General features: G+C 70.9%; 104 protein-coding genes, 1 tRNA gene and 1 pseudogene (2 of these 106 running past the window's edge). 66 read left to right on the top strand and 40 right to left on the bottom strand.

The window, feature by feature from the left end; genetic code table 11:
* From FDO69_RS13070 to FDO69_RS13060, 3 genes are all read right to left on the bottom strand, one after another.
* Window positions 1-125, bottom strand: partial view of a hypothetical protein gene (locus FDO69_RS13070; RefSeq protein ID WP_104779949.1) — the 5' portion only. It extends 163 nt beyond the left edge of the window; 125 of the gene's 288 nt are visible here — the first part of the coding sequence; it begins with the start codon at window positions 123-125; the stop codon falls past the left edge of the window.
* Between the two features lie 62 nt (window positions 126-187).
* Window positions 188-2,272: a 4-alpha-glucanotransferase gene (malQ, locus tag FDO69_RS13065; protein ID WP_104779948.1), complete on the bottom strand. Its 2,085-nt coding sequence runs from the start codon at window positions 2,270-2,272 to the stop codon at window positions 188-190.
* Window positions 2,273-2,530 (bottom strand): hypothetical protein, encoded by a 258-nt coding sequence (locus tag FDO69_RS13060; RefSeq protein ID WP_104779947.1) that lies wholly within the window; start codon window positions 2,528-2,530, stop codon window positions 2,273-2,275. It lies immediately after the preceding gene.
* Between the two features lie 222 nt (window positions 2,531-2,752).
* Here FDO69_RS13060 and FDO69_RS13055 point away from each other — a divergent pair, with 222 nt between their 5' ends.
* From FDO69_RS13055 to FDO69_RS13040, 4 genes are all read left to right on the top strand, one after another.
* The gene (locus FDO69_RS13055; protein ID WP_104779946.1) at window positions 2,753-5,605 is read left to right on the top strand and encodes a glycoside hydrolase family 84 protein; all 2,853 of its coding nucleotides are present in this window, start codon (window positions 2,753-2,755) and stop codon (window positions 5,603-5,605) included.
* A 76-nt stretch (window positions 5,606-5,681) separates the two neighbouring features.
* A complete protein-coding gene (locus FDO69_RS13050) occupies window positions 5,682-6,215 on the top strand; it encodes a PadR family transcriptional regulator (RefSeq protein WP_104780020.1) in 534 nt (177 codons plus the stop codon).
* Window positions 6,212-6,898 (top strand): ABC transporter ATP-binding protein, encoded by a 687-nt coding sequence (locus FDO69_RS13045; RefSeq protein ID WP_104779945.1) that lies wholly within the window; start codon window positions 6,212-6,214, stop codon window positions 6,896-6,898. The genes FDO69_RS13050 and FDO69_RS13045 overlap by 4 nt, the downstream gene beginning before the upstream one ends.
* The gene (locus tag FDO69_RS13040) at window positions 6,895-8,247 is read left to right on the top strand and encodes an FtsX-like permease family protein (RefSeq protein ID WP_104779944.1); all 1,353 of its coding nucleotides are present in this window, start codon (window positions 6,895-6,897) and stop codon (window positions 8,245-8,247) included. Before FDO69_RS13045 ends, FDO69_RS13040 begins: the two co-directional genes overlap by 4 nt.
* 105 nt (window positions 8,248-8,352) lie before the next feature.
* Here FDO69_RS13040 and FDO69_RS13035 read toward each other — a convergent pair whose 3' ends face one another.
* Window positions 8,353-8,889 (bottom strand): HNH endonuclease, encoded by a 537-nt coding sequence (locus FDO69_RS13035; protein WP_033314199.1) that lies wholly within the window; start codon window positions 8,887-8,889, stop codon window positions 8,353-8,355.
* Between the two features lie 312 nt (window positions 8,890-9,201).
* On the opposite strand from FDO69_RS13035, the gene FDO69_RS13030 reads away from it, so the two are divergent.
* From FDO69_RS13030 to FDO69_RS12965, 14 genes are all read left to right on the top strand, one after another.
* Window positions 9,202-10,302 carry a mechanosensitive ion channel family protein gene (locus tag FDO69_RS13030; protein WP_104779943.1) on the top strand — a complete coding sequence of 367 codons (1,101 nt, stop codon included), beginning with the start codon at window positions 9,202-9,204 and terminating at the stop codon, window positions 10,300-10,302.
* Window positions 10,303-10,530: 228 nt separating this feature from the next.
* Window positions 10,531-11,742 carry an ROK family transcriptional regulator gene (locus FDO69_RS13025; protein ID WP_104779942.1) on the top strand — a complete coding sequence of 404 codons (1,212 nt, stop codon included), beginning with the start codon at window positions 10,531-10,533 and terminating at the stop codon, window positions 11,740-11,742.
* 99 nt (window positions 11,743-11,841) lie between these two features.
* Entirely contained in the window at window positions 11,842-13,179 is a 1,338-nt protein-coding gene (locus FDO69_RS13020) for an ABC transporter substrate-binding protein (RefSeq protein WP_104779941.1), read from the top strand.
* A 3-nt stretch (window positions 13,180-13,182) separates the two neighbouring features.
* The gene (locus tag FDO69_RS13015) at window positions 13,183-14,127 is read left to right on the top strand and encodes a carbohydrate ABC transporter permease (protein ID WP_104779940.1); all 945 of its coding nucleotides are present in this window, start codon (window positions 13,183-13,185) and stop codon (window positions 14,125-14,127) included.
* Window positions 14,124-15,017, top strand: coding sequence for a carbohydrate ABC transporter permease (locus tag FDO69_RS13010; RefSeq protein ID WP_104779939.1), 894 nt, complete (start codon window positions 14,124-14,126; stop codon window positions 15,015-15,017). The genes FDO69_RS13015 and FDO69_RS13010 overlap by 4 nt, the downstream gene beginning before the upstream one ends.
* 89 nt (window positions 15,018-15,106) lie before the next feature.
* The gene (locus FDO69_RS13005) at window positions 15,107-16,372 is read left to right on the top strand and encodes a 6-phospho-beta-glucosidase (RefSeq protein WP_104779938.1); all 1,266 of its coding nucleotides are present in this window, start codon (window positions 15,107-15,109) and stop codon (window positions 16,370-16,372) included.
* A complete protein-coding gene (locus FDO69_RS13000) occupies window positions 16,363-17,334 on the top strand; it encodes an N-acetylglucosamine kinase (protein WP_104779937.1) in 972 nt (323 codons plus the stop codon). Before FDO69_RS13005 ends, FDO69_RS13000 begins: the two co-directional genes overlap by 10 nt.
* 242 nt (window positions 17,335-17,576) lie before the next feature.
* Window positions 17,577-19,028, top strand: coding sequence for a hypothetical protein (locus FDO69_RS12995; RefSeq protein ID WP_167526576.1), 1,452 nt, complete (start codon window positions 17,577-17,579; stop codon window positions 19,026-19,028).
* A gap of 59 nt (window positions 19,029-19,087) precedes the next feature.
* Complete coding sequence (locus tag FDO69_RS12990; RefSeq protein WP_420878504.1) at window positions 19,088-20,077, top strand: glutamate ABC transporter substrate-binding protein; 990 nt, start codon at window positions 19,088-19,090, stop codon at window positions 20,075-20,077.
* Window positions 20,078-20,145: 68 nt separating this feature from the next.
* Window positions 20,146-21,480 (top strand): coiled-coil domain-containing protein, encoded by a 1,335-nt coding sequence (locus FDO69_RS12985; protein WP_104779934.1) that lies wholly within the window; start codon window positions 20,146-20,148, stop codon window positions 21,478-21,480.
* A 17-nt stretch (window positions 21,481-21,497) separates the two neighbouring features.
* Window positions 21,498-24,059: a serine/threonine-protein kinase gene (locus tag FDO69_RS12980; RefSeq protein WP_104780019.1), complete on the top strand. Its 2,562-nt coding sequence runs from the start codon at window positions 21,498-21,500 to the stop codon at window positions 24,057-24,059.
* Window positions 24,060-24,062: 3 nt separating this feature from the next.
* Window positions 24,063-25,520, top strand: a complete 1,458-nt coding sequence (locus tag FDO69_RS12975; protein ID WP_104779933.1) for a PP2C family protein-serine/threonine phosphatase — start codon at window positions 24,063-24,065, stop codon at window positions 25,518-25,520.
* A 99-nt stretch (window positions 25,521-25,619) separates the two neighbouring features.
* On the top strand, window positions 25,620-26,966 hold the full coding sequence (locus FDO69_RS12970; RefSeq protein WP_104779932.1) for a vWA domain-containing protein: 1,347 nt from the start codon (window positions 25,620-25,622) through the stop codon (window positions 26,964-26,966).
* Between the two features lie 32 nt (window positions 26,967-26,998).
* Window positions 26,999-28,432, top strand: coding sequence for an FHA domain-containing protein (locus tag FDO69_RS12965; RefSeq protein WP_104779931.1), 1,434 nt, complete (start codon window positions 26,999-27,001; stop codon window positions 28,430-28,432).
* Between the two features lie 89 nt (window positions 28,433-28,521).
* Here FDO69_RS12965 and FDO69_RS12960 read toward each other — a convergent pair whose 3' ends face one another.
* A complete protein-coding gene (locus FDO69_RS12960; protein ID WP_104779930.1) occupies window positions 28,522-29,505 on the bottom strand; it encodes a methyltransferase domain-containing protein in 984 nt (327 codons plus the stop codon).
* Window positions 29,506-29,604: 99 nt separating this feature from the next.
* Here FDO69_RS12960 and FDO69_RS12955 point away from each other — a divergent pair, with 99 nt between their 5' ends.
* On the top strand, window positions 29,605-30,018 hold the full coding sequence (locus tag FDO69_RS12955) for a globin (RefSeq protein WP_104779929.1): 414 nt from the start codon (window positions 29,605-29,607) through the stop codon (window positions 30,016-30,018).
* Window positions 30,019-30,035: 17 nt separating this feature from the next.
* Here FDO69_RS12955 and FDO69_RS12950 read toward each other — a convergent pair whose 3' ends face one another.
* From FDO69_RS12950 to FDO69_RS12935, 4 genes are all read right to left on the bottom strand, one after another.
* A complete protein-coding gene (locus tag FDO69_RS12950; RefSeq protein WP_104779928.1) occupies window positions 30,036-30,704 on the bottom strand; it encodes a DUF8010 domain-containing protein in 669 nt (222 codons plus the stop codon).
* Window positions 30,701-31,114: an acyl-CoA thioesterase gene (locus FDO69_RS12945; protein ID WP_104779927.1), complete on the bottom strand. Its 414-nt coding sequence runs from the start codon at window positions 31,112-31,114 to the stop codon at window positions 30,701-30,703. The genes FDO69_RS12950 and FDO69_RS12945 overlap by 4 nt, the downstream gene beginning before the upstream one ends.
* Before the next feature lie 6 nt (window positions 31,115-31,120).
* Complete coding sequence (ettA, locus tag FDO69_RS12940) at window positions 31,121-32,785, bottom strand: energy-dependent translational throttle protein EttA (protein ID WP_104779926.1); 1,665 nt, start codon at window positions 32,783-32,785, stop codon at window positions 31,121-31,123.
* 333 nt (window positions 32,786-33,118) lie between these two features.
* On the bottom strand, window positions 33,119-33,874 hold the full coding sequence (locus FDO69_RS12935; protein WP_104779925.1) for a GntR family transcriptional regulator: 756 nt from the start codon (window positions 33,872-33,874) through the stop codon (window positions 33,119-33,121).
* Window positions 33,875-33,953: 79 nt separating this feature from the next.
* Between FDO69_RS12935 and FDO69_RS41925 the strand changes: the two genes are divergently transcribed.
* A complete protein-coding gene (locus FDO69_RS41925) occupies window positions 33,954-34,232 on the top strand; it encodes a hypothetical protein (protein ID WP_104779924.1) in 279 nt (92 codons plus the stop codon).
* Between the two features lie 589 nt (window positions 34,233-34,821).
* Window positions 34,822-35,118, top strand: a complete 297-nt coding sequence (locus FDO69_RS12915) for a hypothetical protein (RefSeq protein ID WP_104779921.1) — start codon at window positions 34,822-34,824, stop codon at window positions 35,116-35,118.
* A gap of 432 nt (window positions 35,119-35,550) precedes the next feature.
* Here the strand turns inward: FDO69_RS12915 and FDO69_RS43030 are convergent, their stop codons facing one another.
* Window positions 35,551-35,850, bottom strand: coding sequence for an endonuclease VII domain-containing protein (locus FDO69_RS43030; RefSeq protein ID WP_420878503.1), 300 nt, complete (start codon window positions 35,848-35,850; stop codon window positions 35,551-35,553).
* A gap of 658 nt (window positions 35,851-36,508) precedes the next feature.
* On the bottom strand, window positions 36,509-37,738 hold the full coding sequence (locus FDO69_RS12905) for a pentapeptide repeat-containing protein (RefSeq protein WP_159030609.1): 1,230 nt from the start codon (window positions 37,736-37,738) through the stop codon (window positions 36,509-36,511).
* 409 nt (window positions 37,739-38,147) lie between these two features.
* Here FDO69_RS12905 and FDO69_RS12900 point away from each other — a divergent pair, with 409 nt between their 5' ends.
* Window positions 38,148-38,528, top strand: a complete 381-nt coding sequence (locus tag FDO69_RS12900; RefSeq protein ID WP_234387915.1) for a hypothetical protein — start codon at window positions 38,148-38,150, stop codon at window positions 38,526-38,528.
* Window positions 38,529-39,801: 1,273 nt separating this feature from the next.
* Complete coding sequence (locus FDO69_RS12895) at window positions 39,802-40,320, top strand: hypothetical protein (RefSeq protein ID WP_104779919.1); 519 nt, start codon at window positions 39,802-39,804, stop codon at window positions 40,318-40,320.
* 298 nt (window positions 40,321-40,618) lie between these two features.
* On the opposite strand, the gene FDO69_RS12890 is transcribed toward FDO69_RS12895, so the two are convergent.
* A complete protein-coding gene (locus FDO69_RS12890) occupies window positions 40,619-41,509 on the bottom strand; it encodes a hypothetical protein (protein ID WP_104779918.1) in 891 nt (296 codons plus the stop codon).
* A gap of 649 nt (window positions 41,510-42,158) precedes the next feature.
* Between FDO69_RS12890 and FDO69_RS12880 the strand changes: the two genes are divergently transcribed.
* Window positions 42,159-42,953 (top strand): GntR family transcriptional regulator, encoded by a 795-nt coding sequence (locus FDO69_RS12880; protein WP_104779916.1) that lies wholly within the window; start codon window positions 42,159-42,161, stop codon window positions 42,951-42,953.
* Here the strand turns inward: FDO69_RS12880 and FDO69_RS12875 are convergent.
* Window positions 42,937-43,977 (bottom strand): NsdA family TPR-like regulatory protein, encoded by a 1,041-nt coding sequence (locus FDO69_RS12875; protein ID WP_170320873.1) that lies wholly within the window; start codon window positions 43,975-43,977, stop codon window positions 42,937-42,939. The genes FDO69_RS12880 and FDO69_RS12875 overlap by 17 nt on opposite strands.
* A 429-nt stretch (window positions 43,978-44,406) precedes the next feature.
* Between FDO69_RS12875 and FDO69_RS12870 the strand changes: the two genes are divergently transcribed.
* From FDO69_RS12870 to FDO69_RS12815, 12 genes are all read left to right on the top strand, one after another.
* The gene (locus FDO69_RS12870; protein WP_104779914.1) at window positions 44,407-44,760 is read left to right on the top strand and encodes an SCO3933 family regulatory protein; all 354 of its coding nucleotides are present in this window, start codon (window positions 44,407-44,409) and stop codon (window positions 44,758-44,760) included.
* Between the two features lie 2 nt (window positions 44,761-44,762).
* Window positions 44,763-46,118, top strand: a complete 1,356-nt coding sequence (locus FDO69_RS12865; protein ID WP_104779913.1) for an FtsK/SpoIIIE domain-containing protein — start codon at window positions 44,763-44,765, stop codon at window positions 46,116-46,118.
* Window positions 46,119-46,200: 82 nt separating this feature from the next.
* Window positions 46,201-46,866: a DUF2637 domain-containing protein gene (locus FDO69_RS12860; RefSeq protein ID WP_104779912.1), complete on the top strand. Its 666-nt coding sequence runs from the start codon at window positions 46,201-46,203 to the stop codon at window positions 46,864-46,866.
* An 18-nt stretch (window positions 46,867-46,884) separates the two neighbouring features.
* Entirely contained in the window at window positions 46,885-47,079 is a 195-nt protein-coding gene (locus tag FDO69_RS12855; RefSeq protein ID WP_104779911.1) for a hypothetical protein, read from the top strand.
* 1 nt (window position 47,080) lies between these two features.
* On the top strand, window positions 47,081-47,272 hold the full coding sequence (locus FDO69_RS12850) for a mobile element transfer protein (protein ID WP_030894994.1): 192 nt from the start codon (window positions 47,081-47,083) through the stop codon (window positions 47,270-47,272).
* A gap of 13 nt (window positions 47,273-47,285) precedes the next feature.
* On the top strand, window positions 47,286-47,441 hold the full coding sequence (locus FDO69_RS12845) for a hypothetical protein (protein ID WP_104779910.1): 156 nt from the start codon (window positions 47,286-47,288) through the stop codon (window positions 47,439-47,441).
* A gap of 27 nt (window positions 47,442-47,468) precedes the next feature.
* Window positions 47,469-47,792, top strand: a complete 324-nt coding sequence (locus FDO69_RS12840; protein WP_104779909.1) for a SpdD-like protein — start codon at window positions 47,469-47,471, stop codon at window positions 47,790-47,792.
* Window positions 47,793-47,881: 89 nt separating this feature from the next.
* Window positions 47,882-48,067, top strand: a complete 186-nt coding sequence (locus tag FDO69_RS12835; RefSeq protein WP_104779908.1) for a hypothetical protein — start codon at window positions 47,882-47,884, stop codon at window positions 48,065-48,067.
* Window positions 48,060-49,433: a replication initiator protein RepSA gene (gene repSA / locus FDO69_RS12830; protein WP_104779907.1), complete on the top strand. Its 1,374-nt coding sequence runs from the start codon at window positions 48,060-48,062 to the stop codon at window positions 49,431-49,433. Before FDO69_RS12835 ends, repSA begins: the two co-directional genes overlap by 8 nt.
* A gap of 2 nt (window positions 49,434-49,435) precedes the next feature.
* On the top strand, window positions 49,436-49,633 hold the full coding sequence (locus FDO69_RS12825) for a helix-turn-helix transcriptional regulator (protein ID WP_031108990.1): 198 nt from the start codon (window positions 49,436-49,438) through the stop codon (window positions 49,631-49,633).
* Complete coding sequence (locus FDO69_RS12820) at window positions 49,633-50,913, top strand: tyrosine-type recombinase/integrase (RefSeq protein WP_104779906.1); 1,281 nt, start codon at window positions 49,633-49,635, stop codon at window positions 50,911-50,913. Before FDO69_RS12825 ends, FDO69_RS12820 begins: the two co-directional genes overlap by 1 nt.
* Window positions 50,914-51,543: 630 nt before the next feature.
* Entirely contained in the window at window positions 51,544-51,945 is a 402-nt protein-coding gene (locus tag FDO69_RS12815) for a DUF4234 domain-containing protein (RefSeq protein WP_104779905.1), read from the top strand.
* Between the two features lie 56 nt (window positions 51,946-52,001).
* Here FDO69_RS12815 and FDO69_RS12810 read toward each other — a convergent pair whose 3' ends face one another.
* From FDO69_RS12810 to FDO69_RS12795, 4 genes are all read right to left on the bottom strand, one after another.
* Window positions 52,002-53,411 carry a Cys-Gln thioester bond-forming surface protein gene (locus FDO69_RS12810; RefSeq protein ID WP_104779904.1) on the bottom strand — a complete coding sequence of 470 codons (1,410 nt, stop codon included), beginning with the start codon at window positions 53,409-53,411 and terminating at the stop codon, window positions 52,002-52,004.
* A 274-nt stretch (window positions 53,412-53,685) separates the two neighbouring features.
* Window positions 53,686-54,165: a single-stranded DNA-binding protein gene (locus FDO69_RS12805; protein ID WP_104779903.1), complete on the bottom strand. Its 480-nt coding sequence runs from the start codon at window positions 54,163-54,165 to the stop codon at window positions 53,686-53,688.
* A 442-nt stretch (window positions 54,166-54,607) separates the two neighbouring features.
* Window positions 54,608-56,428 (bottom strand): YfjP family GTPase, encoded by a 1,821-nt coding sequence (locus tag FDO69_RS12800; RefSeq protein ID WP_104779902.1) that lies wholly within the window; start codon window positions 56,426-56,428, stop codon window positions 54,608-54,610.
* Window positions 56,429-56,431: 3 nt separating this feature from the next.
* Window positions 56,432-58,039: a dynamin family protein gene (locus FDO69_RS12795; RefSeq protein ID WP_104779901.1), complete on the bottom strand. Its 1,608-nt coding sequence runs from the start codon at window positions 58,037-58,039 to the stop codon at window positions 56,432-56,434.
* A gap of 321 nt (window positions 58,040-58,360) precedes the next feature.
* On the opposite strand from FDO69_RS12795, the gene FDO69_RS12790 reads away from it, so the two are divergent.
* From FDO69_RS12790 to FDO69_RS12770, 5 genes are all read left to right on the top strand, one after another.
* Window positions 58,361-58,433 (top strand) — tRNA-Arg (locus FDO69_RS12790).
* A 199-nt stretch (window positions 58,434-58,632) separates the two neighbouring features.
* The gene (locus FDO69_RS12785) at window positions 58,633-58,902 is read left to right on the top strand and encodes a prevent-host-death protein (RefSeq protein WP_167526574.1); all 270 of its coding nucleotides are present in this window, start codon (window positions 58,633-58,635) and stop codon (window positions 58,900-58,902) included.
* The gene (locus FDO69_RS12780; protein ID WP_104779899.1) at window positions 58,892-59,350 is read left to right on the top strand and encodes a type II toxin-antitoxin system VapC family toxin; all 459 of its coding nucleotides are present in this window, start codon (window positions 58,892-58,894) and stop codon (window positions 59,348-59,350) included. The genes FDO69_RS12785 and FDO69_RS12780 overlap by 11 nt, the downstream gene beginning before the upstream one ends.
* A gap of 96 nt (window positions 59,351-59,446) precedes the next feature.
* A complete protein-coding gene (locus FDO69_RS41600; protein ID WP_199838284.1) occupies window positions 59,447-59,863 on the top strand; it encodes a hypothetical protein in 417 nt (138 codons plus the stop codon).
* 165 nt (window positions 59,864-60,028) lie between these two features.
* Window positions 60,029-60,988, top strand: a complete 960-nt coding sequence (locus FDO69_RS12770; RefSeq protein WP_104779898.1) for a D-2-hydroxyacid dehydrogenase family protein — start codon at window positions 60,029-60,031, stop codon at window positions 60,986-60,988.
* 561 nt (window positions 60,989-61,549) lie between these two features.
* On the opposite strand, the gene FDO69_RS12760 is transcribed toward FDO69_RS12770, so the two are convergent.
* Entirely contained in the window at window positions 61,550-61,816 is a 267-nt protein-coding gene (locus FDO69_RS12760; protein ID WP_104779896.1) for a hypothetical protein, read from the bottom strand.
* A 237-nt stretch (window positions 61,817-62,053) separates the two neighbouring features.
* On the bottom strand, window positions 62,054-62,320 hold the full coding sequence (locus FDO69_RS12755) for a hypothetical protein (RefSeq protein WP_104779895.1): 267 nt from the start codon (window positions 62,318-62,320) through the stop codon (window positions 62,054-62,056).
* A gap of 228 nt (window positions 62,321-62,548) precedes the next feature.
* On the opposite strand from FDO69_RS12755, the gene FDO69_RS12750 reads away from it, so the two are divergent.
* Window positions 62,549-62,857 (top strand): chaplin, encoded by a 309-nt coding sequence (locus FDO69_RS12750; RefSeq protein ID WP_104779894.1) that lies wholly within the window; start codon window positions 62,549-62,551, stop codon window positions 62,855-62,857.
* Between the two features lie 65 nt (window positions 62,858-62,922).
* On the opposite strand, the gene FDO69_RS12745 is transcribed toward FDO69_RS12750, so the two are convergent.
* From FDO69_RS12745 to FDO69_RS12730, 4 genes are all read right to left on the bottom strand, one after another.
* Window positions 62,923-63,789 (bottom strand): tyrosinase family protein, encoded by an 867-nt coding sequence (locus FDO69_RS12745; RefSeq protein WP_104779893.1) that lies wholly within the window; start codon window positions 63,787-63,789, stop codon window positions 62,923-62,925.
* Window positions 63,773-64,276, bottom strand: coding sequence for a tyrosinase family oxidase copper chaperone (locus tag FDO69_RS12740; RefSeq protein ID WP_104779892.1), 504 nt, complete (start codon window positions 64,274-64,276; stop codon window positions 63,773-63,775). The genes FDO69_RS12745 and FDO69_RS12740 overlap by 17 nt, the downstream gene beginning before the upstream one ends.
* A 235-nt stretch (window positions 64,277-64,511) precedes the next feature.
* Window positions 64,512-65,090 (bottom strand): hypothetical protein, encoded by a 579-nt coding sequence (locus FDO69_RS12735; protein WP_104779891.1) that lies wholly within the window; start codon window positions 65,088-65,090, stop codon window positions 64,512-64,514.
* Window positions 65,091-65,325: 235 nt separating this feature from the next.
* Window positions 65,326-66,048, bottom strand: coding sequence for a hypothetical protein (locus FDO69_RS12730; protein ID WP_104779890.1), 723 nt, complete (start codon window positions 66,046-66,048; stop codon window positions 65,326-65,328).
* A gap of 400 nt (window positions 66,049-66,448) precedes the next feature.
* On the opposite strand from FDO69_RS12730, the gene FDO69_RS12725 reads away from it, so the two are divergent.
* From FDO69_RS12725 to FDO69_RS12690, 8 genes are read left to right on the top strand one after another with little or no spacing between them, the layout of a single operon-like run.
* Entirely contained in the window at window positions 66,449-67,528 is a 1,080-nt protein-coding gene (locus tag FDO69_RS12725) for a DUF3344 domain-containing protein (protein ID WP_104779889.1), read from the top strand.
* A gap of 50 nt (window positions 67,529-67,578) precedes the next feature.
* Window positions 67,579-68,829 carry a glycosyltransferase family 4 protein gene (locus tag FDO69_RS12720; RefSeq protein WP_104779888.1) on the top strand — a complete coding sequence of 417 codons (1,251 nt, stop codon included), beginning with the start codon at window positions 67,579-67,581 and terminating at the stop codon, window positions 68,827-68,829.
* Window positions 68,826-70,253 (top strand): exopolysaccharide biosynthesis polyprenyl glycosylphosphotransferase, encoded by a 1,428-nt coding sequence (locus FDO69_RS12715; protein WP_104779887.1) that lies wholly within the window; start codon window positions 68,826-68,828, stop codon window positions 70,251-70,253. Before FDO69_RS12720 ends, FDO69_RS12715 begins: the two co-directional genes overlap by 4 nt.
* Before the next feature lie 5 nt (window positions 70,254-70,258).
* Complete coding sequence (locus FDO69_RS12710; RefSeq protein WP_104779886.1) at window positions 70,259-71,599, top strand: O-antigen ligase family protein; 1,341 nt, start codon at window positions 70,259-70,261, stop codon at window positions 71,597-71,599.
* Window positions 71,596-73,296, top strand: a complete 1,701-nt coding sequence (locus FDO69_RS12705) for a lipid II flippase MurJ (protein ID WP_104779885.1) — start codon at window positions 71,596-71,598, stop codon at window positions 73,294-73,296. The genes FDO69_RS12710 and FDO69_RS12705 overlap by 4 nt, the downstream gene beginning before the upstream one ends.
* Window positions 73,280-74,044, top strand: coding sequence for a polysaccharide deacetylase family protein (locus FDO69_RS12700; RefSeq protein WP_104779884.1), 765 nt, complete (start codon window positions 73,280-73,282; stop codon window positions 74,042-74,044). The genes FDO69_RS12705 and FDO69_RS12700 overlap by 17 nt, the downstream gene beginning before the upstream one ends.
* 1 nt (window position 74,045) lies before the next feature.
* Window positions 74,046-75,197: a glycosyltransferase gene (locus FDO69_RS12695; RefSeq protein WP_104779883.1), complete on the top strand. Its 1,152-nt coding sequence runs from the start codon at window positions 74,046-74,048 to the stop codon at window positions 75,195-75,197.
* The gene (locus FDO69_RS12690) at window positions 75,194-75,850 is read left to right on the top strand and encodes a YveK family protein (RefSeq protein ID WP_104779882.1); all 657 of its coding nucleotides are present in this window, start codon (window positions 75,194-75,196) and stop codon (window positions 75,848-75,850) included. The genes FDO69_RS12695 and FDO69_RS12690 overlap by 4 nt, the downstream gene beginning before the upstream one ends.
* 58 nt (window positions 75,851-75,908) lie before the next feature.
* On the opposite strand, the gene FDO69_RS12685 is transcribed toward FDO69_RS12690, so the two are convergent.
* Window positions 75,909-77,219 (bottom strand): glycoside hydrolase family 26 protein, encoded by a 1,311-nt coding sequence (locus FDO69_RS12685; RefSeq protein WP_104779881.1) that lies wholly within the window; start codon window positions 77,217-77,219, stop codon window positions 75,909-75,911.
* Between the two features lie 167 nt (window positions 77,220-77,386).
* Here FDO69_RS12685 and FDO69_RS12680 point away from each other — a divergent pair, with 167 nt between their 5' ends.
* Together FDO69_RS12680 and FDO69_RS12675 are read left to right on the top strand one after the other, a co-directional pair.
* Window positions 77,387-78,637, top strand: a complete 1,251-nt coding sequence (locus FDO69_RS12680) for a carboxylate--amine ligase (protein WP_104779880.1) — start codon at window positions 77,387-77,389, stop codon at window positions 78,635-78,637.
* The gene (locus tag FDO69_RS12675) at window positions 78,637-79,905 is read left to right on the top strand and encodes an NAD(P)-binding domain-containing protein (protein ID WP_170320871.1); all 1,269 of its coding nucleotides are present in this window, start codon (window positions 78,637-78,639) and stop codon (window positions 79,903-79,905) included. The genes FDO69_RS12680 and FDO69_RS12675 overlap by 1 nt, the downstream gene beginning before the upstream one ends.
* A 311-nt stretch (window positions 79,906-80,216) precedes the next feature.
* On the opposite strand, the gene FDO69_RS12670 is transcribed toward FDO69_RS12675, so the two are convergent.
* The 4 genes from FDO69_RS12670 to FDO69_RS12655 all read right to left on the bottom strand — a co-directional run bounded on the left by FDO69_RS12670 (window position 80,217) and on the right by FDO69_RS12655 (window position 86,551).
* Window positions 80,217-80,933 carry a chaplin gene (locus tag FDO69_RS12670; protein WP_104779879.1) on the bottom strand — a complete coding sequence of 239 codons (717 nt, stop codon included), beginning with the start codon at window positions 80,931-80,933 and terminating at the stop codon, window positions 80,217-80,219.
* A 390-nt stretch (window positions 80,934-81,323) separates the two neighbouring features.
* Window positions 81,324-82,862 carry a vWA domain-containing protein gene (locus FDO69_RS12665; RefSeq protein WP_104779878.1) on the bottom strand — a complete coding sequence of 513 codons (1,539 nt, stop codon included), beginning with the start codon at window positions 82,860-82,862 and terminating at the stop codon, window positions 81,324-81,326.
* 168 nt (window positions 82,863-83,030) lie between these two features.
* Window positions 83,031-83,897 carry an ABC transporter permease gene (locus tag FDO69_RS12660; RefSeq protein WP_104779877.1) on the bottom strand — a complete coding sequence of 289 codons (867 nt, stop codon included), beginning with the start codon at window positions 83,895-83,897 and terminating at the stop codon, window positions 83,031-83,033.
* Window positions 83,894-86,551, bottom strand: a complete 2,658-nt coding sequence (locus tag FDO69_RS12655) for a CocE/NonD family hydrolase (protein ID WP_104779876.1) — start codon at window positions 86,549-86,551, stop codon at window positions 83,894-83,896. Before FDO69_RS12655 ends, FDO69_RS12660 begins: the two co-directional genes overlap by 4 nt.
* Before the next feature lie 1,185 nt (window positions 86,552-87,736).
* On the opposite strand from FDO69_RS12655, the gene lxmK reads away from it, so the two are divergent.
* From lxmK to FDO69_RS12615, 7 genes are all read left to right on the top strand, one after another.
* Window positions 87,737-88,795: a class V lanthionine synthetase subunit LxmK gene (lxmK, locus tag FDO69_RS12645; RefSeq protein ID WP_159030608.1), complete on the top strand. Its 1,059-nt coding sequence runs from the start codon at window positions 87,737-87,739 to the stop codon at window positions 88,793-88,795.
* On the top strand, window positions 88,792-89,856 hold the full coding sequence (locus FDO69_RS12640; RefSeq protein WP_104779873.1) for a T3SS effector HopA1 family protein: 1,065 nt from the start codon (window positions 88,792-88,794) through the stop codon (window positions 89,854-89,856). Before lxmK ends, FDO69_RS12640 begins: the two co-directional genes overlap by 4 nt.
* A gap of 63 nt (window positions 89,857-89,919) precedes the next feature.
* Entirely contained in the window at window positions 89,920-91,725 is a 1,806-nt protein-coding gene (locus FDO69_RS12635) for an ABC transporter ATP-binding protein (protein ID WP_104779872.1), read from the top strand.
* Window positions 91,722-92,363, top strand: a complete 642-nt coding sequence (locus FDO69_RS12630; RefSeq protein ID WP_104779871.1) for a flavoprotein — start codon at window positions 91,722-91,724, stop codon at window positions 92,361-92,363. The genes FDO69_RS12635 and FDO69_RS12630 overlap by 4 nt, the downstream gene beginning before the upstream one ends.
* A gap of 20 nt (window positions 92,364-92,383) precedes the next feature.
* On the top strand, window positions 92,384-93,187 hold the full coding sequence (locus FDO69_RS12625; RefSeq protein ID WP_159030607.1) for a class I SAM-dependent methyltransferase: 804 nt from the start codon (window positions 92,384-92,386) through the stop codon (window positions 93,185-93,187).
* A 78-nt stretch (window positions 93,188-93,265) separates the two neighbouring features.
* Window positions 93,266-94,261, top strand: coding sequence for an ABC transporter ATP-binding protein (locus tag FDO69_RS12620; RefSeq protein WP_104779869.1), 996 nt, complete (start codon window positions 93,266-93,268; stop codon window positions 94,259-94,261).
* Entirely contained in the window at window positions 94,258-95,547 is a 1,290-nt protein-coding gene (locus tag FDO69_RS12615) for an ABC transporter permease (protein WP_104779868.1), read from the top strand. The genes FDO69_RS12620 and FDO69_RS12615 overlap by 4 nt, the downstream gene beginning before the upstream one ends.
* A gap of 331 nt (window positions 95,548-95,878) precedes the next feature.
* Here the strand turns inward: FDO69_RS12615 and FDO69_RS12610 are convergent, their stop codons facing one another.
* The gene (locus FDO69_RS12610) at window positions 95,879-97,228 is read right to left on the bottom strand and encodes a M16 family metallopeptidase (protein WP_104779867.1); all 1,350 of its coding nucleotides are present in this window, start codon (window positions 97,226-97,228) and stop codon (window positions 95,879-95,881) included.
* The gene (locus tag FDO69_RS12605) at window positions 97,225-98,550 is read right to left on the bottom strand and encodes a M16 family metallopeptidase (RefSeq protein WP_104779866.1); all 1,326 of its coding nucleotides are present in this window, start codon (window positions 98,548-98,550) and stop codon (window positions 97,225-97,227) included. Before FDO69_RS12605 ends, FDO69_RS12610 begins: the two co-directional genes overlap by 4 nt.
* 182 nt (window positions 98,551-98,732) lie before the next feature.
* Between FDO69_RS12605 and FDO69_RS41140 the strand changes: the two genes are divergently transcribed.
* The gene (locus FDO69_RS41140) at window positions 98,733-98,912 is read left to right on the top strand and encodes a hypothetical protein (RefSeq protein ID WP_159030605.1); all 180 of its coding nucleotides are present in this window, start codon (window positions 98,733-98,735) and stop codon (window positions 98,910-98,912) included.
* Window positions 98,913-99,017: 105 nt separating this feature from the next.
* Here FDO69_RS41140 and FDO69_RS12600 read toward each other — a convergent pair whose 3' ends face one another.
* On the bottom strand, window positions 99,018-99,485 hold the full coding sequence (locus FDO69_RS12600) for a hypothetical protein (protein ID WP_138430093.1): 468 nt from the start codon (window positions 99,483-99,485) through the stop codon (window positions 99,018-99,020).
* Window positions 99,482-99,754, bottom strand: a complete 273-nt coding sequence (locus FDO69_RS12595) for a helix-turn-helix transcriptional regulator (RefSeq protein ID WP_097216740.1) — start codon at window positions 99,752-99,754, stop codon at window positions 99,482-99,484. The genes FDO69_RS12600 and FDO69_RS12595 overlap by 4 nt, the downstream gene beginning before the upstream one ends.
* 95 nt (window positions 99,755-99,849) lie before the next feature.
* Here FDO69_RS12595 and FDO69_RS12590 point away from each other — a divergent pair, with 95 nt between their 5' ends.
* The 3 genes from FDO69_RS12590 to FDO69_RS12580 all read left to right on the top strand — a co-directional run bounded on the left by FDO69_RS12590 (window position 99,850) and on the right by FDO69_RS12580 (window position 102,411).
* Window positions 99,850-100,839, top strand: coding sequence for an LLM class flavin-dependent oxidoreductase (locus FDO69_RS12590; protein WP_276616052.1), 990 nt, complete (start codon window positions 99,850-99,852; stop codon window positions 100,837-100,839).
* Window positions 100,840-100,951: 112 nt separating this feature from the next.
* Entirely contained in the window at window positions 100,952-102,037 is a 1,086-nt protein-coding gene (locus tag FDO69_RS12585) for a phosphotransferase family protein (protein WP_104779864.1), read from the top strand.
* Window positions 102,022-102,411 (top strand): hypothetical protein, encoded by a 390-nt coding sequence (locus tag FDO69_RS12580; RefSeq protein WP_138430091.1) that lies wholly within the window; start codon window positions 102,022-102,024, stop codon window positions 102,409-102,411. Before FDO69_RS12585 ends, FDO69_RS12580 begins: the two co-directional genes overlap by 16 nt.
* A gap of 102 nt (window positions 102,412-102,513) precedes the next feature.
* Here the strand turns inward: FDO69_RS12580 and FDO69_RS12575 are convergent, their stop codons facing one another.
* The 6 genes and pseudogenes from FDO69_RS12575 to iolC all read right to left on the bottom strand — a co-directional run bounded on the left by FDO69_RS12575 (window position 102,514) and on the right by iolC (window position 108,798).
* Window positions 102,514-103,206, bottom strand: coding sequence for a GOLPH3/VPS74 family protein (locus FDO69_RS12575; RefSeq protein ID WP_104779862.1), 693 nt, complete (start codon window positions 103,204-103,206; stop codon window positions 102,514-102,516).
* Between the two features lie 53 nt (window positions 103,207-103,259).
* Window positions 103,260-104,762 (bottom strand): CoA-acylating methylmalonate-semialdehyde dehydrogenase, encoded by a 1,503-nt coding sequence (gene mmsA, locus FDO69_RS12570; RefSeq protein ID WP_104779861.1) that lies wholly within the window; start codon window positions 104,760-104,762, stop codon window positions 103,260-103,262.
* A 14-nt stretch (window positions 104,763-104,776) separates the two neighbouring features.
* The gene (iolD, locus tag FDO69_RS12565) at window positions 104,777-106,660 is read right to left on the bottom strand and encodes a 3D-(3,5/4)-trihydroxycyclohexane-1,2-dione acylhydrolase (decyclizing) (RefSeq protein WP_104779860.1); all 1,884 of its coding nucleotides are present in this window, start codon (window positions 106,658-106,660) and stop codon (window positions 104,777-104,779) included.
* Window positions 106,661-106,746: 86 nt separating this feature from the next.
* Window positions 106,747-106,857: pseudogene (locus tag FDO69_RS41910) on the bottom strand (5-deoxy-glucuronate isomerase); the annotation flags it as partial.
* A gap of 103 nt (window positions 106,858-106,960) precedes the next feature.
* Entirely contained in the window at window positions 106,961-107,851 is an 891-nt protein-coding gene (locus FDO69_RS12555; RefSeq protein ID WP_104779859.1) for a Cgl0159 family (beta/alpha)8-fold protein, read from the bottom strand.
* On the bottom strand, window positions 107,848-108,798 hold the full coding sequence (gene iolC / locus FDO69_RS12550; protein ID WP_104779858.1) for a 5-dehydro-2-deoxygluconokinase: 951 nt from the start codon (window positions 108,796-108,798) through the stop codon (window positions 107,848-107,850). Before iolC ends, FDO69_RS12555 begins: the two co-directional genes overlap by 4 nt.
* A gap of 451 nt (window positions 108,799-109,249) precedes the next feature.
* Here iolC and FDO69_RS12545 point away from each other — a divergent pair, with 451 nt between their 5' ends.
* On the top strand, window positions 109,250-109,450 hold the full coding sequence (locus FDO69_RS12545) for a helix-turn-helix transcriptional regulator (protein WP_104779857.1): 201 nt from the start codon (window positions 109,250-109,252) through the stop codon (window positions 109,448-109,450).
* A gap of 69 nt (window positions 109,451-109,519) precedes the next feature.
* On the opposite strand, the gene FDO69_RS12540 is transcribed toward FDO69_RS12545, so the two are convergent.
* Together FDO69_RS12540 and FDO69_RS12535 are read right to left on the bottom strand one after the other, a co-directional pair.
* Window positions 109,520-110,563, bottom strand: a complete 1,044-nt coding sequence (locus tag FDO69_RS12540; RefSeq protein WP_104779856.1) for a zinc-dependent alcohol dehydrogenase family protein — start codon at window positions 110,561-110,563, stop codon at window positions 109,520-109,522.
* Window positions 110,564-110,714: 151 nt separating this feature from the next.
* Complete coding sequence (locus FDO69_RS12535; RefSeq protein WP_104779855.1) at window positions 110,715-112,958, bottom strand: MMPL family transporter; 2,244 nt, start codon at window positions 112,956-112,958, stop codon at window positions 110,715-110,717.
* 160 nt (window positions 112,959-113,118) lie between these two features.
* On the opposite strand from FDO69_RS12535, the gene FDO69_RS12530 reads away from it, so the two are divergent.
* Together FDO69_RS12530 and FDO69_RS12525 are read left to right on the top strand one after the other, a co-directional pair.
* Window positions 113,119-113,796, top strand: a complete 678-nt coding sequence (locus tag FDO69_RS12530; RefSeq protein WP_104779854.1) for a TetR/AcrR family transcriptional regulator — start codon at window positions 113,119-113,121, stop codon at window positions 113,794-113,796.
* 70 nt (window positions 113,797-113,866) lie between these two features.
* On the top strand, window positions 113,867-114,087 hold the 5' portion of the coding sequence (locus tag FDO69_RS12525) for a heavy-metal-associated domain-containing protein (RefSeq protein ID WP_104779853.1). 19 nt of this gene lie beyond the right edge of the window; the window shows 221 of its 240 coding nt (coding positions 1-221); it begins with the start codon at window positions 113,867-113,869; its stop codon lies off the right edge, out of view.

Below are 114,087 nucleotides of genomic sequence, written 5' to 3'. Positions count from 1 at the left end.
AGGCCCGGGCCGGGGTCGTCACCGTCGTCGCGGGTGAGCGCGCTCGCGGGGGACGACATGAGCAGCATCATCAGCGTCGTACCGGCTGCCAGGGCGCCGGCGCGCAGGGCGTTCTTCTTGTCCACGGTGTCAAAATATCCAACGCCGACCGGGCCCGCGCGCCCGGGGTGCCGTAAGAGGCCCGGCCTCACGGTCCGCCGCCCCTGAGGACCTCCATCAGGGCGTGCAGCCGGGGCGAGGCGGCGAGGTCCTCCAGCGTCACGGGCCGCCCCTGCGCGTCCGCGATCGGCAGCCGCCAGTTCGGGTACTGGTCCCAGGTCCCCGGGAGGTTCTGCGGACGGCGGTCGCCGACGCCGTCGGGGAGCCAGACGCCGACCATGCGGGCTGGGGTGCGCAGCAGGAAGCGGTGGACGGCCTGGATCTGGGCCTCCTCCGAGGAGGTGTCACCGCCGCCGCCCGTGCCCTGCAGCAGGCCGAGCCGGGACAGCAGGGACAGCCACTCCCCCGCGTCGGCGGCGGCCTCGGCGCGTTCCTCCTCCAGGGGCCGGGTCAGCAGGCCCAGGCTGTCGCGGAGCTCGACGTGCTCGCCGGTGAGGCGGGCGGCCGTGGAGGGCAGGTCGTGGGTGGTGGCGGTGGCCAGGCAGTCTGCGCGCCAGCTCTCGGGGGGCAGAGGGTGGCCGTCGCCCTCCCAGTCGCGCTCGAACCACAGCACGGACGTGCCGAGCACACCGCGCTCGCGCAGCGTCTCGCGGACGCCGGGCTCGACGGTGCCGAGGTCCTCGCCGATCACCAGCGCCCCGGCCCGGGAAGCCTCCAGGACGAGGACGGCGAGCATGGCCTCGGCGTCGTAGCGGACGTAGGTGCCCTCGGTCGGCGGGTGGCCCTGGGGGACCCACCAGAGGCGGAACAGGCCCATGACGTGGTCGATGCGCAGTGCTCCGGCGTAGCGGAACAGGGCGCGCAGCAGCTCGCGGAACGGGGCGTAGCCGGACGCGGCCAGGCGGTCGGGGCGCCAGGGCGGCAGACCCCAGTCCTGGCCGCGGGCGTTGAAGGCGTCGGGTGGGGCGCCCACCGACATGCCGGCGGCGAAGTACTCCTGCTGTGCCCAGGCGTCGGCGCCGCCGGGGTGCACGCCGACCGCGAGGTCGTGCACGATCCCGACCGGCATCCCGGCCTCGCGCCCGGCGCGCTGGGCCGCGGTCAGCTGGGTGTCGGTGAGCCAGGCGAGCCGGGACCAGAAGTCGACCCGGTCCATGAGGCCGTTGCGGGCCTGGGTGGTCTCGGCCGAACGCGGGTCGCGCAGGCCGGTCGGCCAGCGGTGCCAGTCGGAGCCGTGCACCTCGGCGAGCGCGCACCAGGTGGCGTGGTCCTCCAGGGCCCGGCCCTGCCCGGCGAGGAAGTCGCAGTAGGCGGCGCGCCGACCGGGTCCGAGAGGGACCTCGGCGAGCAGCTCCAGCGCCTCACGCTTGAGCTCCCACACAGCGTCCCGGTCGATCAACGCGCCCTGCCGCAACACCGCTTCGCGCAGCCGGCCGGATCTCTCCAGCAGGGCGCGCAGGCGCTCGGGTTCCTGGACGTAGGCGGCCTCCGGGACGTCCTCGACGCGCAGGTGCACGGGGTCGGGGAAGCGGCGCGAGGAGGGGCGGTAGGGGGAGGGGTCGGTGGGGGGTCCGGGTACGGCCGCGTGCAGCGGGTTGACCTGGATGAATCCGGCGCCGAGCGACCGGCCGGCCCAGCCGGCCAGTTCGGCGAGGTCGCCGAGGTCGCCCATGCCCCAGGAGCGGCGGGACAGCAGGGAGTAGAGCTGGACGAGGAGTCCGTGGGAGCGTCCGGGCGGGGCGGGCAGGCGGGGCGGGGCGACGATCAGGTGGGCGGTGGCGGTGCGGCCGTCGGGGGTGGTGGCGGTCAGCTCGTGGACGCCGGGTGGGAGGCCGTCCGCCGCGGTGCGGCTCTCGCCCTGCTCGGTGTCGATGCGCAGCCGGGTTCCCTCGGGGAGCGCCGCCAGGGCGGCCGGGGGGCTGCCGCCCCAGCCGACCACGGTCGGCGGCAGCAGCCGATCGCCCAGTTCCCCCTCGCGGGCCGCGAGCGCGGCGCGGATGGCGCCGGGCGTGCTCGCGTCCACGCCGAGGGCGGCCAGGGTCAGGGTGACCGCGGTGGCCGAGGCCGCGACCGAGCGGTCCGGGGACGGACTGTAGGAAGTGGCGACGCCGTGCAGGACGGCGAGGCGGGACAGGTCCTCGGAGGGCGGGTCGGCCGGCCGGGGTGCGGTCATCTACATCCTTGTGAATTCCGGGACGAAGGCCGGGGGCTCGCTGGTCAGGGGGGCGGCCTCGGCGAGCGGCGGCTCACTGGTGAGGGGCTCGGCGTCGGGCAGCGGGGGCTCGCTGGTCAGCGGCAGTTCGGTGTGGGTGCTCTCGGAGCTGAAAACGCAGTAGCGCGGGTCGTCGTGGTGGGTGTCGTCGAGGTCGGCGGACGGGTCCGCCACGGGTTTGGACGGGGCCGGGAGCGGAAGGAAAGTCATCGCAGCCACGGGGGCCTCCTTGTCGGTTTCTGCTTAACGGGTCATCGCAGCCCTACCCAGTCGACGCGAAGGCAGACGCCCCGGACCGAACATCGTGCTTCTGCTCACATTCCGCTCCCCTCCACACAGTCAAGATTCCGGCATTTCAGGCACAACGGCCACTCCCGTTGACACCCTCACCGGACGGGTGGTGGGCTCGTTCCGCCGGTCGAACGCATCTGGAGGGGGCCTGTGGGACTGCGGCGTGGGAAGCGGACCGTGGCCCTCGCGGTCGCCGTCGTCGCCGGGAGCCTCGTCGCCCCGCCCGCCGCCATGGCGGCCCCTTCTCCCCCGGGCACGACCGCGACGCCGGCCCCCGACACCGCCGGAGAGGATCTCTCCGTCTGGCCGCGCCCGCAGTCGCTGCGCGCGAACGGCGCCCCGGTCGCGGTGCCGGACGAGGTCGCGCTGATCACCGACGCGCAGGCGGACCCCCACGCGGTCGCAACCCTGCGCGAGCTGCTGCGGCAGGCCGGGGCGCACCGGATCACGGACACGGCCCGGCCGGGCGCCCTGGTCGTGCACGCACGCACGGAGCCCGTCCGCCGGAGCGACCGCCACGCCCTGCCCTCCGGGTGGTACGAGCTGTCCGTGGGCCAGGGCGGCATCTCCCTCACCGGCACCGGCGAGGACGGTCTCTTCCACGCCGCCCAGACGCTGCGGCAGCTCCTGCGACCCAATCAAACGATCGCGTCGGCCGTCGTCCGCGACTGGCCGGGCACCGCCGTACGCGGCATCACCGAGGGCTTCTACGGCACCGCCTGGACGCACCGGCAGCGGCTGGCGCAGCTCGACTTCATGGGGCGCACCAAGCAGAACCGCTATCTGTACGCCCCCGGGGACGACCTCTACCGGCAGGCCCGCTGGCGTGAGCCCTACCCGGCGGCGCAGCGGGCCCGGTTCCGGGAGCTGGCCGAGCGGGCGCGCAGCAACCACGTCTCGCTGGGCTGGGCGGTGGCCCCGGGCCAGGCGATGTGTTTCGCGTCGGACGACGATGTGCGGGCGCTGACGCGCAAGCTGGACGCGATGTGGGCGCTGGGCTTGCGGGCGTTCCAGCTCCAGTTCCAGGACGTCAGCTACAGCGAGTGGCACTGCGGGGAAGACGCCGACCGGTTCGGCTCCGGCCCCGAGGCGGCGGCGCGGGCGCAGGCCCGGGTGGCGAACGCGGTGGCCCGGCACCTGGCGCAGCGGCACCCCGGTGCGGCGAGTCTGTCCCTGATGCCGACGGAGTACTACGAGGACGGCACGACCGACTACCGGCGGGCGCTGGCGAGTGAGCTGGCCGCGAACGTCGAGGTGGCGTGGACGGGCGTCGGGGTGGTGCCCCGCACCATCACGGGCGGCGAACTGGCCGACGCACGCAAGGCGTTCGGGCATCCGCTGGTCACCATGGACAATTACCCGGTCAACGACTACGCCCCCGACCGCCTCTTCCTCGGCCCGTACCGGGGCCGTGAGCCGGCCGTCGCGACCGGTTCGGCCGCCCTGCTCGCCAACGCGATGCAGCAGCCGGAGGCGTCCCGCATCCCGCTGTTCACCGCCGCCGACTACGCCTGGAACCCGCGCGCCTACCGGCCCGGCGAGTCCTGGCGTGCCGCGATCGCCGACCTCGCGGGCGGGGACCCGCGCCGCGAGCAGGCCCTGGCCGCGCTCGCCGGCAACGACGCCTCGTCGGTCCTGGACGACGGGGAGTCGGCGTATCTGCGCCCGCTGACCGAGGCGTACTGGGCGTCCCGCGCGGCGGGCGCAAACGCAACCGACCACGAGGCCACCCGGCGGCTGCGCGAGGCCTTCACGGTGCTGCGCGAGCTGCCCCGGCGGCTGTCGGGTACCGGCCTCGGCTCCGAGGTCGCCCCCTGGGCGCAGCGGCTGGCTTCGTACGGCGAGGCGGGCACGGCCGCGCTCGGCATGCTGGACGCGCAGCGCGCCGGGGACGCGGCGGCGGCCTGGAGCGCGTACCGCAGGCTCGGCGCGCTGCGGGCCCGGCTGGAGTCGGCGCCGGTCGAGGTCGGCACGGACGTGCTGGACCCCTTCCTGCGGCGGGCGCAGAAGTCGTACGCGGCCTGGTCGGGCATCCATCACGAGCCGCCCCGCAATCCCGGCGACGGCCGCGCCCTGCGCTTGCCGCGGGCGCGGGCGCTGACCGCCGTGACGGCCCTGACGGAGCCGGGCACCGAGGGAGTCGTCGAGGTGCACGTGCCGGGGCGGGGCTGGCGGGAGGCGGGCCGGCTGGACGGGTCCGGGGCGACCGAAGTGCGGCCGGCGGAACGCGCCGACGCCCTGCGGGTCACCGGCCCCGCCCCTTCCCGCGTCCACCACCTCATCCCGTGGTTCGGCGACTCCCCCGCCACCTCCCTCGGCCTGCCCCGCGACCGGGCGGACGTCGAGACCGGCCGGACCGAGCGGCTGACCGCCCGGCTCGGGTCGCTGCGCCCCGCCGACGCCCGCGGCAGGCTCACCGCCGAGGCGCCCGAGGGCGTCCGGGTCAGGGTGCCGAAGGGCGAACTGACCGTGCGGCGCGGCACGACGGTGGAGGTCCCGGTCGAGGTGACCGTGGAGCACGGCGCCCCGATGCGGTCGTACGAGGTCCGGCTGGGGTTCGGGGGAGCGCAGCGCACGCTCACCGTCCGTGCCGTCCCGCCCACCGGCGGCCCCGACCTGGCCCGCTCCGGCACCGCCCGTTCCTCGGGCGACGAGACGCCCGACTTCCCCGCGTCGGCGGCGAACGACGGCGACCCGGAGACCCGCTGGTCCTCGCCGGTGGACGACGGCGCCTGGTGGCAGGTGGAGCTGGCCCGCCCGGCGCGGCTCGGCCGGGTCGCGCTGCACTGGCAGGACGCCCACCCCGCCTCCTACCGCGTCCAGGTCTCCCCGGACGGCCGCCGCTGGCGCACCGCTGCCGCGGTACGGGACGGCCGGGGCGGCCGGGAGAGCGTCCCGATGGACGAACGGGACGTGCGTTTCGTGCGCGTGCAGGGCGACAAGCGGGCGACGCAGTACGGGTATTCGCTGTGGTCGGCGGAGGCGTACGCGGTCTCGGAGTGAGCCTTCCGGGGTTCGCCGGAGGACTTCTCCCGCCCACTATTCACTCAGTACATGTACTCAGTGCATAATGATCGGCATGAGCACCCGCCACATCCTGCTGGGCCTGCTCGCGACGGGTCCCAGCCATGGCTACGACCTCAAGCGACGCCACGACGAACGGTTCCCGCAGGCCCGCCCGCTGGCCTACGGGCAGGTCTACACGACCCTGCAGCGCCTCGTGCGGGACGGCCTCGCCGAGGTCGACGGCACCGGCTCGGACGGCGGCCCGGAGCGCACGGCGTACCGGACGACCGACGAGGGGACCCACGAACTGGCCCGGTGGGCCGGGGAGATCGCGCCGCCCGCGCCCTTCGTGGCGAACGAGATCTTCGCCAAGGTCGTGGTCGCGATCCTCTCCGGCGGTGACCCGGCCCGGTACCTGAGCGCCCAGCGCGCCGCGCACATGGAGCGGATGCGGGAGCTCACGGCGGTCAAGGCCGCCAGGGGAGCCGATCTCGCGACCGTGCTCTCGGCGGACTACGCCCTCAATCACCTCGACGCCGACCTCCGCTGGATGAACACCACGGCGGCCCGGCTCACCACCCTGACCGCGGAGGTCGACGCAGCATGAGCAGACCCGTGCCCCTTCTCACGGCCGGCGGTCTCACCAAGGCGCACGGCCGGACCCCCGCACTGCGCGGCGCGTCGGTCGTGCTGCACGCCGGCGAGATCCTGGCCGTGACCGGCGCGAGCGGCAGCGGCAAGTCGACGCTGCTGCACTGCCTGGCCGGCATCGTCCGCCCGGACGCCGGCTCGGTGACCTATGACGGCCGGCGGCTCGAGGACCTGCCCGAGAAGCGGCTGAGCGAGCTGCGGCGCACCGAGTTCGGCGTGGTGTTCCAGTTCGGGCAGCTCATCCCCGAGCTGACGGTCCTGGACAACGCCGCCCTGCCGCTGCTGCTGGCGGGCACCGGCCGGGCCGAGGCCCGGGCCCGGGCCGGGGAGTGGCTGGAGCGGTTCGGGGTGCGGGGCCAGGAGAACCTGCGGCCGGGCGAGCTGAGCGGCGGTCAGGCGCAGCGGGCGGCGCTGGCCCGGGCCCTGGTCACCGGGCCGAGGGTGGTCTTCGCCGACGAGCCGACGGGTGCGCTGGACTCCCTGGCCGGCGAGCAGGTCATGACGGCCCTCGTCCACACGGCCCGCGAGTCGGGCACGGCCGTCCTGCTGATCACGCACGACGCCCAGGTGGCCGCGTACGCGGACCGCGAGGTCCAGCTGCGGGACGGGGCCGTGGTCGCGCTGGGGGTGACGGCATGACGTCGCTGAGAGCCGATCTGCGGCTGGCCTGGGACCTCACCCGGGGTTCCGACCGCGGCGAGTGGTGGCGTGTGACCCTCACGGCGTCCGGTGCGGCGCTCGCGACCGGGTTCGCACTGGCCGCCGTCGCTCTGGCCGCGCTGCGCGGCCAGTACAACGTGCCCGTGGCCGCGGGCCTGCTGAACCAGCCCGGCACGCGGTCGGGGGTGATAGCCGGCCTGCTGCTCCTGCTCGTGCCGGTGCTCGGGTTCCTCGGCCAGTGCGCCCGCATCGGGGCGGTGCACCGCGACCGCCGGCTGGCCGGGCTGCGGCTGGCCGGGGCGGCACCCTGGCAGGTGCGGCGGATCGCCGCGCTGGAGACCGGGCTGGCCGGCCTGCTGGGCTCGGCGGTCGCCACCGTCTTCTGCGTACTGCTCCTGCTGCGCCTGTGGGACAAGCCCACGGCCCTGGCCTGGGCGGGGATCGCCTTGGTCGCCGTCGCCGTGCCGCTGCTGGGCGCGGCGGTGAGCGCGCTGGCCCTGCGCCGAGTGGTCGCCTCGCCCCTGGGCTGGGTCCGCAGGGTCGCGCCACGCACCGGACGGGGACCGGGGCTGTTGTTTCTGGCGGGGCTGCTGCTGGTCGGGGTGGTGGCGCTGCTCGCCCTGGCCACCGAGTCCCCGGCCGCGTCCAACCGGCCGGGCAACGGACTGCCGCTGACGGTGGTGGGCGTCGTCCTCGCCGGCGGCGCGGGCGCGGTGTGGCTCTCCGGGGCCATGGCCGAGGTCACCGGTCGGGTCCTGGCGGCCCGGGCCCGTTCGGCGGCGACGCTGATCGCGGCGCAGCGGCTGCGTGCTGACCCCTGGGCGGCCGCCCGCACCCACGCGGCGGTGCTGCTGGTGACGGTCGTCGGGACGGGCTTCCTGGGGATCCGGCAGGTCATGGGCGATGTGGTGCGCACCCAGAGGTTCTCCGAGCGCGCGGACTACTACCTCACCGGCCTCGACCTCACCGGCGCCGCCATCGCCCTCGCCTTCGCGATCGTCCTGTCCGGCCTCGCCGTCGGCACCGCCGAGTCCCTGGCCACCCGCCGCCGCGGTCTGGCCGCGCAGGTCGCCGCCGGGGTGCCGCGCGCGGTGCTCGGCCGGGCCCTGCTGCTGGAGACCGCGCTGCCACTGGCACCGGCGGTGCTGCTCGCGGGCCTGGGCGGGACGGCCATCGGCACCTGGTACGCGTGGCTCGGCCACCACCCGGTCCCCTGGGTGATGGCCCTGGCGCCCTGCGCGGTCTACGCCGCCTGCCTGCTCGCCGCGGCGACCTCGCTGCCACTGCTGGGCCGCACGGCGCGGCCGGGGGAGCTGCGCTACGCATGACGTAGGACGGCCCGGCACCGCACCCAAGAGCGGCCGGCCCCGGGGGAACGGGGGTTTCCCGGGGCCGGACCCATGCCGTGTGCGCCGACACGAAGGCCCGGATGGTCAGGCGGAAATGCCGTCGATCCGGGCCATGGCGTCCTCCGCGCCGTACGGCTGCAAGTACGGCAGCCAGCGCGGGTCCCTGTGGCCGGTCCCGATGATGCGCCAGGCCAGCCCGGACGGCGGAGCGGGTTTGTGGCGCAGCCGCCAGCCGATCTCGAAGAGGTGCCGGTCGGCCTTCACGTGGTTGCAGCGACGGCAGGACGCCACCACGTTGTCCCAGACGTGCTTGCCTCCGCGGCTGCGCGGGATGACGTGGTCGACGCTGGTTGCGACGCCACCGCAGTACATGCACCGGCCCCCGTCGCGGGCGAACAGCGCCCGCCGGGTCAGAGGAACGGGCCCCCGATAGGGAACCCGGACGAATCGCTTGAGCCGGACCACGCTGGGTGCGGGGACTGTGACGGTCGCGCTGTGCAGATAGGCGCCGGACTCCTCGAGGCAGACGGCCTTGTTCTCGAGGACGAGGACGAGCGCGCGGCGGAGCGGTACGACACCTAGCGGCTCGTACGACGCGTTGAGGACCAGGACATGCGGCACGGATGCCTCCTTGGACGCCGGCGGCGCGTGGCTCGCGCCGGGACGATTCGTAGCCAGTCTCCCCTCATGCCTGGTGGAAGCGCCACCATGTCCCCGTAACGGGCTGGGAGTGTTTTCGACCACATCCCATTCATCCCCCGGATCAAGGCCTGTTCAAGCCCAGGTGAGCACGGTCTCTCCTTCACACATCCCGAGGGAGCACACACAATGCCCCGTTAGTGTGGTGGTTCTGCCCCTTCGGTGACCCAGTCGTGACCTTGACCCCCCGAACCACCTCGCCGGGGCAGACCGCTGCACCTGGAGGTACCTGCCGTGTCCCTGTTCTCCGTCCTGTCGGCCGCCGACCCGTCACCGTCGCCGACCCCCTCGGAGACCCCGTCCCCGAGAGTGCCGTCGCTCCAGGACGCCCAGGAGAGCGCGACGAACGCCGCCGGCTGGGTCGAGCAGAACTGGTCGACGTGGCTCGCGATCGGACTGCAAGTCCTGCTGATCGTGGTGATAGCGGTGGTGCTGCGCGTCGCGGTACGCCGGGCGATCACCAAGCTCATAGACCGGATGAGCCGCACCGAGCAGACGGTGGACGGCACGTCCCTGGGCGGCCTGCTGGTCAACCTGGAACGCCGTCGTCAGCGCTCCCAGGCGATCGGCTCGGTGCTGCGCTCGGTCGCGAGCTTCCTGATCGTGGGCACCGCGGCCCTGATGATCCTTTCCGCGTTCAACATCAACCTCGCCCCGCTGCTGGCCTCGGCCGGTGTCGCCGGTGTGGCGATCGGCTTCGGCGCCCGCAACCTGGTCACGGACTTCCTGTCCGGCGTCTTCATGATCCTGGAGGACCAGTACGGCGTCGGCGACACGATCGACGCCGGCGTCGCCTCCGGCGAGGTGATCGAGGTGGGCCTGCGCGTGACCAAGCTGCGCGGCGACGGCGGCGAGATCTGGTACGTCCGCAACGGCGAGGTCAAGCGCATCGGCAACCTCTCCCAGGGCTGGGCCACCGCCAACGTCGACGTCACCGTCCACGCCGGCGAGGACCTGGACAAGGTGAAGACCACCCTGGACGAGGTCGCCGAGAAGATGAGCGCCGAGGAGCCCTGGAACGAACTGCTGTGGGGCCCGATCGAGGTCCTCGGCCTGGACAGCGTGCTGCTGGACTCGATGGTCGTGCGCCTCACGGCCAAGACCATGCCCGGCAAGTCCCTGACCGTGGAGCGCGAGCTGCGCTGGCGCGTGAAACGGGCCTTCGACGCGGCCGGCATCCGGATCGTCGGCGGCGCCACGGCCCCGGCGCAGGAGCAGCCCGCCGACCCGACGGCGGGCATGGCCCCGCCGTCGGCGTACGCGAACGCATCGTCCCCGCAGTCCGCGGCGGCGTCCCCGCTCGCGCCGCCGACGCCGACGAGCACCACGAAGTAGCAGCGCACACCCTTACGCGGAGGGCGGTGCCCGGTTCTGCCGGACACCGCCCTCTCGCATGTCCGGATGACGACGGGCCGTCCCCTATTGACGCCCGCGCGGCACCCGGCCTACCTTCCTCCCATCGATAGGAAACTTTCCTAACAGTGATCGACGGAGCGGCCCCCGATGGACTTCCCCGCCTGATCACTGAGAAGCTGAACAGCCGAAGGGCAGGTGTGGACACGCATGGCAGGAACCGCCGGCACGCCGGGCACCCCGCGCGTCCTGCGCGCCATGAACGACCGGGCCGCCCTGGACCTGCTGCTGGAGCACGGACCGCTGTCCCGCACCCGGATCGGCAAGCTCACCGGCCTGTCCAAACCGACCGCCTCCCAGCTCCTGGCCCGTCTGGAGGCGGCGGGCCTCGTCCTGGCCACCGGCACCACCGAAGGCCGGCCCGGCCCGAGCGCCCAGCTCTACGAGGTCAACCCCGCGGCCGGTCACGCCGCCGGACTCGACGTCACCCCCCAGCGGATCCTCGCCGCGGTCGCCGACATCACCGGCCGCACGATCGGCCGCCACGAGCTGCCCACCCCCGGCAGGCGCACCGGCACCCCGGTCGTCCAGCAGGTCACCGACGCCTTGGACGGCGCGGTGAAGGCGGCCGGTCTCGCCCGGGACGACATCCACCGCCTCGTCATCGGCACCCCCGGCGCCTTCGACCCCACCACGGGCCGGCTGCGCTACGCCTCCCACCTCCCCGGCTGGCACTCCCCCACCCTGCTGGACGAGCTCGCCGCCGCCCTGCCGATGCCGTTCGAGTACGAGAACGACGTCAACCTGGTCGCGCTCGCCGAGCAGCGCCTCGGCGCGGCCCGGGGCCACGCGGACTTCGTGCTGCTGTGGAATCAGGAGGGCCTGGGCGCCGCCCTGGTCCTGGGCGGCCGGCTGCACCGCGGCTGGACCGGTGGCGCCGGCGAGGTCGGCTTCCTGCCGGTGCCGGGCACGCCCCTGGTCCGCCAGGTCACCAAGGCCAACAGCGGCGGCTACCAGGAGCTGGCCGGTGCCCAGGCCGTCCCGCGCCTGGCCCGCGAACTCGGCATCGAGGACGTCCCGCCCGGGCCGTATGCCGAGGCCGCCGCCGAGCTGGTGGCCAGGGCCGCACAGGCCGGCGACGACGCCCACCGGCACCTCCTGCGGACGTACGCGACCCGGCTGGCCACCGGTCTGGCCTCGCTGGTCTCGGTCCTCGACCCCGAGCTCGTCGTGCTGAGCGGCGCCGTCCTCACCTCCGGCGGCGAGCCGCTGCGCGCCCTCGTCCAGGCCGAACTGGAAGAGCTGGCCGCGTCCCGCCCCCGCCTGGTCGTGGGCGACGTCCGTGAACATCCCGTGCTGCGCGGAGCGCTGGAGAGCGCGCTCGCGACCACCCGCGACGAGGTCTTCGACACCTCCCGCTGAAACCGGCTCAGGCCGACCGGCTCAGGCCGAACCACTCACGCCGACCCCACCCCCCTCCCCGGTAATTCCCTTCTTCCCCGTGCCTCAGGGAGCTCTGCCATGCCCGGAACATCCAGAAAAGCGACGTTCGCGCTCGTCGCCTCCGCCTCCATCGCCCTCCTCGCCACGGCCTGTACCGGCCAGTCCGACGCGGGCGCGAGCGACGACGCGTCCAAGGAGACGACCCTCACCTTCTGGCACGCCTGGAGCGCGCCCTCGGAGGTGAAGGCCGTCAAGGACCTGGTCGCCGGATTCGAGAAGACGCACCCCACCATCCACGTCGACGTCGTCGGCAACATGACGGACGACAAGATGAACCAGGCCCTGCGCACCGGAGGCGCCAAGGCCCCGGACGTGATCTCGTCGTTCACCACGAACAGCGTCGGGAAGTTCTGCTCCTCGGGCGCCCTGGTGGACCTCAACCCGTTCTTCGAGAAGTCCGGCGTCGACCCGGAGAAGACCTTCCCGAAGGCGATGAACGAGTACACCCGGTTCGACGGAAACCGTTGCGCGGTCCCGCTGCTGGGTGACGCGTACGGCCTCTACTACAACAAGACGGCGTTCAAGAAGGCCGGCATCACCGCCCCGCCGAAGACCTGGTCGGAGTTCGAGCGGGTCGCGAAGAAGCTGACGATCCCCCAGGGCGACACCTACAAGCAGCTCGGCTTCATGCCGGACTACCACGGCTGGGAGACCACCACCGAGCACTACCTCGGCCAGTTCTCCCCCACGTACTTCGACAAGAACGGCAAGTCGAACGTCGCGAAGGACCCCGCCTTCGCCCAGGCCTTCACGGTGCAGAAGGAACTGGTCGACGAACTCGGCGGCTACCGCAAGCTGGAGACCTACCGCTCCCGGCTCGGCGACGAGTGGGGCCCCAAGCACCCCTTCCACACCGGCCAGGTCGCCATGCAGCTCGACGGCGAGTGGCGCCTGGGCATGGCCCTGGCCACCAAGCCGAAGTTCGACATCGGCGTCGCCCCGCTGCCCGTCCCCGACGACCAGGCCGACCAGTACGGCAAGGGCTACATCACCGGCACCATCGCCGGGATCGCGGCGACCAGCAAGAAGCAGAACGCCGCCTGGGAGCTGGTGAAGTACATCAGCACGAACACGGACGCGGTGGTGAACTTCTCCAACGCCATCCACAACGTGCCCTCGACGCTGGCGGCCCTGAAGTCCCCGAAGCTGGAGTACGACCCGCGCTTCAAGACGTTCCTGGAGATCGCCGCGAATCCGGACTCCACCACGGCCCCCGCCTCCGTCAACGGCGGTGTCTACCTGACCACGATCCAGCAGTTCGGCTACGACTACGAGAGCGGCAAGGCGACCGACCTGAAGAAGGGGCTCCGGGAAACCGCTCGGCAGATCGACACGGACATCGCGCAGGCGAAGTAAGCCATGACCACCTACACGTTGCGGGCGAAACACCGCCGCTCGACCCTGCGCACCCTCGCCTTCCTGTCCCCTTGGCTGATCGGCTTCACGGTCTTCTTCGCCTATCCCCTGCTCTCCACCGTCTACTTCTCCTTCATGCACTACGACGGCTTCAGGCCGCCCGAGTGGAGCGGCACGAAGAACTGGGTGTACGTCTTCGAGCACTACCCCCTCTTCTGGCCCGCCCTGCGCAACACCCTGTGGCTGGTCGTCGTCATGGTCACGCTCCGGGTCGCCTTCGGCCTGGGCGTGGGCCTGCTGATCACCAAGGTCAAAACGGCCACGGGTGTCTTCCGCACCCTCTTCTACCTGCCGTACCTGGCCCCGCCCGTGGCGGCCACGATGGCCTTCGCGTTCCTCCTCAACCCCGGCACCGGCCCGGTCAACTCGATCCTGGAGAAGATCGGGCTCCCCACTCCCGGCTGGTTCAACGACCCCACCTGGTCCAAGCCGGCCCTGACCCTGCTGGCCCTGTGGGGCATCGGCGACCTGATGGTCATCTTCATGGCCGCCCTGCTCGACGTGCCGAAGGAGCAGTACGAGGCGGCGGAACTGGACGGCGCGAGCCCCTGGCAGCGCTTCCGCTACGTCACGCTCCCGAACATCTCGCCGATCGTCATGTTCGCGGTCGTCACGGGCGTGATCCAGACGATGCAGTACTACACCCAGCCGCTGATCGCCGGAAAGGTCGCCTCGGGTGTGATCCAGGGTGCGGGAACGCAGTTCGAGCCCGGCTATCCCGACAAGTCGACCCTCACCCTCCCCCAGCTCGTCTACAACCTGGGCTTCCAGCGCTTCGACTACGGCTCGGCCTGCGTGGTCGCCCTGGTCCTCTTCGCCCTCTCCATGGCCTTCACGGCCCTTCTGATGCGCCGCAGGGGCGGCCTGATCCAGGCAGGTGAACGATGACGCAGGTACTCGACAGGCCCCTGGAGCTGAAGACGCCCCCGTCGCCGGCGGAGCGCACGGCCCACCGCAGGGCGCTGCTGGAGTGGATCGCGGTCCACTCCCTCGGCGTCGCGGCGGCCCTCTTCTTCACGCTCCCCTTCGTGTTCGTCTTCCTCACCTCCCTCATGAGCGACAGCCAGGCGCTCAGCCGCGACCTGATCCCGCACACCTGGGAGTGGGGCAACTACGCCAAGGTCTTCGACACCCCCGGCTTCCTGACCTGGTGGAAGAACACCCTGATCTACGCGGGCCTGGGCACGGTCCTCACGGTCGTCTCCTCGATCCCCGTGGCCTACGCCCTGGCCAAGTTCCGCTTCCGGGGCCGCAATCTGGCCCTGATGCTGGTCATCTCGATGATGATGCTGCCGCCGCAGGTGATCGTCATCCCGATGTACCTGTTCTGGGCGAAGCAGCTGGACCTGTCCGGCTCGCTCTGGCCGCTGATCATCCCCATGGCGTTCGGCGACGCGTTCTCCATCTTCCTGCTGCGCCAGTTCCTCACCACGATCCCCGACGAGTACCTGGACGCGGCGAGGGTCGACGGCTGCGGAGACCTGCGCACCCTCCTCAGGGTCGTTCTCCCGATGGCCAGACCGGGCATAGCCGCAGTGGCGCTCTTCCAGTTCTTCTACGCGTGGAACGACTACTTCGGCCCCCAGATCTACGCCTCGGAGAACCCGGGCGCCTGGACGCTCTCCTACGGCCTGGAGTCGTTCAAGGGCGCCCACCACACCGACTGGAACCTCACCATGGCCGCCACCGTGCTGGTCATGGCCCCCGTGATCCTCGTGTTCTTCTTCGCGCAGAAGGCGTTCGTCGAGGGTGTCACGCTCACTGGAGTAAAGGGTTAGACACACATGCAGCATCTCCCCGGGGGACAACCCCCGGACCCCCGGCCGATGGTCGTCGTCCCGGTCACCTGGAAGCGAGGTACCCCTCAGTGAAACTCACCGTGGTCGGCGGAGGCTCGACCTACACGCCCGAACTCGTGGACGGCTTCGCCCGCCTGAGGGACACCCTGCCCATCGAGGAACTGGTCCTCATGGACCCCGCGCAGGACCGTCTCGACCTCGTCGGCGGCCTGGCCCGCCGCATCTTCACCCGCCAGGACCACGCGGGCCGCATCACCACGACGAACGACCTCGACGAGGCGGTGGACGGTGCGGACGCGGTCCTCCTCCAACTCCGCGTCGGCGGCCAGGCGGCCCGTCAGCAGGACGAGACCTGGCCCCTGGAGTGCGGCTGCGTGGGCCAGGAGACCACCGGCGCCGGCGGCCTGGCGAAGGCCCTGCGCACGGTCCCGGTCGTCCTGGACATCGCGGACCGCGTCCGCCGCACCAACCCCCAGGCCTGGATCATCGACTTCACGAACCCGGTGGGCATCGTGACCCGCGCCCTGCTCCGGGCGGGCCACAAGGCGGTGGGCCTGTGCAACGTGGCCATCGGCCTCCAGCGCAAGTTCGCGGCCCTGCTGTCCACGGAGCCTTCCGGGATCCACCTGGACCACGTGGGCCTGAACCACCTCACCTGGGAGACGGCCGTACGTCTCGGCGGCCCGGAGGGCGAGGACGTCCTGCCGAAACTGCTGGGCGAGCACGGCGACACGATCGCGGCCGACCTCCGCCTGCCCCGCCCCCTGCTCGACACGCTGGGCGTGATCCCCTCCTACTACCTGCGCTACTACTACGCGCACGACGAGGTGGTCGGGGAACTCCGGACGAAGCCGTCCCGGGCGGCCGAAGTCGCGGATATGGAACGCCGGTTGCTCGCGATGTACGCCGACCCGGCCCTGGACGAGAAGCCGGAGCTGCTCGCCGAGCGGGGCGGGGCCTTCTACTCGGAGGCGGCGGTGGACCTGGCGGCGGCCCTGCTGGGCGGCGGCGGTTCGCCGTACCAGGTGGTGAACACGTACAACCGGGGCACGCTCCCCTTCCTCCCCGACGACGCCGTGATCGAGGTGCAGGCGGCGGTGGGAGCCAAAGGCGCCTCCCCCCTCCCCGTCCAGCCCGTGAACCCGCTCCACGCGGGCCTGATGGCCCATGTCACCGCCTACGAGGACCTCGCCCTCCAGGCCGCCCTGCACGGCGGCAGGAACCGCGTCTTCCGCGCCCTCCTCTCCCACCCCCTCATCGGCCAGTACGCGTACGCCGAGACGCTCACCGACCGGCTGATCGCACACAACCGGGAGCACCTCGCGTGGGCCTGACCGCACGAGTCCTCGCCATCGACGCGGGCAACAGCAAGACGGACGTCGCGATCGTCACGGCGGACGGGGACGTCCTCGCCACGGCACGCGGAGGCGGCTTCCGTCCCCCGGCCGTCGGCGTCGACACGGCGATGGACGCCCTGGCCGAAACGGTGACGAGGGCGCTCACCACCGCCGGACTCACCTCCGTCACCCACGTCTCGGCATGCCTGGCGAACGCCGACTTCCCCGTGGAGGAGGACCGGTTGGCCACGGCCCTGCGGGCACGCGCCTGGGGCACGACGGTGACGGTCCGCAACGACACCTTCGCGATCCTGCGGGCCGGTGTCACCGAACCCCGGGGCGTGGCGGTCGTCTGCGGCGCCGGCATCAACTGCGTGGGCATGCGCCCCGACGGCCGCACCGCCCGCTTCCCGGCACTGGGCAGGGTCTCGGGCGACTGGGGCGGCGGCTGGGGCCTGTCCGAGGAGGCCCTCTGGCACGCCTCCCGGGCGGAGGACGGCCGCGGCGCCCCCACCGCCCTGTCCCACACCCTCCCCGCCCACTTCGGCCTGCCTTCGGTGTACACCCTCGTCGAAGCGCTCCACCTGGAGCGCATCCCGACGCTCCGGCGTCACGAACTGACCCCGGTCCTCTTCGCCACGGCCGCCGACGGAGATCCGATCGCCCGGACGATCATCGAGCGCCAGGCCGAGGAAGTGGTCTCCATGGCGGTCGTGGCCCTGACCCGCCTGGACCTCCTGCACGAGCCGACACCGGTCCTCCTGGGCGGCGGCGTCCTGGCGGCCCGGCACGCCCGACTGAACACCCACATCGAGCACTTGCTCACCGACCGCGCCCCCAAGGCGGTCCCGCAGGTGGTGACGGCGAGCCCGGTCCTCGGCGCGGCACTGCTGGGACTGGACGAGGTCGGGCCGAAGGAGGGAGCGCAGGACAGACTGCGGTCGTACTACGACGCCTAGCACCGCGGCAACCACCACGCACCCGCCGTCGTACGCAGGGGGACGGGCCGCCGCAGGCACTCCCACCACCTCACACCACCCCACGGGAACCGAACCGACCCCTCGTACGTGTTCCTGGACAAGGGGTGGTGCGAGGGGGCGCGCTCCACGCTGCGATCCGATCAAGATCGGGGCAAGGCCGGTGCGGATGTCGGTCCCGGCAGCGATACTTGCGGCGACGGATGACCATGGGGGAGGTCACAGTGACGCACACGCCGAAGAGCAGCCCGCCACCACCGGGCACGGCCCTGCCCGTGCTGCCGGCGGTCCCGGCACAGGCAGCGCCCCCCGCCCGGCCATCCGAAAAACCTCTCGCGCCCCCGGCACCCTCAACAGGCCCCCGCCGCACCGCGTTCGCCGAGGGCCTCGACCAGCTCCGCTCCGCCGCCACCACCGAGCCCGGCCGCCTGCGCATCATCGGCGCCCTGCTGGCCCTGCTCGTCATCGCCTTCGGCGCCGTCACCGCCTGGCAGATGACCGACCGCGCGGCCGCCGCCGACGACGTCCTCACCCGCAGCCAGCCCCTCAGCTCGGACGCCGCCGACATCTACCGCTCCCTCGCGGACGCCAACACCGCGGCCTCCAGCGGCTTCCTCGCCGGCGGCCAGGAATCGGCCGCCACCCGCGACCGCTACGAGCGGGACATCCGCACGGCCGCGGAGAAGCTCGTCAACGCCGCCGCGAATGCCGACCCGGACTCCCCCTCCACGGCGACGATCGCCGAACTCAACCGACTCCTCCCGCAGTACAAGGGCCTGGTGGAGCGCGCCCGTACGTACAACCGGCAGGGCTTCCCCGTCGGCGGCGCCTACCTCCGCTACGCCAACGAGAAGATGCAGGAGCAGATGCTCCCGGCGGCGGAGGACCTCTACAAGAAGGAGAACCAGCGCCTCAGGGCGGACTACGCGGCCGCCACGCCCTACCCCTGGGCGGCCATCGCCCTCGGCGTCGCCGCACTGGCGGCCCTCGCCTGGGCCCAGCACCGCAACTACCGGCGGACGAACAGGGTCCTGAACCACGGCCTGGTGGCCGCCACCGCCACCGCCACGGTCGTCCTCCTCTGGCTGGTCGTCGGCCACACCCTCGCCCGCGCGGGCCTGGACGACTCCTTCGACCACGGCGTCCGCTCCCTGAACGTGCTGCACGACGCGCGCATCGCCTCCCTCAAGGCCCGGGGCAATGAGAACCTCACCCTGGTGGCCCGCGGCGCGGAGACGAAGAAGGTGGGCGAAAGGACGTACGACGCCTACGACTACGACTTCGGCACGGACATCAAGGACCTGGCCGGGTATCTGGCGGCAGCCGAGAAGCTCGCCGACGACGACTCGGGCGAGCGCCCCGTCACCGCCGCCATGGGCAACATGCGGGAGTGGAAGAAGCGCCACGCCGCGGCCCGCGAGCAGGACGAGAACGGCAACTACCAGCAGGCGCTGGACCGGGTCATCGGCACCAAGGACCCGACCGGCGAGTGCTTCGACAGCGTCGACGAGAACCTGCGCACGGCACTCGCGCACGAGGAGACGGAGTTCAAGCGCGCGGCGGGCGACGGCCGCGACGCGCTGACGGGCATGCCGGCCGGTGTGGCCGTGCTGGCGGTGCTGGGCGCGGCGGGCGCGGTCGTGGGCATCGGCCGCAGGCTGTCGGAGTACCGGTGAACGGGCCAGGGGCGAAGGGAGGAACGACCGTGCGAGACACGCTCAGGGGCTGGGGCGGAGTGACCGCGATGGCAGTCGTCTGCGCCCTGGTGGCGCTGGTGGCCCTCTGCCTGCCGCTCACCACGACCACGAAGACCGCCCAGAACACCACCGCGACCACCCGTACCGCCGAGACCAAGGCGGAGGGCGACTGCGAGGCCCCCGAGAAGCAGACCCTCTCCCCTTCCTCCGCCGACGGCGACACCATCCGGAAGATCAAGGACCGCGAGGGCGGGAAGCGCAAGCTGATCGTCGGCGTCGACCAGAACAGCTACCGGTGGGGCTACCGCAACCCCAACAGCGGCAAGACCGCGGAGCTCGAGGGCTTCGACATCGACCTGGTCCACCGCATCGCCGAGGACATCCTCGGCGACCCGGACGCCGTCCAGTTCAAGGCGATCCCCACCAACCAGCGCATCCCGGCGATCCAGGACGGCAGCGTGGACATGGTCGTCCGCACCATGACGATCAACTGCGACCGCATCGCCGACGTGGCCTTCTCCGCGCCCTACTTCAAGACGGGCCAGCAGGTCCTGGCCCCGAAGTCCTCGCGCGTCAAGGGCTACGACGGCACTCTCGCGGGCCGCAAGGTCTGCACCGCGGCCGGCTCCACGGCGTACTCCAAGCTGGAGGCGGACCAGAAGGCCGGCGAACTGCCCGCCGACACCGACATATCGATCACGGTCCCGAACCAACTCGACTGTCTGGTGCGGCTCCAGCTCGGCGAGGTCGACGCCGTCGTCACCGACGGCGCGCTCGCGGCGAGCCAGGCGGCACAGGATCCGACGGTCGAGCTCAAGGGCGACGCCTTCACTGCCGAGTACTACGGCGTGGCGATGAAGAAGGACGCGGACGATCTGGTACGCCGGGTCAACCAGATCCTGGTCGACTACCGCAAGGACACCGCGAACGGCTGGCAGGCGTCGTACGACCGATGGCTGTCGGCGACTTTGGGCAAGGATGCGAAGAAGTCGGAACCACCGGCACCGCAGTACCTCCGCACGAGCTGACGACCGGCGCACAGCCGGACCACGACCGAGAACGCCCCGACGGGCACTACCGCAGCGAGAGGTGATCGATGGGCGCCACGGGACCCACCGGGCCGGTGATGGACCGGGACGAGGTGGACCGTGCGCTGGCGCGGCTCGGCGCGGAGCACGAGGCGATCGAGACCTCGCTCCTCGCCCTGCAGGACCACGCGGGCCGCAGACTCCTGGAGGGCGCCCAGCTCACCGGCGTCACCCAGGAGCGCTGGACGTCGACGGAGGCGTCGATCACGCTGCTGTGGACCTACTTCGACGCGTACACCGACGCGCTGCGCTCCGCCCGCGACATCCGGGCCCGCCGCCGCTGGTCCAGCCGCGAGGACCTGGTGGAGCTGACGGAGCTCCTGAACGGCGACTCGGTCACCGTGGCGGGCAGCGCCACGGCCACGGCCAACGCCCCGACGCTGCACTCCGGTCCGACCAAACTCAGCGAACGCCACTCGCTCGCCACCCTCGTCGACCGGATGAACGAGCTGTACGCGACGAGCCTGGACATGGTGGTCGCCGCGGACGCGGTCTGGTCGGCGCTGCCGGCCCGGATAGACCTGCTCGCGGCCGAACTCCAGCGCACCCGCCGGCTCGCCCACTCGGTCGGTGTGCGCCCCAGTGAGCACCCGGCCGGTGACGACCTGGAGCGCATCACGCGGGTACTGACCAAGCTGCGCGAGCAGGTGGTCTCGGACCCGCTGGCGTTCTGGCTGGCCGCGGAGGGCAGTTCGGCGCCGGGCGGCGGCAGACCGGACACGACGGTGTACGACCGCGAGGCCCGCGCCCTGGAGGACGTACGCCGCGAGATCGACGCCGTGCTGACGGTTCGCCAGGACGCGGAGAAGCGGATCGTGCGGCTGCGGGACATCCTCAGCCGCGCGGACCGCACGCTCGCCGAGGCGCGCACGGCACGCGGCGAGGTCCTCGCGAAGATCGCGGCGACGGAGGTGCCGGTGGTCAGCGGGCCGCCGACCGTGCTGCAGGAGCAGCTGGCTGCGGCGGCCGAGTACCGCAGGCAGGCGCAGTGGCACCGGTTGTCCCCGCTGCTGGAGTCGCTGGAGCAGAAGGCCGAGGACGAACTGCTGCGCGCCCGTGAGTCGTTGGGAGCGGTCACCGCGCCGCTGGCGGTCCGTGCCGAGCTGCGCGGCCGTCTCGACGCGTACAAGGCGAAAGTCGCGCGGCACGGCTTCGCCGAGGACGCACTGCTGGTGGAGCGGTACGAGAAGGCGCGCCGCATGCTGTGGAGCGCTCCCTGCGACCTGCGCGCCGCCGAGCAGGCGGTGCTGCGCTTCCAGCACGCGGCGGCGGAACTGCTCGGCGGCCCGCGGCTGCCGGGGCAGGGCGTGCCGGAGGACGACCGGAGGGGGCCGGGCGCATGAGCGACGAGGGGGAGTCCATGAGTCAGCCGCAGGAGCCGGCCGGCGCACTGCCACGCACCTGTCAGCGCCCGGGTTGCGAGGGCACGTACGAGGACGTGGGCGGCGGTGAGTTGTACTGCGACACCTGCGGTCTGGCCCCGGTCGTCGCGGCTGGGGGCTCCTCCTCGGGGGCAGGCATGGTCGGTTCGCCTCCCACCGCCATCACCGCCGGGGGCAGGGGCGGCTCCCGCGGCTCCGCGGGCAGCGGCAGTTCCCGCGCCAGTGGCCGCAGTTCGCGGACGTCGTCCCAGTCGTCGAAGTCCCGTCGCTCGGTGTCGGGGCGCCTGTCGCGGTCGCTGTCGGGCACGTCGACGGGCCGCTCGGTGTCGGTGCGCAGCTCCGGCTCGGCCTCCGGTTCCGGGTCCCGGGGCCGACTGGGCGCCGGTCTGGTGCAGGTTCCGCCGATCCCGCGGCCCGACCCGCGCGAGATGGTCCTGGACAACCCCGAGGTGCCCGAGCGGAAGCGGTTCTGCTCGCGCTCCGACTGCGGCGCCCAGGTGGGCCGGGCACGCGGCGACCGGCCGGGCCGTACGGAGGGCTTCTGCACCAAGTGCGGGCACCCGTACTCGTTCGTGCCGAAGCTGAAGGCCCTGGACGTGGTGCACGGCCAGTACGAGGTGGTCGGCTGCCTGGCGCACGGCGGGCTCGGCTGGATCTACCTCGCCGTCGACCGGGCGGTGTCCGACCGGTGGGTGGTCCTGAAGGGCCTGCTGGACACGGGCGACCAGGACGCGATGGCCGCGGCGATCTCCGAGCGGCGCTTCCTCGCGGAGATCGAGCACGCCAACATCGTGCGGATCTACAACTTCGTGGAGCACCTGGACCAGCGCACGGGTTCGCTCGACGGCTACATCGTGATGGAGTACGTCGGCGGCAAGTCGCTCAAGGAGATCGCCAACGCCCGCCGCACCCCGCAGGGCAGGCGCGACCCGCTGCCGGTGGAGCAGGCCTGCGCGTACGGCATCGAGGCGCTGGAGGCGCTCGGGCACCTGCACAGCCGGAACCTGCTGTACTGCGACTTCAAGGTCGACAACGCCATCCAGACCGAGGACCAGCTCAAGCTGATCGACATGGGCGCGGTGCGCAGGATGGACGACGAGGAGTCGGCCATCTACGGCACGGTCGGCTACCAGGCCCCGGAGGTGGCCGAGGCGGGCCCGTCGGTGGCGAGCGACCTCTACACCGTCGCCCGCACCCTCGCGGTCATGACCTTCGACTTCCAGGGCTACACGAACGTCTACGCCGACTCCCTGCCCGACCCGGACCACATCGAGGTGTTCCGGCAGTACGAGTCGTTCTACCGACTCCTGGTCCGTGCCACGGACCCCGACCCGGCCCGCCGGTTCGCCTCCGCGCAGGAGATGACCGAGCAGCTGACGGGCGTCCTGCGGGAGGTCGTCTCCCTCCAGACGGGCCGCGCCCGCCCTGCCCTGTCCACGCTGTTCGGTCCGGAACTGCGGGTGCCGGACACGGAGTTGTTCCCGAGGCTGGACGGCGAGGTGTCCCGCCTGGGGGCCCGGGTGCTGCGGGCCCGGGCCCGTGCCGGCGCTCCCGCCGCCTTGCCCGATCCGCAGCGGCCCGGGCCCGCGCACAGTCTCGTCAAGCCCGTCGACACCCCCGCCGCCGCGTTCGCCCTGCCCGTCCCGCGGGTCGACCCGACCGACCCCAACGCCGGTTTCCTGGCCGGTCTGATGACCTCGGCGCCGGGCGAGCTGCTCGGCGCCCTGGCGGCCGCCCCCGCCCCGTCGATCGAGACGCGGCTGAGGCAGATCAGGGCCTGGCTGGAGACCGGCGATCCGGCCGCCGCGGTGCAGGCGCTGGTCTCGCTGGAGGGTGAGCGGCCCGACGACTGGCGGGTGGTCTGGTACCGGGGCCTGGCCGCCCTGGTGACAGGCGACGACGAGGGAGCCGCCCTCGCCTTCGACGCGATCTACGACGCCTTCCCGGGCGAGATCGCGCCCAAGCTGGCGCTGGGCCTGTGCGCGGAGGTGCTGGGCCAGCTCGACAACGCCGCCGAGTACTACCGGCTGGTGTGGTCGACCGACCCGAGCTATGTGAGCGCCGCGTTCGGCCTGGCGCGCGTGCAGCTGGCGACCGGGGACCGGCATGGCGCCGTACGCACGCTGGAGTCGGTACCGGAGTCCTCCATCCACTACACGGCAGCGCGGGTCGCGGCCGTGCGGGCGCGGCTGCGGCAGCGCACGGCGACCGCCGCCGACGCGGCGTTCCTGGGGGATCTGACGGCGGCCGCCGCGCAGGTCGAGGCGCTGGAGGCGTACGGTCTGGATCCGGCGCGGCGGGAGCAGTTGTCGGCCGAAGTCCTCGGTTGCGCGCTGGACTGGGTACTCTCCGGGGGCCAGGGTTCCGCCCCTCCCGCCGCCGGGGGACGGACGCTGCTCGGTAGCGGCCTGGACGAGCGGGGCCTGCGTTTCGGTCTGGAACGCTCGTACCGCACGCTGGCCCGGCTGGCGCGGGGCGGCGAGGAGAGGATCGACCTGGTGGAACGTGCCAATCGTTACCGCCCCCGGACGTGGGTGTAGTTGATGTCGCAGATGCCCCAGTTGTCCGCCTGCCCGAGTTGCGAGGAACCCCTCGAGTCGGGTGACCGTTTCTGCGGCGCGTGCGGATACGACCTGTCCGCCGTGCCGGAACGGCCGCAGGACAACCCGACCATCACCATGAACGGCTCGGTGCCCGCGCAGGGCGCTCCGGCCGGTGAGTATCCCGAGCCGCCGTCGGCGCCCCCCGCCGACACGGCCTGGCCCGCGCCCGGGCCGGACGGCGCGGGTGCCCCGGACGCGGTGCACCTGCCGACGGACCTCCCGGGCACGGACTCGGGCGGCTCCGTCCTGCCACCGGAGACACCCCCGCCGCCGAGCGCCCCGCCGGCCGAAGCCGAGGGCGTGCGGTTCGACCGGCCGCCGCAGCCCGACGGGTCTGCCGCGTCGCCGGAGATCTACCAGACACAGCCCGACGGGTCTGCCGCGTCGCCGGAGATCTACCAGACACAGCCCGACGAGTACCTCCTCCAGGCACCGGACCCACGGGTGTCCGCCGAGTCGGCGGCCCAGGCCGCGGGCACCGGCGGCAAGGTCTGCGTCGCCTGCCGGGCCGGCCGCGTGGACGACGACGGCTACTGCGAGAACTGCGGCCACGCCCAGCCGCGCGAACGGGACCACATGGAGCAGGAGTCCGGCCCGGTGGCCGCGGTCAGCGACCGCGGCCTGCGCCACCACCGCAACGAGGACGCGTTCGCCATCGGCACCACCGCGCTGCCCGACGGCTCCCCCGCCTCCGTCGCGATCGTCTGCGACGGCGTCTCCTCGGCGACCCGCCCCGACGACGCCTCCGCGGCGGCGTCCCGGGCGGCGGGCGAGACGTTGCTGGCGGCCCTGCCGCGCGGCACGCACCCGCAGCAGGCGATGCACGACGCGATCCTCGCCGCCTCGCGTGCCGTCAACTCGCTCGCCGCGGAGCCCGCCACGGCCCTCGAGCAGGCACCTCACCAGAACGCCCCCGCCTGCACCATCGTCGGCGCCGTGGTGACGTCCGGCCTGCTGATCGTCGGCTGGGTCGGCGACAGCCGCGCCTACTGGGTCCCGGTGGACCGCAGCGCTCCCCCGGCCCGGCTCACCGAGGACGACTCCTGGGCCGCCCAGATGGTCGCCGCGGGCCTGATGAGCGAGGCCGAGGCCTACGCCGACGAACGCGCCCACGCGATCACCGGCTGGCTCGGCGCGGACGCCTACGAACTGGAACCGCACACCGCCGCGTTCAAGCCGGACCGGCCCGGCGTTGTGGTGGTCTGCACCGACGGCCTGTGGAACTACGCGGAGGCGGCCGAGGAGATGGCCCGGGTCGTCCCGCTCGACGCGGCCACGCATCCGCTGCACAGCGCCCGGGTGCTCCTCGGCCACGCCCTGGACGGCGGGGGCCACGACAACGTAACAGTGGCGCTCGTGCCGTTCCCGGCCGTGCCCCAGGGGGCAGGATCGGCCTGAGGCCACGTACGGGGACGCCTCGGCGGACCGGAGGGGACCGGTCCGCCTACCGTCATCACCCCGCCGCGGCGGGGGCTTTGGAGGGGGATCGAAGCAGGCATGGCCAATTTCTCGAAGTCGAACGCGCCCCAGTTCTCGGTGGACGTCTACCAGAACGAGTACCTGCCGGAGGGCGCCGGCGAGGTCAACGCCATCGTCACGGTGACGGCGACGGGCGGCGGCACGATCGGCAGCGCGGTCGCGGCGCCCCACCTCTACTCGCCCGGCCAGGGCCCGTCCGCAGCCGTGGCGATCATGGTCGACTGCTCGGGGTCGATGGACTACCCGCCGACCAAGATGCGCAACGCCCGCGACGCCACGGCCGCGGCGATCGACACCCTGCGCGACGGCGTGCACTTCGCCGTGATCGGCGGGACGCACGTGGCGAAGGAGGTCTACCCGGGCGGCGGCCGTGTCGCGGTCGCCGACGCCACCACCCGCGGACAGGCCAAGCAGGCGCTGCGCTCGCTGAGCGCGGGCGGCGGCACGGCCATCGGCACCTGGCTGAAACTGGCCGACCGCCTGCTGTCGTCCGCGGACGTCGCGATCCGGCACGGCATCCTGCTCACCGACGGCCGCAACGAACACGAGTCGCCGCAGGACCTGAAGGCCGCGCTCGACGCGTGCGCCGGGCGCTTCACGTGTGACGCGCGCGGCGTGGGCACCGACTGGGAAGTGAAAGAAGTCACAGGGATCGCCTCCGCCCTGCTCGGCACCGCCGACATCGTCGCCGATCCGGCCGAACTCGCCGCGGACTTCACGCGGATGATGGAGACGGCGATGGGCAAGGAGGTCGCGGACGTCTCGCTACGGCTGTGGACCCCCGTCGACACGACCGTGAAGTACGTCAAGCAGGTCGCGCCGACGGTCGAGGACCTGACCGGCCGGCGCACCGAGGCGAGTCCGCGCGCCGGCGACTACCCCCTTGGTTCCTGGGGAGACGAGTCGCGTGACTACCACGTCTGCATCGAGGTCCCGGTCGCGAACCTCGGGCAGGAGATGCTGGCGGGCCGGATCTCACTGGTCATCCCGCAGCCCGACGGCAGCGCCCAGAACCTCGGCGCACAGGGCCTCGTGCGGGCCGTGTGGACGGACGACATGGTCGCCTCGACGTCGATCAACCCTCAGGTCGCCCACTACACCGGGCAGGCCGAACTGGCACAAGTCATCCAACAGGGCCTGGATCTTCGCAAGTCGGGCGATATGGATGGCGCAACGGCCAAACTGGGCCGGGCCGTTCAGCTCGCGAGTGTCTCGGGGAACGCGGATACTGCGAAACTGCTTGCGAAGGTGGTGGACGTGGTCGATGCCGCGACCGGTACTGTGCGACTGAAGGCGAAGGTCGCGGAGGCTGACGAGATGACGCTCGAAACCCGTTCCACCAAGACCGTTCGCGTCAAGAAGTGACCTAGAAGAGATCGAAGGAGGGACGCGCCGACATGCCGACCTGCCCGAACGGACACCAGTCGGGTTCCGACGACTGGTGCGAGGTCTGCGGTCACCGCATGGCGGGTGCCGTGCCTCCGCCTCCTCCCCCGCCGCCCCCGCCCGGCGGCTACGGCTTCCCGCCCCCCGCCGGACCGGGTGGCCCCGGCGGCCCTCCCGGCGGTCCCGGTGGCCAGCCCGGTGGGCGCCCGCCGCACCTGTCCGCCGTACCGAACGCCGAGCCGGAGCTCTGCCCGCAGTGCCGCACGCCCCGTGAGGGCGGCGCCCCGTTCTGCGAGGAGTGCCGGTGGAACTTCCTGACGAACACGGCGACGTCGTACACCCCCGCGGCCCCGCCGCCCGGTCCGGGCGTGCGTTTCCAGCCTCCGGGCCAGCAGGGCGGCCCGCCCCCCGGCCCGTCGTACGGCGGTGGTGACTCCTACGAGTACCAGGGCTCCCGTCCGTCCCAGGTGAACCGCCCGGCCGAGCCGATCCCGCCGTTCGGCGGCGACCCGTCCGGCCGCCCCGGCCCGGGTGGGCCCGGCGGGCCCGGCGGCCCCCAGGGCCATGGCTACGGCTACCCCCAGCCCGGCGCTGCCCCGCCCCCGCCCGGACCCGGCGGTCCTGGCGGACCCGGTGGCTTCGGCGGCCCTCCCGGCCCGGGTGGTCCTGGCGGCTTCGGTGCCGACCCCTCGCGGCCGGTCCCGCCCCCGCCCGGACCCGGTGGTCCGGGTGGTCCGGGTGGTCCCGGTGGTCCGGGTGGTCCCGGTGGTCCCGGTGCTCCGCAGGCGTTCCACCAGTCCGGCCCGCCGGCCCCGCCCGGATTCCCGCAGGAGACCCAGCGGCCCCCGCAGCAGGGCGGTCCGTCCTTCGGCGGCGGTGACGACGACTGGGTGATCTCCCCGCCGACGTCCGGCCCGGGCGGCCAGGGCGGTCCCGGCGGCCCCGGTCAGGGCGGCTACGGCTACCCGCAGCCCGGCGCGACCCAGGCCCCGCCCGGTCCCGGCGGCTTCCCGCAGCAGCCCCAGGCGCCGCAGGGACCCGCGACGTGGACGGCGACCATCGGCCCGGACCGCGACTACTTCATGGCGATGATGCAGCGCTCCGGCCCCGAGGCCGCGGGCCTGAACCTGCCCGCGTACTCGCCGGAGCAGCAGCGCACGCTCACCGGCAACCAGCTCACGATCGGCCGCCGCCGGCATTCCACCGGCGACACCCCGGACATCGACCTGTCGACGCCGCCGGAGGACCCGGGCGTCTCGCACCAGCACGCGGTGCTGGTCCAGCAGCCTGACGGCAGTTGGGCGGTCGTCGACCAGAACTCGACGAACGGCACGACGGTCAACGGCTCGGAGGAACCGATCCAGCCCTTCGTCCCCGTACCGCTCCAGGACGGCGACCGAGTGCACGTGGGCGCCTGGACGACGATCACGATCCGCCGCGGCTGAGACACCGCGGACGATCACGATCCGCCGCGGTCGAGACGCCGCGGACGATCACGTTCCGCCGCGGCTGAGACGCCGCGGCGGAAGGTCCTTCACGACGGGAGGGGCCAGGCGTACGGCCCCTCCGGGTCGTCCAGCCAGGCCCACTCCGTCTCCTCGCCGACGGTGATGCCGTAGCGCTCGCGCTGCGGCCTGCCCTCCTGTTCCCACAGCGCGTGGGCCTCCTGCGGGTCCAGGCCGCCGCGGGTCAGGGCCAGCAGGAACCGGAACAGGTCGTCCTCCCGCGCCCGGTGCGGCACCCCGCCCAGCTGGACCGGCTCGCCCCCGGGCCGGCCTGCGCCGCGCAGCGGCACGAAGTAGGCGGGCGTGTGCAGGAAACGTCCCTCGGCGTGCCCCGCGCCGGTCACCGTGAGCATGATCAGGCCGGTGGCGAGCGGCATGAGGATCCGGCCGCCGGGACGGCTCTGGCTTACCCAGGCACGTGGGACACCGCTCAGGGCGCAGGTGGCGATGATCCGGTCGAACGGCGCGCGCTCGGGCACGCCCCGGGCGCCGTCGCCGGTGACGACCGCCGGGTGGTACCCGGCCGCGGCCAGGTGCCGACGGGCCGACTCGGTGATCTCCGGGTCGAGGTCGACGGTCGTGACCTTGTCGTCGCCCAGCCGGTGGGCCAGCAGCGCCGCGTTGTAGCCGGTGCCGGCGCCGATCTCCAGAACCGTGTGACCGTCCTCCACCTCCAGCGCGGCGAGCATGTCCGCCATCAGGGACGGCTGGCTGCTGGAGGAGAGCAGCTCACCGTCGCGCAGCCGGGTGGCCAGCGGGGTGTCCTCGTAGGCGCCGCGCAGCCACCGCTCCCGCGCCCCGGGGTCGGCGCTCTCGCCCCAGCGGCGTTCGTAGCCGCGGGCGACACCGACGTAGTAGTACGGCACGAAGAGGTGCCGCGGGACCGCCGCGAAGGCCTCCCGCCAGCCCGGGTCGGCCGCCCAGGCCCCGCTCGCCTCGATCCGGTCCACCAGCGCCGCCCGCGCGGCGGCGGCGAGAGCGTCGAGTTCACTGCCGGGTGCGTAGCCGCCCATGTCTCCACAGTAGGGGCAGGGTCCTGACAACAGCGGCAGGGTCCTGAAGGTAAGGGCAGGGTCCTAGGTCTTGAGTCCTATGCCGGGGCGTCTGAGACCATGGATCGCGTGAATGAGATTCGGCGCGGCACGCTTCAGGAGCAGACCTTCTACGAGCAGGTCGGCGGGGAGGAGACCTTCCGTCGGCTCGTCCACCGTTTCTACGAGGGAGTGGCCCAGGATCCGCTGCTGCGGCCCATGTACCCCGAGGAGGACCTGGGGCCGGCCGAGGACCGCTTCGCGCTGTTCCTCATCCAGTACTGGGGCGGCCCCACGACGTACAGCGACAACCGCGGCCACCCGCGGCTGCGGATGCGGCACGCGCCCTTCGCGGTCGACCGTGCGGCGCACGACGCGTGGCTGAAGCACATGCGGGTCGCCGTCGAGGAGCTCGGGCTGTCCGAGGAGCACGAGCACACGCTGTGGAACTACCTGACGTACGCGGCGGCCTCGATGGTCAACACCGAGGGCTGACGGCCGTCGAGGGCCGATCAGCGGACGCTGACGTCCAGCGCCCCGAGCCCGGCACGTCGTACGGCGATGGACCCGTACGGCGTGCGCAGCCTCAGCCACGCGCCCGACGAGAACAGCGCCGGCGGCACACCGGGGCGCAGAAAACCGAGGGAGTGCGCCGCGTGCACGGCCCGGACGGGCAGCCGGGTGTCCCCGACCGTGCGGGACCAGATGTCCGCCCCGATCCGGTCCAGCTCGGTCCGGGTCCGCCCGTCGGGGGGCAACTCCTGTGTACGCGTACGGAACTCGGCGATCACGGCGGCCACGAGGTCGCGCAGCGCCTCCGGCGTCGGCAGTCCAGGCTCGGCCCGCCAGTCCCCGCGGGGCGGCAGCACACCCGCCCACGGCGGCCCGGTCACGGCGCTCGGCACGACGGCCGTGCCGGCCTTCTCGTCCACCGACTCCAGGAACTCGCCGGCGGACACGGTCACGTCCAGCGTGACCTCCAGCCCCTTCTCGTACGGCTTCGCCAGCCGCACCGCCCGCACGGCGAGCACCTCGAAGGACGGCGGCCGCCCGAAGACGGCCAGTGCGGTGCCCGCCGCCTGCAGACGGACGGCGGCCCCGCGGTCGTAGTGGAGCAGCCGGGACAGGAAGGCGGCGAGATCCGCCGCCTCCCCCTCGTCGGCGAGGTGGAGCACCGTCATGCGGCGACGGCCTTCTCCTCGGCGTCATCCATGTACTCGCGCAGGAACTCCCGCTCCTCCGCGGTGATCCGGCGCGGGCGCTGCGCCTCGAAGTCGAACGGCACGATCACCGTCGAGGCCCGCACGTAGATCTGGTCGTCGTCCTTCACCTCGTAGGTGAGGGTGAAGGACGCGGCCCTTATCTCGGTGACCCACAGCTCGATGTCCACCGGGTGGTGCCGGTGGACGAGCTGCCGCTTGTAGTCGATCTCATGGCGTGCCACCACGGACCCCTGCTTGAAGTCCTTCTCCGGGCGGAACAGGAAGTCGATACGGGCTTCCTCCAGGTAGCGGAGGAACACCACGTTGTTGACGTGGCCGTACGCGTCCATGTCCGCCCAGCGCAGCGGGCAGCGGTAGATGTGCCGCAAGATCGATCAGCCCCGGGTCAGCTTCTTGTAGGTGGCGCGGTGCGGACGGGCGGCGTCCGGACCGAGCCGCTCGATCTTGTTCTTCTCGTACGACTCGAAGTTGCCCTCGAACCAGAACCACTTGGACTCACCCTCGTAGGCGAGGATGTGCGTGGCGACCCGGTCCAGGAACCACCGGTCGTGGGAGACGACCACGGCCGCACCCGGGAACTCCAGCAGCGCGTTCTCCAGGCTGGAGAGGGTCTCGACGTCGAGGTCGTTGGTCGGCTCGTCGAGGAGCAGCAGGTTGCCGCCCTGCTTGAGGGTGAGCGCGAGGTTCAGCCGGTTGCGCTCACCGCCGGAGAGCACGCCGGCCGGCTTCTGCTGGTCCGGGCCCTTGAAACCGAAGGCCGAGACGTAGGCACGAGAAGGCATCTCGACCTGGCCCACGTTGATGTAGTCCAGCTCGTCGGAGACCACGGCCCACAGCGACTTCTTCGGGTCGATGTTCTCGCGGCTCTGGTCGACGTAGGAGATCTTGACGGTGTCGCCGACCTTGATGGCGCCGGAGTCCGGCTCCTCGATGCCCTGGATCATCTTGAACAGGGTGGTCTTGCCGGCGCCGTTCGGGCCGATGATGCCCACGATGCCGTTGCGCGGCAGCGTGAAGCTGAGGTCGTCGATGAGCAGCTTGTCGCCGAAGCCCTTGCTGAGGTTGTTGACCTCGACGACGACGTTGCCCAGACGCGGGCCCGGCGGGATCTGGATCTCCTCGAAGTCCAGCTTCCGCATCTTGTCGGCCTCGGCGGCCATCTCCTCGTAGCGGGCCAGACGCGCCTTGGACTTGGCCTGCCGCCCCTTGGCGTTGGACCGCACCCACTCGAGCTCTTCCTTGAGCCGCTTCTGCCGCTTGGCGTCCTTCTGGCCCTCGACCTTGAGGCGGGCGGCCTTGGTCTCCAGGTACTTGGAGTAGTTGCCCTCGTAGGGGTAGAGGCGACCGCGGTCGACCTCGCAGATCCACTGGGCGACGTTGTCGAGGAAGTACCGGTCGTGGGTGACCGCGACGACGGTGCCGGGGTACTTGGCGAGGTGCTGCTCCAGCCAGTTCACCGACTCGGCGTCGAGGTGGTTGGTGGGCTCGTCGAGCAGCAGCAGGTCGGGCTGCTCCAGCAGCAGCTTGCACAGCGCGACGCGGCGGCGCTCACCACCGGACAGGTTGGTGACGGGCCAGTCGCCGGGCGGGCAGCCCAGGGCGTCCATGGCCTGCTCCAGCTGGGCGTCGAGGTCCCACGCGTTGGCGTGGTCGAGGTCCTCCTGGAGCTTGCCCATCTCGTTCATGAGCTCGTCGGTGTAGTCGGTCGCCATCTGCTCGGCGATCTCGTTGAACCGGTCGAGCTTGCCCTTGATCCCGGCGACACCCTCCTGGACGTTCTCCAGGACGGTCTTGTCCTCGGTCAGCGGGGGCTCCTGGAGCAGGATGCCGACCGTGTAACCGGGAGTGAGGAAGGCGTCACCGTTGGACGGCTGCTCGATGCCGGCCATGATCTTCAGGATCGTCGACTTGCCGGCGCCGTTCGGGCCGACGACGCCGATCTTCGCTCCCGGGAGGAAGCTCGTCGTCACGTCGTCGAGGATCACCTTGTCGCCGTGCGCTTTGCGCGCCTTGCGCATGGTGTAAATGAACTCAGCCAAGAGAAACCGTCCGGCAGCTTGAAACTGGCAGTGGGCAGATACACCCCATCTTGCCGTACCGCCAGCCCTGGGCGGAAACGCGTATGGCTGGGGGGCTGTGACCTGGGGGTTCGCGGTGGGCGGCTTAGACTCGCCTGTCACTGTCGGTCGCCGTTGGTCGGCCTCGGGTGCCCTCGCACGGCCCAGGGACGGCCCAGGAATGATCACTTGTGGGCAACATACGTGGGGTTGGGCCGCCGCCACGAGTGAACGGCCGGGCTGACCACCCTCACCCCTTGACGGGCGTGGACACGCCCGAAGCACCGCCACACCCGGCCCTCGACAGGCCTGCGGCTACCGGTTGATCGGGATCTCGTAGACGATCTCGCAGTGAGCTGCGGGCACGACGATGTCCGCTGTCTCGACGGGGCGCCCGTCGTCGCTGTAGTACGTCCGCCGGATGTGCGTGACGAGGGCGGCCTTCTGGACGCCCAGAAGAGAGGCCTCCTCGGCGGTCGCCTGACGCGGCTCCGGCTGCTCCACCGCGTGGCTGACGTTGACGCCGATCGCTGCCATGCGGTTCACGACACCGGCCCCAGCGTGCGGGCCTCCCTCGGGGAGAACGACGAGAGTCCCAGCCGTGAGGTCGTACGGCTCCCAGCTCGTCGACAGCTGCACCGGCCTGCCATCGGCCAGGAACTCGTATGCCGTCCTGACGCACAGATCGCCCTCGGCGATGCCCAACCGCGTAGCAATGTCTGCCGGGGCCGGCACCTTGGCGTCGGTCTTGCTCTCCCAGTCGCCTTGCTTGCCCAGAGCCTTCATATCGGCGCGGAAGGGCGACTTCTCAGGCTGCTCGCGCGCAGACGACCGGACGACCCGCACCCGTTGCCGGGGCTCGGCGACGTAGGTCCCCGATCCGGCGCGACCTTCCAGCACGCCCTGGGAGATCAGCAGCTCCTGCGCTCGGCGAACCACGTTCTCGCCGACGCCGCACTCCTGGCCGATCTGAGCGCGCGAGGGCAGCCGGTCTCCCGGCTCCCACACGTGCTCCGCGATCCGCCGCCGGAGTTCGTCGGCGATGCGGAGGTAGGGCGGCTGCTCAGGCATATGGAAAATCTAGTCCACTAGCTCTAATCTAGTTAACTAGCTTCACTCAAAGTGATCGCCGGTTAACGGAGGCTGCCCTGTGCCCGCTTCGGGAGTCCGCGCGGCAGCCATCGCTGCCCGGCTGTCCGGCCTCGGGCTGCCCGCACGTGTGGAAGAGCACGACCGACACACGTCCATCGAGGCGGAGGTACCGGAATCACTCACCGCCGACTTATGGCGGGAGGTCCTGGAGGCGGTGGCTGAAGCCGATCGGTTCGGACTCCTCGCCACCAGCCTGAACGACCGCACCCTCTGGGCGGTCGTACACAAAGCGGTCCCCACGACGGGCGATGTCGGGGGACCGAGCCATCAGCGATAGGAGCTGACCAGCGTGCTCAACCGTATCCGCCGTGCCGCCTCGCTCACCAGAGCGCGGTACTTCCCCAAGGGCAGGCACCGCCGCCCCTTACGGCCGTCTCGGCCGACGCTTGCTCCCGCTTCCGCTGCATTCGCCGACGAGTCGACGGTCGTCCTGGGCCAGGCTCTCGACAGGGCGGGTCACTGGCAGCCACTTCGGGGTGAGGACACGGCACTTGTCCGTCCGTACGTACTGGCGCATGAAGAACGCGCACGGCGACCTAGGGTCGTCCTCGCTCCCTATCTCCCAGCCGACGCCAGGTCGACCCTCCTGGGGGTCCACTGATGCCATCACGGCGGCAAGCTCTTGGCCCGGACGACTCGGCCACCTCGTACCGCTCGATTGCGTGCCAGATCGGCACGCACCACGCCTGCGCGGAGTCGTCGCCGGAATCGGCGCCGGTCGACCTTCCCTTGATTTACGAGGCTTGCGCCTGCCTGTGCCACGCGGCACCCGGCCGGCCTCAGCCCAGAGGTGACGCGGTGAGCGGCTCGGCGTCGAGTGGCACGCTGGCGCTCAACGCCGAGATCACCGAGAAGGGCACGCGGGGATGACGGCACATGACGAACTGAGACTTCTCCCGTGGGCAGGGCCGGAAGGCAAACCGTGCTACTTGAGCACCGATGACCAAGGCGGCTATGTCTCCCGCCTGGCGGACCACATCGAGGCGTTCCAACTCGGCTTGGCGTCCCAACTGCTGGAGCACTCACGTCAGGTACTCGACGACGAGACCGAGGACCCGGAGGAGCTGAACCTTCTCGCTGCCCAACTGACCAGCGCATTGCGAGACGTGCTGCGTGTAGCGACCAGCCGCGGACGCACGCCGGTTGCGCCTGGACACCCTTGAGGGCCTGAGCGGCAGCGGTGTGCAGTGCGGCAGGGAGCCTCGGCAACGGTCCAGGGCTCCCTGTTCTCGTCCGGCGTGCACCCGGCACGCCCGCGGTGAGGGCCGGGCTTGGTGACCACCGCTTTGGCTCAGTTGGCTGGTAGTCCAAGCCCCCACCGCTGATGCCGGCTATCGCGGCACAGGGCTGGCCATCCCACACCGTCGCCCTCCAAGCGAGGAACCCACGACGTGGAAGCAGTAGCACAACGTCTCGCACCGCCGTGTTGTGCGCGCGTCGAGCACGACTTCGCGCAGCGAAGACCTGGAAGATCCTTCGCCACTGCGGGTCTTTGTGATCACGAAAGAGAGGCCCTGGCATGTGTGCCAAGACCTCTCCTGCCCTGTCCTCGTCCAATACGGGGTCGCCGCGTAGACAAGACCCTGAATCGGTCATCAATGCTGCGGTCGGTGGCTAAGAAGGTAGTTGATCCCTGCCTTCAGTATCTCGGGGTCATCCTGGGCATAGCCCAGCATTCCATTGCAGGGCTGGCATAGGATGCCGCGTACGCATTTGCCGCACGAGCGCCCGCCCTGAGGGCAGCACGAGTGGTCGTGGTCGATAGATAGCTCTCTGCCGCTAGCGCAGATGTCCTTCCGGCATATCGCGCAGGCTCCACCCTGTGCCTCCAGTAGTTCCGCGAACTGTTGGTAGGTAATGCCGTATCGCCAGCAGATGACGCAGCGGTTACACATGGACCGGAGGCCGTCGTCTCCTGGTGTCTGCTTCGCCCGCTTGTGGAACTCGGTCGGGAGGAGCCAACGAAGGCACTTGCTGCATACTCGCTCGCCGCGCTCGTTGTAGCGCTCGGTCATAGGGATCATGCGGCTCTTCACCTGCGGGGGCGTAAACATCGAAACGCCCTTCGCTTTTCTCTGCAAGTGTAGATTGCAGAGGTCCTTCGCTCTAGCACGGTTAGTGCATCCCTTGATGGCACAGAGAGGCATGCGCTCAGCGCGGTCTTTCTCGTAACACCCACTGCATAGGCCGCGGGCCTTAACGGGCCGGCCGCAACCGTTAGAACACTTTGGCTTTGACTCTGTCGTCACATCCATGATCGTACTTGAACCCTTTTTCAAGGCTATTGAACTCTGAATCCGGCTCCTTCGCCCAGGTCCCGCCTGTTGGCGGCTGCATGCTCGGATGGCGGGGCGCATGAGACTGCCTGTCTCGCCTTCGGGCAGTTCGGCACCGTGAAGCCAACCCCTATGAGCAAGAGGCAACAGGTAAAGGGCTGCAACATCCCGGGGGCAGCCCTGTCCAGGGTCGGGCAGGTGGAGTACTGGCGCCCCCAACCTCCTGGGCGCGCCGGACAGTCCGACGCGTCGGACAGCAGGGGGCTTCAGGCAATGCTTAGCTTCGCACCGAGCGACGCAGCCACCGCCATCGCGTCCGCTGGGTCAGCCGCAGGGACGGCGGGGCTGGCGGAGGCCAGGGAGCCACGACCTTCTCTGGCGTATGTGTGTCCTCAAAGGAGAGTCGACCACCCTTTATCTCGGCCTCCGTGAGAGAGACATCCCCAGAAACAAAGTATGCGTCGTTAAACAGGACAGACGTTCCGGTTAGGCTTACGTCAAAACGGACGGATGATCCGCAGAAGTCTGCACCTATAAAGCTCAGGAATCCTCCTCGCAACTCTGCTGCCGAGAACCAAACATCACCTCCTGCGAATTTCGCTCCAAGCCAAACTGGACCTCCGAAGTTGAGCTCCCCTTCATCCTCAATGATGCAACTTCCGAACGTTACTCGGCTGCCGCCGAAGAATGCTGCGCCAAAGCTGACTTCACCTCCTCTAAATTCGGCAAAAGTGAAAGATATGATGCCGCTCATGAATTGGGCGCCAGTGAACAGGACCTGTGCTCCATTGAAAATTGCAGGCGGATCTTCGCCACTTCCAAAGTTCACGGTTGCGCCACTGAAACGAGCGTGATCGAAGGACACGGTTCCGTCGATGAACTGGCAGCCCGAAAAATCAACATCTCCTGATGTGAAGTGAGATCCGGAAAACGACCCGCCGTCGAATGTTGCGCCACTGAAGTCCAGGTCGAACCCACACCATGCCGTCTCCTCTCCCGGGTCCTGCAAGTGCTCTGCGATCACTTTGATGGCCGTGAATCGCACTTCCCGCTCGCCGGGTCGCGCTTCCCTCGGGTTGTAGGGCATGCGTATATAGGCACACAGTAGGCGGCAAATGGTCTCGCGCTGACTGCTGTCATCATCGGCCAATTTCGAGAGAGAGTATATTCCGGCGAGTCTGACTGCTGCGCTTTCGTGCCCAAGCTGCTCGGCGGCGGCTTGGTAGCGAGACCCTAGACTCTCGTAATCTTCCCGGTGGCTTGCGGCTTCTTCTATCTTCTGCTTCCGATATGCGTAGACAATCGCAAAGACTCCAGCCAGGAGTCCTGCTGCGGTCACAGTGCTTCTTGTTAGGTCGAAGAGTCTATCTTTTGGGAGAGATGCACTTTTCTGGGGCCAAAAGCCAATGTGTGCCCCCGTCAGTTCGGCTAGTCCGACGAAAATTGCCCAAGCCGCCACCGCTGCCGTTGCGAAGGAAAGGAGCAGGGTCAGAGGAAAGCTGGGCATGCGTGGAGTATGTCTTCCTGCGTCCCGCCTCATTGCTCTTCTTCTGGGGCGCTGAACTTTCCTCAGCTTTTGACGAAGGGGTAGCTGCATAAGCGAGAATCTTACCGAGAACGGGTCGAGGACCGGGCAACTTTGCCTACTCTTCGGCGTGGAGCCCAGCTCGGACAGGTGGGACAGCTGCGGAACCCTCTGTCCCACACATTTGGGCAGGTCAGCGTAGGCACTGGGACAGTCGGACAGGGCGGACACCTTTGTCCACCACCTGACCCGGACACTTCGTCCGGGTCCCGCGCTGTCGGGTGCCTCAGGCTCATCCCGATGGACGGGGATGACCATCTATCCGGCATAGCGAGCAGCTCGGTACCGTGAAGCGGGCCCAAGAACCAGGAGGCTCGGACAGACCGTCCTTATGGAAGACGAGCGCCAACAGGACGACGTCCCCGCCGTACGCGACGCCCTCATGACCCCCCGTCGCCTCTCGCGTCTGCTCTTCGGCCCCGAGGCTGAGACTCAGCTGCCGACATCCACCCCGGTGGCCGTACGGGTGGAGCAGGCATGGAACGACTACCAGGGCGGACGGCTCGGCAGTGTCATCGCCGCTCTTCCTGCGCTGCTTCAGACTGCCCAGGAGTTGGAGGATCGCGCGGCGCGTCGCGGCGACGACCGTAGCGATTGCTGGGCAGTCATCCACCGCCGTTACGCAGGCGTCATCGACGACAGCGAGACGGAGAACAACAAGAAGATCGAGAAGGCGATGGGATGGGGGAACGTGCTGGGCAAGGGCGCCTAGGCGTTATCCTCGTCGAGTACCCTCTTCGGGGATTGTCGATTCAGCCGCTGCCAGCGCAAACCGGAAGCGTCGGTAAACCGAAATACGCACTCTAGCGTGGCGTTTCCTGGGTAGCCTTGGGAGAATTCCTGAAGCTGAATCATTGTGTTCTCCCCTTCTGGAACCCAGGTATGGAGAGAGAACGGCACTTCATCGCCTCCTGAGAGAACAGTGGTTAGGATACAAGGCGGCGACCCTCCTTGAGATTCGGCGGAGACCGTTTCTGCGTGGAGCCGTGTGTTGGTTAATCTTGGTGCCCGAGGTTTTGGATCCATCCCGACCACCGATCGGACCTCAACGTCAAAGACGGGTCCTGTGCTTTGGTTTTGGATAGTCAGCTGGTTACCATAGCTCCCTTTAGAGAGAACAACGAGTCTGGCCTGCCCAGCCTCTGCGTCCCGCCGCTCTGCGTCCCGTCGCCGGCCATCCCGCACTGCAACCCAGAGGGCGACACTTGTCGCTCCTACTGTCGCCACGCTGCCGACGATGCGAGTTGTTGCATCCAATGGATCCATCAGTACCTCGATTGCCTGTTCTACATGGGTACTTCGTCCTAAAAGTCGAGTATGTGGTGTGTGATCTGTGTCGGGCGCGCCGAGATCACTGACGAGTGAGGTGACTGGTGACTACGGCAGTGCAGCAGCGGCGTACGGCAACCACAACAACCGTCCCCGTCTAGCAGCAGCTGGCGGAGACGGAGTAGCACTCTGTGTGGCCTTCACTGACCGATCTCTGTAGAGCTACAGATCAGAAGCTTCCCGAGGCGCATCCAAGGGGAAGCCATTGGGAACCCATGTCGCTGGAGGCGCCTGGCCTACACGCTCCTCACACGTGATCGGTGCGCAACAACCAGAAAGAGCGGGAGACAGTGAGACTGTCTCCCGCTCTTTCGCGTCGGCATCTGCCCTGGTCAGCGCTTGGTTTCTGCTGATCCTGGGCGTGTGCCCCCGGCAGGATTCGAACCTGCGCACACGGCTCTGGAGATCGTCTGCCCCACCGGTGTCTCTGCTGCTCAGAGCTTCACTTATGGGCACGAGGGCCGTCCTCGTCCACGGATAGGCCGCGCGATGCCAAGGTGTGAGACGGTCGGCTGCACGACGGCATGCGGCCGGCACTTCCGGGCTCGTGCGACGTAGTCCATCGCAGAGCCTGGCGCAGCGAGCGACCACCGTGTGCCGCCCGACTGGACTAGCGCGGCTCGCCGAGTGACTTGAACTTGAGGAAGCTCGGACCTATGACCTACAAAGCTGACGTGTTCAGAGTCTTCATCGCCTCACCGAGCGATGTGAAAGAACGGGACCTGATTCGGGAGATTCTGGCAGAGTGGAATGCCAATAGGGCGTCTGAGAAGAGGCCTTTGGTTTTTCAGCCTGTCGGCTGGGAAACCCATACTTTCCCGGACCTGCGATTCCCTGGACAGTATCAGATCGACCAAAAGCTGGTGGATAAGTCCGACCTCTGTATTGCTCTTTTCTGGATGAAGATTGGTGGATCGCTGCATGGCGGGGCATCCGGAACGGTCCACGAAATTGAAAGGTTCCGTAGTGCCGGTAAGCGCGTCATGACTTACTTCTGTAAGCGCAGGATGAGTCAGACGGATGTGCGAGCCTACAGGGATGACATCGAGTCATTGGATGAGTTTCGGAGAGCCCTGCAAGGGATCGGCAGGATCGACGGGTACGACACTCGCGGGGAGTTGAAAAACAAGCTGCTTTCAGCACTAGATGACGTTGCTGACGAGCAACTGCCCTGAGGTGGCTGCGGTCAATGCAGTATGGGAAAGTCAAGCTCACGGCGCGCCGCCCAATAGTGGGGACGGCGCGCCGTGTCAGATGCAGGCTTTGAGGTCTGGCCTCATCCTTAACAGATCGATCATGGGGGACTGTTCACCTACGTGGACCCCCAGCAGACCTTCGGTCGTCGGTCGTCAAGGTTCGCCCCTGGGCGCCATGGTTCACAGCTGTTGGTGTCCGTTGATGTCAGACATCAGTGGACTGCTTGACTTCCCCCGTGACTACGAGTAGCGCCAGGTAAGACCCATCTCGTCCATGTCAGGCATCGCGGGGGCTCATGAAGGTTGAGATGTCTGAACTCGGGGTGCAGGGGGTCGCCAAGCGCCGTGCCATCTCCTCCTCCGAGATGGGCTGGCGCTCAGGCGGTTCGTAGTTCGGGTCTTCCCACTCACAGTGCGTGCAGACTCCGGCCATGACCATGTACGACCCACAAGCCTCGCAGCGAGTTGCTGCTTGCCCGAGTCGCAGGCGGGCCTCCGTGAACATCACGAGCAGGTGCTCAACGGCCTTAAGACCGATCTCGGCGTCGATACGGACCGCGTTCTTGGCATGGGTCAGCCAGTTGACGTACTCCCACGTCTCAGTTGCGATCTTCTTCAAGTAGGACCGCAGCTTGGCCGCAGATGCTCCTTCAGCAAGGCGATTGGCCAGCAGTTCGGTCCACGACCGGAAATCAGCGTTCTTCGGCCGTTCCTTCCCGTCCGGCACCAGATCGTCTGAGCTTGTCTCCCCAACGAACGAGACTAGGCACTCCCGGAGGCGGACTCCCACAGCCTGAAAGTCCTCAGCCTCGTCGCCACCGTCGTAAGCAGTGAAGGCTTGCTCCCAACGACGCCAGGAACCGGGGAGGAGATCGGCCGCTTCGGGAGTGAAGGGCACGTCGCGTTCCTGGAGGTACGTCATGCGAATCATCAGGCCGACGTGAAACGTGAGAACGACGTCGCGACTCCTGAAGTCTCGCTGGTCGTACAGCTTGGTCGCGTTCGTGACAACCCACCACCGGCTGTCTTCACAGTGCACATCCCAGATGTCGTGGCGAGCAGGCCCAACCATCTCGCTCGCGACCTTCTCCAGGTGCACAACCGTTTCGCGTGCCTGGTCCTCCACGTACAGCCGGATGTCCTGCTTTTCTTGTTCGGTCGCCTGCACGGAACCCCCAATCCTTCGTGCGACCAGCCTAGTTCGTGTTTGACCTTAAAGCAGTCGATATAGCGCACAACTGGCGTGAGGCAGCTCCCCTCAGCCCACCGCTCTCCCCAGCTCCCATCCCGTACGCCGTCGACCCACACACCGTGGAGCAGGCGTGGTTCATGGCGTCCAGGTGGAGCGCGCCACTGTACGAACGACCTGGACGCCATGGGCCGCGTCTGCTCGGCTCTGCCTGGGTCGATGGCGTACGGGATGGGAGCCTCCCGCGCATGCCACTACGGACCCGCAGTCGGGAACGGCGCCCCCTCCATCCCGGTGCCGGCCGATCCCCCGCCGGAGGCACTGCTCTAACCCGCGGGCGTTGTGTGCGGTGATCGACTCATGGCTTCCGGCCCTATCCACGTGTGGGCGCGCGTCGGCGCAGCCCGGGCGGAGCGGGCCGAAGGCAGGAGCGGCGCCCGGAGCGGAGCCGGGAAGCGCGCCCGGCGGAGCGGAGCGCAGCCGGGGCTTGATGAACGTAGGGAAACTCTTACCGCGCTGGACTGATCAGTACTGATCATGGGCTCTGACGCTCACCTACTCACGTGAGTAGGTCCCGGCTACAGTTGTGCTGGCCGACATAGCAGGACGACAGGAGCGTGCTCGCCGGATGGGACCGAAGTCGGAGCGGGTCTACCGCACGATTCGTGAGTGGATCGCTGAGGGCAGGTACTCGCCGGGTTCCAAGCTTCCGTCCGAGCGGACCCTGTCGGAGGACCTGGAGATCGGCCGTACCGCTCTGCGTCAAGTGCTGGCGAAGCTGGTCGCTGAGGGCGTCGTCGAGGTGCACGGTCGTAGCTCGTACCGAGTGCCGGATCGATCCGTGACCACGGAAGCGCCGGCGGATGTCGAGCCATGGCAGATCCACGGTGAGCGGACGCTATATGACAACCGATGGGTGAAGCTGAGCCTCGTCGACGTCGAGCCGCCCGGCGTCGACCGCTTCGAGCACCATGTGGTCAAGCTTCACCATGTGGCCATCGCTGCCGTCATCGACGACCAAGACCGCGTGCTCATGATGTGGCGGTACCGCTTCGTCCCTGATGCCTTCGGCTGGGAGCTGCCGGGCGGCATCGTCGACCAAGGGGAAGACCCTCTTCAGACTGCACTGCGTGAGGTCGAGGAAGAGACCGGGTGGCGGCCGAACGCCCTGGAGCACGTGGTCACTTACCAGCCCATGGTAGGCATGGTCGACTCGCCTCACGACATCTTCGTCGGTGAGGGAGCGAAGCTCGTTGGGGAGCCGACCGATCTGGAAGAGGCGGGGCATATCGCGTGGGTTCCGCTGTCTGACATTCCGGGCCTGATGGCTCGTGGTGAGCTGATGGGGTCCGGCACATTGGTCGCCCTTCTCCATGTGCTCGCATCACGAGGGTCCGGCGCGTCGCCTACAACCGCTGCGTGAGCTGCTCTATCCGGCGCCTGTGACGTACTGACTTGGTCCGGCTCGCCATGAGACGGGCTTGCCGCAGGTGCTTTCTGACTTGGTCGTGCTCTCCGCGGGCAAGGTGGGCTTGGGCCAAGTCGCAGTGGAGTCCTGCCGATGCTCGGACGAACGTGGGGTCGGTCGTCTCCAGTGCGGCATACAGGTTGTCCACCGCCTCGCCATCGCCGATCAGGGCGAGTGCATTCCCGCGCCACCTGGTGAGGTGGCCTTCGTTCAAGAAGATGCTCAGCATGTCCGGATCACGGGCTTCATCTCCTGAGGGCAGATGGCGCATCGCAAGCTCAAGAGCCCGTCGACAATCCTCCTGGAGCCCAGCTCGGGCGCAGATCTCCGCTTCGGCTGCGTGGAGCCATGCTCTGAGCCGCGGAGACATGCCCTGTCCTCCGAGACGCTGCGCTTCTCGAACCAGATGCACCGCCATTTCGGGGCGTCCGGCGTCGCAGAGCACGTATGCCTGCTCGGCGGTGGCGTGGGCGAGGTACATGGGTTCCTCGGCCTCCTGGGCGGCGCGCTTCCCCAGCTCGTAGTGACGCCAGGCTCGTTCGACGGCTCCCACATCAAGGGCCTGCCAGGCCGCGAGCGTTGCCGCGCCGGTCAGCGCCAGGGCAACGGGGCGTCGAGTCTCCGGGAGCACGGCGAAGGTGAGGGCGTCCTCCAGCCGCGTCAGGTGGGCGGTCATCTGGTCGACCAGGCTTGCGGCGCCCATCTGGCGGTCGATGGTCCGGAGCAGTTCAGTCTGGTCCATGAACGTCTTCACCATGGTCAGGCTGACGTTCCGCGCCTCGTCGATCCGGTCTATCAGCTCGTCGTACCCGTCTGCCGTGGTGGGTGCCGGCGGTTGCGCTCCGCCTCCGAGTTCGGCGTCAGTGATGCCGAGAAGGGCCCGGAGGATCTTGGCGTAGTAGCTGGAGATCGTTCGTCGACCGTTCTCCCATTCCGAGACGTACACTCGCAAACTCGCGGTTGAGGCGACGGTGAGCATGTGCTGACGCGCATGGCGCTCGATCTCCCGCACCAGATGCTCTTGCGACCAGGTCCGTGCCGTGCGTGCTGCCTTGAGTCCACTCATGCGCTACTGCCGTTCCTCCTGGGGTTGTTGAGTCGTAACAGCAGGATGCCTCACATCAGCGCAGGTAGGGAGGGGTTAACCGGTCGGGTGTTAACCCCTGTTGTCTACCGGGACGTTGCCTGGCGCGCTTTCCTGGAACCGTCGCAGTCAGGCGAGTTGAGGAGCCGGGCCCGCGACAGCGCTTGACATCTGGTGCGCACCAGATGCAACCTTCTGGTGCGCACCAGTTGGTGGCGCGAAGCACTCCGCGGCTTTGCTGCGGCATTCCATCCACATTCACAGGAGCGGCGACCCACCGCCAAGCAAGTACGCCGCTCCCGCCCCTCTCAAGGGAGTTCCATCATGCGTCAGATCCCCGTAGACACGTCCACCGCGACCGTGATGGTCGCCAAGGCTCCGCAGCCCAAGGTGCGGGACCGCCGTACCGGCGAGATCGCCATTGACGCCGACGGCGTCAAGCTGATGACCGTGGACGTGATGTTCGCGGCCAACGACGAGGTCGAGATCCTTTCCGTCGCCGTCCCGGAGCCCGGTATCTCCAGTGACCTGGCCATGGGCACGCCGGTGGCCCTGACAGGGCTGATCGCGCGGCCGTGGGAGAACGAGTTCAACGGGCAGAAGCGGCACGGCATCGCCTTCCGCGCCGTCGCCGTCACCTCGCTGGCCGCTGCCGGTTCGGCATCTGAAGCGGCCTGATCATGACCTGGTTCATGGTCGCTGTGGTTGTGGTCGTCGCCGCTGCGGGTCTTCTGCGGTGGCGGCGCCCCGCCTGGTACTGGCTGACCTTCGGGGTCGTGCTCGCCACGGTGCGGGTGCTGGTCCGCTACGGCTCGGTCATGGAGGCGTGCGGGCTGACGGTTCCGCCGTCGCGCTGGCGGCTGGCGCTGGCCCGTGTGGCCAACCGGCCGGTGCCGGAGTCCCGCCCGCCGCGCATCTTGCGTCTGCGCCCGACCCGGACCGGTCTCGTCCTGCGGCTCAAGCTCCGGCCCGGACAGGACGCCTTCGACGTGGCGGCCTCTACGGACCGGTTGCGGCACTCCTTCGGGATGTACGGCGTGACCTCACGAGAGGTGCGCTCCGGTGTCGTTGAGGTGCAGATGACCGGCTATGACGTGCTCAAGCAGGTCCAGATGCCCGCCAAGACCGACACCCGTCCGATGCGGGTTCCGGTCGCGCTGCGGGAGGACGGCTCGGTGCACTACCGCGACTACCGCGCCGTTCCCCACGGCCTGACCCTCGGGGCCACTGAGTCCGGCAAGTCCGTCTACCAGCGCAACCTGGTCGCCGGACTCGCCCCGATGGACGTCGCCCTGGTCGGCATCGACTGCAAGCAAGGCGTCGAACTGTTCCCGCTCGCGCGCCGGTTCTCCGCGCTGGCCGACAATCCCGACACTGCCCTGGAACTGCTGGAAGCTCTGGTGTCCCACATGGAGGAGGTCTACCAACTCATCCGGGCCGAGCAGCGCATCAGTGTCGCGGTGCCGGATGCGGAGATAGCCGCCGACATCTGGGACCTGCCCGACGACATCCGCCCCGTCCCGGTCGTGATCCTGGTCGACGAGGTCGCCGAACTCGCCCTCTTCGCCAGCAAGGACGAGGAGAAGCGCCGGGACCGGATCATCACCGCGCTGGTCCGCCTCGCCCAGCTCGGCCGCGCGGCCGGGATCTATCTGGAGATCTGCGGGCAGCGCTTCGGGTCCGAACTCGGCAAGGGCATCACCATGCTCCGTGCCCAGCTCACTGGCCGCACTGCCCACCGCGTCAACGACGAGACCTCGGCGAATATGGCCTTCGGTGACATCTCTCCGGATGCCGTCCTGGCCGCTATCCAGATACCCGCCGAAACGCGCGGGGTGGCCATAGCCGGTGACTCGACCGGTGGCTGGCACCGCATCCGCGCCCCGCAAACCTCGCTGCGCCAGGCCGTGAACACCTGCAACAAGTACGCCGACCGCACCCCCGACGTGCCCGCCCTGGCGCCCTACCGGCCCGCAGTTGCCGCGCTGCCCTCGGCCCGGGTGCCGCTGTCCAAGACAGCCCCCGCCACCGCCTGATCCACCCGTCATCTCCGGTCGGCGTGACCGCTTCGCGCCAGGTCCCTACCCCTCCCATGCCACATCACCAGAAGGAGCCGTGATGACTCGCCCCGCTCTCCGCGTCGACGCCGTCCTGGTCCAGGCCGTCATCGCCGGGGCGCTGTCCTTCGCCCACCTCCACGACCTCGCCGCCGCTGCCGGACAGGACGGCTGGAAAGCCTGGGCCTACCCGATCAGCGTCGACCTGCTCCTGGTCGCCTCCTGGCGCCGACTCCGCTCGGACGGCCCCTCACGGCTGGCCTGGTGCTGGTTCGTGATCGCCCTGGTCGCCTCGCTGGGTGCGAACGTCGCCACCGCCGGACTCCTCGACCTCGACCACGTCCCGGCCTGGCTGCGCATCCTCGTCGCCGCCTGGCCCGCCCTGGCCTTCATGGGCGGCACCCTCCTCGCCCACTCCACCACCGACCCGGTGCCGGATCCGCCGGCACCCGCAGCCCCGATCCCCGAGCCGAACCCCGAGCCGGTTACCGAGACCGAACCGGAGCCCGTGCCTGAGCCGGTCCCGGCGGTCGACGACATTCCGGTCCTCCCGGCTCCCGAGCCCGCCCCGGCCTCGCCGGTCCCGGCCGCGCTGGTCGACCACGCCCGCAAGGTCGCCGACGACCACCGCACCCGTACCGGCTCGCCAATCGACACCGACACCCTGCGCGCCCGCCTCGGCGTCCCGCCCCACCTGGCCGACGCCATCGCCGCCCAACTCGCCTGACATCGACGGGAGACAGCCATGACCAGTGACCCGGCCGACCTGACCGCCGCCGACCACCTCGACGCCGCCCACGAGATGGCCGCCGCAAACCGGCCCCTCCTCGCCCACCTGCTCGCCGAGGAAGCCGCCCGCCGCACCACCGACCCGACCACCGCCGCCGGTATCCGCGCCACCTTCCCCGACCCGGCCCTGACCCGAGAGGAAACCGACTGACATGCCCGCCCGCGACCACTTCCACTCCGTGATGCGCATCGGCCCCGTGCAGATCGGCACCCACCGCGACCGCCACGGCCAGACCAAGTACGCCGCCGTGTGCACCGCCGACCGCTGCGGCTGGTCCTCCGACTACGGAAGCCAGTCCGCCGCCCAGCTCGCCGCCCGCACCCACCGCTGCCGCGTCCGCTAGGAGGCCCCCCGCCATGGAAGTACCGCTCTGGCTCGCGCTGCTCGTCGTCGGCTACCTCGGCGTCAAGCTCATCCGCCCGCCGGCCTGGCTCATCGCCGTCCTGCTGCTCGGCGGCTTCCTCCTCGCCGACAGCGTCCTCGCCCCCGCCATCGACACCTTCATCAAGTAACCGCCTGCCCAGAAGGGAGAACTGCCGATGTTCCGCCCGAAGATCCCGACCATGCCCACACCCACTGGCCACGTCACCCCGCCTGCCGTGGTTGAGCCGACCACCATCGTCCGGGCCGCCCAGACCCCGCCGCCCGCTGCCGTGGCCCCGGCTCCGGCGCATGCACGGCCGACGGTGCAGCTCACCCCCGGCACCGCGCTCGCCCTCGTCGGCGGCGGCACCGCCGTGGTCCTGGTCGTCGGCGCCGTCCTGGTCTCCATGCTCCTGGCGGTCGCCATCACCGGCGCCTCGGTCGCCGTCTGCGCCGTCGTCCTGCGCTCGCTGCTCGCCTCGGAGACGAAGCGACGCTGACCGGCACCCGGAGCGGCCTCAACCGCCAAGTCTCGTCCGCTCCGGGCGCCGTCCCTGTCCGATCCAACGAACCGGAAGGAACCCCCAGCATGACGCACCGCACCACACCGACAGCCCGCATCTGCCCGAACTGCGACGGCTTCGCCACCGCCGCCATCACCACCGGCGGCCGCGACCAGCACGGCCACCTGCTCACCATCACCGTCGACTGCCGGGCCTGCAACGGCCTGGGCACCGTCCCCGCCCGCCGCGTCCGGGAGGGCGCCCGTGCCTGACACGCTGCTCGACCCGACCACCCTCGGCGACCTGCTGAGGGTGGCCTCGGCCTCCGACTACCACCGCTGGCACGAGCAGATCCGCCGCACCGGCGGCTGCGCCGACCCCATCCACCTCACCGGCTGGACCCTTCACAAGGACAAGACCACCGGCGAGACCCTGCACCACTATTCCACCGCGAACGAGCCGGGCGGACGCCTCCGCCTTGCCTGCGGCAACCGCCGTGCCTCCCGCTGCCCCTCCTGCGCCTGGACCTACGCGGGCGACACCTATCACCTGATCCGCGCGGGCCTGGCCGGGGACGACCGACGCGACATTCCCGCCACCGTCCGGGATCATCCGAGGGTCTTCGCCACCCTCACCGCGCCCTCCTTCGGCCCGGTGCACAACCGTCCCGACCGGGGAGTCTGCCGCTGCGGCACCCGCCATGGCGCTGACGACCCCGCCCTCGGCACCGCGCTGGACCCGGTCACGTATGACTACGCGGGCGCTGTGCTGTTCAACAACCACTCCGGGCAGCTCTGGCAGCGCTTCACCAACCGGCTCCGCCGCGAGATCGCCGCCCGCGCTGGCATCACCCAGCGCGAGTTGAAGGAGTGCGCCCGGCTCTCCTACGGCAAGGTCGCCGAGTTCCAAAAGCGCGGCGCCCTGCACTTCCACGCCGTGATTCGCATCGACGGCCCCGACGGACCGGACACCGCGCCGCCGTCCTGGGCGACGGTCGACCTCCTCGCCGACGCGATCCGAGCAGCTGCCGCGCACTCCTACACCTCGGTCTCGGTCCCGGCCGCTGAGGACCAACCGGCCCGTACCTTCCGCTGGGGTCGACAGCTCGACGTCCGGCCCGTGAAGGCCTTCGGCGATGGCTCCGACATCACTGAACAGGCCGTCGCCTCCTACGTTGCCAAGTACGCCACCAAGGCCGCCGAGAACACCGGCACTCTCGACCGCCGCATCGGCGAACTCGCCGAGCTGGACCGTCACCAGGTCCCGGACCACACTCGCCGCCTCATCGAGGCCTGCAAGCAGCTCGACCCGCTCTACCCGGACCGGCGTCTGTGGGCCTGGGCTCACATGCTCGGCTTCCGGGGCCACTTCTCCTCCAAGTCCCGTCGCTACTCGACCACCCTCGGCGCCCTCCGGCAGGCCCGCGCCGACTACCGCGCCGCCCAGGAACACGCCGCCCTCGGCCTGGAGGACCGCGAGCCGGACACCGTCCTGGTCCTGGCCGACTGGCAGTACGCCGGGCACGGCCACACCCCCGGCGAATCCGCCCTCGCCGCCACCATCGCCCGCGACCTCCAACTCAACCGGGAAACCGCCCGCGAAGCCCTACGCGACCAACTCATCGAAGAGGAGTGGTGACCATGGCCTCAGAGCTGCCGAACCGCTTCCTGACGCCTGAGGACCTGGTCGAGATGTTCGAGCTGCCCAGCGTCGAGACCGTCTACCAGTGGCGCCGTAAGCGCACCGGTCCCCGCGGCTTCCGAGTCGGCCGGCATCTCCGCTTCGACCCGGATGACGTGCGGGCCTGGGTGGACTCCCAGCTCGGGGAGGCTGCCTGATGGCCGGGCACATCCAGGACCGTTGGTACCGGACCGAGGTGGGCGCGGACGGCAAGACTCGCAAGGTCAAGACCGACCGTCACGGCAACGGCATGCGCTACCGCGCCCGCTACATCGGCCCGGACGGCACAGAGAAGTCGAAGAGCTTCCCGGACAAGCAGAAGCGCTTGGCGGACACCTGGCTGACCAACGTAGAAGCCGACATGGCCCGGGGGCAGTACATCGACCCGAGGGCCGCTCGCACCACCTTCCGCGAGTACGCCGACCGTTGGCTGGCCGCCCTCACGACCGATCTGACCAGTAGGGCTGCCGTGGAAGGCAGGCTCCGCCTTCACGCCCTGCCCTACCTTGGAACCCGCCCCATCGGTTCCTTCCAGCCCGAGCACATCCGCGACTGGAACCGCCAGCTCGAAGACGTCGTAGCGTCCGCCCAGTACCGGCGCCTCATCTTCGACGCTGTCTCCTCGGTGCTGAACGCGGCCGTGGATGATCGTCTCCTGGCCTCCAATCCCTGCCGTGCTCGATCGGTCAAGGCTCCCCGTCCCGTGCCGTCACGTGTTCATCCGTGGACTGCGCAACAGGTCTTCGGCGTACGCTCGGGCCTCCCCGAGCGCTACCGGGCCATGGTCGACCTCGGTGCCGGGTGCGGCCTGCGACAGGGTGAGATCTTCGGCCTGGCCGTCGACAACATCGGAGACCTCGGCTGGCTATACGTCCGCCAGCAGGTCAAGAAGGTTCGCGGCACGCTGGTCTTCGCCCCGCCCAAGCGCGGCAAGCTGCGTGACGTCCCCCTCGACCCGGAGGTGCGGGCCGCGCTCCGTGAGCACATGGCGGCCTCCCCTCCCGTCGACGTCACCTTGCCCTGGCTGACCCCGACCGGCCCCAAGGTCACGCACCGGCTCCTCTTCACGAGCGGCATCGGCGCTGCCATCTGGAGCCAGGCGTTCAACGACCAGGCATGGAAACCCGCGCTCGCAACCGCCGGCATCATCCCGGCCCCTGAGAAAGGCGAGCGCTACGCCGCCGCCCGCGAACACGGCATGCACGCCCTGCGGCACTTCTACGCCTCGGTCCTCCTGGACGCCGGGGAGAGCATCAAGGCCTTGAGCCTCTACCTCGGCCACAGCGATCCGGGCTTCACCCTCCGCGTCTACACGCACCTGATGCCGTCCAGTGAGACCCGCACCCGGAAAGCCATCTCCGCGATGTACCGGGCATCCGGTCACGCTCATGACGGCCCACAGACGCCCGACGGCCCAGAGACGGCCCAGGCTGCCTGACACGGCCCCTCATCGGCGAGAAAACCGCTGGTGAGGGGGACTTTCATGCCCTCTCGCGGTAAGTAACACCCCATCTTGCCGTACCGCCAGCCCTGGGCGGAAACGCGTTACCTGCCGGCTCGCTGACCTGGGGGTTAGTGGTGGGCGGCGGTAGCTCGGCGGTCACCGTCGGCCGTCGTCGAGCGCCCTCGGGGAGCCTCGGACGGCCCAGGGGCGGGCTCTACGCCACCGCATCGCCCGCAAAGGGGCATCGAGTCCTCCCGGCGGCTGGGCCGCCACCGCCGGGTCGTCGAGAGGCCCGCGTTCCGGCTCACCGGCTGCCGACGCCTCCACCACCGCTACGAGCGCGAGGCCGAACACGTCATGCCGATGACCTTCGCCGGCACAGCCGCAGCCCGCATCAGCCACCGCCACCTCACCAACTGAAACGACGTCTGCCGCGGTCCACGCCCCCCGGGCCGGCGCTGCTGCACCACGTCGAACCAGCCGCCGGTCGGCATGGCGACCTCTCAGCGCTTGCAGCCTGGGCCGACGGCGTCATGACGAGCCGACCTGCGTCTCAGGGCCTTCGACCTCACCACGCGCGCCCCACTGCCGACCGTGATGAACTGGACATATGGGAGGTGTGCCATGTCAGGTAGCGCCGGTAAGACCCGCAACATATTTCTCGTCTGGCTGATCTGGCCGCTGATCACACTGGGGATCTACCACCTGGTCTGGTACTACAAAATCAATCGCGAAGCCCGGGACTTCGATCAGCGGATCGAGGTCAATCCGGCCGTGTCGGTCGTGGCTCTCGCTCTCGGCTGGGTGCTGATCGTTCCCCCCTTCATCTCGGTCTACAACACCGGTGTGCGCATAGCCCGCATGCAGCGCTCCGCCGGGCTGGAGCAGGAGTGCAACCCCTGGATCGGCCTCATCCTGTTCATCGTGGCCGGCCTGTATCCGCTCTACTACCAGCACGAGTTGAACCAGATCTGGGCTCACTACCAGGTCCCGGCCGAGGGCGAGCAGGTACCTCTCGTCGCCTGACTTGCAGCGGGGCCCGGCAACGGCCCCCCTGGGGGATCGAACGGCGTTCGCCCGGGTCACTCCCCCGCCGTCTGCTCCCTGCGTCGCAGCACGATCAGCGTCGCCCCGCCGATCAGGACGAAGCCGATGGCCACGCCGGCGATCAGGGGCGTGATGTCCGAGCCGCCCGTCTCGGCGAGGTTGGTGTCGGTCGCCGCGCCGCCCACCGTCGCCGGTACCGGTTCGCTCAGGGTCTGGGTGGTCGTGCCGGTGTCACTGCCACGGGTCTGGCAGTCCAGCATGCCGGTGAAGCGCTTCTCGAAACCACCGGGGCCATGGATCGTGAAGTCGTAGGCCTGGTCCTCCTGGAGCGGGACCGTCACCGTGCGGGACTCGCCCGCGGCGATGGTGTGCTGCAGCCCGGCCAGGTCGAAGGTGAACGGCTCGTCGCCCTTGTTGGACGCGATGATGTCGACGCCGCCCTCGGCGCAGTTCTTCGCCGCCGACAGCGCCGGGGCCGGGCCCTGCTTCGCCCACGTCGCCCTGGCCGTCGCGGACACCGTCGACTCGCTGGAACCGGCCAGGATCTGCGTCTGGCTACGGCTCTCGGAGGCGAAGGCCCGTCCGACCGGCACGGTGGTCGAGGCCTGCACGGTCAGTTCCGACGTGCCCGCCGCCGCGTCCTTGGGCACGTCGAAGTACACCTGCCCGCCGTCGGACGTCGAGGTGACGTCCTTGCCCTGCTTGTCGACGACCCGCACCCCGCTCGTGGCGGCGTCGGCGGGCGGCGTGACCGTCGCGCTGCCGGCGTTGGTGCGCACCGTCACGGGTCCGAGCAGCTCCCCCGGCCGGCCCGAGACCGCGGGCGGTTCGAGGGTGAGCGAGGCACGGGGCTCGGGCAGGATGCGGGCGCTCTTCTGCAGGTAGTCCGCGAGCTGCTCGGCCTGCGGGTCGAGGGCGTCGACGGCCACGTCGTCCGAGTAGCGCCAGATCGCGACCTGCGTGCCGGCCGCCGCGTCCTGCTCGGTCAGCGCGCCCCGCACGCCCGCCTTGCGTGCCAGCGTCGCGAGGTCGTTCACCTGGGGGTAGGAGTTCTGCAGGATCCAACGGATCCTGCCGGCATCCTTGTTGGCCCCCAGGGACGTGCCGCTCCAGGACGTCTCGTGGTACTCGGCGTCCCGCTGCGTGGGGTTGTGGAGGTCGACGCAGTACGTCTGCAGCATGCCGCCGCCGTCGACGGACATCTCGAACAGGCCCGCCGAGATCTCCTGGTCACCGGCACCGGCGTGTATGACTGCCGCGCCGAACGTCTTGAGGCCGCCTATCGTCGCGGTCGCCCCGCCCTGACTCTGCGTCGTATCGTCGGCGGCCGCCCGGCCGGCACCGGCCAGCCCGCCCGCGGCGACAAGTCCGGACACCACCGTCGCGGTGGCGAGGCGGGCCGCGCCTCGCCTGCGTACGAACAGCTCAGAGAACGAAGCAAACACCAAATTCCCCTTCGAGCAGGACCTGTTGACGTGGGGGGACGGTCCCACCTGCAGAATCAGAAGCCTCACCGGACACAAAAGTCCCGAGAGCCATGTCCGGCATCCTAGGGACGCGGGAGACCTCGCCCGCCGGTCAGACGGTCGGACGAGTGATCCGAATCGGAATCGTTATCGCCAACACTCCAGGCGAGCAGGGCTTATCGACAAATCGTTCCTGGTCGTTCGGTGCGCACTCGCCGATAAGCCATAGTTCGGGCCGACTTACTGTGTGACGTCACGTCAAAACAGCTGTGGCTGACCTTGATTGCGCGCGAGCGGCCGCCTCTTCTTCCGAACCTTCCTGCGATGTCTCCCAGTTGGGCTCGGGCTGCGCCTGCGAGGGGGCGGCGGCCTCCGTCTTGCCCGCGCGCCTGAAGGCCGCAGTGCCCCACGCCAGATCGTGACCGATCGCCACCGCGTCGATGTCCGCCGACGTCCAGCTCTGCCCCTCGCGCACGTCGGTGCGCACCTTCAGCCTGCCCTGCACGATCACGGGCTCGCCGACCGTCAACGACGCCGCCGTGTTCGTGGCCAGCTGGCGGTTGGCCCACACTGTGAAGAAGTTGGTGTGCCCGTCGGTCCACGTGTTCTTCTCGCGGTCCCAGTAGCGCGCGGTCACCGCCAGCCGGAACCTCGCCGACGGGCCGGACGCCATCTCCCGGTACACCGGCTGCGTCGCCACCCTGCCCACCGCGCAGACCATCGTCTCGTTCATCGCGAACCCTCCCTCGCCCGGACTACGGCTACGCACCGGGCCGACACGCGTACGGGCCGGTCCCGTACGGCTGCGTCTGCCAGACTGCCCCCGCCGGGCCGAGCCCGCTGAGCGCTGTGGACCACCGCCGGCCTGTGGACAACGCCACCACCCGCAGGGGTGAGGTTGGGGTGGGCGCCGGAGGAGCGACGGCAACACCGGCGGCCCGTCACAGCCGCCATCCCCGAAGCCGCCACTCCCCCGGCACCTCACCGGCCCACCGGGCGCCTCACCGGCCCACCGGACACCTCACCAGCCCGCCGGACACCTCACCGGTCTGTTCGGCGCCGCACACCACTTCGCCCGTGCCTGACCGCCCACCCGGCGCAGCTCATCGCCCCACTCGGCGCTTCCCACCTGGCCTGCGTCTCATCACGCCCCCCGGCGCCTCACCACCGCAGCGTCACCGTCCCGCTCCCACCACCCTCCCGTACTGCTCCCTGACCTCCCGGTAGCGCAGCAGCTCCGCCGCCACCGGGTCCAGCACCCGGGCCCTGCCGCATCCGGACGCCGCCTCCCGCAACCGGCGTTCCGCCTCCAGGCCGTAGCGCCGGGCCGGGCCCCGGGCCGCCATCCGGCAGCTCCACTCGATGAGCGGTCCGCCGACGATGCCGATCACCATCAGCAGCACCGGCACCCCGAGGTTGGGCGACACGACCCCGATGATCTGGCCCAGCAGCCACAGTCCGCCCAGGAACTGCAGGATCGTCATGGACGCCTGGACCAGTACGGCCACCGGCCACCACCCGGGCCGCGGCGGCCGGCCCGTCGGCACCCCCGCACGCACGGTCAGCTCGTCCAGCGCCTCCGGCAGCCCCTGCGAGCCTCGCACGGCCGCCTCGCGCACCGCCTGTGCCCAGGGCGCGGGCAGCCCGGCCGACGCCCGGTCGGCCACCGTCCGCACCGCCTGCTCGACCCGCTGACGGGCGGTCGCCTCCTCGTCGGCCTGCGTACGCCCGGGGAGCCGCCCCGTGGTGGGCTCGCCGCGGTCCTGGTACCAGCGCCACAGCCGCAGCCAGGGCGTACCGCAGGCCCGGTTGGCGTTGCGCAGCCACGCCCGCTCGGCCGCCTCGCCCGCCGCCGTGGCGCCCACCGCGTCCGCGAGCCGGTCGGAGAACTCCTCCCGGGCCTGTTCGCTGAGCCCGGTCCGCCGCTGGGTGGCGTAGACGGGCCACAGCCGGGCCGCGGCGATGTCCACATCGGCCGAGATGCGACGGTTCGCCGCCCCGCGCTCCGAGACGAACTGCCCGAGGCTTTCGCGCAGTTCGCCCACGCCGTCCCCGGTGAGTGCGGACAGCGCGAGCACGGTCGTGCCCGGTTCGCCGTACTCCCCGAGGGCGATGCCGTCCTCGTCGAGGAGCCGCCGCAGATCGTCGAGGACCTGTTCGGCGGCTTCCCCGGGCAGCCGGTCGATCTGGTTGAGGACCACGAACATGACCTCGGCGTGGGCCGCCATGGGCCGCAGATAGCGCTCGTGGAGGACGGCGTCGGCGTACTTCTCCGGGTCGACGACCCAGATGACCGCGTCGACGAGCGCCAGGATGCGGTCCACGTGCTGACGGTGCTGTACGGCGGCGGAGTCGTGGTCGGGCAGGTCGATCAGGACGAGTCCGCGCAGCGGCGACTCGCCGTCCCCGGTCGGCAGCGGCCGGCGGCGCAGCCGGGGCGGGATGCCGAGCCGTTCGATGAGGCCGGCGCCCCCGTCACTCCAACTGCACGCGATGGGCGCCGCGGTGGTGGGACGGCGGACGCCCGTCTCCGAGATGGTCACCCCCGCGAGCGCGTTGAACAGCTGCGACTTGCCGCTGCCGGTGGCGCCCGCGATGGCGACGACGGTGTGCTGCCCGGAGAGCCTGCGCCGCGCGGACGCCTCGTCGAGCACCCGGCCGGCCTGTGACAGCGTCCGGCTGTCGAGCCGGGTACGGGAGAGCCCCACCAGTTGGCGCAGCGCCTCCAGCCGGGAGCGCAGCGACCCCTCGTACACCAGTGGGGTCACCGTCGGCGGGGCGGCGGAGCGGCTGTCCGTCATGGGGAACCGGTCTCCTTCGGCTGTCTCGTTGACCCGGCGCGCGATGAGCCCGTCGTCCCAGGTTTCCGCGGAGTCGGTGCGCTTCGCGCGTTCGTCGTCCGGGGCACCCCGGCCGGCGGTGCCTGCCGCCTTGCGGGCGTCGTCGTCCGGCTGGTCGGTGTGCTCGGTGGGGTCCTGGTCAGTGACGGCGGTCACCGGTCACCTCTCCTTCTGCAGTACGGACAGCGCGGCGATGAGTTCGGCCTGTGGCTCGGGGTGGACGTCCAGCGCGTCGAGCGGGGCGAGCCGGCGCTCGCGTTCGGCGTGCAGGACGCGGTCCACGTGCTCGGCGAGCAGCCGCCCGGCCCGGTCGCGCAGCCGCAGCGCGCCATGGGCGCCGATCCGCTCGGCGAGCCCCTCCCCGGCCATCCGGCCCCGGCGTCCGCCCAGCAGGGAGGTGGCGACCAGGGCGGCGACCAGTTCGGGGTCGGGCGCGAGGTTGCGGTCGAGTTCGCGCACCTCGTCCTCGGCGTGCTCCTCCAGCTCCCGCCGCCATCGCCGTACGGCCAGCCCGATGCGTTGCTCGGTGCTGTCCGCATCGGCATCGCGTGCGGCGAGTTCCGGGGCGGCGGACGCCGGTTCGCGCCGCCAGGCGTCGTCGACGCGCTCGTCGGCGGCGGTGACGGCGCACAGCAGCAGCGCGCTGAGGCTCTCCACGAGCGCGTCGAGCAGTTCGGCGGCGGTGCAGTCCAGGGGGAAGGCGCGCCACCGCTTGAGCGCGTCCCCGGCGAGGACCGCCCCGCTCTGCAACCGGCCCCGCACGCGCGTGTGCTCACTGTCGTACGCCCCCTCGACGGCGGAGGTGAGCCGCAGTGCGGCGGCGTACTGCGCGGCGGCGGCACCGGCCAGCTCGGGCATGCGGGACTTGAGGGAGTCGAGGACGCCGTACGCCGTGCGGGCGAGGACGTGCTGCCGGGCCGCGGGGTCCTGGGCCTGGTGGATCAGCCAAGTGCGCAGCTGGGCGACGGCGGAGGCCGGCAGGAGCCCGCCGCCCCAGGCGGACTCGGGCAGCTCGGGCACGGTGAAGCGCGGCACCTCGCCGAGCCCGGCCTTGGTGAGCAGGGCCCCGTACTGCCGTGACACCTCGTTCACCACCTGGTGGGGCACACGGTCGAGCACGGTCACGAGGGTGACGTCGTACTCCTTGGCGGTGCGCAGCATGTGCCAGGGGACGGCGTCGGCGTAGCGGGCGGCGGTGGTGACCATGACCCAGATGTCGGCGGCGCAGATGAGTTCGGCGGCCAGTACCCGGTTGTCGGCGACGAGGGAGTCGATGTCGGGCGCGTCGAGGAGGGCGAGGCCGGGCGGGAGGGTCTCGGCGGTCTCGACGCGCAGCACGCGCGCGGGGTTCTCGCCGGGGAGCAGCAGGTCTTCGGTGGATTCCTGCTCGGACACCCACACGCGCGTGAGATCGGGCAGCACCCGCATACCGCTGAACCAGTGGTGGTCCTCCGGATGGCAGACCAGTACGGGGGTGCGTGTCGTCGGCCGCAGTACGCCCGCCTCACTGACCCGCCGTCCCACGAGGGAGTTCACCAGGGTCGATTTGCCGGCTCCGGTCGACCCTCCCACGACGGCCAGAAGCGGCGCTTCGGGGTCCCGCAAGCGGGGCACCAAGTAGTCGTCGAGCTGCGCGAGGAGTTCGTCGCGGTTGGCACGCGCGCGTGGGGCCCCCGCCAGGGGCAGCGGGAAGCGTGCGGCGGCGACACGGTCGCGCAGGGCGGAGAGTGCGTCGAGCAGCTGAGGCCGTACGTCCAAGGTCACCACATGTGAAGAATGCCCAATTTTAGGGGAATTCTGAAGCATATGAGCATGTCTGCGCGCCGACGGAACACAAGGGATGGAAGGGACGACTGGGACACAGGCACACTCCAGGCATAACGAGTGCACAACACCCGATGCCTCTGACGCCAAAAGCGGTGCACGATTCGTACCTGCCTGCGATTATAAGGACCGCTTCACCGAACCTCCACATCGAGCCACGGAGGCGAAGCAACAGGGGCAAGGACGCGGGAGCCCTATCCTTGTCCCCGGCAACGTCACGGTTCGGCCCACACCCGGGCACCAGGACAGAGGCCACCACACCCGGCCCCCGTAGCTCAGTGGATAGAGCAGGCGCCTTCTAAGCGCTTGGCCGCAGGTTCGAGTCCTGCCGGGGGCGCCCATAGCCTCTCACCAGCGGAGACGCGTGAGGGGCTCTTTCATGTCCGGCCGCGCGTCGCTCCAAGAGCAAGCGCCCTCACCGACGCGCGATCACGAATGTCGACCGACGTTGTATCGCAGCCCCGGCTCGCGCCGACAGATCCACGCCCGGAGCACCGAGTAGCACCGAGTAGCACACCCTCGCTATCGTGGGCAGCATGCCAGCGCAGCCCGAGATCACTCAGCGCGATCTACGCACTCGCTCCAAAGAGATCATGGACGCTGTCCAGGGAGGGCAGGCGTTCACGGTCACCCGCGACGGGCACCAAGTCGGCGAGCTGGTCCCCCTTCGACGCCGTCGCCGCTTCGTCCCCCGTGCCGAATTCGCGGCCATGTCACGCACCGCGCCCGACATCTCCCTGGATGCCTTCCGTGACGACCAGGACATCGTCGTCGAGCAGGAGTTGGACGACCCGTATGCCCGTTGAGTACGAGCAGGGCCTGCTCGACACCAACATCATGGTCCTCCGCAAATGGATCAATGCCGAGGAACTGCCCGCCGAGATGGCCATCACCGCCATCACCCTCGCTGAACTCTCCGCAGGCCCCCACCAGGTACGTCGCAGCGAAGAGCAGAGCGACTACGACGAACATGCCGAACGGGCTCGCCGCATGGACGTCCTGCAACGCGCCGAGAACGAATTCGACCCCATCCCCTTCGACGTGGAAGCAGCCCGCATGTACGGCAGAATCTGCGCTGCCGTCGTCTCCGCAGGTCGCAAGCCCGGTCGACGTGTGGCCGACCTGATGATCGCAGCCATCGCGGCCGCCGAAGAACTCCCTCTCTTCACCACCAACCCCGATGACTTCAAGGGCCTCGACAACCTGATCACCATCGTGCCGGTCACACGCCCCGAAATCCTCCACGACCGGTAGCACCGCGCCTGCAGGACACCGTCAGGCAGATCATGAGTGCGCCACCCTCCCTTGGACAGGGCTTTTCGCCGGTCGCGCTCGGCATAGGGTCCCCCCATGACGGCGGCGAAGAATGCCCTGAGCGCGCACGAACGGCTCAGCGCGATGCGCGATGTGTACGACCTCCTGGACGAGGTACGACTTCGGCCGGGCATGTGGGTGCGTGACAGGTCGCTGCGGCATCTGGATTCCATGCTGGCCGGATACCGGATCGCCCTTGCCGTGCACGGCGTCGAGGAGCCGTTCGACTTCTGGAGCCCGGGAGGTCAGAGTCCGTTCAGCCTGTGGCTGGAGCGGCGCACGGGTGAACAGACCTCTCTGGGCTGGCCGACTGTGATCGAGCGCAGTGCCGAGGCCGCCGGCCGGCCTCCGATGGAGCTGTTCTTCGAGCTGCTCGACGAGTTCCGCGACGAGTCCCGTGGTCAGTCCCGCGGTGAGTTCCCTGACCAACAGGGCCGGTCCTCGCAGCCCTAGTCCGGATCGAGGCTCACCCCCAACGCTTCGGGACGAAGGGAAGGGGTCGGCGCGAGGCCGTGTCGAGGTTCTGCCACTTTCCGCAGCCCGGGGCACGCGCGATCATGGACCCCGAACGCCGACCCGAAACCGAACCCGGACCCTGCACCGTGAAAGGGGCAAGCCGTGCGGCTGCGCTGCGCTGTACTGGACGACTTCCAGAGGGTGGCGACCGAGGTCGCCGACTGGGCGGTGGTCGCGGACGACGTGGAGGTCGTGTCGTTCGACCGGCACATCGACGGTGAGGACGACCTCGTCGCCGCCCTGGCCGGCTTCGACATCGTCGTGACCCTGCGCGAACGCGTGTCGTTCCCCGGGTCGTTGATCGCCCGGCTGCCCCGGCTGAAACTGATCGTCGCCTCCGGCATGCGGAACTCCGTCATCGACTACGCGGCCGCCGAGGCCCACGGCGTCACGGTGTGCGGCACGGCCAGTTCCTCCACCCCGCCGGTCGAAATGACCTGGGCGCTGCTGCTCGGCCTCGCACGCGGCCTCGTCGAGGAGAGCAACGCCCTGCGCTCCGGCGGCCCCTGGCAGAGCACCGTCGGTGCCGATCTGCACGGCCGGCGTCTCGGGCTGCTCGGCCTGGGGAAGATCGGCAGCCGCGTCGCACGGGTCGGGCTCGCCTTCGGCATGCGGGTCGGGGCCTGGAGCCAGAACCTCACCCGGGAGCGTGCCGACGAGGTCGGCGTCGAACTCGCCCCCTCCAAGGAGGAGCTGCTGGCGGACAGCGACTTCGTGTCGGTCCACCTCGCCCTCGGCGACCGCACCCGCGGCCTGCTCGGCCGGCCCGAACTCGCCCTGCTCAAACCGTCCGCCTACCTCATCAACACCTCACGTGCGGCGATCGTCGACCAGGATGCCCTCCTCGACGCCCTGCACGCGGGCCGTATCGCCGGCGCCGGCGTGGACGTCTTCGACATCGAGCCCCTTCCGGCGGACCACCCGATGCGTACGGCACCCCGCCTCCTCGCCACACCGCACCTCGGCTACGTCTCCCGGGCCAACTACGCGATGTACTACGGGCAGGCGGTCGAGGACATCCGCGCGTTCCTCGCGGGGGCGCCCGTCCGACGGCTGCCCTGAACACGCCCGTCGGGCGCCGCCTGCGAGCGGTAGCGGCCCTCGGCACGCGCAAATGGCCGGGACCCGGTACCGGGTCCCGGCCATCTCTGACCGACGCGTGGACTTACGCAACAGGCGCCGGCGTGAACAAGGGCGCCTCGGCTGCCTCGGACGTCAGGAGTCCTTGCCACCGATGACGACACTGCTGCTGCAGCCCTCACTTGAACAGCTCTGCGCCTGGCTCGCAACGACGTGGATGTTTCCGTCTCCGTCGCGGTATACGGCCTCGTGCACGCAGCGAACATTCCCCTTGCCGTCATCGACGCACTTGCCAGAGCCATTGGACCCGCCGGAGCCGTCAAGGGCGAAGGCCTGGCCGGCCCCGGTTCCGAGGAGAGCCACGCTCCACAGAACTCCCGCTACGACTGCGATCCTCTTTGCATTCGGCATGTCCATACTCCTTTACGGCGATTCCCCGAGTGGACGACGGGGACCTTCGAGAACTTGCATCGGCAAAAGCCAGGGGCGGGCCCCGGATCCCGAAACTTCGTTCGAGTCTCGAGGCCCGCCCGGATCACCTGTTCAGTGACCGCCGCCGAGGGCGAAGGCGTTGGTGCAGGACACCGACTTGCCCTGGTCAACGGGCTGGTTCGCCAGGATGTCCAGGACCTGTACGTTGATACGGCCGATGTTGAGGACACCCGACTGGGCCTCGTTGCCGCACGAGTTGGACTGCTTGCTGTCCACCTCGAGGCCCGGCCCGTCGCCGGCCTGGCTGACGCCGGCGCCGAGGAAGGTGACGGTGCCGAGCGCGGCCATGACGACCGCGGCCTTCTGGAACTTGCGCATTACTTCTCCGTTTCTCACATCGCACACGGTCCGTGATGGACCGCCTACCGACAGTGTTCAAACTAGAAGAGGTTCGCGGCTTTTGACAGGCGAAACGCCGAGTCGCGTAATTTTCTTGAGAGGCCGCCGGGGTTCGCGGCGACACCCACGGCCGGATCGCGCAACGGCGAGCGGGCCCCGCGCCCGGACACACGGTCCGGACGACGGGGCCCGCTCAGATCACCTGGTCAGCGACCGTCAGCCACCGATGCCGAAGGCGTTGGAGCAGGGCACCGAGGTGCTCTGGTCGACCGGCTGGTTCGCCAGGATGTCCAGGATCTGGACGTTGGCGCGGCCGATGTTCAGGACGCCCGACTGGCTCTCGTTGCCACAGGTGTTGGACTGGACGCTGTCGATGTCCACGTTCGGCTTGTCGCCACCGTAGGCCTGGCTGACGCCAGCACCGAGGAAGCTGACGCTGCCGAGCATGGCCGCGACGACCGCGGCCTTCTGGAACTTGCGCATTACTTCTCCGTTTCTCGGGTCAACACGATCCGTGATGGATCGGTCACTTACAGTCGCTGACAGTAGACGATTTTTTCTGCCTCTTCACAGACAAAACGCGCACAGGCGCAACTTTCATGAAAAAACCATCGTTTCGGCAGCCGTGACCGGCCCCCGGCCGTCGCGTTGAACGGGCAGTGCGGTCGCGCGCCGCTGCCGCACTCATTCGAAATCACTAAGGAGAACGTGATGTCTCACATCGCGAAGGTTGGCGCTGTCGCACTGGGCACGGGCGCCATGGTGCTCAGCGGAGCCGGTCTGGCCGCGGCGGACGCCGGCGCCAAGGGTGCGGCGATCGGCTCGCCGGGCTTCCTGTCCGGCAATGTGGTCCAGGTCCCGCTCCACGTGCCCATCAATGTGTGCGGCAACACCGTCACTCTGATCGGCGCGCTCAACGAGGCCTCCGGCATCGTCTGCAAGAACGGCGACGACGAGAAGGACAAGAAGAAGGCCGGCAAGAAGGCCGGCAAGAAGGCCGTTCACCACCACGGCCACTGATCCTGCCGTTCCCCCCAGAGCCCCGGCGCGTTCAGCGCCGGGGCTCTTGCCGTGAAGCTTCGCACTCACGCGTACCGGTAGATGTGGCTGACATCCTCCAGCTCGTCCGGTGTCACGTCCCACGGCGGCAGTGTCTGGTGTCTCGCCACGATCCGGGCGTACTGCTCGTCGTCTTGTCCCGGCGGCGTGGCGGGAAGATAGCGTGCCCTGCGGTGACGCAGTTGCCAGCGATGCCACTGGAGGTCCACGAAGGCGTGGTGCAGCCAGAAGACGGGGTCGTTGACGGAGGCCCCGCCGAGTATCGTCCCGCCGATCCAGCGGTGCACCCGGTTGTGGTTGTGCCAGGAGGTGGCGCCTCGACCGCCACCCCAGCCTTCCAGTTTGTTGCGGAAACCCCGGGGGACCGTCGAGTTCCAGGGCGCCATGTCGTACACCGGGTCCTTCAGTGCCCACTCCAGCTCGCCCTTGGTGGGCAGGTCGATCCGGGCGCGGCGGCGGCCGAGGTCACGGGTGAGGAACTGCAGGTCGGTCACGCCTGTCGTGATGGTCCAGTTGCCCTCTCGGTGAGCGAACGGACCGGTCGTCACCTGGTGGTCGGATCGGCGCCCGTTGCCGCCGAGGAGGTCCGCCGTCCATGGCGCGGACGTGGTCGTGCGGTCGCGCGTCCAGTCCCAGTACGGCACCGTCACGGAGGAGTCCACCCGGCGCAGCGCACGCTCCAGATCGAGCAGGAACCGGCGGTGCCAGGGCAGGAACGACGGCGCCATGTGCGCGGCGCGCAGTCCGTGCTCACCGTCCGCGGAGAAGTACTCGATGTGCATCCGCACGAACTCCTCGTACTCACCCCGCCGTTTGACCTCCAGCAGCGCCCTGACGAAGCGGCGCCGCTCGGCCTTGGTGAGCATGCCGGCGTCCTTACGTACGTACGCCATGCCGGCCTCCCGTGTGCACATGCCCCGTGCCTCCGGGGCTCCGGGCCGGCTCTCGCAGTCGTTGCCCGGGGCCGAGCTGGTCGACGGCCGCGCGGGCGGCCTCGAGCGGTGACCGGTAGGAGCAGTAATGGTCGACCATGCTCAGCCAGGTACCGTCGGCCCGGCGCATCAGGTGCAGCGGTCGGCCGTCCACCATGACCAGCCACCGGCCGGCCTCAGCCGTACCACGCTCGGAGATCCGCACACCTCGGATGCGGCGGCCGCCGTAGGTCTCGTCGAAGCGGGTGTCGGGCATCGCGTTCCCGGGCCCCGGACCGGGGCGCCGAGGTCGGGAAGCGGTGGCGAACCGGGCCATGACCGCGGCGAGTGCGCCCGCGGCCAGACCTCGCACCGCGTTTCGCCGTGTGGTTCGTTCCCTTCCGGGCTGCGGCGGGCGCGGTGCCGCACCCGCGGCGCCGGCCGGTACCGCGCCGATGTCGACGACCATGATTCGCTCCACGTCCCTTCGGTTGTCCCATAGCCGTAACCGAGGAACACCGAGGGGCGGTCACCATGGCGCGGCCATTGCAGTGACACGGGAACCAGCGGAAGGCGACCGCTGTGTCCGTCAGGACGATGCACCAGGAGTCTCGCAGCGGTCCGGTCGCTGCACCGGGTGGGACAAACACGGAGACGGCCCCCAGCACCACTGAGGACCGCCTCCTGACTGGTGGGTCTCGGCCCTACAGCCACAGGTTGCCGTGCGCCGGCTTGGCCTCATTCAGCGCAGCCACAGCCTCCTTGGCCGTGGGGAGCAGCGCGTTCGAACCTTCGGCGGTCACATCGAGCGGAACCCGGGTGGTCGCGTCGCCGCTGATGCTGGTGGCTGCCAGGTCCCGGGCGCGGTGGCCCTCCGTCGCTGCGGGCGCCTGCTCCGGGGCGGGGCTGGGGGCCGGGGCCTGCTGCGGGGCCGGGGCCTGGTAGGGAGCAGCCTGCTGCGGAGCCGGCGCCTGGTACGGAGCAGCCTGCGGGGCCGGGGCCTGGTACGGAGCAGCCTGCTGCGGAGCCGGCGCCTGGTACGGAGCAGCCTGCGGGGCCGGGGCCTGGTACGGAGCAGCCTGCTGCGGAGCCGGGGCCTGGTACGGAGCAGCCTGCTGCGGAGCCGACGCGTAGTACGGAGCACTCTGAGCAGCCGGCGCCTGGTCGGGGGCGCTGTAGCCGGTCGGCGCCTGCTGAGGAGCGTTGTAGGCGATCGCGGGGGTGGCGGATCCAGCGGCGATCAGTGACCCGGCAAAGACGGCGGCAGCCTTCAGAGACTTCATCGTGTTCCTTTCTTCGGCAACGCACGTCGCCGGAGGGGATTCTGTCGCCGTGCCTAACGAGCCCTGGTCTGGGCGGAAACCGAGATCCCGAAGATTGCCGATACCTCATACGAGATCTATTAAAAGACCGGAACCGGGGCCGGGAAGGAACCGAAGGAAACACGAAGTGGGGCGGGAAGAGCGACAGTCGTGGCGCCGCTCCCTGAGGTCGGCACCACGACTGACGGGCTCTGGATCAAGAAGTGGGCGGCACGACCGGCGTCAGCAGCTGGATCTCCGGAATCTCCGAGAGCTCGGGGAGCGTGACAGCCGTCTCGGCGGGTTCCGATGTCGACGACGGGCCGGCCGGCTCGGCGGACGACTCCTCGGACGGTGCCGACGCATCGGATTCGTCCGGGAGCGACAGGCCACCTTCGTCCAGCGCGGCCAGGAGGTCGTCCACTCCGGTCAGCAAACCGTCGACCGAGGGAAGGACGCCGTCAACACGCGAGGTGATCGCCTCCAGGAGGCCGTCGACCGCTCCGACCACGACGTCCAGCAGGTCGGTCACGGGGTCGGCGGCGCGCGGCACCGGCACCCCGGGTACCGCGACGGGCAGGGCGGGAGCGGGTAGCCGCACCACCGTCGACATGAGCGGGGTTCGCGTCCGCTTGGCGGCCGCCTCGGTCAGGGCGGTCTTCGCGGCGGCTCCGAGCTTCCTGGCCTCCGCCGGAGGCAGTGTGCCGTTGTTGTTCCGGAGCACAGTCGTCAGCAGGTCGGCGACGGGGGTGAGCTCGCCCCAGTTCAGTTTCTCGATCTGCGCGAGCCGCGCCTCCACGCCGGGAAGCCGGGCCTCGGGCGCCACATGGCCGTGCCCGCGGGACGATTCGGCCGCCATGGCGACGGGGCCGGTGATCCCGACCAGAAGGGCGGCGCAGAGCGCACCGGACGCGATGCGCCGCACGGGCAGAGCACACATGGGAATTCCTTTCGACGGCGTTGGATCTTGAGCCCACCGTGAAAGCACCCACGACTTCCTGCAACCGCTCATACGCTTTCCGGGATTCCGCAATTCCCCCTTTCGCCACGTCAGGGCTGATCAGACGGTTTGTGAGGGCGCACCGCTCAGTGCCCTGACGGAGCAATGCGGCGGCCCGCGCGGAGCGGAGGGCGGTTCCCGAGGGGCAGGCCGACGGCCGGAAGCAGCAGAGACTCGCGCTTTCACGATTCCGACACACTGTCAGGTTTCGCCGAATTTCATCGACTATGTCCGGTTGATGACTAGAGTTGCGAACCGCCCGACGCACTCCTCAGCGCGGACACATCGCACTCGTGGCGATCTGCCACGGCCACCTGTTCCGAAAGGGCAACGACCGGTCATGCGCCATTCCCTGGGCCCGCTGTTCCGCCGCGCGACCGTGGGCGTCCTCGCCCTTGCCGCCGTGTGGGCAGCGGGCAGCTCCCCCGCGGCCGCGCCGGCTGCCGCCCCCTCACCGGAGGCCGAGAGCCTCAGCTTCACCGAGCGGTACCACGCGCTCCAGCACGGCGGCATCGTACGCGCCGCCAACGCATCGATCACCTGCCGCACGGACCAGAGCTCTTCGTGTCCGGAGGTCCGGGGAGGCGGCCCCGGTGTGAACGGCGACTTCGACATGTTCTACGTCGACGTCGACCGCGACGCCAACACCTACAACTCCTCCCGCGGGGAGGTCCGTCTGCCCAGCGGCTCCCGGGTGACGCACGCGCGCCTGTACTGGGGTGGAAATCTCCGCGTGGGCGAGCAGAAGCCGCCGCAGGACAACGGGCGCGTGCTGATCGCCGAACCCGGCGGCGAGTACAAGGAGTTGCTCGCGGACACGACGGTCGGACACCGCGTCATGGACGGCATGGACGCCTTCCAGGCCTCGGCCGACGTGACCCGGCTGGTGCGGGAGGGCGGCCCGGGTCTGTACACCGTGGCGCAGATCAACATCGCCATGGGCAGATCCACGGCCGGGGCCTGGGGCGGCTGGACGCTCGTGGTGGCCTACGAGAACCCGGCGGAGCCGCTGCGGCACCTCACGGTCTGGGACGGCTTCACCCCGCTGGGGGCCGTGGAGATCGGCCTCGGCGGCCTCGATTTCCCCGCGGGCGCGTGGGGCCGTGCGGGCCTGGTGACGTACAACGGCGACCGCGGCACCGGCGGAGACTCGCTCACCGTGACGACCGGCCAGTCCGGGTACGCCCTCACCAACGCCGCCAACCCCCGCGACGACGTCCTCAACTCCACCATCAGCGAGCCCGGGGCGGATGCGTCACGTGTGCCCGCCTACGCCAACACCCTGGGCTACGACTCCGACGTGTTCGACCTCGGAAGCGCCCTGGAGCACAGCGGGGACCAGGCCACCTTCCGGATCCAGTCTCAGCAGGACGCGGCGTGGGCCGGCGTGCTCTTCGCCGCCGTCGACGCACGGCGGTGAGTACGTCGCCGTCCGCCCCGAACGCCTTCGCGAGCGAGGAATCCGCGCACATGCACCTGCCATCCACCGCACCTCATCCAAGAGTCCTGCACCTCACCCAGCCGGTGGACGGCGGTGTCGCACGCGTCGTCACGGACCTGGTCCAGGCGCAGCTGTCGGACGGCCTCGATGTCACCGTGGCCTGCCCCGACAGCGCGCTCACCACGAGACTGCGGACGCTCGGCGCGCGCGTACGGCACTGGCACGCCACGCGGTCTCCCGGTACGTCGCTCATCCGGGAGGTACGGCACCTAACACGGGTCATCGACGAGGTGCGCCCGGACCTGATCCACGCGCACAGCGCGAAGGCCGGACTCGCCGGACGCCTCGCGGTTCGCGGGCGGATCCCGACGGTCTTCCAGCCGCACGCCTGGTCGTTCGAGGCGGTCGGCGGAGGCACCGCGACCCTGGCGCTCATGTGGGAACGCTGGGGAGCGCGGTGGGCCTCACGCGTGGTGTGTGTGAGCGAGGCGGAACGCGCGACCGGCATGGGCGCCAGGATCACCGGCCGCTGGACCGTCGTCCCCAACGGCATCGACCCGGAGCGCTTTCGCCCGGCCGCCGCGGGCGCCGTACGGGCCGGACTCGCCCCGCTCGCAGGCATCCACCCCACGGCACCGCTCGCCGTGTGCGTGGGGCGGCTGTGCCGGCAGAAGGGGCAGGACGTCCTGCTGCAGGCGTGGAAGACCGTCGAACAGCAGGTGCCCGACGCCCGTCTCGTCCTGGTCGGCGACGGGCCGGACCACGACCGGCTGCGCGAAAACGCCCCGCGATCCGTGGTGTTCGCGGGAGCCGTCGCCGACGCCTCCCCCTGGTACCAGGCCGCCGATCTCGTCGTCCTGCCGTCCCGCTGGGAGGGCATGGCCCTGGCGCCGCTGGAGGCGATGGCCTGCGGGCGGCCGGTCGTGGTGACGGACGTCGACGGTGCCCGCGAGAGTCTGCCGTCCTTCACCTCCGCCCGGTGCCTGGTGCCGCCGGAGGACCCGGCGGCGCTGGCCGAAGCCGTCACCGCGCTGCTGGCAGACCCACTGCTGCGCGCAGCGCTCGGCGACCAGGGCCGCCGGCACGTGCTGTCCGCCCACGACGTGCGGCACACCGCCGAAGCCGTCTCGGACGTCTATCGCGACCTGCTCGGCCCATGGACCGCCACCACCCCCAGCGCTGAGCACGGTCAGCCGCTCGACACCGGACGTGGCGCCGAGACGAACCGGCCGGCACAGCACGTCGAGCCCACCGAGTACAGGGAGTCCATCCACTCGTGACCGCCGAACGTACCGTGCCCTCCCCCGGCGTAGCGCCGCGGGACCACGGGTCCTCACCAGTCTCGGTCATGCCCCCGCGCGGCACGACCACCGGTTTCCGGCCGTCCGCCCCGCGGCCCCCGGCCCGGCCGGCCTCACCCCTGCCACTGCTCGTGGCCGACGGCATCGCCGCCCTCGCGGGCACGCTCGCGCTCACCGGGGCCCAGCGCCACCCACTCCTCGTCACCCTGCTGATCGTCGCCTCGCTGCTGCTGCGCCGCCGCGACGGGCGGCCGCCGACGCCCGGGCTGCTGGACGAGCTGCCCGCCCTGTGCGGCCGCATCACGGTGGCGTGGCTGGCTCTCGCGGCGCTTCTCGCGGCGTACCGGCCGGAGCACGCGTTGTCCCTGCCCACCGTGCTGACGGGCCTCGCCCTGCACACGGCGGCCGGCTGCGCGCTGCGCGGAGCCGTGCACGCGCGGCGTCGCGCCGCGCTGCTGCGCCACCCGCACACGGCACTCGTCCTCGGCCCGGTCACGACCGCGCAGCGCGTGGCCGCCGCGGTACTGCGTCACCCGCGCTGCGGCGTCCGGCCGGTGGGGATCGTCGCCGAGCAGCCGGAGGGCACCGAGACCCTGCCGGTGCTGACGACCGCCGAGGAGGTCGAGCGCGCGGTCATCCAGAACGGGGTGCGGGCGGTGCTGGCCGTGCACCCCTCCGTACGAGCCGAACAGGAGCCGCTGCTGCGGGCGCTGGCCGATTCGGGCTGCGTGGTCTGGGAGGTCGACGCCGACACCCCGGCGTACGCGACGCGGGAACGGCTGGCCGGGTTCTCCTGCCGACGGCTGGACATGTCCCCGGTCCGGCGTGACAGTGTGGCCAAGCGGGCGCTCGACATCCTTGTGTCGGGCGCGCTGTTGTTGCTGGCCGGCCCGCTGCTGCTGACCTTCGCCGCGGTGCTGCGGATCTGCGACGGGCCGGGCGTGGTGTTCCGGCAGGAGCGCATCGGCAGGGGCGGCAAGCCGTTCACCCTGCTGAAGTTCCGTACACACCGCCCGGTCGACGAGCACGAGTCGGCGACCCGGTGGAGCGTGGCGAACGAGAACGAGATGCGCTGGTTCTGCCGGATGCTGCGGCGCACCTCGCTCGACGAACTGCTCCAGCTGTGGAACGTGCTCCGGGGCGACATGAGCCTGGTCGGGCCTCGGCCCGAACGCCCCTACTTCGTCGCGCAGTTCGGCCAGACCTATCCCGGTTACGCGGTCCGCCACCGCATGCGGACCGGCATCACCGGCCTCGCCCAGATCCACGGCCTGCGCGGCGACACCTCGATCGAGGACCGCTGCCGTTTCGACAACGCCTACATCGACGACTGGTCCCTGTGGCAGGACGTCTGCATTCTGCTGCGCACCGCCGCCACGGTGGTACGTCCCACGGGGAGCTGAGACAGGTGAGCCTCGCACTGACACCGCTCCCCCGCCGCGACGCCGCGCTGACACCGGCCCTGCTCGTGGTGGCCGTACCGGCCTTGCTGGCACTGCCGCTGACGTCGGACGGAGCGGGGCCCGCCGACGTGTTCTCCGGGCTGGTGGTGGTCTACTGCGTGCTCCGTCTCCTGCTCGAACGGCGGCGCCCGCTGTCACCCGCCGCCGCCGTGATTCTGGGCCTGCCGGTCGTGGGGCTCGCGCTCGCCACCATGGGGGCGTTCTCGCCCCAGGCCGGGCTCACCGGCCTCGGACGCTACCTGCAGACTTTCGTCCTCGTTCCGGCGGCCGTACTGCTGCTGCTGCGCGACCGGACCGGCTTCCGGATGGTGACCTGGGCCTGCGTGGGGCTCGGCCTGTGCCAGGGGGCCCTCGGCGTCCACCAGTTCGTCACCCGGACCGGTGCCTCCTACCAGGGCGCGAACATCCGGGCGGTGGGCACCTTCGGGTCGCACGACGTGATGGGCATGGCGACGGCGGTCTCCCTCGGCCTGGTGTGCGCGGTCGGTATCGCGCTGGGCCGGGTGCCCGTACGGCAGCGGGCGGCCGCCGCCGCGTGCGCAGCGGTGCTGCTGCTGCCGCTCGCGCTCTCCTTCAGCCGGGGGGCCTGGATCGCGACGTTCCTGACGTGCGCCGTGCAGCTGGTCCTGACCGGATGGCGGCGCGCTCTCAAGGTGGCCGCGGCCGCGGTCGCCGTGGGGGTGATCCTGGTGGGCGGCTTCGGTGTGGGCTCGGTTCTTCTGCAACAGCGCATCGGCAGCATCGCCCAGGTCGCGGACGCCCCCGACCAGTCCGTCGTCGACCGGTACACCCTGTGGGCGTCCGCCACGGACATGTGGCGGCAGCACCCGCTGACCGGGGTCGGGCTGAAGGGTTTCCCCGAGTACCGGGACGGACACGCGACGCTGGCGCTGTCGTCGGGCAGCGAGACCGAAGGCGCGGGAGCGGCGTACCAGCGCCAGCCGCTGCTGTCTCCGCACAACATGTACCTGCTGGTGCTGAGCGAGCAGGGCCTGATCGGGCTGCTCGCGCTCGCCGGAAGCTGGCTGGCGCTGCTGGTGTGCGGGGTGCGGCGGCTCGTGCGCGTGCGCGACCGCGGCCCGGGAGCCGACTGCGGGCTCGTCGCCTGCGGGCTGCTGATCTGGCTGCTGACCGACTTCATGTACGGCGACATCGGCGGACCCTCGACCGTGCTGATCGCGGTGGCGATGGGGCTGGGGGCCTGGTGGGCGCTGACGGGCGACGTGCGCGCCGATGCGCCCCGCAGCGCGGTGCGTGAGCCCGCCGAGGAGGCCCTGGTCCGATGACGGTGGTGCCTTCGCATTCCCCCGGCTCCGAAACGGACGACGCCGTGACCGTGCCCCCGGCGCGGGCCGCCGTCAAGACCGGCGACGGTATCGAGCAGGCCCCGGCGCAGTCGTCGGTCTCCGGGAGCTTCCTGGCCAGGGCCGCGCTCGTCACGGCATCGCTGTCCATCGCCGGTTCACTGCTCGGCCTGGTGCGCGACCAGTCGCTGGCGCGGCTGTTCGGCGCCGGGAGCGACACCGACGCCTTCCTGGTGGCGTGGACGGTTCCGGAGTTCGCCGCCACGCTGCTCATCGAGGACGGGCTGGCGATCGCGCTGATCCCGGCGTTCAGCATGGCGCTGGCCCGCCGTGCCCGGGGCGCGCCGGGCGACCCGGTCCGCGCCCTGGTCGGCGCCACCCTGCCCCGGCTCTGTCTCGCCCTCGCCGCGGTGGCCGCCCTGATCGCCGGCACGGCTCCCTACCTGGTCCGGGCTCTCGCTCCCGGTCTGCCCGACCCCCGGCTCGCCGCCGACTGCACCCGGATCACGGCCACCTGCGTGCTGGCCTTCGGGCTCGCCGGGTACTGCAGTGCCGCCCTGCGGGCACACCGCTGCTTCCTCGCACCCGCGGCGATCTACGTCGTCTACAACACCGGCATCATCGCCGCGATGTTCCTGCTCGGCGAGGGCTGGGGCGTGCGCTCCGCCGCGGTCGGGGTGGCGGCGGGCGGCTGCCTGATGGTGGCGGTGCAACTGCCGTCGCTGTGGCGGCGGCTGGCGTCGCCCACGCCGCACCTCGCCAAGGCCACGGCGGTGGTCGAGGAGCGGCCGATGCAAGCCGCCCTGATCGCCGCGGTGCTCCTCTTCGCCCTGTGCCGCCAGTCGCAGGTCCTCGCGGAGCGCTTCCTCGCCTCCGGCCTGCCGGCCGGTGCCATCTCGCACCTGAACTACGCGCAGAAGGTCGCCCAGATCCCGATGACGCTGTCGCTGATGGTGTGCACCGTCACCTTCCCGGTGGTGGCGCGGGCTCTTGCGGACGGCGACACCGCGCGGGCCCGCAGCCGCGTGGAGCGGGATCTGGCGCTCGCCTCGTGGCTGGTCCTGCTGGGCATGTGCGCGGTGGTCGCCTGCGCCCCCCAGATGATCGAACTGCTCTTCCAGCGCGGAGCGTTCACCTCGAGCGACACCGGCGCGACAGCGGACGTCATGCGCGTGTACGCCCTCGGGCTGCTCGGCCAGACGCTGGTGGGCGCCCTCGTGCGGTCCTACTTCTCGGCGGGCCGGGCCAGCTGGTACCCCCTCGGCGCGATGGCGGCGGGCATCGCCGTGACGTCCTGGATCGGCGCCGGCTCCGTGCACTCCTGGGGAGTGGCGGGGATCGCCGCCGCCAACGCCCTCGGCATCACCGTCACGGCGGCCCTGCTGCTCGCCGGGCTGCGAACGGGCCGGCCGGACGGCGCTCACGGCGTCTCGGTCCGTGTCCGGCCGGTCCTGGCCGAGCTGAGCAGGCTGGTGTCCGCCGCGGCCGTCGCCACGGCCGCGGGGGCGTTCGCCGCGAGCCGGCTGCCGTCCCCGGCGGCGGGCCTCACGGCCGGCCTTCTGACCGTGACCTTGGTCTTCGTCCCGCTCAGCTGGGCCTTCGGTGCCCAGAGTTCCGCGTCCGCTCTGCGCTCCCTACGCGCCGTCACACGAAGGCTCACACATGGCCGTTTCCGTTGACTCCCTCGACACCGGCAGACCCCGGGCCCCGCGCAAGGGCCCGGCTCCCTGGGTGGCGATGTACCACTCGGTGGGCGACTGCTCGGACGACCCGTACCGCATCACGGTCACGCCGGCGCGACTCGGGGCGCAGCTGGCCTGGCTGCGCCGGCGCGGGCTGCGGGGCGTGTCCGTGACCGAGCTGCTCGCCGCCCGCGCCCGGGGCGAGGGGCACGACCTGGTCGGGCTGACCTTCGACGACGGGTACGCCGACTTCGTCACCGACGCCCTGCCGCTGCTGCACCGCTGGGACTGCGGCGCGACCCTCTTCGTGCTGCCCGGACGGCTCGGTGGCGACAACGCCTGGGATCCGCTCGGCCCGCGCAAGCCGCTGCTGACCGGGGACGGCATCCGGCGCGCGGCCGCCGAAGGCGTGGAGATCGGCTCGCACGGGCTGACGCATGCCGACCTCACCAAGGCGGACGACCGCACGCTCAGGGCCGAGGTCGCGGAGAGCCGCGCACAGCTGGAGGAGCTGACCGGCGCCCCGGTCGACGGCTTCTGCTACCCGTACGGCACGATCGACGCCCGCGCCGTGGAGGCCGTACGGGAAGCGGGATATGTCTACGCCTGCGCCATCGACCCGGGCGCGCTGACCGGTCCGCACGCCCTGCCGCGTGTGTACGTCGGCCAGGACGACACGGCGTGGCGCCTGCACCTCAAGCACTGGCTGCACCGGCTGCGCCGGCGCCCGGTGGAGGGCCTGTGAGATGAGGGCTCTGCACATCATCACCGGCCTCGGGGTCGGCGGGGCCGAGCAGCAGTTGCGCCTGCTGCTGCGTCATCTGCCCGTCGACTGCGACGTCGTGACGCTCACCAACCCCGGCGCGGTCGCCGAGGGCCTGGCGGCCGACGGAGTCCGTGTCACGCATCTCGGCATGGGCGGCAACCGTGACCTGGCCGCGCTGCCGCGCCTGGTCCGGCTGATTCGCACCGGCGGCTACGACCTGGTGCACACCCACCTCTACCGGGCCTGCGTCTACGGCCGCTTCGCCGCACGCGTGGCCGGGGTCCGGGCGGTCGTCGCCACCGAACACTCCCTGGGCGACTCGCAGATGGAGGGCCGCAGCCTGACGCCGGGGGTGCGGGGGCTGTACCTCGCCAGTGAGCGGCTCGGGTCGGCGACGGTCGCCGTCTCCCCGACGGTGGCCGAGCGCCTGAAGCGCTGGGGCGTGCCCGCGCCCCGCATCGAGGTCGTGCCGAACGGCATCGACCTCGACCGTTTCCGTTTCGACCCGGAGCGGCGCGCGTACGCCCGCCGGCATGTCGGCCTGCCGGAGGACGCCTGGGTCGTGGGCGGTGTCGGCCGGCTGACCGCGGGGAAGCGGTTCGACGTCCTCGTCCGCGCGCTCGCCCTGCTTCCGGCCGAGTGCCGGCTGCTGCTGGTGGGCGGCGGCCCCGAGGAGCCCGCCCTGCGCCGTACGGCCCACGAGGCCGGTGTGGCCGAGCGGGTCGTGTTCACCGGCGAGCGTCCCTACGTGCGCGACGACTCGCCGGGTCCGGACCTGCCCTCCCTCGTCTCGGCGATGGACCTGCTCGCGTCCCCGTCCACGGAGGAGGCCTTCGGTCTGGCGGCCGTGGAGGCTCTGGCGTCGGGACTGCCGGTGCTCTACGCCTCCTGCCCGGCCATCGAGGACGTGCGGCCGCCCGCGGCCGCCGGCGCCCGGTGTGTGCGCGGCGGTCCCGAGGCGTACGCCCGTGCGATGGCCGAGGTCCGGGCGGCCGGTGCCCGGCCGCGCAAGGCCTCGGAGGTCGCCCACCACTACAGCATCACCCACTGCGCGGCCCGTCTCACGGACGTGTACGCGACAGCGGTCTCCAGTTCGCCGTCCCTCTCACCTCTGGGAGCCACCTCCTCATGACCGACACTCCGCCCCGTCAGCACCGCCTGTCCCCGGCTCGTCTCAGGGGCCTTCCCCTGTGGTCCGTGCTGGCGGCCGGCACCATCGTCGGGGGTCTGCTCGGCGGCTCCTACGGCTTGCTCACACCCTCCACGTACACGGCCACGAGCTACGTCATCGCCGTACCCACCGAGAAGTCCTCGCCGGACGCGGCCCTCGGGTTCGCCCAGGCGTACGGCCGGGTCGCCACACAGCTCGCGGTGCTCGGGGACGCTCAGGTGTACGCGGGTGTTCCGGTGCGCACCCTGCAGCACAGTGTGCGCACGGCGACGTCGCCGGACGCGCCGATGGTCGCCGTCTCGGCCACTTCCTCGCGCCCAGGCCTCGCCGTCGACATGGCCAACGCGGTCACCCGCTCGCTGACCCGCCACGCGGACGACAGCAGTGACAGCACCCACGTGCGGCTCGTGCGGTTCTCCCGGGCGGTGGAGCCGCGCGAGCCGACGTCCGCGTCACCGGCGGTGACCGGTCTGGTGGGGGCGAGCGCCGGCGGTCTGCTGGGCGGCCTGGCCCTTTTGGCGCGGCCCAGGAAGGGCGGCCGGGACGGCGAGAGCGCCCCGGCCCCCTCGGTGCCCGGACCGGCCGCCGCCGCCGATGTGCGCGGACAACGGTGACGACGGCGGGCCCGGCCCAGCACCGCACCGGGGAGCGGGGTTTCAGCAGGCCGGTGGATCACCACCAGTCGAAGCGCAGGCAGAGCTTCCCGCCGAGCCACTCCTCCACCCAACTGCCCAGGTCCAGCGGTGTGCAGTCCGCCGGGGGCGGCGTCGTGCCGGGCGGGGTCGGCTGCGGCGTGGGTGTGAGGGGCGGGGCCGCCTGGTCGGTGCGGCCGAACAGGGTGGACCGGTAGAGGTGGGACGACTTCGGGTTGGCCCCGCACTGCCACACACCGTGCGGGCAGTAGTCGGTCAGCGTGTTGTAGAGCGGCCTGTACTCGTCCATCCAGGCGAGCATGCGCCGCATGTACTCGGGATTGTCACCGTTGCGGAAGAGTCCCCATTCCGGATAGGAAATGGGTTTGCCGTGAGCCTTCGCGAAATCCACGTGGTGCTGCAGCCCGTAGGGCTCTTTCACCTGCTGGTCGAACGACATTCCGTTCGGCTGGTCATAGGAATCCATGCCGATGACGTCGACCGTGTCGTCCCCCGGATAGCATTTCGTCCAGGGAACGGCGTCCTGGCCACGGCTCGGTGTGAAATCGAACCGGAACTTCTGGCCCGGCACGGAACGCATGGTGGCGACGATCCTGTTCCAGTACTTCTTCCAGGCCTCCGGGTCCGGCCCACAGCGATGGGTGTACGTGGTGCCATTCATTTCCCAGCCGAGCACGATGACCGTGTCCGGCACGTTCAGCTTCACCAACCGCTCGGCGAGGACACGGAAGTGGTGATCGAACTCCCCGGCCGCGCCGCGCCGCAGCAGCTGCCTGACCTCGTCGTCGGAGACGCCCTCCTCGTTGCGCTCCTGCATGGGGACGTTGAGGACCAGCATCCGGTCGGACTTCTTGTTGCGCCAGTGCGCCCACACGTCCAGGAAGTCGGCGGCACCCTCGATGTCGCGCCAGCGGTGTCCCGGCAGGTAGGTGTGGCCGACGCGGAGCTCCGTGCCGCCCAGCCAGTGGCTGAACAGCGGCATCCGTGCCACACCACGGGCGTCGGACTTGAGGAAGACACCGAAGGCGGGAATCCCCTCACCGGCCGCCGCAGTGGTGGCCGGGGTGGGCGCCGGGATCTGGGCGACGGCCGGCGGCGTGAGGGCCGAGGGCGTGGCGGCGGGCACCGGGGGCTGGGCGACGGCCGCAGGTGCGAGGGCCGAGGGCGTGGCGGCGGGCGTCACCGGGGTCGGCGCCGGAGCCCTGGGCTCGGCGGCCTGCGCCACCCCCACCTCCGCCACGAGGCCGGACGCCAGGGCGGCCGACGCGGCGACCGCTGCCGCGCCCAAGGTCAGCCGGCGGACCTTGGCCCGCCTGTGCTGTGGGGCCATGCCTGCTCCTTTCTTCGCTCTCGTCCGGAGTGCTGCCGCAATTGGTGTTATTGACGGGCAGTCATATAAGTGAGTCACAGAAAAGCCTGGAACGCCAGTGCCGTTGCGGCTTTCGAGTGCCGGGCTCGCCCGTGCGGGTGAGCCGATCGAAGAGAAAGAGAGAATTCGTGTCGCTGCTCGACATCCGCGTCCCCGCTGTTGTGCTGCGGATCGACCGGAATCCTTTCCATCACGGAACGCTGGGGGCCGTACGCTCACTGGGCAGGGCGGGAGTGGAGGTACACGTCGTCGCTGATTCCGCGGGAAGTCCCGTCGGAGCGTCACGTTACGTACGTCAAATGCACCCCCCACCGCCCCCGGGAGCGTCCACGGAGGACATTCTCGCCGTGCTGCGCCGCGTGGCCGACGGGATCGCGCGGCCCGCCGTCCTGGTCCCGATGGACGACGCGAGCGCGATCACCGTGGGGCGGGCGCGGGACGAACTCGCGTCCTCCTACCTGCTGCCGGAGATGCCCGGCACCCTGGCCGAGCGCGTCGCCGACAAGGCGGAACTGGCCGCCGTGTGCGCGTCCGCCGAGGTCCCGCACCCGGTGACGCTGATCCCGGACAGCCCGCCCGAGGTCGACGAGGCCCTGCGGCGGCTCGGGCTGCCGCTGGTGGCGAAGTGGAGCCGCCCCTGGCTGCTGCCCTCCGGCAGCGGGCTGCGCAGCACGGTGCTGGTGCGGTCCTCGCAGCAGGCCCGGGAGCTGTTCGGACGCACCGAGGAGGCGGGCAGCCGGCTGCTGCTCCAGGCGTACCTGTCACCGGGCCCGGACCGGGACTGGTTCTTCCACGGCTACGCCGACCGCTCGGGCAGCGTGCGCGCGGGCGGGCCGGGCCGCAAGCAGCAGGCCTGGCCGCGGGGGGCGGGCCTGACCGCGGTGGGCTGCTGGACCCCCAACCCCCAGGTGCAGGCGCTGGCCGAGCGGCTCACCGGCGAGCTGGGCTACCGGGGCATCTTCGACCTCGACTTCCGGCGCTGCGGCGAGACGGGCCGTTACCACCTGCTCGACTTCAACCCGCGCGCCGGCGCCCAGTTCCGGCTCTTCGCGGACAGCACGGGCCTGGACGTCGTACGGGCCCTGCACCTGGATCTGACGGGCCGTTCACTGCCGGCCGGGGCCCCGATGGCCGGGCGGGCGTTCGTGGTGGAGAACTACGCGCCGCTGGCCGCGCTGCGGGCGGCGCCGGGCGGGCGCGAACTGGCCTGGTACGCCGCGGACGACCGCTCTCCCGGACGGGTCATGTGGGCCCAGTGGTGCCGGCACGTGTCCCGCCGGCTGTACGAGCGGCTGGGCACGACGACGGTGCCGACGCCCCGGCGGACCCCCCGGGCGGCCTCGCCCTCCCTGACCGACAACGAGAAAGCGAGCAGTTGATGGTGTACGACCTTCTGGTGGTGGGCGCAGGCCCCTACGGTCTGTCGATCGCGTCCCACGCCGCGGCCGCCGGGCTGAACCTGCGCGTGTTCGGCCGGCCCATGGCGTCCTGGCGGGACAACATGCCCGGCGGCATGTTCCTGAAGTCGGAGCCGTGGGCGTCCAACCTCTCCGACCCGGCCGGGCAGTGGCGTCTGGACGTCTACTGCGCGCAGCACGGCCTGACGGCACGTCATGCGCAGCCGATCCCGGTCGAGGCGTTCGCGGAGTACGGCCTGTGGTTCGCGCGCAATGCCGTACCGGAGGTGGACGAGCGCATGGTGAGCCGGGTGGCGGCCGGGCCCGGCGGTTTCACGGCGGTCACCGAGGACGGGGAGGAGGTGCAGGCGCGAACGGTGGCCCTGGCGGTCGGCGTGATGCCGTTCGTCGAGGTACCGCAGGCGCTGCGCGGGCTGCATCCCGCCCTGGTGACGCACAGCAGCCACCACAGCGACCTCGACCGCTTCCGCGACAAGGACGTCACGGTGATCGGTGGCGGGCAGGCGGCCCTGGAAACGGCGGCCCTGCTCGCCGAGCAGGGCACGCGTGTCCGTGTGCTGGCGCGGGCGGAACAACTGCGGTGGAACGACGTGCCGCCACCCTGGGAGCGCCCCTGGTACCAGTCGGCCCGCTCCCCCCACAGCGGCCTCGGCCCCGGCTGGCGGAACTGGTTCTACTCGGAGCGCCCGAACCTCTTCCGGCGGCTTCCGGAGCCGACCCGGGCACGCATCGCGACCACGGCGCTGGGGCCGGCGGGCGCGTGGTGGGTGCGGGACCGGGTGGAGGGCGTGGTGGAGCTGCTGCCGGGCCATGAGGTCACCGCGGCCTGCGCGGTGCCGGGCGGGGTGCGGCTGGACATGGCGAGCCGTACGGGTGCCCTGCGCAGCCTGGAGACCGAACACGTCATCGCCGCCACGGGGTTCCGGGCGCGTTGCGACCGGCTCGGAATGCTCTCCCCCGAGTTGCGCGGGACGCTGGCGGCACTGCCGGACGGCTCGCCGGAGGTCGGGCGCAGCTTCGAGTCCTCCTACCCCGGCCTGTTCCTCGCGGGTCTGGTGACGGCCTCGGGCTTCGGCCCTGCCATGCGCTTCGTGCAGGGCGCGTCCTTCACGGCGTCGACACTCGTCCGCGGAGTGCGCCGCCGGCTCGGGGCGAGGCCGGTGGGCGGCATCGTCCCCGCTCCGGTGGACGGCAGCCGGAGCGAGTCGCCGTCGCCCGTGCACCGCTGACGGGGAGCCTCGCACGGTGACCCGCGGGCCGCTGACGGCGACAGCGTCGTCAGCGGCCCGCTCTTGCGCAGGGGAGAGCGGTCGAGAGAAGTCGGTGCCCCGCGACGGCCGACACCCCCCGGACCTGGGTCGACGGGGGGTGCGGGTGATGCGGTCCGGGGCGGCCACAGCCTCGCGTCCGAGGCTGCGGCGCGCGGCCGCCGGAGCGGCTGGGATGTGCCACCGGTGACGGCGGGCGCCGGTCTTTTGGCGTGCGGGTGCGGCGGGCGGGTGCCGGGGAGGTGTCCGGCACCCGCCCCCCTCGGGAGCGGCTAGCGGGACGAGGTGGTGCGGGCGCGGCGGTACATCATCACTCCGCCCGCGATCAGGACGGCACTGGCGGCCGATGCCGCCGCCAGGGCCTCGCTGCCGGTCTCGGCCAGCTGGGGCAGAGTGCCGGGCTCCTCCTGCTCCTCGGCTTCCTCGGTGACGGACGAGTCCTCGGTGTCCGGAGTCGTGGAACGCGGCGTCTCGCTGTCCGGCGGGACGGAACCGCCCTTGGCCGGGGGCTTCGGCTTCTCTTCCGTCGACGGCTTGTCGTCGTCGCCGTAACCGCCGCCGTAGGAGCCGTTCTCACAGTCGTTCTCAAGCGCGTCGTTGAACAGCGCACCCCCGTCGACGCTGTTGCCGCAGACGTTCACGGGCACATCGAGCGGCACCTGCACGTTGTTCCCGGACCCCACGCCCGGGGAACCCTTCACGACCGCCGACGCGTCCGCGTCCGCCTCGTGGCCCGACGACTTGTGCGAGATGTTCCTGCAGGAGTTGCCGAACGCGGTGTTGAGCGCCGCGAGCACGTTGACGGTGTTGCCGCACACGTTGACCGGCACGTCCACCGGCACCTGCACGCTGTTCCCGGACAACACACCAGGGGAATCCTTCGCCACTGCCGACGCGTCGGAGTCGGCGAGGGCGGGGCTGCCGTACAGGGACAGAATCCCCGTGGCGGCGGCCGCCGCGAACGCTCCCTTGCTCAGGGTCTGTCGCATTGCAGTTGTCCTCCTGCTTGAAGAATCGGGGCGGCCGGCCTCGGAGCGGAGATCCACATCCAGGGCCGACGGTGCGGCGGCATGAACAGGTCGCAGCGCTGAACAGGAATCAGGCGCGCTGTCTCGCGGCACAGGGGCTGCGGAGGCAGCGTTACTCGCCGTTGCCCTGCGCGACGACCGGTCCGCCGGCGAGTGCCGGGACAGCGGCCGTCACCGGCACATCAATGGCGGAAGCGGCGGCCGCCGCAGCGATCATTGCCTCCTTGAGCACTGCGCGTTCCTTTCTCGTGGCGCCGCATGCTCTACTGCCTCATCAACCCGGTGCAGAAGAATTGGTTCCGCAGGTTCACCCGGTTGGCCCGCGTCCCGTCCCGGAAAGCCGGGCGGTGTTCAGTCCCGCTGCCGGTCCGCCTGCTCGATGGCCCGGGCGAGCTCGCGCACTGCCCCGTCCTCCGTGGTGTCGGACAACACGCGGGCGCGGTCCGCCAGTTCGCCGAAGCCGGCCGGAGCTCCCGGGAGGCGGTCGTGGCGGTCGTCTCGCGAGCGGAGGGCGTCGGCGAAGTAGGCCGCCACCGCGGCGACCTGGAAACGGCTGGGCGCGGCGCGCAGGGAGCCGTGGAGGGCGTCGGTCTCCAGGTCGCCGGTCTCCTCGTGCGGGTCGCGGGTCTCCGGGTCGAGCCAGCGCACGGTGGCGGTGGCGAGGTGGCCCTCGGCGCCGGGCTCGGTGCGCACGGCGTACAGGGCGGTGACGGTGTGGCCGGGGCCGACCTCGCCGCCGTCGACACGGTCGTCGCGGAAGTCCTCGTCGGCGACGCGCCGGTTGTCGTAGCCGACCAGGTGGAACTCCTCGACCGTCTCCGGGTCGAAGGCGACCTGGGCCTTGGCGTCGCGGGCGGTGAGGTCGACGTTGCGCGGGAGCTGCTCGGAGAAGACCTTGCGGGCCTCGCCGGGGTCGGACACGTAGACGGTGTGGCCGTCGCCCTTGTCGGCGAGGCGTTCCATCAGGGCGTCGCCGTAGTCGCTGCCGACGCCGACCCCGAAGAGGGTGATGCCGTGCTCGCGGCGCTCGCCGGCGATGCGCTCCAGGATGGCGTCCGCGTCGGTGTCGCCGGTGTTGGCGAGCGCGTCGGAGACGAGGACGACCCGGTTGGTGGCACCCTCGCGCAGACCCTCGACGGCCGTCTCGTAGCCGGTCTCGACGCCGGCGCCGAGGTTGGTGGAGTCCTGGGTGTCCAGGTCGGAGACGGCGTCCTGGATCTGGTCGCGGTTGCCGTCGAGGCGGGTCATGGGCAGGACGGTCTCGGCCTCGTCGCTGAAGGTGACGAGCGCGACCGAGTCCTCGTCGCGCAGCCGGTCCGTCATCACCGAGAGGGATTCCTTGGCGAGGTCCAGGCGGCCCGGTTCGTCCATGGAGCCCGAGACGTCGATGACGAAGGTGAGGGCGGCGGGCGGGCGTTCACCGGAGCGTTCCGTCGTGCGGGTGGCGAGACCGACGCGGACCAGGGACCAGTCCTCGTCGCCGGTGCGGGCGCCGTCGACGGTGACCGAGAAACCGTCGCCGTCGGGGCGGTCGTAGTCCTGGCGGAAGCTGTTGACGAACTCCTCGGGGCGGACGGTCGACGGGTCGGGCAGCCGCCCGTCGGCGAGGGCCCGGCGGGCGTAGTCGTAGGAGGCGGTGTCGACGTCGAGGGCGAAGGTGGACAGGTGGTCGGGGTCTTCGCGCAGGTCGTCCCGCTCGCTAATGCCATCCTCGTCGCCGTGGGCGGGTGCGGGCTCGCCCGCGCCGTACTCGGGTCGGTCGGCGGCCTTGCTGCTCTCCCCGGTGTCGCCGCCCCCGCTGCACGCGGTGAGCAGCAGGCCGCTCGCGGCCGTGAGGGCGAGCAGCGCTGTTCGTGTCCGGAACCGCTCCATCGTCCGTACCCCCTGCATCCGTTGGTGTCGGCTTCTTGCGACTGTGACGGTGCGGGGGGCCCGAACGTGCGGCACGGGGCGTTGCGGAAGCGTCTCGAAGCGGCCACGGGGGCGGGCTTTCGAGACCGGTGGGTGATCCTCCGTTGATCTGTCCGTCGGACCAGGGCCTGTCGTTTGAATCAGGCTCTAGGAGACGACGTCCTTGCGGGCGAAGCCGCGGAAGGCCAGGGCGAACAGTACGAGTGCGTAGGTCACGGAGATCGACGTGCCCTGGATCATGTCCGACCACTCCAGCCGGGGCCGGACGGCGTCGAGCCAGGCGTACTGCCAGTGCGCGGGCAGGAAGTGGCGCCAGTCGCCGAGGGCCGTCACCTCGTCGAGGACGCTGCCGATGATGGTGAGGAACACCGCGCCGCCGACCGCGCCGAGCGGGGCGTCCGTCCGGGTCGACAGGCAGAACGCGAGGGCGGCGGTGACCAGTTGGGACACCATGATGTACGCGACGACGATCAGCATGCGCTGGACCGCGGTGCCGGTGGACAGGCTGCCGCCGGTGGGCAGTTGCAGCGGGCCCCAGCCGTAGGCGGCGGTGCCGACGATCAGGGCGACGACCGGGAGCAGGACGAGCGCGGCGAGGCTGAGGGTGAGTCCGACGGCGAGCTTGGACCACAGCAGCCGGGCCCGGGGCACGGGGGCCGCGAGCAGATAGCGCAGGGACGACCAGCTCGCCTCCGAGGCGACGGTGTCGCCGCAGAACAGGGCGACGGGGATGACGAGCAGGAAGCCGGCGGCGGAGAAGAGGTTGACCGCCGCGAAGTTGGCCCCGGACGCGGTCGCCGTGTCCATGAGGTTCACGCGGTTGTTGTTGCCGCCCGGGTCGCCGCCGACCTGGAAGGCGATCAGCAGGATGATCGGCAGGGCGAACAGGACACCGCCCATGACCAGGGTGCGGCGCCGCTTCAGCTGCCGGGCCAGCTCGACGCGGAAGGGCAGGGTGCGGCCCGCGCGGTAGCCGTCGGCGACCTCGACGGGCGGCTCGGCGAGCGTGCTCATGCTTCGGCTCCGATCAGGGTGAGGAAGGCGTCCTCCAGGCGGCGGTGGGGGCCGACCGACCGCACGGCCACGTCCAGGCGTACGAGGTCGGCGACCAGGCGCTGGGGGGTCCCGTCGGCGTCGAGCTGGATCAGGAGGCCCTCGTCGGCGCGCACGGCCGAGGCGACTCCCGGCAGGGCGCCGACCTTCTCCACGAGGGGCTCGTCCACGGGCGTGGCCGTGCCGACGAGGAGGGTGTCGCCCGAGCCGACGATGTCCTCGACGGGGCCCGCCTGGACGAGCTGACCGTGGTCCATCACCACGAGGTGGGTGCAGGTCTGCTCGACCTCCGCGAGGAGGTGGCTGGAGACGATGACCGTGCGGCCGGCGGCGGCGTAGCGGATCATCACCTCGCGCATCTCGCGGATCTGCGGCGGGTCCAGGCCGTTGGTCGGCTCGTCGAGGATGAGCAGGTCCGGCAGGCCGAGCATGGCCTGGGCGATGGCGAGGCGCTGGCGCATGCCCTGGGAGTAGGTGCGCACGGCGCGGGCGAGGGCGTCGCCGAGGCCCGCGATCTCCAGGGCCTCCTCCAGATGCGCGTCCTCGGCCGGGCGGCCGGTGGCGCGCCAGTACAGCTCCAGGTTCTCGCGGCCGGACAGGTGCGGCAGGAAGCCCGCGCCCTCGACGAAGGCGCCGACCCGGGAGAGGACCGGGGCGCCGGGGCCGATGGCGTGGCCGAAGACGCGGATCTCGCCGCCGTCGGGCCTGATCAGGCCCATCAGCATGCGCAGGGTGGTCGTCTTGCCCGCCCCGTTGGGGCCGAGCAGGCCGAGGACCTGGCCCTGCTCCACGCGGAAGGAGAGGTCCTTGACCGCGTACCGGTCGGTGGACTTCGCGTACCGCTTGGTGAGGTCCGTGATCTGGAGGGGGACTTCGGCGAGGGCCGGGTCCGGCGGGGCGGGGGCGGCCGTGCGGCGGCGGCCCGTGAGGATCAGCGCCAGGGCGATGCCCGCGCCGGCGAGCGGCAGCCACCACACCCACGCGGGCAGCCCGTCCTGGGTGTCGCGCTGCCCTAGGGCCGAGGGGACCAACAGGTCGCCCTTGAGGGAGACGGTGTACGTCGCCGGGGCCGTCGGGGAGGCGTAACCGAGGTCGGTGGAGGCGAGGACCAGGCGGAGCCGGTGGCCGTCGTCGATCTCGTGGTCGATGGCCGGGAGCGTGACGGTGACGTCCTCGCCGGCCTTGGCGCCGTCGACCCTGAGGGGTGTGACGAGCTGGGAGGGCAGCACCTGCTGGGTGCCGCCGCCCGGGCCGACGTCGTAGAGCTTCGCGAAGAGGACGGCGTCGTCGCTGGTGGACTTCACGTGCACGGTGGCGGTGGGCGAGCCGGTGATCTGGAGGTCCTCGCGCATCGGCGCGGACTCGAACGCGGCGAACTGGCCGGGGAAGTCGAGGGAGACGCCGATGCCGAGCGAGGACAGCCGGCTGAGGCCGCCGGCGCCACCGAGGCCGGGCAGGGCGGAGACGCCGGGCGGGCTGGCGCCGGGCGGATTGTCGAAGCTCTGCTCGCGGCCGGCCAGCCAGACGGAGCGCTGCTTGCTCTCCAGACCGGGGTAGCGGTCCGAGGTCACTCCCGTCAGGCGGGGTTCGCCGTCGCCGGAGCCCGTGCCGAGGGTGCGGGTGACGCGGAAGGCGGGGCCGGTGTCGGCGCCCTTGTCGTCCTTCAGGTAGCGGTCGAACCAGGACGTGACGCGGCCCTCGACCCGGCCGGTCTCCATGTCGCCGCCGTCGTGGCCACCCGCTATCCAGTCGACGTCGACGGGGGCGCCGTTGGCGCGGATCGCCTTCGCGGCCTGGTCGGCCTGGCCGAGCGGGAAGAGGGAGTCGGACTGGCCCTGCATCAGCAGGGTCGGGACCTTGATGTTCTTGCCGACGGCGGACGGCGAGCGCTCCTGAAGCAGCTTGCGCGCCTCGGTGTCCGGCGTGCCCGACTCGGCGACCCGCTCGTACATCCGGCACAGCGCGGGCTCGAACTTCTCGCAGCCGCCGCCGGAGTTGACGAAGATGCCGGCCCAGAGCTTCTTGAAGACGCCGTTCGGGAAGAGGGCGTCGGCGAGGTTCCAGTACGTGATCGCCGGGGCGATGGCGTCGACGCGGTCGTCACGGCCCGCGGTGAGCAGGGCGATCGCACCGCCGTAGGAGGCGCCCGCCAGGCCGACGCGGGGGTCGCCCTTCTTGTCGAGCTCGACCTGGGGCTGCTTCGCGAGCCAGTCGATGAGCTTCGAGACGTCGGCGACCTCGCCCTCGGGGTCGTTGAGGCCGATCCTCCCGTTGGACTTGCCGAAGCCGCGGGCCGACCAGGTCAGGACCGCGTAGCCGTCCCGGGCGAGGCCCTCGGCCTGCTGCCGTACGTCGTTCTTGCTGCCGCCGAAGCCGTGCCCGAGCAGGACGGCGGGGCGGCGGCCGTCCGCTCCGGAGGTGAAGAACGAGGTGTCGACGCGGACACCGTCGCCGGTGGCCAGGAACCGGTCTTCGCGGTGGACCGGGGGCGTCTCGTCGTTCGCGACGGCCGTCCACGTGCCCGCGCCCGCGAGGACGACGACGGCGGCCCCGGCGGCGAGGAGCCTCCGGGGCCTCCGCAGCAGCCCGTGGAGTCCGGGCAGTCGAAGATCCATGCGTCAACGGTACGGGGTGAAGCTGTCGAACTGTTGTCGACCGTGGGTCGAACCGGCGCCCCTCCCAGGGGAGTACGGGGCTCCGCGGCATACCGCGTCCGCGGTACGCCGGCCAGGGGCACTCCGCCACCTCGGATTCCTTTGTTCTGGGCCTCGGTGGGCAGAGCTCCGACCCGACACCGCTTTTACATGCGAACAAATCCCAAGAGGAGGATAAAGCACAATCGGAATCTCAAATTCCGCGAAAGTATTTGTAATGTGATGCCCGTCACATGGGTAAAGCATTGATCAAGCCAAGTCGGCCCTTCGTATACTGCCCGGGTGGACGACCACTGTCCGGATGGATGACTCCACGGGCAAATGACCCCTTCCACTTCCCGCCCGAAAGGCGCTATCGAAGGGCCGTCCGCACTGTACGCGTGACCGAACGGCTAGGGGGAAGCATGCTTCACGCCAAGACCCGCACGACGAGTCCTCACCCGCTCAGTTTCTGATCAGTAGCTCCGCCTGACGCGCGCCTCAGAGGATCTTCACTGCACATTCCTCTTTCTTGACGACGTGCTCGGCGTGCCGGCCTGGTCGAATGAGGCGAGCAGCGCAACTTTCACGCCATCAGGCGGAGCTCCGACGCCCCACCGTCGGACGAAAACATGAGGTCTGAAAGTGACACTGAATAGTTCCTTGAGAGAGCCCCACCTCAGATTAGGGAACGATCACTTGAGAATATTGCAACTCGTCTCCCAGGGCTGCACCATGACCCAGGTCGCCAGACGCATGGAAATGAGCGACCGCACCCTACGTCGTAAACTGCGGTCGATCTGCGACTGCGTCGACGTGGAAACCCCGATAGAAGCGGTGGTGTGGGCCGTGCGTCGAAGAATCATCTGACCCGGGCGCACACGGCAGGCAGGTCGATGCGGCGGCGGGTGACGGTTAGCGGAGGAAACCGTCACCCGAAGCCCTTCTTTCCGCCCCGCCGCGACCCCACTTCCGCCGCCCGGCGGCGTGACCTGTCACGCCGCCGGGCGACCTGGCGAACCGCCACTCCTGGGCCCCGCCGGCGGGTGGCCGATGCCGGTCAATTCGTTGTCCGGCGGCAGCGCCCCGCGGTAGAAAGCCCATGTGGCAGGAGAAAAGATTACATATCCGCAGGGCCGGTCTTCCGCCTTGGCTGTCGACGGTCCCGTGGACTCATCGGTCGAACAGCTGCTGAACCGGCTCGGGTTGGGATCGCTGAACGCCTCGGAGCTCTACTCCTATCCCGGTCGGAACGAGAACTGGTCGGGTATCACGGACACCGGGGACTCGGTATTCGTGAAAAGACTCAAAGGGAACCCCAGGGAATCCCTGAAACGGTACCGGAGAATCCTGCTCTTCGAGCGCCTCGCGCGGGACGGTGAACGCCCCTTCCCCCGCCCCGAGTTTCTCGGGGGCGACGAGGAGCAGCGGCTGCTGGTGTTCCGGATGCTCGACGGCATCAGGTCCGGCAGCGAGCTCGCCGCGGACGAGGAGTTCACCGAGGCCATGTCCGCCGAAGCCGGACGGACGCTGGCCGCCCTGCACGGGCTCCCGTACACGGCCGGGGATTTCCCGGAAGCGGATCCCCATCCGTACCCACCGGTCGAGGACCTGCGGTCGCTTCCGCTGGAGAGCTACGTCAACGCCACCGGTGCCTTCGTCGAGGCGTGGGGGCTGCTGCAGCGCGACGCCCCGCTGGTCGAGGAGCTGGAGCGGCTGCGAGCGACCGAGGCCGGGGCGGCACGCGTGCCCATCCACGGAGATCTGCGGCTGGATCAGTTCCTGATCACCGACACGGCCTTCTACGTCAACGACTGGGAGGAGTTCCGGCTCGGCGACCCGGCACGCGACGTCGGATCGTACGTCGGCGAGTGGCTGCACCGTGCGGTGCTGCGCATTCCCGCGCAGGAGACGGACGACGCGTTCTCGGCCGTGCTCACCCACGAGGAGGTCGTGGCGCGGGGCAGCGAGGAGCTGACCCGGGTACTTCCGCTCATCTCCGCTTTCCACCGGGGCTACCGCGAGGGCGGCGGACCCGACGACGACGGGTTCGTGGTGCGTGCCACGTCCTACGCCGGATGGCACCTGATCGACCGTCTGATCGCCTCGACCAGGGAGAGCGGCCGGCTGTCGGCCATCGTCCGGGCGGCGGCGGGCATCGGCAGGACCGCACTACTGGATCCGCGGAGCTTCGTCTCCACGGTCGGACTCGGGGAGGCAGCATGAGCACGGGCATCCGGGAGACCGTCACGGCCGTCCCTCGGCCGGGACAGGCCGACGCGCATGGGGGAGCGGTACCGGAGCTTGCGGCCGGGCTCCGCCGGGCGCTGGAGGACGTGACGATCACGTCGGACGGCAGGACGGCATGGGTGCGCGATGACGAGGTGACCGCCGAGTCCGCGTCGGCGATGCGCTTCCTGCTGGCCCGCACGTTGTACGAAGTGCTGCACACCGGGCGGGGTGTCAAGGACCGCGAGGCCCCCAGGACCCTGCGCGCGCCGGACTTCGAGGCACGGCTGGCGGAGGCGACTCCGCACCGCGAGACGGTCGCCGCGGGGATCCTCACCGGGCAGCGCACGGCCTCCGGCCGGCAGGTCGTGCAGATCGACGGCCTGCGCGTGAACGTAGGGGACTCGGTCACGCTGCGGGACACCGGCCGCACGGCGGGCGATCCCGCACGGCCGGTGGTGCGGATGAACCTCCCGTCGGCCCGCCCGCTCGTCTCTCCCGGGTTCTTTCTCGTGGACAGCGGCGCCGGCCGCGCCACCGGCGGCGGCGCACTGCTGCGGCTGTACCTGAGGGTGGCCGACCCCGACGCGGCGCCCGGGCTGTGGCATGCCGTGCTGAGCGCTCTGGAGGCCCGCTCCGCGACCTACCGGGCGAAGATCATTTCCAATCCGGCGAGTCTGCCGCGCAACGACGGCATGGTCGTCTACCTGGGCCGGGGCTCCTGGGACGCCGTCGGCACGGTGGTCGAAAGCGCCCTCGCCACCGCCCTGCCGGAGGGGCCCGCCCCCGCTTTCGCCCATGTACTCGCGCCTGGTGTGACGGCCGCCTGGGAGCCGAAGGACACGCGGACGGGCATGCGCGCCCTGAGCTTCGGCGAGCACCGGGCCCATGTGGTCGCGCGGGCCTTCGTGGACGCGGCGGAACGCAACCGTGAGCGTCCGACGGCCGCCGAACTGGCCTCCGCGTGCGTCGCGGCGAACGTGGACCCCGCCGATCCCGCCCGCAATCTCGACTCGGACGACTGGCCGTGGAAGACGGCCCTGCGCTCCACGATCTGAGCCGTCCGCCGTGCCGCCGCCGGCCGGCCGGATGTCACCGCACCCTGCAGGAGGTCCCTCACCATGGCCAGCGCACCACGCCCGGACGGCACGGACGAACTGCGTGTCTTCGCACAACTCCTGAAGGACCGTAAGGCGGCCGTCGCCGCCGCGGTGGTGCTGAGCCTGCTCTCCGCCGCCGCCACCCTCGTCCTCCCCCTCCAGGTACGCGACCTGGTGATGGCCCTCTCCGAGGACGAACGTCCCGTCGGTCCGCTGCTGACGATGGCCGGCCTCGCGGTCGGCGCCGGGCTCGCGTCGGCGGGGTCCTCCTACCTGCTCGCCCGTGCGGGCGAGGGCCTGGTGTCCGAGGCGCGGTTCCGCATCGCCTCGCACATTCTGACCCTGCCGCTGCGAAGGGTTCGGCGGGAAGGGGCCGGCAACCTGGTGGCCCGGGCCAACTCCGACAGCACACAGCTGCGTTCCGTCGTGGACGTCGGGGTGGCGCAGCTCCCGTCCTCGCTGTTCCTGGCCATCGGCACCCTGATCGCCATGGGCCTGCTGGACGGAGTCCTGCTGCTCGTCGTGCTCGCCACGTTCACGGTCGCCGGCCTCGGCATCTTCCTGTGCGTACGGTCGATCCGCAGTGGTGTCGAACGCCAGCAGAACGCCGTCGGCACCATGTCCCAGAACATGACCGCGGCCGTGCTGTCGCTGCCCACGGTCAAGGCCTTCCTCGCCGAACGCCAGGTGGCGGACACCCTGGGCCACAGCATCGAGGACGCCCGCAGCGCCGCGGTGTCGGTCGCGCGGGTGACCGCCCTGGTGGGGCCCACGATGCAACTCGGCCAGCAGCTGTCGATCGTCGCGGTGATGGTCACCAGCGGCGCCCGGCTCGCCTCCGGGGACCTGCACATCGGCGAGTTCGCCGCCTTCATCGTCTACCTGCTGCAACTCGTGGCGCCGCTGACCCTGCTGGTCTCGGGGGTCGCCAGAATGCAGAGTGGCCTGGCGGCGCGGGCCCGCCTGAACAGCGTGCTCACGATCGCCCCGGAGCATCCCGGGGGCCTCTCCCCCGTCGAGCCGTCACCGACCGCGTCCGCGGTGGAGTTCGAGTCGGTCACCTACCGGGACGGCGGGCGCACCATCATCCACGAGGCGACGTTCGCGGCCCCCAGGCGCGGGCTCACCGCCATCGTCGGGCCGTCGGGGGCGGGAAAGACAACGCTGCTCGGCCTCACCGAACGCTTTCTCCTGCCGGAGTCCGGCCGCATCGCCGTCTGTGGCCTGCCCGTCGAGCAGTGGCCCCTGCACCAGTTGCGCGGCGCGATCAGCTACGTCGACCAGAGCTTCACCCTCGTGGAAGGCACGGTACGGCAGAACCTCCTGCTCGGACGGGACGACGACACAGGTGCCCTGCCGGACGCGGAGCTGTGGCGGGCGCTGGAGGCACTGGCGCTGCGCGAGGCCGTGGAAGCGCTGCCGGACGGCCTGGACACCGAGCTGGGACGGGCCGAGGACCTGTCCGGCGGTCAGCGGCAGCGGCTTGCGGCCGCCCGTGTCCTGCTGCGGGACTCGGCGATCGTCCTGTTCGACGAACCGACGTCCCAGCTCGACAGCGAGAACGAGGAGCGGCTGCGGACGCTGATGCGCACCCTCGCCGAGGAGCGCGCGGTGCTCGTGATCGCGCACCGCATCTCCACGGTGCAGGACGCCGATCTGATCGTGGTCGTGGACGAGGGACGCACCGTCGACCAGGGCACCCACGAGGAGCTGCTGACGCGCTCCGCGCTGTACCAGGAGCTGGTGCATGGACAGTCGCTGCGCGGCGGCGGTGTGCGGCGGCCGGCCGGTGGCGAGCCGGTGCCGGCGGGGGCGGTGGTCCGGTGAGCAGCGCGTCGACCGCGGTCGAGCCGGTGGGGGCGCGGCGCCTGCTGGTGATCGGGACGGGTTCGGTCACCGCCGCGCATCTGCCCTTCTGGGCGAGCTGGCTGAAGATCGGGCACCCCGGGACGGAGGTGCGGTACGTACTGACCGGGGCGGCCGGCAGGTTCGTCACCCGGGAGTCGCTGGCGGCCATCGGCGGCTGTGACGTGCAGGCGGACCGGTGGCCCGACGAGCCGGAGCCGAGGGCGCGGCATGTGGACCTCGCGCAGTGGCCCGACGCGGTCGTCGTCTTCCCGGCGACGCTGAACTATCTGGCCAGGCTTGCTCTGGGGCTGGGCGACTCGCCCTCGCTCCTCGCGCTGCAGTGCACGCCGGCGGCGATCGCGCTGGCGCCCGCGCTGCCGCCCGGTGGTGCGCAGAGCGCGGCGTACGCGGAGCACACCGCCAAGCTCCGCGCGCGGCGCAACGTGGTCGTCGTGACGCCCCACCCCGGCCGCAGCACGACCAGCGGGAAACGCGAGGCGTGGGCGCCCGCGCCCTTTCCCGACGTGCTGTCCGCGGCCGACCGGCTGCGGGCGGCGCTGGAGGAACCGGCCCTCAGCGGCCCCGACGGGCACGAGCCGGAAACCGTATCCACATGACACCGCATGGAGGCAGCACGATGACCACCGGGACAGACCGGCCGACCGACGCCGAGGCGACTCCCGGCGGGAGCGCCGCACCGGGCGGGAACAGCAGCGCGTACGGCGAATCACTGGCCGACGTCTACGACTCGCTCTATCCCGCCGCAGGCCCCGCCATCGACTCGATGGTCGGCTTCCTCCAGAAGCTGCGCCCCGCCCCGGCCTCTCTGCTCGAACTCGGGGTCGGCACCGGTCGGCTGGCCATCCCGCTGGCCGGGAGCGGCTATCGGGTCCACGGCGTCGACGCCTCTCCCGCGATGCTGGCGAAACTCCACGAGAACGACTCCACCGGCCGTGTCACCACCTCGGTGGGCGACTTCAGCGCACTGGCCGTCGAGGAGCGCTACGACCTGGTGCTCACCGCGCTCAACACCTTCTTCATGCTGCCCACCCAGGAACAGCAGATCAGTTGCCTGCGCGGCATTCACGACGCGCTCGCGGACGACGGTGTCGCGGTCTTCGAGACCTACAACCCGCAGGTGTACCACCGGCTCACCGAGGCGACGACCCGGGTCGGTCATCTGGCGCCGGACGCGCTGCTGCTCGACACGATCCAGGTGAACCAGTCGCTCCAGTCCGTCCTGGTCGTCCACACGATCATGAGCGCCGGCGGGCTGCGGAAGGTACCCGAGGTCAGCCGGTACGCCTGGCCTGCGGAATTCGACGTGATGGCCCGGCTCGCGGGACTGCGCGTGACGGACCGCTGGGCGGACTGGGACCGCAGCCCGGTCACGAGTCATTCGGAGAAGCACGTCTACGTGGTAGAGCGGCAGAACGTATGACTACCTTGACGGAGTGATGTGTTAACGCAATACTTCATCAAGTTAGTGCATCGCTCTGCAGCACTCTGGAGGTGCGACATGACTGGGCCTGTGCTGGAGGTCGACGGCCTGCGCAAGAGGTACGGCAGGCGTCAGGCAGTCGCGGACATGACCTTCGGCATCCACGCCGGTGAGCTGTTCGGCTTCGTGGGGAGCAACGGGGCGGGCAAGACCACCACGATGCGGATCATCCTCGGCGTCCTCACACCCGACGAGGGAGAGGTCCGCTGGCGCGGCCGTCCGGTCGATTTCGCCGCCCGCAGACAGTTCGGTTACATGCCCGAGGAACGCGGCCTGTATCCACGGATGAAGGTCGGTGAACACCTGCGGTACCTGGGCGAGTTGCACGGCCTGCCGTCGGCTGCCGCGCGAAGGGCCGCCGACCGGTGGGTCGAGCGGCTGGAGCTCTCCCGGTACGCCACCGAGGAAGTCCAGAACCTCAGCCTGGGCAATCAGCAGCGGGTCCAGCTGGCCGCGGCGCTGGTCCACGACCCTCAGGTGCTGGTGCTCGACGAGCCGTTCTCCGGCCTGGATCCGGTGGCGGTGGACGTCATGCACGACGTGCTCGTCGAACGGGCCGGCGACGGGGTGCCCGTCATGTTCTCCAGTCACCAGCTGTCGCTCGTCGAGCGCGTCTGCGACCGGGTCGGCATCGTCTCGGGCGGGCGCCTCATCGCCTGCGGCACGATCGAGGAGCTGAGCGAGAACGCCGAGCGACGACTGCTGGTCGACGCCCCGGAGGCGGGCGAGAACTGGGCCGCGGGACTGCGGGGCGTGTCGGTCGTGAGCCGCGAGGGCTCCCGTACGCGGCTTCGCCTGGCGAAGGGTGCGGACGACCAGCGGGTCCTGCACGCGGCGCTGGCCACCGGACCGGTCCTCGCCTTCGTGTCCGAACGACCGCCGCTGTCCGACCTGTACCGCGACCTGGTCACCACAACCGGCGCACACGGACAGGACACCGGGCGGACGTCGGACACGGACACCACGGCAGGCGTCGCGACGACAGCGAACGACACCGACGGGGACGAGACATGAACACAGTGGCACCAGCGCCGGGCGACACGCACGGCCCGGACGTCCCGGACGGGGAGCGCGCCGCCGGCCCGGGCGGGGACACCTCAGGCCCACGGAACGGCACCGGCGCGCTGCCGGCCCGCCGGGCGGTCGGCCTGGTCGCCCGGCGGGAGATCAACAGCCGGATGCGGACCAGATCCTTCGTCCTGAGCACCCTGGGGCTGCTGCTCGGCCTCGGCGTCTACGCCCTCGTGCTCGTCCTCGCCAAGGACGGTCCGGCCAGGGTCGGCGTCGAGCGGGAGGTCGCGGCGATGCGCCCGGTGCTCGCCGCTGTCGCCGAAAAGGCGGGTGGCGACTTCGAGTTCGTCACCGTCGACGGCGACCGTACGGACCGGATGCTGCGCGACGGGGACCTCTCCGCCGTGCTCGGCGGCACCGACGGGCGCCTCACGCTCTCCGTGGAACGTGAGGCGGACGAGAACCTGCTCGGCGTCGTGCGCGCCACGATCGCCGAGGAGCGCACCACCCGGGAGCTCGAACGCGCCGGCGTGGACCCCGTGGAGTTCAGGGAGCGCGTGGCATCGTCCACCGTGAGGGTCCACGCACTCGAGCCGTCGGAGAACAGCGCGGCCGAGCAGTTCGCGCTGATCATCTCCTCCACCGGGCTGCTGTACTTCTTCTTCGTCTTCTACGGGATCACCCTGGCCCAGGGCGTGGTGGAGGAGAAGAGCAGCCGCGTGGTGGAGTTGCTCCTCTCCACCATCCGCCCCTGGCAGCTCCTCGCCGGAAAGCTCATCGGTGTCGCGGTGGCCGGCCTCACCCAGCTCCTGCTGCTCGGCGGAGCCGCGGTGGCGCTCGCGCAGGGCACCGGCGCCCTCACTCTGCCGAGTGCGGTGGGCGGGTCGCTGGTGACGATGGGCGTCTGGTTCCTGCTGGGCTTCTTCCTCTTCGCCGCCCTGCTGGCCGCAGCCGCCGCCCGGGTCTCGCGGCAGGAGGACCTGCAAGGGGTGCTGCAACCGGTGATGCTGCTCATCACCACGCCGTTCGTGCTGGGCATCGCCCTGTTGAGCAAGGACGCGCACGACCCGTTGATCGAATGGCTGTCGCTCGTGCCGCCGCTCAGCCCGATCCTGATGCCGGCCCGGATGCTGCTGGGCACCGCACCCGCCTGGCAGATCGCTCTCTCCCTCGTGCTTGCGGTCGCCGCGCTGGTGGGGATGACCCGCGTCGCCGGGCGGATGTACGCGGGCAGCGTGCTGCGCAGCGGCTCCCGGGTACCGCTCACCGAAGCGCTGCGGGTGCGTTAGTCCCCCGTCCCCGACCGACCCTCTTCTGTCCCTCTCCCCTTTGTCCCCGACCGAATCCCTGCTGTCCCCCGCCCCCTGCTACCCCCCTCCCCTTGTCCCGACCGACCCCCTGCTGTCCCCGCCAACCCCCTACTCCCCCCGGCCGACCCCCTGCCGAAAAACCTCGAAGGAGCACCTCATGAGCACCGCCCTCTGGATCGCCGTCGGTATCGCCGTTGTCGTCGCCGTCGTCGCGGGAATCAAGAAGAGCCGGGGCTGACCCCGCCTGATCGGCTCACCCCGAGGGGCTGTGCTTCCGAGTGGTCGCTCGGAAGCACAGCCCCTCGGGCCGTCAGAGGCTCACTTCACCGGTGGCGCCGTTCCGCAGGGGCGCCACCGCCCTCTCGTCGGCGACGACCACCCCGGTGAAATCGGCGGGCCGGAAGAACCGGCGGGCCGCCTCGCCGACCTGGTCGTGGGACACGCCGTCCAGCAGCGGCCCCCAGTTGTGCAACCAGTCGGCACCGACCCCGACATGCAGCAGGTTCGCCAGCCCGGACGCCAAGGCTCCCGGTGTCGACATCGCCGTCGCGGTGGAACCGGCCGCGTAATTCCTGGCGGCGTCGATCTCCCGCGGCGAGGGCGGATCCGCGGCCATGCGCTCCAGTTCTTCCCTGATCACCGCGAGAGCCTCGACGGTGTGCTCGGCGGCGGTGTCGGCCTCGACCATCAGCGTCGAGGCACCCGGCACCGACTCCACACCCGAACCGAGCTGGTAGGCGTACCCCTTGTCCTCGCGCAGGCGCGCGACCAGCCGCGAGGCGAAGGATCCCCCGAAGACCAACTGGGCCAGGTGCAGGGCCGGGTAGCCCGGGTCCGTTCGCGGCAGGGCCGGGGCGGCCAGCCGGATCACGCTCTGGACGGCCCCGGGCCGGTCCATGTGCCGCAGGGGGCCGCCGGGGAACCAGGGCGGCACCTCGGGTACGTCGCCTTCGGGTCCGGGCTGCCACGCCTCGAACAGCTCGGTGACCGAGGCCAGGGTTTCCTCCGGCTCCAGGTCTCCGACCAGCACGAGCACCGCGTTCCTGGCGCCCAGATGCCGCGCGTGCACCCGAGCCAGGTCGTCCCTCGTGCAGGCGGCGGCCTGCTCGGGCGTCGGCTGCCAGCGGGCGGCTCTCTCCTCGCCGTACCTGCGCCGCAGCAGCGCGTGCTGTGCGAGCGCCGCCGGCTGGTGGGTGGCCAGCCGTATGCGGCGTGCCAGGCGTTCGCGTTCGGGAGCGACGGCTTCCTCGGTCAGCCGGGGCCCGCCGACGGCTTCGGCCAGCAGGGCGAGTACGGCGGGCAGGCCGTCGGCCATGGTGTGACCCGTGACGGTGATCTTGCGGGCGTCCGCGGAGGCGTCCAGGGTGGCGCCGTGTGCGGCCAGTGCCGCGTCGTGGTCGTCGGCGCTGCGGTGGGCGGTGCCGCGCAGCAGGAGCTCGGCCAGCAGCTGGCAGTGCGCCACCTCCCCGGGGGCCATGGCGGCGTAGGGGACGGTGAGCCGGATCTCCACCAGAGGGACGACGGGAGCCGAACACACCACCACGCGCAGTCCGTTGCCGAGGGTGAGGTCGGCGTCGGGCAGCGGCAGCCGCCCCTGCCCGGCGCTCGCCTCCGGCCGGCTGCCGTACCCGAGGAGTTTCTTCGCCGCACCACCGGTCATGCCGTCGTCTCCCGTGCGATGTCCCGCGGCACGGCCTGGCGTCCTGGCACGAAGCGCACGACCGCCCGGTGGGAGGACCTGAGCCGGGCGGCCGCCCGGCTCACCTGTTCGCCGGTCACGCCGGCGCGTACGAGCTCGGGCAGCGCATGGGTCAGCTCTGCCTCGCCGAAAAGCGTCTCCCGCAGGCCGAGCAACTGCGCCCGGGTACCCGGATCACCGAGTTCGCGCATCGCCCGGGCGGCCCAGCGGGCGGTCGTGGCACGCAACTGCCCGGCAGCGACCTCGTTCGTCGCCAGTGCTTCCAGCGTGCCGTCGAGCGCTTCCAGGACGTGCCCAGCGCCTCGCTCGTGCTCGTGCACGGCGAACAGCGTCAGCAGATCCGGCCCCACCGTGTCCAGTGGCAGCCCGAAGAGACCGCAGCCCACCGAGAGGCTCGACGCCCCCGCGGCCGCGGTCGGACCCCGGCGCAGCAGGGCGTGTCTGCCCTGTCCGAGCAGCGCCGCCAGGACGAGGTGCGCGAGGTAGTCGGCGCGCTCGGTGACCGGGTCCGGCATCCGGTAGCCCACCGCCACGGCGGGTGAACCGGCGTGCGGGTCGAGGACCGTCAGCCGCCGCTCCTCTCCCGGCGCCGGCTCGTGGGGATCGGGCGACCGCACCGTCGCACGTGCCGGCAGGTCCTCGAAGTGCCGGCGTGCGAGACGTTCCGCCGTGTGGCGGTCGAAGGCGCCGGTGACGGTCACCACGGCATTTCCGGGACCGTAATGGTCGGCGAAAAACCTTTCACACAACGCAAGGTCGAAGGCGGCGAGGTCGACGGTTTCGCCGTACCCGTCCCTCGCGTTCTCCGAGCGCCGGTGCAGGGCCCTCGGCAGTGCCCAGGGATGAGTTCCGTACGGGCGATTGCGGACCATGAGCCGGATTTCCTCGTCGATCACCGCTGTCTGTGTGCGGAGGTTTCGCGCGGAAATACAGGGCGAGCGCATTCGGTCCGCTTCGAGCGCGAGCAGCATTTCCAGTGCGGAGGCGGGGCCGGCGGCATGGTAAACCGTCACGTCCTGGCGGGTCCGGGCGTCGCCGAATCCGCCGGCGCGCTGCACCCGTGGCAGATAACCCTCCGGCTCGGCGCCCCTGCCCCCGCGGAACATGAGGTGCTCGAAGAGATGCGCCAGGCCCGTACGCCCTTCGGGTTCCGTGCGGAAACCAACGCCGTAGTGCACAGCAACACCGATCGAAGCGCCCACGGGATTCGGTGCCAGCAACACCCGAAGGCCATTGTCCAATACCAAGCGATGCAGCTGATCTCGGCTCATCCCGGCGAGCATAGGACCGACTCAAGTACCGGCTCAACATGGAACGTTGACCGATTGCGGACAGTGTCCGCATGCGGTCAACTCCGTTGCCATCACGGCACCGTTCGAGGAATGGTTCTGCCACGGCCGGAGAGCGCGGTTGCCGAAATCGCCGATCCGGTCACCATCAGAAATCCGAGAACACGGGAGTCGACATGAACACCCAGTCCCTCATCAGCGGTTACTCCACCTACGCCGCCGCCGACGAGATCGTTCCGGCCGTGGAGGCCCCGGCCGCCACCATCACGATCACCACCTCGTCGCAGGCGTGCATCTCCGCCGCGTCCGCCGTCTCGGCTGTCTCGGTCGACAACACCTTCGACCACTCCTGCTGAACCGCGTGACCCGCTGAGAAAAAAAGGGGCGGGTGCCCACCGCCGCAATCGGTGGGCACCCGCCCTGTCGCACGAGAATCTGATTCCCGCTCCGCCCCGGTCGAATCACTCGTCCTCGTCCTCGTCGGCGTCCTCGACGCCCACTCCGGACATTCCCAGGATGACGGAGGGCACTGCCGACGCGGTGAGCATGAGGGTCGTCAGCAGCGCGGGCATCCGCTCGATCATGTCGGGCTGGTTCTGGAAGACGACCATGAGCAGCACGACGACCATGCCGGCGCCGACCGCGCACTGGTAGCCGATGAAGGAGACCTGGTCGCGCAACCCGCGCTCGCGTTCGTCCAGTCCCACCTGCGGCCGTTCGGCCACGCCGCGGGTCATCGAGCGCAGCACGCCCCACAGCAGCAGCCAGAGCACGAAGGCCACGAGCCACCACGAGTCGGAGAACGCGTTGCCGTCCGAGATGAGTGACAGCACCACCATGACCGCGCTCAGCACACAGAGGGAGAGCGCCACAGGACGCATGGGACTGCGCGCCAGATCCGTCGTCCCGTTGACACCTTGCCGGCTCACGAGCGGTCCTCCTTGTTGTACAGCTGGGCGGAGAGGGGGGCGAAGGGCTTGCGGTTGAAGATCGCTTCCACCGGAAGCTCGAACACGTCGCTGAGCCGGAACGCCAGGTCGAGACTCGGGAAGTAGTCACCCCGCTCGATGGCGCCGATGGTCTGCGGGTGCACCTCCACCAGCTTGGCCAGCGCGACGCGACTGAGGCCACGCTCGGCGCGGAGCACTCTCAGCTGGTTGTAGATCTGCATTCCCTCGCGATGACTCACTGGGCTCATGAAAAAAACGTAGTAGAAACACAACAGTTCGTCAAGGAACAGCAACAGCTCCGGCAGATGTCAGAGCACCAGCGACATAAGGAAGGTGTCCAGCCGTGACCGCCGACAACGTGCTTCCGAGCGTGCTCGTGCCGAACATGCCGGAGACCCCGGACTCCCTGCGGCCCCACACCGAGCTGGTCCGCGACACCGGAGTGCGCCGCCTGTGGACAGGCCAGTCGCTCAAGGTGGAGGCCCACCAGGCGTTCGCCCACCTCGCCGGCGCCGGGCTGCGCGTCCCCGTCGGCCTCAGCGTGACCCTCATGCCGCTGCGCCATCCGTACGAGGCCGCCCTCCAGGCCCGCTCGCTCGCCCTGCTGACCGGCCTGCCGGTGGTGGCCGGCTACGGCGTCGGCTCGACGGCGTTCGTCCGCAGCCTCAACGGACGCCCGTACACCAGCCCGCGCACGATGGCCGCGGACTACCTGCGCACCGTTCGGTCCCTGCTCGACGGGGAGATCGTCGACCACGCGGGCGACTACCACAGCCTGCAGGGCCGGTTGATCCCCATGGAGCATCCGCACGTGGAGGTCGGCGTGGGCGTGCTGCGCCCCAACATGGCCCGGACCGCCGGCGGCGTCGCCGACGTCGCCATCACCTGGATGACCCCGCCCGCCTATGTCGCCGAGACCCTGCTGCCCGCCCTGGAGGAAGGGGCCAAGGACAGGGACAGGGACACCCGCTGCCGGGTCGCGACCGTCGTCCATGTCGCGGTGGAGCGCGAGGGCCGGAACCCGCACGTGCTCGCTCACACGGCCGCCTCCGGGCACCTCACCATGGAGCACTACACGGACATGCTGCGCCGGGCCGGCGTGCCCGTCGACCCGGCGGACCCGGTGGCCGGTGCCGCCGCTCTGGTGGACAGTGGCACGTACCTGTACGGCTCGGCCGACCACATCGCCGCAGAGCTGGAGAAGTACCGGAACGCCGGCGTCGACGAGGTGATTCTCAACTGCGCCGGAGTGATGTTCACCGAGGGGCAGTCAGCGGCTTTGCGGGACACCCGGGAGATCATCGAGGCGGTCGGGCGGCGGAACGGTGGCTGAGCCGGTCCGTTGCGGGCCGGCAGCGCCCGCGGGGCCGCCGGACCCGGGACGGCCTCCCGGCACGGAGCCCGTCACCATACGTGAGTACGGGACCCGCTATCTGCGGATCACCGTGCGCTACCACGGGGACGCGGGATTCAGCTGGCTGCGTGCCCCGGGACCGGCCCACACCGCACCGCAGCGCCTCCCCCCGGCGGAGGCCGGCGCGGCACTCCGCCGCGTCGACAGGGCCGTCGGTACGGCCGCGGCCGGGGCCCGCAGCACCGCCGAAGCGCCGCGCGGCGCCCGGCTCGCCCTGGGCGAACCGGCCGCCGGCTCCGCGCGGGACGGGTCGACCCCACCGGACTCGGGCGTGCTCTACCGCGTGCCCGGGGCCGTCTCGGTGGCACGGCTGCTGCCCTCCGGCGACGACACCGCCTTCCGGCTCTCGATCGACGCGCTGGCGGGTCTGGGCAGGACCCTGCGAAGGCTGCACCAGGAGCCGTGGGACCTCCCCGAACGGCCGCCCCACCAGGGAGTGCGACGGCTCACGGCCTGGCTCTCCGGAGACGAGGACGCTCCAGGAACGTCCCGGCTGCGCACACTGGCCCGAACCCGGCTCGGTCCCTCACTGTGGGCCCGGCTGACGGACTGGTCCGGGGCCGCGGACGAGCCACCCGGAGGCGGCGCGGTCCTGCTGCACGGAGCTCCCAGCACCGGCTGGCTGGTCCCCTCCACCGCCGGTGGCCACACCGCCCTGCTCACCGGCGAGGAGGTCACCGGGGGCGACCCGGCCCTCGATCTCGGCTGGAGTCTCGGCGAGTTGCACGAACTGCGCGCCGCCGCAGCCCGTGGCCTCGGCTCCGCCGGAAAGGGCCCGAGGGTCGACTACCCGGCCGCGGCCCACGCCCTGCTCCGCGGCTACACCGGCGGCGACGGCACCGCAGCCGTCCCGCCGGGCACCGCAGCCGTCCCGCCGGGCACCGCACGCGCGGCCACCCTCCGTCTGGCCGTCCACATGCGGGATTTCGCGTCGTTCGTCGGCTGGCACGAGGACCTGCGCCACTACTGCGACCTGCTCGCGGAAGCACTCAGCGAGGACGGCACTCCCTGTCTCGACTGGCCCACGCCACGGTCGTCCGCCGAGGGCGCCCTTTCGGAGCCGTCCCCGGGACATCCGGCACAACAGAAGGGATCGGACCCATGTCACGCACGATGACATCTCTGGCGGGCGCTGCGCTGCTCGCCCTGGCGTTGTCCGCCCACGGCACGACCGCCCACGCGGCCGAGGGGTGGTCCGTCTCCCACGCGACGGCCACCGCGTCGGGAACGACCCGGGCCGTGGACTCGGGAGGGCTCTGGCCGGACACCGCCGTCGAGGGAGAACTCCGCAACACCGGCTCCGGGTGCTACACGCTCTGGATCCAGTGGACGGTGGACCTGACACCGGGGCCGCCGTTCAAGATGGGCACGCAGTGCGGCGCAGGTTCCGTCCCGGTCCGCTTCCAGAAGCCGGGCGGGCTGGGGACGACCTGGCTGAAGATCTGCCGCGACACGCAGCACACCGACTGCAGCCCCATCCAGTACATCTGAACGAGACGGGCCGTCGACGGTCCGGAGCCGCGCAGGCCCCTCCCCGGAGGCCGGGGAGGGGCCTGCTGCTGCCGGCCGCGGGCTCCGGGCGGACCGCCGAGGTCAGCTGCCGGCGACGATCGTCGTCGTCACCGTCACGGCGACGATCACCGCCAGCCCCTCCTCGGCCGCCCGTACGACGTGCCGCACGGCCGTCGCGGACCACTGGGCCTCGGAGAGAGCCTCCATCGCCGCCCCGACCTCACGCGCGTCGGCGTCCGGGAAGGCCAGCCGGTGCAGCTTCGCGCCGTGCAGCAGGGCCACCAAACACGCCGTACGCTCGTCCGGCGCCGCTCCTCGAAGGACGACCTCGTCGAGCCGCTGCCGTACCGCCGCCTCCGCCGAACCGTCCGCCTCGGGATAGCGACGCACGGAGAAGAGGCCGAGCACCTTCTTCTTCTCCTCCCGGACCAGTCCCTTCTCGATCAGGCCCCGGTTCGCCCAGGCCGCCGCGTCCGTCTTCAGCCGGGTGATCCAGTCCCTGGTCCTGCCCGGCTTGTCCCTGCCGGCGATGTCGGCGAGTGCCGCGTCCAGGGCGGGTTCGCCCAGCGGCGTGGCATCGACGACCGTCACCTTGTCGTCGGTCACATCGATCCGGCCGGCCAGCGCCAGCTCCACCAGTAAGGCAGCGGATATCGCCGGCGCCACCTTCGCCGACTCCTTCGCGGCGCCGGACTCGTCGTCCAACGAGAGGAGCAGGAGCTGCTCGCCCAGGGTCGTGGGGGTTTCCGTGGGGGGTTGCGTCGGTGTGTGCATGTCCACAGTCTCCATGGGCGAGCGCTCGCCCATGGAGGAGTGGCCGGTAGCGGTCAGTGGTTGCGCGGGAAGCCCAGGTCCACGCCCGCCGGGGCGTCGGCCGGGTCCGGCCAGCGGGTGGTGACGACCTTGCCGCGGGTGTAGAAGTGCGTGCCGTCGTTGCCGTAGATGTGGTGGTCGCCGAAGAGCGAGTCCTTCCAGCCGCCGAAGGAGTGGTAGCCGACGGGGACCGGGATCGGGACGTTCACGCCGACCATGCCGGCTTCGACCTCCAGCTGGAAGCGGCGGGCCGCGCCGCCGTCCCGGGTGAAGATCGCGGTGCCGTTGCCGAACGGGGAGGCGTTGATCAGGTCCAGGGCCTCCTCGTAGGTCTCGGTGCGCAGCACGGTCAGCACCGGGCCGAAGATCTCGTCCTGGTAGGCCTTCGCGGACGTGGGCACCTTGTCGAGCAGCGAGATGCCGATCCAGTGGCCGTCCTCGAAGCCGTCGACGGTGAAGCCGGTGCCGTCCAGGACGACCTCGCAGCCCTCGGCCGCGGCGCCCTCGACGTAGGAGGCGACCTTGTCGCGGTGGACCTTGGTGATGAGCGGGCCCATCTCGGAGGCCGGGTCGTTGCCCGGGCCGATCTTGATCTTCTCGGCGCGCTCGCGGATCTTCTCCACGAGCTCGTCGCCGATCGAACCGACGGCGACGACCGCGGAGATGGCCATGCAGCGCTCACCGGCGGAGCCGTAGGCGGCCGAGACGGCGGCGTCGGCGGCCGCGTCGAGGTCGGCGTCGGGCAGGACCAGCATGTGGTTCTTGGCGCCGCCCAGGGCCTGTACGCGCTTGCCGTTGGCGGAGGCGGTGGTGTGGATGTACCGGGCGATCGGGGTCGAGCCGACGAAGGAGACGGCCTTGACGTCCGGGTGCTCCAGGAGACGGTCCACGGCCACCTTGTCGCCGTGGACGACGTTGAAGACACCGTCGGGCAGGCCCGCCTCGGCGAGCAGTTCGGCGATCTTGACCGAGGCCGACGGGTCCTTCTCGGACGGCTTGAGCACGAAGGTGTTGCCGCACGCGATGGCGAGGGGGAACATCCACATCGGCACCATCGCCGGGAAGTTGAACGGCGTGATGCCGGCGACGACGCCGAGCGGCTGACGGATGGAGGACACGTCGACGCGGCTGGCGACCTGCGTGGACAGCTCGCCCTTCAGCTGCACGCTGATGCCGCAGGCCAGGTCGACGATCTCCAGGCCGCGCGCGACCTCGCCGAGGGCGTCGGAGTGGACCTTGCCGTGCTCGGCCGTGATCAGTTCGGCGATCGCGTCGCGGTTGGCGTCCAGCAGGGCGCGGAACTTGAACAGGATCGACGTGCGCTGGGCCAGCGAGGACTGGCCCCAGGTCAGGTAGGCCTCCTTGGCGGCGGCGACCGCCGCGTCCACCTCGTCGACCGAGGCGAACGCGACCTTCGTCGTCACCTCGCCGGTCGCCGGATCGGTCACCGGCCCGTGCGTGCCCGAGGCGCCTTCGACGGTCTTGCCGCCGATCCAGTGGTTGACGATCTTCGTCATGGCCGGGAACTCCTTCACAGATGGCGGCGTCGGGTGGAGACGTGCCGTTCGTACAGCTCACGTGCCTTGACCGCGGACGGCCGTGTCGCGGTCTCGGCCACGGGTACATCCCACCAGGCCTGCGCGGGAGGCGCGCCCGACACTGTGTCTGCCGTTTGGGTCTCGACGTAGACACATGTGGGAGTGTCGGCCGCCCGGGCCTCGGCGAGGGCCTCCCGCAGGTCCCGGACGGTCTTCGCACGCAGGACGCGCATGCCGAGGCTGGCCGCGTTGGCGGCGAGGTCGACGGGCAGCGGCGCCCCGCTGTACGAGCCGTCCTCGGCCGGGAAGCGGTAGGCGGTGCCGAACCGCTCGCCGCCCACCGACTCCGAAAGGCCGCCGATGGACGCGTAGCCGTGGTTCTGGATGAGCAGGACCTTGATCGCGATGCCCTCCTGCACGGCCGTCACGATCTCCGTCGGCATCATCAGGTACGTGCCGTCGCCGACCAGCGCCCACACGGGCCGGTCCGGGGCGGCCATCTTGACGCCGATGGCGGCCGGTATCTCGTAGCCCATGCAGGAGTAGCCGTACTCCAGGTGGTACTGGTCGGGCGACCGGGTCCGCCACAGTTTGTGCAGGTCGCCGGGGAGGGAGCCGGCGGCGTTGATCAGGATGTCCGAGGCGTCGGCGATCTCGTCCAGGGCGCCGATGACCTGGGGCTGGGTCGGACGGGTGTCGGGTTCGTCCACCTCGTAGCAGGCGTCGACGCGCTGCTCCCAGCGTTCCTTGTCCTCGGTGTACTCGGTGGCGTAGGTGCCGGCGACCCGGTACGCGTGCAGCCGGAGGGCGTCGGTGAGCTCCTGCAGGCCGCTGCGGGCGTCCGCGACCAAGGGCTGCCCGGCGAGCTTGTGACCGTCGAAGGGCGCGATGTTGAGGTTGAGGAAGCGGACGTCCGGGTTGCCGAACAGCGTGCCGGAGGCGGTGGTGAAGTCGGTGTAGCGGGTGCCGACGCCGATCACCAGGTCGGCGGTGCGGGCGAGTTCGTCCGCGGTGGCGGTGCCGGTGTGGCCGACGCCGCCGACGTCCTGGGCGTGGTCGTGGCGCAGGGAGCCCTTGCCCGCCTGGGTGGAGGCGACCGGGATGCCGGTCGTCCCGGCGAACTCGGCGAGGGCCTCCTCGGCGCGGCTGTGGTGGACGCCGCCGCCCGCGATGACCAGGGGCCTCTTCGCCGAGCGGATGATCCGTACCGCCTCGGCCAGTTCCGTCGGGTCGGCGCCGGGCCGCCGCACGGTCCAGACGCGCTCGGCGAAGAACTCCTCCGGCCAGTCGTACGCCTCGGCCTGCACGTCCTGGGGCAGGGCGAGGGTGACGGCGCCGGTCTCGACGGGGTCGGTGAGGACGCGCATCGCGTTCAGCGCGGAGGGGATGAGGGCTTCGGGCCGGGTGATCCGGTCGAAGTACTTCGACACCGGGCGCAGGCAGTCGTTGACCGACACGTCGCCCGCGTAGGGCACTTCGAGCTGCTGCAGGACCGGGTCGGCGGGCCGGGTCGCGAAGACGTCGCCGGGCAGGAGCAGCACCGGGAGGTGGTTGATGGTCGCGAGGGCGGCGCCGGTGACGAGGTTGGTGGCGCCCGGGCCGATGGACGTCGTCACCGCGTGCGTGGACAGACGGCCGGACTGGCGGGCGTAGCCGACCGCCGCGTGCACCATGGCCTGTTCGTTGCGGCCCTGGTGGTAGGGCATCTCCTCGGCGTGTTCGAGGAGGGCCTGGCCGATGCCGGCCACGTTGCCGTGGCCGAAGATGCCCCAGGTGGCGCCGATGAGCCGCTGCCGGACGCCGTCGCGTTCGGTGTACTGGGCGGACAGGAAGCGCACGAGCGCCTGTGCGACCGTCAGCCGCGTCGTCGAGGTCATCGGTGTCCCTCCCTCTGGGTGGTCACGGATACGCGACGCCCGCACCGAGCGTTCACAGGGCGAGGCCGGGTACGCCTCGTCCGGGAGACCTCCGGCGCGGGGCCGTAGCGGGCGGGGAGTTGTCGCTCGCACTTCGCTCCTGCCAAAGCAAAGCGGCTTCCCGCGCCGGAGGCGATCTGGGCCCGGGACCTGCCCGGGGGAGGGAACTGCCGGACTTCCGCGGCGCCGCCCGGAAGAGGGAACCCTCGGTCTTGCGTGCCGTCGACCGTGGTGAAGGTGTGGGTGGTCATGACGCAGCCCTCACAGCAGTCCGACGGCGGTGTCCACGGCGGCGGCCACATCGCCGTCCGCCGGATACAGCAGCGAGCGGCCGACCACCAGCCCTCGCACGGTGGGCAGTCGCAGGGCGCCGCGCCACTTCTCGTACGCCCCGGCCTGCTCCTCGGCGGAGCCCCCGATCTCCCCGCCGAGCAGTACGGCGGGCAGGGTGGAGGTCGCCATGACCTCGGCCATGTCGTCGGGGTTCTCGGTGACCGGCACCTTCAGCCAGGTGTAGGCGGAACTGCCGCCCAGGCCGGAGGCGATGGCGATCGACTTGGTGACGGCCTCGGCGGAGAGGTCGTTCCTGACCTTGCCCTCGGGGGTGCGGTGGCTGAGGAACGGCTCGACGAAGACGGGGAGTCGACGCGCGGCCATGTCGTCGATCGCGCGGGCGGTGGACTCCATCGTGGTGAGGGAGCCCGGGTCGTCGTAGTCGATGCGCAGGAGCAGCTTGCCGGCGTCGAAGCCCAGGCGCTCGATGTCCTCGGGGCGGTGGCCGGTGAAACGGTCGTCGAGTTCGAAGCGCGCGCCCTGGAGGCCGCCGCGGTTCATCGAGCCGAGGACGACCTTGCCGTCGAGGGCGCCGAGCAGGAGCAGGTCGTCGAGGATGTCGGCGGTGGCGAGGACGCCGTCGACGCCCGGGCGGGACAGGGCCAGGCAGAGGCGTTCGAGGAGGTCGGCGCGGTTGGCCATGGCCATGCTGCGGCCGCCGGCGGCGAGGGCACCGCGGGCCGGATGGTCGGCCGCGATGATCATCAGGCGGCCGCTCGTGTTCAGCAGCGGCCGGCGGGTGCGGCGGGCGGCGGCCTCGGCGATCGCCTCCGGGCGGTGGCTGCGCAGGTCGACGAGCTCGGAGATGTCGACGGTCACCGGACGGCCCCCGCGGTGACGGCCGCCTCGATCTCGTCCGGGGTGGGCATCGCGGAGGAGCACTCCAGGCGGGAGGCGACGATGGCCCCGGCGGCGTTGGCGTGCCGCATGGTCTTCTCCAGGTCCCAGCCGGCCAGCAGGCCGTGGACGAGGGAGCCGCCGAAGGCGTCTCCGGCGCCGAGGCCGTTGAGGACGTTCACCGGCAGCGGCGGGACCTCGGCGCTCTCGCCGGCGCTGTTCACCGCGAGGACGCCCTTGGGGCCCTGCTTGACGACGGCGAGTTCGACGCCCGCGTCGAGCAGGGCACGGGCGGCGGCGTGGGGTTCGCGCACGCCCGTGGCGACCTCCACCTCGTCGAGGTTGCCGACGGCGACGGTGGTGTGCCGCAGGGCCTCCGCGTAGAAGGGGCGGGCCGCGTCGGGGTCGGTCCAGAACATCGGGCGCCAGTCGAGGTCGAAGACCGTCGTGCCGGACTTGGCGCGGTGGGCGAGGGCCGCGAGGGTCGCCGTACGGCTGGGCTCCTCGCTCAGGCCCGTGCCCGTGACCCAGAAGACCCGGGTGTCACGGACGGCGTCGAGGTCGAGCTCGTGGGCGTCGATCTCCAGGTCGGGGGCCTTGGGCCGGCGGTAGAAGTACAGCGGGAAGTCGTCCGGCGGGAAGACCTCGCAGAAGGTGACCGGGGTGGGCAGGCCGGGTACCGGGGTGACCCAGCGGTCGTCCACGCCGAAGTCCTTCAGGGCCTGGTGGAGATAGGTGCCGAAGGGGTCGTCGCCGGTACGGGTGATCACCGCCGTCCGCCGCCCCAGACGGGCCGCCGCGACCGCGACGTTGCTCGCCGAACCGCCGAGGAACTTGCCGAAGGACGTGACCTGCGGCAGCGGGACACCGGTCTGCAGCGGATACAGATCCACTCCGATCCGCCCCATGGTGATCAGGTCGTACGTCATCGGTGTCCCCTCGATGCTCGGCTCTCCCCGGTTTTGTAGTCCCCTCTCGACGCCCTGTCAATGTTTTGTCCGGACATTCGGACCAGATCATGACAGCGCTTTCCCCATGGCGGCGCCCCAGCCGCATCCGCGTCCACACCGTTCCGAGTCTTCAACCTCCCGTCCCCGCCCGCCTCTCCGGTCGGCCGGCGATCGGATCCGGGTGAAGCGTCAAGACACCCCGCCGCCGCACCGGCGCGCGCCTTTGCCCCGGCTGTGTCACAAACGCCCCTCCCCTGTCACACATGTCGCGTGTACGCGGGTCTTCCGTCACACCCGGCGCACAGGCCCTGCCCGGTCTCGCCGGGTGTCGTTGACCGGACACAGGCTTGTTGATCGCCAGCGCAGCGCCCGGCTCCCCCGGACGGCCGTCCACGGCCGCCGCCGCGGTGCGCGCGGGGAGGTGCACGTCATGACCGACCGAAGACTCTGGTCCTACAAGGAGATCGCGGCGCACATCCGGGTGCAGCCGGACACCGTGCGGTCCTATCGCAAACACGGGCTGCTGCCCCCGCCCGACCATGTCGAGGGCGGCAAGCCCTACTGGTACGCCGACACGGTCCGGGCCTGGGTCGCCTCCAGGCCGGGCAACCGCGGCCGAAGAACCGACTGACCCGATCCCTCCGCCTCGTGCCCCACCGTCGCGTGGGGCACGGTCGTCCGCCGGAGCGTCAACTCCCCGTCAGCTCCACGGCACGATGACCGTCGCCCCCGCCCCCGGCGCCGTCCCCATCCCTGCCAGCGCGGCCGGGACCTCCTCCAGCGTGATCGTCGACGTCACCAGCAGGTCGGGGCGCAGCACGCCGCTGCGGACCAGTTCCAGCATGGGCGGGTAGCTGTGCGCGGCCATGCCGTGGCTGCCGAGGAGTTCGAGCTCCAGGGCGATCGCGCGGGCCATCGGCACGGGTGTCGTGCCGTCCGGCGAGGGCAGCAGGCCGACCTGGACGTGCCGGCCGCGGCGGCGCAGGCCGTTCACGGAGGCCGCGCAGGTGCCGGGTGAGCCGAGGGCGTCGAGCGAGAGGTGGGCGCCGCCGCCGGTGAGGTCCCGGACGGCCGCCGCGGTGTCCGGCACGGACGTGGCGTCCAGGCGCTGTGCGGCCCCGAACTCCCGCGCCAGGTCCAGTGCCTGGGCCGACACGTCGACGGCCACCACCCGCGCGCCCGAGGCCGCGGCGATCATCACGGCGGAGAGCCCGACCCCGCCGCAGCCGTGCACCGCGACCCATTCCCCTGCCGCGATCCGGCCCTGCTGCACCACCGCCCGGTACGCCGTCGCGAATCGGCAGCCGAGCGAGGCCGCCGTCGCGAAGGACAGCTCCCCGGGCAGCGCCACGAGGTTCACGTCGGCGTGGTCCAGCGCCACGTACTGGGCGAAGGATCCCCAGTGGGTGAAGCCGGGCTGGGTCTGGCGCTCGCACACCTGGTGGTCACCGGCCGCGCAGGACGGGCAGGTGCCGCAGGCGCAGATGAACGGCACGGTAACCCGGTCGCCGGGCCGCCATCCGGTCACCCGGGCGCCTACGGCCTCGACGACCCCGGCCAGTTCGTGTCCGGGCACGTGCGGCAGGGCGATGTCCGGGTCGTGGCCCTGCCAGCCGTGCCAGTCGCTGCGGCACAGGCCGGTGGCCTCGACCCGTACGACGACCCCGTGTTCCGCGGGCTCCGGGTCCGCGACCTCCCGCACCTCGGCCGTCTCCCCGTACCGCTCGAACACCACGGCCCGCATGGACCCACCCGCCTTCCGTTCGTGTCCGGGACCGCCGACCGCCCTCGCGCCCCGGTCGTTCGCACTCCGGTCGGGTGCCTCGGTCGGTCGCGACCCCGGCCGCCGGCGCCCTGGTCGGTCGCGCCTCGGTCGGTCGCGCCTCGGGGGAACGCTAGCCCCGGGCCCCGGCCTTGTCCCGGTCCGGCTCCCCCTCCTCTGCCGGATTTCGCTCCCCCGCCGGTTTCCCCTCCCCCGCCGGTGCCGGCTCACCCTCCGTCAGGCCGAAGCGTTCGTGGAAGCGGCGCAGGGGGCGAGGGGCCCACCAGGTGGCGCGGCCTGTGAGGCGCATGACCGCGGGGACCAGAAGGCTGCGGACGATCATCGCGTCCATCAGGACCGCCAGGGCGATGCCCAGGCCGAGCATCTTGGTGTTGGTCACCCGGGAGGTGCCTATCGCGACCATGACCACGGCCAGGATGACCGCCGCAGCCGAGATCAGCCCGCCGGTGCGCTGGAGGCCGTGGCGGACGGCCTGGTCGTGGTCGCCGGTGTGGTCGTACTCCTCCTTGATGCGGGAGAGCAGGAACACTCCGTAGTCCATGGACAGGCCGAAGGCCACGCAGAACATCAGGACCGGCAGGGTCGTCTCGATGGATCCGGGGCTGGTGAAGCCGAGCAGGCCGGAGAGGTGGCCGTCCTGGAAGACCCAGACGACCGCGCCGAACATGGCCGTCAGACTGAGCGCGTTCAGCACGACCGCCTGGACCGGAATCAGCACGCTGCCCGTGAGGAGGAAGACCAGGAGGAGGGTGACGACCGTGATGAAGGCGGCCGCGAGGGGCAGGCGCTCCCCTATGGCGTCCTTGGAGTCGACCAGGACGGCCGCGGTGCCGGTCACCTCGGTGTCGAAGGGGGCCCGGACCTCGCGCAGTTCGCCCACGAGACGCTGCGCCGGATCGCCGACCGCCTCCCCCTTCGCCAGCACCGTGAAGTACGCGGAGTCGCCCTGCACCAGCGGCCCGTCCACTCTCGCGACATCGGGGAGCCGGGCGATCCGCTCCTTGTAGGCGCCGTACTGCGCCTCGGTGGCACGGCCCTCGGCCAGCACTTCGAGGCCGCCGCCGGGGCTGCCCGGGAAGCCCTCCCGGATGTGCTGCTGCACGACATGGGACTCCGAGGCCGAGGGCAGCTGGCGGTCGTCCGCGGTGCCGAACCTCACGCCCAGGAAGGGCAGTCCGAGCAGGACGAGGACGGCTGTGGTGCCCAGCGCGAAGAACGGGGCGCGGCGCATGACGAGGGTCGCCGTGCGCGCCCAGGCCCTGCCCTCTTCCCCGGCCGGATTCGGCCGGCGGCCCCGCCGGAACACGCGGCGCAGATCCCAGGAGTCGACCCGGTGCCCGAGCAGCACCAACGCGGCCGGGAGCAGGATCAGCGCGGCCGCCGCGGCCAGCAGCACGACGGCGATCCCGGCGTAGGCGAAGGAGCGCAGGAAGTACTGCGGGAAGACCAGCATCGCGGCCAGGGACACCGCGACCGTGAGGGCGGAGAACAGCACGGTGCGGCCCGCTGTGCGCAGGGTGGTGCCGATCGCCGTCACGGGTTCGGCGCCCGTGGACAGTTCCTCGCGGAAGCGGCGCACGATGAACAGGGCGTAGTCGATGGCGAGGCCGAGTCCGAGGGCCGTGGTGAGGTTGATCGCGAACACGGACACGTCGGTGAGTTCGGTGAGGCCGCGCAGGATCGCGTTGGTGCCGAGGATGGCGACGATGCCGATGCCGAGCGGCAGCAGGGCCGCGACGGCGCTGCCGAAGACCATCACCAGCAGGACGAGCGTCACCGGCAGGGCGATGAGCTCGGCCCGGGTCAGGTCCTCCTGGATGATCGTCTGCATCTCGTGCCGCACGGCGACCGGGCCGCCGACCGTGACCTCCGCCGGGCCGTGCACGCCGCGGTAGTGGGGCGCGATGCGCTCCAGGGTCTCGCCGGCGGTCTTCTCGTCGCCGGTGACGCGGGCGGCGATCAGTGCCTCGTGTCCGTCCTTCGAGCGCAGGGCCGGGGTGCCGGACTGCCAGTAGGAGCCGACGCCGGTGACGCCCCGCTCGCTCGCCAGCCGCTCGGTGAGCCGCTCGGCCTCGGCGGCGACGGCCGGGTCGTCGACCGATGCGTCGCCGGCGTCGAGCAGGAGCAGGACGTTGGGCTGGGAGCCGGGGAACTCGCGCTCCAGGGCCTTGGTCGCGTACGTGGACTCGGCGGTCGGGTCCTCCCAGCCGCCGGCGCCGAGCCGGTCGGCGACGCCGCTGCCGGCCAGGACCGCGAGCACGGTGAGCACCAGCGCCACCAGCAGCGACAGTCTGGGCCGGGCGGTGACGAAACGGGTCCAGCCCCGGACGCGCGGCGGTGTGTTGACTTCGGTCATCGTGCGGTGTCCCCTTCACCGAGACCCGTGTCCAGGCGCAGCCTGACAGCATGGAGCTGCCAAGAACCGGCAAACACGAGAGATCGCTCGCATTTCTGGGTCCAGAATGCGAGTGACCGCTCGCGTTTGTCAATCACGTGATCAGACCTGGGGATAAGGCGTGCCCGAGAAGCCCGAGAAAGCCGGAACCGAGACGACGACCGCGGCGGCCGACGAACGGCCGCGCCGTCGGCAGGCGCGCGGCGAGCGCCGCATCACCCAGCTGCTCGAAGCCGCCGCCGCGGTCTTCTCCACGACGGGCTACACGGCCGCCAGCACCAACGCCATCGCCCGCGAGGCGGGCGTCTCACCGGGCACGCTGTACCAGTTCTTCCCGAACAAGGAAGCGATCGCGATCGAGCTGGGCAGCCGGCTCATGCACGAGATGCGCCAGTCGTACGACGAGGTACTGACCCCCACCGACCCCGCGGTGACCTCGCTCGAGGAGGTCATCACCGGGGCCGTCGACCGCTTCATCGAGTTCAACGGCCGCCACCCGGCCTTCTTCGCGCTGATGCACGGCCCCGACATCCCGGGGCGCATCGCCGAGGAGCACGACGCGCTGCACACCACACTGGTCGCCCGGGTCGAGACGCTCGTCGCGCCGTTCGTGCCCGACGCACCCGCCCCGGCCGTCACCCGCACCGCCCGGATGTGCGTCGGCATCTACAAGGCCGGCCTGGAGCTGATCCTGGCCCACGAGGGCGCCGAGCGGGAGGCCTACATCCAGGAGCTGAAAGAGGCCCTTCTGCGATACCTGCGACCGCTGGCGGGTGCGTCGTGCGCCGATACCCCCTAGGGGTACAGTTGGTGGTGCGGATCCCCCAGCGGACCCCATAGCCCCACCTGCCTCTGCGAGGAGTAACGACATGACCGCCCAGACCGACACCACGGGCCCCGTCACCACCGTCTTCAAGGTGAGCGGCATGAGCTGCGGACACTGCGAGGGCGCGGTCTCCGGCGAGATCTCCCAGATCTCCGGCGTGAGCTCGGTGACGGCCGTCGCCAAGACCGGCGAGGTCACGGTCGTCTCCGCGACCCCGATCGCCGACGAGGCCGTGCGCGCCGCCGTCGACGAGGCCGGCTTCGA

Source organism: Streptomyces tibetensis, from assembly GCF_007655005.1.
Taxonomy (GTDB): domain Bacteria; phylum Actinomycetota; class Actinomycetes; order Streptomycetales; family Streptomycetaceae; genus Streptomyces; species Streptomyces tibetensis.
Note: the sequence above shows the minus strand (reverse complement) of the source record. Positions and strands in the feature narration are given on the sequence as shown.

Coding starts and splice junctions, on each gene's coding strand:
- FDO69_RS12980 (WP_104780019.1), top strand. CDS start 21,498: ATGAGTCAGCCGCAGGAGCCGGCCGGCGCACTGCCACGCACCTGTCAG.
- FDO69_RS12640 (WP_104779873.1), top strand. CDS start 88,792: ATGAGCACGGGCATCCGGGAGACCGTCACGGCCGTCCCTCGGCCGGGA.
- FDO69_RS12700 (WP_104779884.1), top strand. CDS start 73,280: ATGGCCGTTTCCGTTGACTCCCTCGACACCGGCAGACCCCGGGCCCCG.
- FDO69_RS41140 (WP_159030605.1), top strand. CDS start 98,733: ATGAACACCCAGTCCCTCATCAGCGGTTACTCCACCTACGCCGCCGCC.
- FDO69_RS43030 (WP_420878503.1), bottom strand. CDS start 35,850: ATGTGTAACCGCTGCGTCATCTGCTGGCGATACGGCATTACCTACCAA.
- FDO69_RS12670 (WP_104779879.1), bottom strand. CDS start 80,933: ATGCGACAGACCCTGAGCAAGGGAGCGTTCGCGGCGGCCGCCGCCACG.
- FDO69_RS12900 (WP_234387915.1), top strand. CDS start 38,148: ATGGAAGACGAGCGCCAACAGGACGACGTCCCCGCCGTACGCGACGCC.
- FDO69_RS12540 (WP_104779856.1), bottom strand. CDS start 110,563: ATGCGGGCCGTGGTGTTCGAGCGGTACGGGGAGACGGCCGAGGTGCGG.
- FDO69_RS12965 (WP_104779931.1), top strand. CDS start 26,999: ATGCCGACCTGCCCGAACGGACACCAGTCGGGTTCCGACGACTGGTGC.
- FDO69_RS12850 (WP_030894994.1), top strand. CDS start 47,081: ATGCCCGCCCGCGACCACTTCCACTCCGTGATGCGCATCGGCCCCGTG.
- FDO69_RS12755 (WP_104779895.1), bottom strand. CDS start 62,320: ATGCGCAAGTTCCAGAAGGCCGCGGTCGTCGCGGCCATGCTCGGCAGC.
- FDO69_RS12950 (WP_104779928.1), bottom strand. CDS start 30,704: ATGACGGTGCTCCACCTCGCCGACGAGGGGGAGGCGGCGGATCTCGCC.
- FDO69_RS12730 (WP_104779890.1), bottom strand. CDS start 66,048: ATGTGTGCTCTGCCCGTGCGGCGCATCGCGTCCGGTGCGCTCTGCGCC.
- FDO69_RS12825 (WP_031108990.1), top strand. CDS start 49,436: ATGGCCTCAGAGCTGCCGAACCGCTTCCTGACGCCTGAGGACCTGGTC.
- FDO69_RS12860 (WP_104779912.1), top strand. CDS start 46,201: ATGACTCGCCCCGCTCTCCGCGTCGACGCCGTCCTGGTCCAGGCCGTC.
- FDO69_RS13040 (WP_104779944.1), top strand. CDS start 6,895: ATGACGTCGCTGAGAGCCGATCTGCGGCTGGCCTGGGACCTCACCCGG.
- FDO69_RS12705 (WP_104779885.1), top strand. CDS start 71,596: ATGACGGTGGTGCCTTCGCATTCCCCCGGCTCCGAAACGGACGACGCC.
- FDO69_RS12840 (WP_104779909.1), top strand. CDS start 47,469: ATGTTCCGCCCGAAGATCCCGACCATGCCCACACCCACTGGCCACGTC.
- FDO69_RS12635 (WP_104779872.1), top strand. CDS start 89,920: ATGGCCAGCGCACCACGCCCGGACGGCACGGACGAACTGCGTGTCTTC.
- FDO69_RS12720 (WP_104779888.1), top strand. CDS start 67,579: ATGCACCTGCCATCCACCGCACCTCATCCAAGAGTCCTGCACCTCACC.
- FDO69_RS12835 (WP_104779908.1), top strand. CDS start 47,882: ATGACGCACCGCACCACACCGACAGCCCGCATCTGCCCGAACTGCGAC.
- FDO69_RS12690 (WP_104779882.1), top strand. CDS start 75,194: ATGACCGACACTCCGCCCCGTCAGCACCGCCTGTCCCCGGCTCGTCTC.
- FDO69_RS12875 (WP_170320873.1), bottom strand. CDS start 43,977: ATGCTCACCGTCGCCTCAACCGCGAGTTTGCGAGTGTACGTCTCGGAA.
- FDO69_RS12535 (WP_104779855.1), bottom strand. CDS start 112,958: ATGACCGAAGTCAACACACCGCCGCGCGTCCGGGGCTGGACCCGTTTC.
- FDO69_RS12975 (WP_104779933.1), top strand. CDS start 24,063: ATGTCGCAGATGCCCCAGTTGTCCGCCTGCCCGAGTTGCGAGGAACCC.
- FDO69_RS12595 (WP_097216740.1), bottom strand. CDS start 99,754: ATGAGCCCAGTGAGTCATCGCGAGGGAATGCAGATCTACAACCAGCTG.
- FDO69_RS12675 (WP_170320871.1), top strand. CDS start 78,637: ATGGTGTACGACCTTCTGGTGGTGGGCGCAGGCCCCTACGGTCTGTCG.
- FDO69_RS12780 (WP_104779899.1), top strand. CDS start 58,892: ATGCCCGTTGAGTACGAGCAGGGCCTGCTCGACACCAACATCATGGTC.
- FDO69_RS13045 (WP_104779945.1), top strand. CDS start 6,212: ATGAGCAGACCCGTGCCCCTTCTCACGGCCGGCGGTCTCACCAAGGCG.
- FDO69_RS12750 (WP_104779894.1), top strand. CDS start 62,549: ATGTCTCACATCGCGAAGGTTGGCGCTGTCGCACTGGGCACGGGCGCC.
- FDO69_RS12815 (WP_104779905.1), top strand. CDS start 51,544: ATGTCAGGTAGCGCCGGTAAGACCCGCAACATATTTCTCGTCTGGCTG.
- malQ (WP_104779948.1), bottom strand. CDS start 2,272: ATGACCGCACCCCGGCCGGCCGACCCGCCCTCCGAGGACCTGTCCCGC.
- FDO69_RS12620 (WP_104779869.1), top strand. CDS start 93,266: ATGACTGGGCCTGTGCTGGAGGTCGACGGCCTGCGCAAGAGGTACGGC.
- FDO69_RS12915 (WP_104779921.1), top strand. CDS start 34,822: ATGACGGCACATGACGAACTGAGACTTCTCCCGTGGGCAGGGCCGGAA.
- FDO69_RS12745 (WP_104779893.1), bottom strand. CDS start 63,789: ATGGCGTACGTACGTAAGGACGCCGGCATGCTCACCAAGGCCGAGCGG.
- iolD (WP_104779860.1), bottom strand. CDS start 106,660: ATGACCTCGACGACGCGGCTGACGGTCGCACAGGCGCTCGTGCGCTTC.
- FDO69_RS12725 (WP_104779889.1), top strand. CDS start 66,449: ATGCGCCATTCCCTGGGCCCGCTGTTCCGCCGCGCGACCGTGGGCGTC.
- FDO69_RS12605 (WP_104779866.1), bottom strand. CDS start 98,550: ATGCTCGCCGGGATGAGCCGAGATCAGCTGCATCGCTTGGTATTGGAC.
- FDO69_RS12615 (WP_104779868.1), top strand. CDS start 94,258: ATGAACACAGTGGCACCAGCGCCGGGCGACACGCACGGCCCGGACGTC.
- FDO69_RS12970 (WP_104779932.1), top strand. CDS start 25,620: ATGGCCAATTTCTCGAAGTCGAACGCGCCCCAGTTCTCGGTGGACGTC.
- mmsA (WP_104779861.1), bottom strand. CDS start 104,762: ATGACGAAGATCGTCAACCACTGGATCGGCGGCAAGACCGTCGAAGGC.
- FDO69_RS12805 (WP_104779903.1), bottom strand. CDS start 54,165: ATGAACGAGACGATGGTCTGCGCGGTGGGCAGGGTGGCGACGCAGCCG.
- FDO69_RS12785 (WP_167526574.1), top strand. CDS start 58,633: ATGCCAGCGCAGCCCGAGATCACTCAGCGCGATCTACGCACTCGCTCC.
- FDO69_RS12580 (WP_138430091.1), top strand. CDS start 102,022: ATGTCACGCACGATGACATCTCTGGCGGGCGCTGCGCTGCTCGCCCTG.
- FDO69_RS12660 (WP_104779877.1), bottom strand. CDS start 83,897: ATGAGCACGCTCGCCGAGCCGCCCGTCGAGGTCGCCGACGGCTACCGC.
- iolC (WP_104779858.1), bottom strand. CDS start 108,798: ATGACGTACGACCTGATCACCATGGGGCGGATCGGAGTGGATCTGTAT.
- FDO69_RS41600 (WP_199838284.1), top strand. CDS start 59,447: ATGACGGCGGCGAAGAATGCCCTGAGCGCGCACGAACGGCTCAGCGCG.
- FDO69_RS12845 (WP_104779910.1), top strand. CDS start 47,286: ATGGAAGTACCGCTCTGGCTCGCGCTGCTCGTCGTCGGCTACCTCGGC.
- FDO69_RS13025 (WP_104779942.1), top strand. CDS start 10,531: ATGGCAGGAACCGCCGGCACGCCGGGCACCCCGCGCGTCCTGCGCGCC.
- FDO69_RS12880 (WP_104779916.1), top strand. CDS start 42,159: ATGGGACCGAAGTCGGAGCGGGTCTACCGCACGATTCGTGAGTGGATC.
- FDO69_RS12870 (WP_104779914.1), top strand. CDS start 44,407: ATGCGTCAGATCCCCGTAGACACGTCCACCGCGACCGTGATGGTCGCC.
- FDO69_RS12740 (WP_104779892.1), bottom strand. CDS start 64,276: ATGGTCGTCGACATCGGCGCGGTACCGGCCGGCGCCGCGGGTGCGGCA.
- FDO69_RS12955 (WP_104779929.1), top strand. CDS start 29,605: ATGGATCGCGTGAATGAGATTCGGCGCGGCACGCTTCAGGAGCAGACC.
- FDO69_RS12655 (WP_104779876.1), bottom strand. CDS start 86,551: ATGGATCTTCGACTGCCCGGACTCCACGGGCTGCTGCGGAGGCCCCGG.
- FDO69_RS13020 (WP_104779941.1), top strand. CDS start 11,842: ATGCCCGGAACATCCAGAAAAGCGACGTTCGCGCTCGTCGCCTCCGCC.
- FDO69_RS12695 (WP_104779883.1), top strand. CDS start 74,046: ATGAGGGCTCTGCACATCATCACCGGCCTCGGGGTCGGCGGGGCCGAG.
- FDO69_RS12625 (WP_159030607.1), top strand. CDS start 92,384: ATGACCACCGGGACAGACCGGCCGACCGACGCCGAGGCGACTCCCGGC.
- FDO69_RS12960 (WP_104779930.1), bottom strand. CDS start 29,505: ATGGGCGGCTACGCACCCGGCAGTGAACTCGACGCTCTCGCCGCCGCC.
- FDO69_RS12545 (WP_104779857.1), top strand. CDS start 109,250: ATGACCGACCGAAGACTCTGGTCCTACAAGGAGATCGCGGCGCACATC.
- FDO69_RS12735 (WP_104779891.1), bottom strand. CDS start 65,090: ATGAAGTCTCTGAAGGCTGCCGCCGTCTTTGCCGGGTCACTGATCGCC.
- FDO69_RS12760 (WP_104779896.1), bottom strand. CDS start 61,816: ATGCGCAAGTTCCAGAAGGCCGCGGTCGTCATGGCCGCGCTCGGCACC.
- FDO69_RS12685 (WP_104779881.1), bottom strand. CDS start 77,219: ATGGCCCCACAGCACAGGCGGGCCAAGGTCCGCCGGCTGACCTTGGGC.
- FDO69_RS12865 (WP_104779913.1), top strand. CDS start 44,763: ATGACCTGGTTCATGGTCGCTGTGGTTGTGGTCGTCGCCGCTGCGGGT.
- FDO69_RS12935 (WP_104779925.1), bottom strand. CDS start 33,874: ATGCCTGAGCAGCCGCCCTACCTCCGCATCGCCGACGAACTCCGGCGG.
- FDO69_RS12855 (WP_104779911.1), top strand. CDS start 46,885: ATGACCAGTGACCCGGCCGACCTGACCGCCGCCGACCACCTCGACGCC.
- FDO69_RS12610 (WP_104779867.1), bottom strand. CDS start 97,228: ATGACCGGTGGTGCGGCGAAGAAACTCCTCGGGTACGGCAGCCGGCCG.
- FDO69_RS12665 (WP_104779878.1), bottom strand. CDS start 82,862: ATGCAGGGGGTACGGACGATGGAGCGGTTCCGGACACGAACAGCGCTG.
- FDO69_RS12895 (WP_104779919.1), top strand. CDS start 39,802: ATGACCTACAAAGCTGACGTGTTCAGAGTCTTCATCGCCTCACCGAGC.
- FDO69_RS13015 (WP_104779940.1), top strand. CDS start 13,183: ATGACCACCTACACGTTGCGGGCGAAACACCGCCGCTCGACCCTGCGC.
- FDO69_RS12905 (WP_159030609.1), bottom strand. CDS start 37,738: ATGCCCAGCTTTCCTCTGACCCTGCTCCTTTCCTTCGCAACGGCAGCG.
- FDO69_RS13050 (WP_104780020.1), top strand. CDS start 5,682: ATGAGCACCCGCCACATCCTGCTGGGCCTGCTCGCGACGGGTCCCAGC.
- FDO69_RS12820 (WP_104779906.1), top strand. CDS start 49,633: ATGGCCGGGCACATCCAGGACCGTTGGTACCGGACCGAGGTGGGCGCG.
- FDO69_RS12575 (WP_104779862.1), bottom strand. CDS start 103,206: ATGCACACACCGACGCAACCCCCCACGGAAACCCCCACGACCCTGGGC.
- FDO69_RS12985 (WP_104779934.1), top strand. CDS start 20,146: ATGGGCGCCACGGGACCCACCGGGCCGGTGATGGACCGGGACGAGGTG.
- FDO69_RS13010 (WP_104779939.1), top strand. CDS start 14,124: ATGACGCAGGTACTCGACAGGCCCCTGGAGCTGAAGACGCCCCCGTCG.